Origin of the sequence: Paraburkholderia sp. RCC_158, from assembly GCF_041355255.1 — a bacterium.
Lineage (GTDB): Bacteria > Pseudomonadota > Gammaproteobacteria > Burkholderiales > Burkholderiaceae > Paraburkholderia > Paraburkholderia graminis.
This window is the reverse complement of the sequence record NZ_JBFUPM010000008.1, coordinates 1-115,343: the sequence shown is the minus strand read 5'-3', so window position 1 is coordinate 115,343 and position 115,343 is coordinate 1. Positions and strand designations below refer to the sequence as shown.

The following is a 115,343-nucleotide window of genomic DNA, read 5'->3' as shown; positions in this document are numbered from 1 at the left end:
GTATCAGGGCGTGTTTCCCGCGCATCAGTTCGGCCAGCTCGGCCTGCCGGACGATTTCTTCAACATGCGCGGCGTCGAATTCTATGGACAACTGTCGTTTCTGAAGGCCGGGCTCTATTACAGCGACCGCATCACGACCGTGAGCCCGACGTACGCGCGCGAAATTCAAACGCTCGCGCAAGGCGGCGGACTCGACGGCCTGCTGCGCAGCCGCGCGCATGACCTGTGCGGCATCCTGAACGGCGTCGACTATACGGTCTGGAACCCCGCGAACGACGCGCTCCTCGAGCACCGCTACACCGCGACGCGGCTCGCCGGCAAACTCGCGTGCAAGGAGGCGTTGCAAAAACGCTTCGGCCTCGCGCAGAAAAGCGATGCGCTGCTGTTCGGCGTGGTGAGCCGCCTGACCGAACAGAAGGGTCTCGACCTGCTGCTCGAAACCGTGCCGGAGATCGTCAAGCGCGGCGGTCAGCTCGTCGTGTTCGGCACCGGCGACCCGGCGCTCGAAAACGGCCTGAAGCGCGTCGCGCAGACGCATCCGGAATCGGTCGCGGTGGAACTCGGCTTCGACGAAAAACTCGCACACACGATCATCGCCGGCAGCGACGTGATCGCGGTGCCGTCGCGCTTCGAGCCGTGCGGTCTCACGCAGCTTTACGCGCTGGCTTACGGGTCGCTGCCGCTGGTGCATCGCGTGGGCGGTCTCGCGGACACCGTCGCGGACGCATCGCTTGAAAATCTCGCCGAGGATCTCGCGACCGGCTTCGTGTTCGACGACTTCACGCCGCGCAGCCTGACCGCCGCGATCCGCCGCGCATTCGCGCTGCACGGCCGGCGCACCGAATGGAAGGCGGCGCAGCGCCGCGCGATGCGCCAGGATTTCGGCTGGGGCGCGTCGGCGGACCGCTATCTCGCGCTCTATCGCGAGCTGGCCTGATCCTGCCCGAGCCGTCGCCGGTGATGGTTCGGCGCAACAGCACGGGGACGGATCAACTGGCTTGCGGCAAACTCCTGTATTGTTTCCCTACGATGCAGACCGTGCATTGTTCTTGCAATACATGAAGCAGTCCTGCGCGCGGCGTAGCGGGTTCATACCCGAGCATCGCCGCCGCGCATCCCTCCCGTTTTCACCGATCGCGCACGTCCGCCTGCGCGAGCCATACCATGACGAAGAACGTTCTGAGCATTCAGTCACATGTCGTTTTCGGGCACGCGGGCAATAGCGCGGCGGTGTTTCCGATGCGTCGGCTTGGCGTGAACGTGTGGCCGCTGAACACCGTACAGTTCTCGAATCACACGCAATACGGCCACTGGACCGGCACCGCCATCAACGCCGCGCAGATGGAAGAACTCGCCGAAGGCATCGGCGCAATCGGCATGCTGCCGCGCTGCGACGCGGTGCTGTCGGGCTATCTCGGCACGCCGGAGCAGGCGCAGTCGGTGCTGGAAATCGTCAAGGCCGTGAAGGCCGCCAATCCGCGCGCCTGGTACTTCTGCGATCCGGTGATGGGCGCAGCGAGCGGCTGCAAAGTCGAGCCCGGCATCCAGCAGTTTCTCGTCGACACCATGCCGGAAGTGGCCGACGCGATGGCGCCGAATCACACGGAATTGCAGCGGCTCGTCGGCCGCGAGATCGAGACGCTCGAGGAAGCCGTCGCCGCGTGCCGCGAGATCATCGCGCGCGGACCGAAGCTCGTGCTGGTCAAACACCTGCTCGATCGCAACAGTCCCGCGGATCGTTTCAACATGCTCGTCGTCACCGAACGCGAGGCGTGGATGGGCCAGCGCCCGCTGTATCCGTTCGCGCGGCAGCCGGTCGGCGTCGGCGATCTGACGAGCGCGGTGTTCGTCGCGCGCACGCTGCTCGGCGATACGATCCGCGGCGCGTTTGAGCACACGCTCGCCGCGGTCAACGCGGTCGTCAAGGCGACGTGGCAAGCCGGGCGCTACGAACTGGAACTGGTGCCCGCGCAAAACGAAATCGCGCAGCCGCGCGAATGGTTCGACGCGTGGGTGGCCGAGACGGCGTAGCTTGCGCATCGTGCGGTGCGGGCCGCAGCGTTGCCGGCGTTGCGCCGCCAGGAACCTTGTCAGCCGGCCGGTCGTCCTATAATGCGTGCCGCACGCGCGAGCCGATAATGGCTTTGCGGCTTTGCGGCTTCGCGCGGCGACTTTCTCAGGCATCCGGCATTCAGCAGACGAGGCATCGATGGACGGTTATATCCGCAGCGAGCGGGAAGAGTATTTTGAGCAGTTGTGCATCAGCGTCGACGCCGACGAGGTGCATGAACAGGAAGCCATCGAGTTCTTCGAGAACCAGTTCGATCAGCCCGACTTCGACCCCGCGCAGTGGCTCGACATCGCGCTTTACTACTCGCCGGCCGTCGCGCGCGGCATCATCGACATGGTGACGCCCGACGACAAGGCGCGCAGCAACATCGCCGAAGTGATCGCGGACAACCTCGACATTTCGTACGGCGAAGACGACTGCCAGCAGTTCGCCGAGACGATCGAATTCGCGCTGAACAACGGCGTGCCGGTGGACCTCGACCTCGTGCTCGACGGCTGCCAGCGCGCGATCGACGATCTCGACACCTGGGCCGACGACGAAACCAAAGCGCCGCTGCTGCGTCTGCGTGAAGAAGTGCTGCGTCAGCAAGGCGAGCGGTAACGCTGGTGACTTAGGCGAGCGCGCGGGCATGGGCTCGCGCGTCCTGTTGCTCGCTTCTCTCGCATTCCTCTTGCACCCCGCGGCCATCGTGTTCGCGCGCATCTTCGTGCCGTGTGTTGAACACATAGCTTCGACACCTACAACCAGTTAAGCCCACCACTTCGCCACATGTCTCCATGCATGTGTGCGCCAATCCGCACTCCCGCTTCGGCACCCATCAACGCTCGCGGCCCCCCTCGCGAGCTTATGCCGAAATCCTCATTCAAAGCGCCGCGAACTGCCAAGACGGCCGCATATTGGCTTCCTATATTCGCGCCACATGACCGGCGTGCGAATACAACCACACGTACTCCGCACGGTGTATCGCGAGCCTTCGTGCCCGCGGGAACCCGCTCGCTTTGTCAGCGCCGAGCCGCGTCATCGCTTTGCCGCTTTCATCACTCGAACTGTCGAAGTAAGGAGAGACCATGAGTCACCACACCACGCTCAAACCGCTTGCCCTGTTCGTCGGCGCCCTCTTTGCGGTCGCGCCGCTCGCCAGTTTCGCCGACGACATGCCCGTGAAAATCGGCTTCGCCGCGCCGATGACGGGCGCGAACGCAGGCTACGGCAAGGACCTCGAAAACGGCGTGCGGCTCGCCATCGAGGAAGCCAACGCGCAGAAGATCAGGATCGGCGACAAGGTCGCGCAGTTCCAGATCGTCTCGCAGGACGACCAGGCGGACCCGCGCATCGGCGTGCAGGTCGCGCAGAAACTGGTGGACTCGGGCGTCTCGGTGGTGGTCGGCCACTTCAATTCGGGCACGACGATTCCCGCCTCGCAGATCTACGAGCAGGCCGGCATTCCCGTGATCGATCCGGCTGCGACCAACCCGATCATCACCGGACGCGGCTTCGCGAACACGTTCATGGTGATTTCGACAGACGCGCAAAACGCCGGCAACGCAGGCGTCTATGCGGTCGAAGTGAGCAAGGCGAAGCGCATCGCGATCATCGACGACCGCACCGCTTTTGGTCAGGGCGAAGCCGACGAGTTCGAGAAGGCGGTGAAGGCGCACGGCGGCACGATCGTCGCGCGCGAGTACACCGATAATCACGCGGTCGACTTCAGCACGCAGATCACCAAGATCAAGGCGGCGAACGCGGACCTGGTCTTCTTCGGCGGGCTCGATACGCAGGCCGCCGGTTTCGCGCGGCGCATGAAGCAGCTCGGCGTGACGGCGCAACTGGTGGGCGGCGGCGGCGTGGAAGACCCCGAGTTCATCAAGCTCGCCGGCGATGCGGCCGAAGGCGTGATGGCCTGGGAATACGGCCGCCCGCTCGCGCAACTGCCCGGCGGCAAGGACTTCTCCGCGAAGTTCAAGAAGCGCTTCGGCGGCGAGATTCTGTCGTATGCGCCGTTCGGTTACGACGGCGCGTGGGCCGCGATCAAGGCGATGCAGCAGGCCAAATCGACGTCGCCCAACGACTACCGTCCGATGCTCAAGACGATCGACTTCGAAGGCGTGACCGGCAAGATTTCGTTCGACAACACCGGCGCGCTGAAAAGCGGCGCGTCGACGTTGTATCAGGTGAAGAACGGCGCGTGGGTTCCGGTCGTGACGAAGAGCGGTAGCTGAGCGTCTTTCGTTTCCCTTAGCGGTTCAACTCAGGCCGCGCGGCCTTGACGACGATCTGTGCGTCGAGGTCGCGCTCGATCCGCACGAGGTCGTCCTTCATCGCGGCAAACTCTTCTGCCGAACACATCTGGTGTCCGAAGGCGGCGCGAAGCTGCCGCCTGATCTGCAACACGCGCGCCGCCGGGTCGAATACATAGCGCGACGAAAACGCGACGAACTTGTCGTGGACATCGGTATCGACGGGCATGTCGGTTATCTTCGCGAAGCGCGGCAGCGTGATTTCGAGCGTCTCGTCGAACGCGCCGCCGATGCAGGTCCACGGCTGCGTGCGAGCCGGCTCCGCGAGCCATGCCTGCACCTGCGAACCCATGCCGCCGGAGAAGCTCGTCAGCGACGGCACAGCGGTCGTGCCGTCGCTCCAGATGAAGTGCTCGAGCTTGCCCTCTATCGACGTCGCGAACGGCCCGTCGGTCGCGGCCACGTCGCCCGTGCGCAATTGCGCGCTGCCATGCAGGCCGGTTTGCAACAGACGATTGCCGGCGATCTGCTGCGTGCGCTGCCGCGACGCGCGTCGAAAGATATTGCGCTCGATCTCAGCGGTGAAGCCCGCATCTTCCACGCGATAGGCGTAATTCGCGGTGCCGTTTTCATCGACGTCGATCTGCACGCGCGCCGTGCGCTCGCGCGTTTGAGTGGCGGGCGTGCGCGACAGCGTGCCCTCGCCGACCAGCAACACGGGCCGGTCCATCACGGCGGCGGGCAGATAACCGAAGCCCACGCCGCCCGCGGTCGTGTCCGCGTACAGCGATAGTTCAGGAATCCAGATAATCGCGTGATTGATCGCGCTCGCGCCATAACCGGGCACGTCCGGCAGACTATAGTACGGCCCGAGATTGAGCAGCACCGCCTCGCTGCGAATGCCGACCGCGGCCAGCAGCGCACTATACAGCGCGACGTGGTCCTTGCAGTCGCCATAGCGATTGCGCAGGATGTCGGCCGCCTTGTGCGGAATCGCCGCTGTCTCGCCGAGAAAGAGCGCGACGTAGCGGATATTCATGCGCACCCAGTCGTAGAGTATCCGCGCCTTCTCGCGCGGGTCCGCGGCGCGCGCGGTGAGCGACTGCGCAAGCCGCACGATGGCGGGATCGTCGAAGGTGGCGTCGGTCGCGGGACCGCGATAACGCGCGGCGAAGCTCGCGAAGTCCGGCACGGTCGACACCATCAGACGATCGCCCCAATTCGCATAGCCGACCGCGCCCGCTTCGAGCCGCGCATACGGTCCATGCTGGTAGCGAAATTCGTAACGCGTGCGGCCATTCGCACTGACGGGCGGCAATGCCGTGTAGCCGCGCGCGTCGGCATACAGCGGCACATCGGCGGGAAGATCGAAGATCAGGCGTTGATCCTCGACCGGTTCGCGCGTCGGCTCCACGAGATACGCGAACGTGCCCGCCTGCAACGGCTTCGCGCGCGTCTTGCGAAACGCCAGATGGACGCGCGAGCCGGGCTCGACGCCCGGAAAAATCACCGTGCGCAACACACCGTCCTGGAAGCTCGGCGCGCCCGCCGAGCGCGGCTCCTGAATGTCGCGGATCGCTTCGGGACCGACCGTGTGCGTCGCGCCGTCCGGGTCGATCGTTTCGGCGGCGAGCAACTGCACCTGTTCGATGTCCTTGTTGAACCAGACGTAGCGTTGCGCGATGTCGTCGACGCCGCTCGCCGTGTTCGCGCGCAACACGCTGTCGTCGTGTTCCTCGATGGAACCGTCTTTCTGGATCACGAAGAGATGAACGTCGCGCTCTGTTGTGTAGGGCGCGCGGTCGTCGCTGAGGGGATCGGGGGTTGCGCCGTCGGCGAAAGCGGCGGACGCTGCCGCGCCTAGTGCGAGCGCGGTGGCGATCCTCAGGCAGCGCAGCAGCTTCATGCAACTCAGGACGCTCACGCACCGCGTCATGACCGCTCTTTCCCGCGTAATGCCCCCTTGAGCAGGCCACCGGCCGCGCCGCTCATCCGTCGCCCTCGCCGAGTTGCGTGAGCAAGGCCTGGAGGCTCTCCACATGCCGCAACAGCAAATGCCGATGCTTCTCGATCTGTTCGAGCCGCCCGGCAAGATCGGCCTGTATCGGACCGTCGGGATCGGCGGCGGCAATCACCTCTTCGACCTTGGCGCGCAACGACGGCAGTTCGACAGGCGCATGCGCGAGATGCCGCTCGAAACGCCGGACCTCCTGAAGCGCAAGCTCGCGGACCTTGCGAAAGTACGCCTGACGCCGATGCGCTTCCGCGTCCAGCGCTTCGTCCTCGATACGTTTGGCAGGCGCGCTCTGGCCAAAAATCGGCTCGGGTGGCCGCAGCACGGTCTTTTTTCGCGCGGGATGCGCGGTGCCGCGAAAGCGCGCCTGCGGCTCTTCGTTGTCGATCGCGGCGCGCGCGTTGGGCGGAATCTCTTCCTCGGTATGCGGCGCGTTCATCCAGCCATTCGGCAAGCCGGTCACCGCTTCGATGCCGCGCACGAACTCCTCGCTGAATTCGCGCTGGCCCGACAACATCAACTTCAGATAGCTCGCGGAAAACGTCATCATGCGCGCGAGGCGACTCGCCGCGCCGACCTCGCGCGTGAGCAGCACGAGATTCGCGCGCCAGACGGGAAGCAGCAATTCGTCGGAATCTTCCATTGCGGGGTCTTCCATCTTTTTGCCCGATGTCAAGACGACGCCGTGACGAGCGTCATCATTCTGGAAGGGTAGCCGTTGCCCGGCCTCGCTTGCAAGCGGCACGCCGCACATCACGCGAACTTTGTGCGGAGACCGGCTCGCCTTGCTCCACGTCAACGCGGACGGCCTTTTGCGCCATCCGCCGTGAGGATTGACACTGACGGAGCGGCGGCGTTCCTCCGCAGCAGCCGTCGATGTGGCATGCTTGCGTGCCGTGCGGCATACGTCCTGCTGCACCGCCAACTCCACAACACTGATTAAGGGTTTTGTAATGAAGAAGATCGTCCTGGCTCTTGCCGCAGCCGCTGCTGCTTTCAGCGCAATCGCTCCCGCACAGGCCGCTGGGCACCATCACGAAGTTTGCAAGAAGGTGCGCGTGCATCACCACTGGGAACGCCACTGCCGTTAAGCTTGCCTCGCATAGAGGGTAACGGCGGCGGACGCTCACGCCAAGCGTCGCGCGAATGAAAATGGCCTCGCATTTTTTGCGAGGCCATTCTTTTTGGTTGCCTGTTTTTTGGTTGCCTGTTTTTTGGTTGCCTGTTTTTTGGTTGCCTGTTTTTTGGTTGCCTGTTTTTTGGTTGCCTGCTTTTTGGTTGCCTATCGCGCGCGAGAGGTTCGCGCCCGCGATTACGCCGTCTTCACGCGCCCCACCGCGGTCGCGACGAGTTGCTCGAGCAAAGGCTCGATCTTCGCTGCAAGCGTTTCGTCGTACGCGTACGGCAACTGTTCCTGCATATACGTGATTTGCGACAGCTCGAGTTGCACCGCATGCACGCCTTGCGAAGGCTGACCATACTCGCGCGTGATGTAGCCGCCCTTGAAGCGCCCATTCGCGACAGCCGAATAAACGCCATGCCGTTCGACGATCGCAGCCAATTCCTCGGCGAGACCCGCCATCGCACTCGCGCCGTTCGACGTGCCGAAGTTGAAGTCCGGCAAGCGCCCTTCGAAGAAACGCGGGACGCGCGAGCGGATCGAATGCGCTTCCCATAGCAGCACTTTGCCGTGCTGCGCCTTGAGCGCGGCGAGTTCGCCTGCGAGCGCGCTGTGATACGGCATCCAGTAAACGTCGCGACGGCGGGCCACCTCAGTATCGTCCGGCAGATGACCTTCGCGATACAACGGCTCCTTGTCGAACGTATCGACGGGCAGAAGCCCCGTGGTGTCCTGCCCCGGATACAGGTTCGCGCCGTCGGGCGGACGGTTCAGGTCGATCACGTAGCGCGCGTAAGTCGGCGCGATGATCGACGCGCCCATGCGCTTCGCAAACGCGTAGAGCCGGTCGAGATGCCAGTCGCAATCGTCGGTGCGAAGCGCCGTGGGCGCCATCGTCGCGGCGATGTCCGCGGGGATCTGCGTGCCCAGATGCGGGATGGAGATCAGCATCGGCAGGTTGCCGCGATGCAGCGTGAAAACCGGTGGAGTGTTCGAAGCAGTCATGTCAGTCCTGAATCGGAAGAACGTTGCGGTGACGCGGGCGCGGCGCGCATGCGGTTGCGTGCATCGCGTCAACTCATTTGAGCAGTTCCGCGAGCGCGATGCGATAGCGCGCGTAAGCGCCCTCTTCGTCGCGATGCCGGCGATTCTCGACCAGCTTGTCGCCGCCTGCGTACACGTCGCGGATCGGCGTCTCGCCATGCTCGCAGAAAACGACGCCCGAGAGCCAGTTATTCGGCGCGTGTCCGGCAATGCTCGCGTGATCCGGGTCCAGCACGAGCCAATCCGCGCGATGGCCGGCTTGCAATGCGCCCGTCGCGCGACCCGTGGCGCGCGCGCCGCCTTCGAGCGCCGCGTCGAACAGACGATCGGCCACATAAGGCGTGTGTGCCGAGGCCAGCACGTTGCGTTGCCGGCGCGTCAGACGCTGCCCGTATTCGAGCAGGCGCAATTCCGCGCGCCAGTCGACGCCGATGTGGCTATCCGAGCCGACGCCGATGCGCCCTTGCGCGTCGAGATACTCGTGCGCCGGAAAAATACCGTCGCCGAGATTCGCTTCCGTGGTCAGACACAGGCCCGCAACGGCACCGCTCTTCGCGAGCGCGAGCGTCTCCTTTGCATCGACATGCGTGGCGTGCACGAGGCACCATCTTCCGTCGACGTCGAAGCGATCCAGCAGCCACTGCACCGGACGCGCGCCTTCCGTTTCGATGCACGCGTCGACTTCGGCGGTCTGTTCGGCGATATGAATATGAACCGGCGCGCTGCGGTCCAGGCCGTCGAGCAAGGCACGCAGCGATTGCTCCGACACCGCGCGCAACGAATGCGGCGCCACGCCATAGCGCAACGCCGCGTTTTCAGGGCGAGCGGCGCGCAACGCGGCGAGCAGTTCGTGCAGGCTTTCCGGCGTGTTGATGAAGCGCCGCTGATCGTCGCGCGGCGCACTCGCGCCGAAACCACTGTACTGATAGAGCACCGGCAGCATCGTCATGCCGATGCCGGCCGCCGACGCCGCATCCACGACACGTTGTGCAAGTTCCGCCTGGTTCGTGTAGCGCTTGCCTTCCGGCGTGTGATGCACGTAATGAAACTCGCACACCGACGTATAGCCCGCCTTCAGCATTTCGATATAGAGCCATTGCGCGACGCTCGCCAATCCTTCGGGCGTGATGCGCGCGGCAAAGCGATACATCAGATCGCGCCAGCTCCAGAAGTTGTCGGTGGCGCCGTTGCCGGAAGCGGCGCGATATTCGGTGAGGCCCGCCATCGCGCGCTGAAATGCATGCGAGTGAAGGTTCGGCATGCCAGGTAATATCGGACCCGCGGCTTTCTGCACGTCTGCGGGAATTTCCGCAGTGTCCGGCGTGACTGCCGTCAACGTGCCGTCAGCGTCCCATTCGAGCAGCACGTTGCGGCGCCAGCCGTCCGGCAGATACGCGTGTTCGGCGAATAGCGACTGTTTTTCTGGTGTCATCTCTCAGGTCCTGACTCAGTTCGCGTCGCGTGTAGAAGAACTCGAAGCACTAGAAGCACGCGAAGGCGCGGCATAAACCGTCTCGCCTGCACGCACGACCCGCGAGCACAGCGGACGCCCGATCCAGTACGCAAGCTCCGCGAGCGAGTCGGCCGACCACACCGCGAAGTCGGCAGCGCGCCCTGCTTCGAGCGAACCATGACGGTCCGCCTTGCCGAGCGCGCGCGCCGCGTTCGATGTCACGCCCTTCAGCACTTCGGGCACGGTCATGCGGAACAGCGTCGTCGCCATGTTCATCATCAGCAGCAACGACGTGGCGGGTGACGTGCCCGGATTGCTGTCGGTCGAAATTGCAATCGGTACTTCATAGCGCCGCAGCAGATCGAGCGGCGGCAGTTGCGTCTCGCGAATGAAGTAGTACGCGCCGGGCAGCAACACGGCGACGGTGCCGGCCTCTTTCATCGCGGCGACGCCGGCTTCATCGAGAAACTCGAGGTGATCCGCGGACAACGCGCGATGGCGCGCGGCAAGCGCGGTGCCGCCGCCATTCGACAACTGCTCCGCGTGCATTTTTACGGGCAGCTTGTAGCGCGCTGCCGCGTTGAACACGCGCTCGCTTTGTTCGAGCGAAAAGCCGATGCGCTCGCAGAACACATCGACGGCGTCGACGAGACCTTCGTCCGCGAGCGCGGGCAGCATCGTGTTGCAGACTTCGTCGATATACGCATCGGCGCGGCCCGCGAATTCGGGCGGCAATGCGTGCGCGCCGAGGAACGTCGTGTAGACGCTCACCGGATAGCGTTCGCCCAACTCGCGCGCGACGCGCAGCATCTTGCGCTCGCTGTCGAGGTCGAGCCCGTAACCGGATTTGATTTCAATTGCAGTGACGCCTTCGGCAAGCAAGGGCTCGAGCCGCGCGGCCGACTGGTCGAACAGCGCCTGTTCGGTCGCATCGCGCGTGGCGCGCACCGTCGAAACGATGCCGCCGCCCTGACGTGCGATCTCTTCATAGCTGACGCCCGCGAGGCGCTGCGCGAATTCATCGGCGCGCTGCCCGCCGTACACCAGATGCGTATGGCAATCGACGAGGCCCGGCGTCACCCACGCGCCGTGCAACTCTTCGCGCGGCCACGCGGCGTATTGCGCAGGCAGATCGGCGGACGCGCCGAGCCACGCGATCGTGCCGTTTTCAACGGCGATCGCCGCGTCGGGCAGCGTATGGTCGGGGTCGCCCTGAGGGCACAGTTTCAGTTGATGCCAGACAGTTTGCTTCATCGGATGCTCGCTGCTGCTGGTTGCGTGGCTGGTTGCGTGTAGCGAATGCGGATTGCCAGCAACGCGCCTTCGCCTTCTATCCTGCATGAGAGATTGTTCGGGGCGTCGATGCGCAAGGTGTCGCCTGGTTCGAGCCGTTGCGCTTCTGCGTCGCCCAACGCGACTGCAATGGCGCCGCTCGCGCAGTACAGCAGCGCGACATCCGCGGATAACGTGTGTTCGGTTTGCGCCTGCTGCTGCGTCGTGTGCCACACGTCCAGCTCGCCTTGCGCGCGGTCACGGCGCACCATCAGATTGAAGTCGCGCGTCGGACCGTCGACGAGACGTGCGTCGATGTGCGCCTCGCCGGCAAAGCGCGCGGTATCGAACGGTTGCGTCAACGCATGCGTGGTCACAGCTTCGCCGCTTTGCGCTTCATCGAGCAGCATGCCCGCGCCGGACAACAGCACCAGCGTGCGATCGATTCCGGCGAAGCGCGAAAACGGCCCGGCTTGCGCAACGTCCGCCACGCTCACGCGCCATACGAACGTGTCGAGCCCGGCATCCGCGGGAAACGCTGCGACCTCGCGCGTCACGCCGCCGCCGTTCTTCCACGGCGACGCCACGAGCTCGGCGCCGCGGATCAACGTGAGCGTCGCCATGCTGCCCGCGAGCGTCATGCTCAACGGCCCAGCATCGGCAGATTGAGACCCGCCTCGCGCGCGGTTTGCTGCGCGAGTTCATAGCCCGCATCCGCGTGACGCATCACGCCCGTTGCCGGATCGTTGAACAGCACGCGGCCGAGGCGTTCCTTCGCGGCGTCCGTGCCGTCCGCGACGATCACGACGCCCGAGTGCTGGCTAAAGCCCATGCCGACACCGCCGCCGTGATGCAGCGACACCCACGACGCGCCGCCAGCCGTATTCAGCAGAGCGTTGAGCAACGGCCAGTCGCTGACCGCGTCCGAGCCGTCTTTCATCGATTCGGTTTCGCGATTCGGGCTCGCGACGGAACCGGTATCGAGGTGATCGCGGCCGATCACGATCGGCGCCTTCAGCTCGCCGTTCTTCACCATTTCGTTGAACGCCTGGCCGAGACGATAGCGATCCTTCACGCCGACCCAGCAGATACGCGCCGGCAAGCCCTGGAACGCGATGCGTTCGCGCGCCATGTCGAGCCAGTTGTGCAGATGCGGATCGTCGGGGATCAGTTCCTTGACCTTCGCGTCCGTCTTGTAGATGTCCTCGGGATCGCCCGACAGCGCGACCCAGCGGAACGGCCCCTTGCCTTCGCAGAACAACGGGCGGATATACGCCGGCACGAAGCCCGGAAAATCGAACGCGTTTTCAACGCCCATTTCCAGCGCCATCTGACGAATGTTGTTGCCGTAGTCGAGCGTGGCCGCGCCGCGCTGCTGCAACGTCAACATCGCCTGCACCTGTTTCGCCATCGACTGCTTCGCCGGCACGACGATCGAATCGGGCGCGGTCTTCATGCGCTCGCGCCAGTCTTCCACGCTCCAGCCTTGCGGCAGGTAGCCGTGAATCGGATCGTGCGCGCTCGTCTGATCGGTCACGCAGTCCGGCGTGATGCCGCGCGTCACGCATTCGGCGAACACGTCGGCAGCATTGCCGAGCAGACCGATCGACACCGGCTTGCCCGCCTGCTTCGCTTCGTCGAGCATGGCAAGCGCTTCGTCGAGCGTCTTCGCTTTTTTGTCGACGTAGCGCGTCTTCAGGCGGAAGTCGATGCGCGTCTCGTCGCACTCCACCGCGATCATCGAGAAGCCGGCCATCGTGGCCGCGAGCGGCTGCGCGCCGCCCATGCCGCCGAGACCGCCGGTGAGAATCCAGCGGCCCTTCGGATCGCCGTTGAAATGCTGGTTCGCCACCGAGAAGAACGTTTCGTACGTGCCCTGCACGATGCCCTGGCTGCCGATGTAGATCCAGCTACCCGCCGTCATCTGCCCGTACATCATCAGGCCCTTGCGGTCGAGTTCGTGGAAATGTTCCCACGTCGCCCAATGCGGCACCAGGTTCGAGTTCGCGAGCAGCACGCGCGGCGCGTCGGCATGCGTGCGGAACACGCCGACCGGCTTGCCCGATTGAATCAGCAGCGTCTCGTCTTCGTTCAGGTCCTTCAGCGATGCCAGGATCTGATCGAAGCAATCCCAGTTGCGCGCCGCGCGGCCGATGCCGCCATACACGACGAGCGCATGCGGATGCTCGGCTACTTCGGGGTCCAGATTATTCTGGATCATCCGATACGCGGCTTCCGCGATCCAGGTCTTGCAGGTCTTTTCGGCGCCGCGCGGCGCGCGGATCGTGCGAGTGGGATCGAGACGCGGGTCGATGTGTTTCGGGTTGTTCATGGTGGCCCTCGGAATGCGTAAAGATAATCAGAATGTGTCGGGGAAAATCGCTCGGAAAAAGCGGATCAAAAATGTCCGGTGAAACGGTAGCGGCTGCCTGGATGCGATAAATTCGCGATCGACGCGACCTGGCTTTGCGACCACGTTCGCCGATGCAGCACGAGACAGGGTTCGAGTTCGTCCATCGTCAAAAGCTCGCGCGTGTCGCCGTCCGCCGCCAATGCCTCGATCCGGTATTCGACGCGCTGCAGCGGCGCGACGCGAACGAGGTACTGATTCGGCGTGGTGTTCGTGAAGTCCTGCAATGCATACTCGGGCGCGACGGCCGGATTGACCCAGCGCTCTTCGAGTTGCACGGGTTCGTCGTTTTCGAAATGCAGCACGCGCGAGAAAAACACCGGACTGCCCGCGCTAACCTGCATTTCCTCGGCGAGCGCGGCGTCCGCAATGCTCGCGCCGATGTGCAGCACCTTCGCCTGATAGCGATGCCCGCGCGCAACGATTTCGTCGGAAATACTGCGGATCGCCACCAGCGTCGACTCGTACTTGGGGCGCGCGACGAACGTGCCCGAGCCCTGCACGCGCGTGAGAACCTGCTCCGAGGTCAACTCGCGCAACGCGCGGTTGACCGTCATGCGCGCGACGTTGAATTCGCGTGCGAGCTCGTTTTCGGACGGCACCTGGTCGCCTTCACCCCATTCGCCCGCATGAATGCGCGCGAGGATAAAGTCCTTGATGCCCTGGTAGGCCGGTGCGTTCATTGGCTGCCGCTCGCTGTCCGCTTACTGCTCTGAGACGAAGGAAAACGGGCTCAACTTCGCGATCGTGCCGTTCTGCACGAGACGCGTCACCGCTGCGATGTCCGGCGCGAAGTAATGATCGAGCTCGTAATGCGCGACGTCGTTGCGCACCGCGTCCATCACTTTTTGCAGGCTCGGGCTGGTCTTGTGCGGCGCGCGCAGATCGACACCTTGAGCGGCGGCGAGCAATTCGATAGAGAGAATATTCGCCGTGTTTTCCGCGATGTCGCCGAGCTTGCGCGCGGCGAACGTCGCCATCGAAACGTGATCTTCCTGGTTGGCCGACGTGGGCAGCGAATCGACGGAAGCCGGATGCGCGAGCGTCTTGTTTTCCGACGCTAGCGCGGCGGCCGTCACGTGAGCGATCATGAAGCCGGAGTTCACGCCGCCGTCGCGCACGAGGAACGGCGGCAGGCCCGACAGCGTGGCGTCGATCAGCAACGCGATGCGGCGCTCAGCCAACGCGCCGATTTCCGCGGCAGCGAGCGCGAGATTATCCGCGGCGAAAGCAACCGGCTCCGCGTGGAAGTTGCCGCCCGACAGCACTTCGCCGGTGTCGGGGAAAATCAGCGGATTGTCGGAGACGGCGTTCGCTTCGAGCAGCAGCACGTCGGCGGCATGACGCATCTGATCGAGACAGGCGCCCATCACTTGCGGCTGGCAGCGCAGGCTGTACGGGTCCTGCACCTTGTCGCAATCGGCGTGCGATACGTTGATGCCCGAGCCTTGCAGCAGCGAGCGATAAGCCGCGGCGGCGTCGATCTGTCCTTGATGGCCGCGCAGGTCGTGAATGCGCGCGTCGAACGGCTTCACGGAGCCAGCCGCTGCATCCACCGACAACGCGCCTGCCACGAGTGCAGTGCGGTACAGGTCTTCGATCGCGAACATGTTGTAGAGCGCGAGCGCCGTGGATGCCTGCGTGCCGTTCAGCAGCGCGAGACCTTCCTTCGCCTGCAACGTGAGCGGCTTGAGGCCGACGAGCGCGAGGCCTTCGGTGGCCGGCAGGCGCTCGCCCTTCGCGAACACTTCGCCGACGCCGAGCAGCACCGCCGACATATGCGCGAGCGGCGCGAGGTCGCCCGATGCGCCGACCGAACCCTTGACCGGAATCACCGGCAGCACGTCGGCGTTGTACAGCGTGATCAGCGCTTCCATGACTTCGCGGCGAATGCCCGAATGACCGCGGCCGAGGCTCGACAGCTTCAACGCAATCAACAGACGCACGACGGGACGCGACATCGGCTCACCCACGCCGACCGCGTGCGACAACACGAGATTGCGTTGCAGCAGTTCGAGCTGATCGTGCGGAATGTGCGTGCTGGCGAGACGCCCGAACCCCGTGTTGATGCCGTAGGCCGGCTCGCCTTTCGCGGCGATGTCCGCGACGGCTTTTGCGCAGGCGTCGATGGCGGCGTGGCTGGCGGAATCGAGCTTCAGCGGCACGTGGGCACGCGCGATCTGGCGCAGTTGCGGGAGGGTCAGGTGGCCGGGCTTCAGAGTCATCATGGTTGTTGTCCTGTCTATACAATTTCAGAAAGTCTAGCGGCCACGGCTTGTATATACAACTTGTTTTTAAGATTCGAGGCCCAGGGCTTTCCACTAAGGCAATGCTGGCAGTTGATGTCGGCGTCAGGCCCGCCGTACCACGGGCGAAGCGACTAAGAGCGCAGCGCGCTCAATCACGTAGAACTTGTATATACACCCTCATAATTCGCGCCGCCACACGGACAAAACACCCACACGCAAAAAGCCCGCGCGCTAGTCAGAGCCGCAGGCTTTGTTTATGGTGGGGGCGTCGGACGCGCCGCTACAGGCGCACGCGCGCCGCGATGAAATCCAGAAAACACTGCACGCGCCCGGCAAGCGACGCGCTCTGGTAATAGACGGCGCTGACCGGCTGACGCTCATCGAGCAGCACATGGCCGAGGATCGGCACGAGCCGTCCATCGCGGATGTCGGCGGCGGTCATGAAATCGGCGAGACAGGCGATGCCCCAGCCGGAGAGCGCGAGTTGGCGCAGCGTCTCGCCGCTCGACGCAGTTATCGACGGCTCGATTTTCAGCGGCTCGGGCTTGCCGCCGACTCGATCAGTACGACTCGTGCTTTTGCTCGTGCCTTTGCCCGCCCGCTTACCGCGCTCGCGCAACGGCCAGCGGTTCAGATGCTCGGGCGCGGTAAATCCGATCAGCCGATGTTCGCGCAACGCGTCGACCGATTTCGGCTCGCCATGCTCGGCGAGATACGCGGGACTCGCGACCACGCGCAGCTTGCTGCTGCCGAGCGCACGCGCATGCAGCGTCGAATCCTGCAACGCGCCGATGCGGATCGCAATGTCCACTTTCTGCTCGAGCAAATCGACGATGCGCTCGCTACTGGTCAACTCCAGCCGGATCTCGGGATACAGCGCGGAAAACGCCGTCATATGCGGCGCGATGCAGTGGAGCATGAAGGGCGACGCCGCATCGACACGCAGACGCCCCGACGGCCGCCGACGCTTGCGCGCGACCGATTCCTCGGCTTCTTCCATCGCGTCGAGAATCGCGCGGGCGCGCTGCAGAAAGCCTTCGCCCTCCTCTGTCAATTGCAGACGGCGCGTGGTGCGCCGCACGAGCGCGGTGTCGAGCTTCTTTTCGAGGCGCGTGAGCGCGCGGCTCACGCCGGAAACCGTCTGCCCGAGTTTCTCGGCGGCCGCCGTGATCGAGCCGCTGTCGATCACGCTGACGAACACCAGCAACTCGTCCGTGGAAGTTTTCATTATTGATTTCAAGTCAAGATTGATTTGAGACTAACACGCTTTTTGCGAGAATCAAGACGGCGGATACTGCATGCCTGTCATCGTGTTTCCACTCAGGCACTCAGGAGAACGTCTTGAAGATTTTCATTACAGGCGCAAGCGGTTTTATCGGCGGTTCGATTGCGGCGCATCTGGTGCGCGCCGGTCATCAGGTGCGCGGTCTGATCCGCAAGCCCGAACATCGCGACGAGTTGAAGCGGCTCGGCATCGAACCGGTTATCGGCACGCTCGACGACCGCGCGTTGCTGATCGCCGAAGCGCAAGCCGCCGACGCCGTCATCAACGCGGCAAGCAGCGATCACGAAGGCGCGGTGAGCGCGCTGATCGAAGGACTCGCCGGCTCGGGCAAACCGTTTCTGCATACGAGCGGCTCGAGCATCGTCGGCGATGCGTCCGGCGGCGAAGCGGCGCAGGCGCGCATCTATCACGAAGACGCGCTGCCCGAGCCGACCGCGGACAAAGCGGCGCGCGTCGCGATCGACCGTCAGGTGCTCGAAGCGGCACAGCGCAATATCCGCTCGGCGGTGCTTTGCAATACGCTGATCTACGGACACGGCGCGGTGGCGGGCAGCGCGAGCGTGCAGTTGCCGCGCCTCGTGCGGCAGGCGCAAAAGAGCGGCGTGGTGCGCCATGTCGGCAGCGGCGGCAACACGTGGTCGAACGTGCATATCGACGACGTCGCGGAACTCTATCGGCTCGCGTTGGAGAAAAGCCCTGCCGGCATGTTCTATTTCGTCGAAAGCGGTGAAGCGTCGTTCCGCGAGATGAGCGCCGCGATTGCTCGCGCGATCAAGCTCGGCGAGCCGCAAGACTGGCCGCTCGACGAAGCGCAAAAAGAATGGGGTTACGAAATGGCGTCGTACGGACTCGGTTCGAACAGCCGCGTGCGCGGCGAGCGCGCGCGCAAACTGCTGGGTTGGCAGCCGAAGCGCACGTCGGTGATCGAATGGATCGAGCGCGACATGATGGCCGGGCTCGCGGCTTAAGCGGCTTAAGCGGTGTATTAAGCGGTGTAAGTTGTGTAAGCGCCGGCGTTGCTAATCCGTAAGCTCAACTCGATAGAATCGCGCTCAGCTAAACCACGCAGTTTTGCGCGTGAAGCTGAGCCCCGCGGTTCGACATTCGAGCCGCCCATGAGCCCGGATTGGATCGATGACTTTGGCGCTGAATTTCGACTGGCTGACGAATCTGCTGGCGATTCTGTTCGTCGTCGCGTGCCTTTACGATGCACGCTACGACGAGTACGGCACGTTGACCTTGTCGGCGGCCCTGATGAGTCTCGCCGTGATGGCGATCGAACTGTTTCTCAAGCCTGCATTCGACATGGCGTTGTGAGCGCGGCGCGCGGCATTCGTTAGCAACGGGCCGCGCGCGCGCTGCCTGACCAACTAGATCAGATCGCCCAGCCGCCCAGATAAAACCCCACCAGCACGAGCGCAATCGCCACTGTTCCCACGTTCAGCTTGCGATATTCGCCGCTCACCACGCGACCGATCACGAGCGTCGCGAAGCCGAGCATGATGCCGGTCACGATGTTCGCCGTGAGCACGATAAAGACCGCGCACATGAGACCCGACATCGCGTCGACCATATCGTCCATATGCAGCTTGCTCACGTTCGAGAGCATCAGGAGTCCGACATACATGAGCGCGGGCGCCGTCGCGTACGAAGGCACGAGGCCCGCGAGCGGCGAGAAGAACATCACGCCGAGAAACAGCAGGCCGACCACCGCCGCCGCCATGCCGGTCTTCGCGCCGGCCGCCACGCCGACCGTCGATTCGATGTAGGCCGCAGCCGGCGCGCCGCCGAGCAGGCCCGAGAAAATCGAGCTGACCGAATCCGCCGTCAGCGCGCGGCCGCCGTTGATGATGCGGCCGTTTTCATCGAGTTGACCCGCTTGTCCGGCGACCGCGCGAATCGTGCCGGTCGCGTCGAACACCGCGGTCATCACGAGCGCGAGGACACTCGGCAGCACCGCCATCGAGAGCGCGCCCTTGATGTCCATTGCGCCGATCAGCGACTCGTGTCCCGGCGCGCTCAGCGACGGCACCGCGAACACGCCATGAAACGACACGGCCGGATCGACCAGCAGCGCGATCGCCGAAATGGCGACTATGACAATCAGGATCGAGCCCGGCACGCGACGGCGCACCAGCCCGAAAATCGCCGCGAGTCCCGCGACCGACATCAGCGCCGGCAACGCAGTGATGTTGCCGAGCGCGACCGGCAAACCGGCGCCCGGATTCTTGACGACGAGACCGACTTCGTTGGCGGCGATCAGCAGCAGAAAAAGACCGATGCCGATGCCCGTGCCGTGCGCGATGCCCGTCGGCAGATTGCGCAGGATCCACGAACGCACGCCGGTTACGGAGATGCCCGTGAACACGACGCCCATCAGAAACACCGCGCCGAGCGCGACCGTCGGATGCAAGCCTTTGCCGAGCACGAGGCCGAACGCCGTGAACGCGGTCAGCGAAATGGCGCAGCCGATCGCGATCGGAAGACGCGCCCACACGCCCATCAGCAGCGAGCCGAACGCGGTCGTGAGGCACACGGCGACGAACACCGCGCTCGTGTCGAAGCCCGCCTTGCCGAACATGCCCGGCACCACGAACACGGAATAGACCATCGCGAGAAAGGTCGTAATGCCCGCGACGATTTCCTGGCGCTGCGAACTGCCGCGCGCGGAAATCTGGAAGTAGCGGTCGAGAAAGCCCTTGGTGTCGAATGACTCGGCGCCGGCTTCGGAAAGCGGCTGGGCGTGGGGTTCCATCATGATGAGTGCCTCCTTTATCAGCATGCTGAAACGGCCGTCGAAGTGGCCGTCATCAGGTTCGTCTCGTTGCGTTGGTTTAATTGATGTGTGCGTGCGATGAAGCGCGTTGTCCGCGTCGGCCCGCTTTGTGTTTTTTTGTGTCTCGTTTTGTGTCTCGAAATGTAGGCCAATGCAGATATATCTCCCATCGCATGGATGGCATGCCCGGCATGTCGCGATGCTTATATCGTTTAAGCGACGGCGAAGGTCGTCGTGGATCCGCGTGTTTACACCTACCGCCTGGCTGTCTGTCTTCGCGGCAGCGATAGGACAAGTGAAAGCTTTTTGAGAGCTTTGGACTCTGCAATGTCCGCAAAGCAGGAACGCGCGGGCGAACATTCAGCCTTGCACTCAGTCGCGCATTCAGCCGCGTACCTTTGCAGCGCGCTGCGGCACGAAGCGTGCTTGCCGCATCGCGCTCGCCACGCCCCGAAAACGGGCCCTGCCGACGTCGCGGGTTAAACTCTTGGCCGTACTGTCCAACCGCGGCCCCTCGAAAGCCGCACCGGTCCATGGAGTTTTCCCCGATGAGTGGCGGCTTTTCGCTTCCCGCATGGCGTCAAACCCTTCTCGCCGCGTTCGCGCTGCTGGCGCTGCTCGCGCTGTCCGGTTGCAGCAGCCTGCTGTGGGGCACGCAGCAGGCGCCGATCGTCGAAGCCACGGTGATGCCGGTCGAAGCCGCGAGCGCGCCGGTGGCCGCATCGGCGCCTGAGCCCGTCGAAACCGAAGCCGCCGAGCCCGAGCAGCCGAAGAAGCCGAAGAAGCCCGCCGTCAAGCCGCACAAGGTCGAGCCGCCGCCGCCCGTCGTCGCGCCGCCTCCCCCGCCGCCGCCTCCTCCGCCGCTGATCCTCGTGCGCACGATCGAGCGCAACGACGCGCATACGCTGCTCGACAGCCAGGTGCAGAAGCCGGACGGCAAGGTCGTCGGACGGGCGGTCGACATGATCGCGGACGCGAGCGGCAAGCCGCGTGAAGTCGTCGTCAATCTGCAAGGCTTTTTGGGTGTCGGCGACCGCAAGGTCAATTTCGCGTGGAACGCGTTCCGCTTCACGCCGGCCGCGAAGACCGCGCCGATCACGCTGAATCCGTCGGCGGTGCCGGTGAATCCGGCGAAGTCGAATGCGGCGATGCAGTTGCCGCTGATCGACGCGACCGTCGAGCGTTCGAACGGCGCCAAGGTGGGCCGCGTGATCGACGTGCTGATCGACGCCAGCGCGCAGCCGCAGGCGGTCGTGCTCGACGTCAACGGCATGGTCAGCACCGAGCGGCGCACGATTGCCGCGAACTGGTCGGCGCTGCGCTTCGTCACGAAAGACAAGGAGCTGCATCCGCTAATCGATTTGAGCGATGCGCAGATCAACGCGGCGCCGCCCTACGCGAGCGATAAGCCGATCCGCGCGGTGTCGCCCGCGCCGCCCGCCGCTGCTGCTGCGCCTGCGTCCACAGCGACCGCGCCTGCGGCTGCTGCGGCGCCCACTTCCGCTCCTGCTTCCGCGGCAACCTCCGCGGCCGGTTCAAACGCACGGGCGGTCCGATGACAGGCCGCACTATGGTTACCGCGCGAAGTCTGCGCGCACTCGACTGGCTGAACTTCTTCGTTGCAAACGTGCAGACGGGCTTCGGTCCGTTCATCGCGTCGTATCTCGCGTCGCACAAGTGGACCCAGGGCGAGATCGGCATGGCGCTTTCCGTGGGCACGATCAGCGCGATGGTGAGCCAGGTGCCGGGCGGCGCCGCCGTCGACGCGTTGCGCAACAAGAAAGGCGCGGCCGCCTGGGCGATCTTCGCGATCATCGTGAGCGCGGTGCTGCTCGCCACGAGTCCGACGGTGCTGCCGGTGATCGCCGCCGAAGTCTTCCACGGATTCGCGAGCTGCATGCTGACGCCGGCGCTTGCCGCGATTTCGTTCGCGCTCGTCGGGCGCGCGAATCTCGGCGACCGGCTCGGGCGCAACGCGCGCTGGGCGTCGATCGGCAGCGCGGTCGCGGCCGGCCTGATGGGCGTGTTCGGCGAGTACTACTCGCCGCGCGCGGTGTTCTGGCTGACCGCGGGGCTCGCCGTGCCCGCGCTGGTCGCGCTCTCGATGATCCAGCGCACCGACACCATCCAGTTGCCGAAAGCCGCGCCGACGCCGGAGCAGATCGAGCGGCGCGAAAGTCTGCGCGAGCTGCTGCGCGACAGGCGCATGCTGCTGTTCGCCGCGTGCATCGTGCTGTTTCACTTGTCCAACGCGGCGATGCTCAATCTCGCCGCCGGCGAAGTCACTGCGGGCATGGGCGACAACGTGCAGCTCGTGATCGCGGCGTGCATCATCGTGCCGCAAGCGATCGTCGCGATGATGTCGCCGTGGGTCGGCCGTTCGGCGGAACGTTGGGGACGCCGGCCAATCCTGCTGCTGGGCTTTTCCGCGCTGCCGATCCGCGCGCTGCTGTTCGCCGGAATCAGCAGCCCGTATCTGCTCGTACCGGTGCAACTGCTCGACGGTCTGAGCGCTGCCGTGTTCGGCGTGATGCTGCCTCTGATTGCCGCCGACGTCGCCGGCGGCAAGGGGCGCTACAACCTGTGCATTGGCCTCTTCGGGCTGGCGGCGGGCATCGGCGCGACGTTGAGCACGACGGCGGCCGGTTTCATCGCCGATCATTTCGGCAATGCGGTCGCGTTCTTCGGACTCGCGGCCGCGGGCGCGCTGGCCGTGCTGCTGGTGTGGGCGGCGATGCCCGAGACGCGCGATGCCGCCGCGGAGGAAGATGGCGAAGCGGTAGCGGGCGGCGGCGGCTCGGCGGTCAGATAAAGCGAAGCCGCGAACGAACGCGGCTGAAGAAAACCACCCGGCCCGCAGCGCGCGATGCGCCGCGGGCCGTCACGCTGTACATCAATCTATCGCCCGCCCCGCCGTTTCCCGCATGAACGGCAGCGGCACCAACGACACCAGTCCGCAGCCAATCAGATACCACGCGGGCGCAAGGTTGCTGCCGGAAAGCTGAATCAGCCACGTCGCGAAAAACTGCGCGAATCCGCCGAAAATCGACACGCCGAGACAATAGACAATCGACATCCCCGTCGCGCGGATTTCGCGTGGAAACAGCTCCGGCAGCATCACGATATTGGGCACCGCCGTGAACGCGACCAGCACGGCCAACGCGGCGACCACGGCGAGCAGCACCGGCACCGTCGGCGACGCGTTGATCGCGATGAACGCCGGATAGACGGCTGCAATCAGCAACACGCGCGAGACCAACAGAACGGGTTTGCGTCCGACGCGGTCCGACAACGCGCCCGCGAACGGCGAGCACACCACCGTCACCGCCGCGGCGGTCCATGCGGCCCACAGCGCCGACGACATCGGCAAATGCAGAATGCGGATCGCGTAGGTGGACAGATAGAACAGCACGATGTAATTCGCCGCGGTCCCGCCGATCGTCGTGACGACACCCGCGGTGATCGAGCGCGAATGGTCGCGAAACAGCTTGCGCACCGGCTGCGTGGCCGCGTCAGCGTTCACCGGCGCGTTGCCGTCTTCGACGCCGGGCAGCGTCTCGTTCAGATGACGCCGGATATAGATGCCGATCGGCCCCATCGCCATGCCGATCACGAACGGCACGCGCCAGCCCCAGCTTTCGAGCGCCGCGGTCGACAGCGCGGCGGCGAGCGCAACGCCCAGCAGCGAACCGCAGACCGTGTTCATGCCCTGGCTCACGAACTGCCAGCTTCCATAGAAGCCGCGCGTTTTATCGCTGCCGTACTCCATCAGCAGCGACGTCGAGGCGCCGACCTCACCGCCCAACGCAAAGCCCTGAACCAGACGCGCGACGATCACCAGCACGGGCGCGGCCACGCCGATCGCCGCATAGGTCGGCGCGAACGCGATGATCGCCGAGCCGAGCGTCATCAGCCACAGCGTGAGGCTCATCGCCGCCTTGCGGCCGGCGCGGTCCGCGTAAGCGCCCAGCACGACGCCGCCCACCGGACGCATGATGAAGCCCACGCCGAATGTGCCCACCGCGAGCATCAACTGCGCGAGCTGTCCTTCGACCGGAAAATACAGCTTGCCGATGATCGTGGCGAAGAAGCTGTAAATCGTGAAGTCGAAAAACTCGAGCCCGTTGCCGAGCGTGATCGCGGCAATCGCCTTCGCGCGGCTCGCGCGCTGCGTGCCGTGGGCGGGTTCGTCGCTGGACGCGTCGTGCGCGGCGGGGTGCTGTGCGGCTGAATAGTCCATCCGTGTCTCCATGATTTCTTTACGTCGATGCCGATGCGCGGCAAGCTGGCCTCAGCGCCTCAGCGCCTCAGCGCCTCAGCGCGTCAGCGCGTCAGGCGAGGAACGTCTGCGCGAGCCGAACCCAATAAGCCGCGCCCGTCGCAAGGCACGCGTCGTTGAAGTCATAGCCGGGGTTATGGACCATGCAACCGCCCTCGCCGTCGCCATTGCCGATGATCAGATAGCTGCCCGCACAGCGCTCGAGCAGGAACGCGAAGTCCTCGCTGCCGGTGAGCGGCTGCATGCCGTCGATCAACCCTTCTTCGCCCAGCCAGTCGAGCGCGACCTGGCGCGCGAGATGCGTCATTTCCGTATCGTTGACGAGCACCGGATAGCGGCGCTGATAGTCGACCCGCGCCCGCGCGCCGTAGACGGCCGCCTGTCCGCAGGCCACCGCCGTGATCCGCTCCTGCAGATGGTCGCGGACCTCGGGCCTGAGCGCGCGCACCGACAGGCGCATCTCCGCGGTTTCGGGAATCACGTTGGGCGCGTCGCCGGCGTGAATCGCGCCGACGGTGATGATCGCCATATCGAGCGGCGCGATGTTGCGCGACACGATGGACTGCAACGCCAGCACGATCTGCGCGCAGACGACGACCGGATCGACCGCCTTGTGCGGCATCGCGCCGTGCCCGCCGCGCCCGGTCACGGTAATGATCACCGTATCCGATGAAGCCATGAACGACCCCGGCAGGAATCCGAACTTTCCGGTCGGAAAACCCGGCATGTTGTGCATCGCGAAGACGCCGTCGCAGGGAAATTTCTCAAAGAGGCCGTCTTCGAGCATTTTGCGCGCACCGGCGAGGCCCTCTTCGGCCGGCTGAAAAATCAGATTCAACGTGCCGTCGAAGCGCTTCTCGCGCGCCAGATGCTTCGCGGCGGCGAGCAGCATGGCCGTGTGGCCGTCGTGACCGCATGCGTGCATCTTGCCCGGCACCTTGCTCGCGTACGGCAGACCCGTCGTTTCGTGGATAGGCAGCGCGTCCGTGTCGGCGCGCAGACCGAGCCGGCGCGTCCCGTTGCCGACTTTCAACTGGCCGACAACGCCGGTCTGTCCCAGTCCGCGATGCACGGTGTAGCCCCACTCCTGCAAGCGTTCGGCGACGAGATCGCCGGTCGCGAATTCCTCGTACGCAAGCTCCGGCTGCGCGTGGATGCGATGCCGCAGCGCGATCATCTCGTCTTCGAGTTCGGCAATGCCCGCTGGAATGGCCATGGTGTTCACGGTGCGTCTCCTTTATCAATGCGTGAACCCAGCATAGCGACGCGCTTTTTTGACAGGCAGGCGTAGAATCGTTGCGGCGGCAACTTCCGGTTGCTGCCTCACTCGACTTCTCTTAGATGAAACTCCATCAGCTCAGCACCTTGGCGGCAATCGCGGATACCGGAAGTATCCGGGCCGCCGCGCGTTCACTCGGACTGTCGCCGGCCGCGGTGACCAAGGCGATGCGCGAACTGGAAGCGGATCTGCACGCGCCGCTCGTCGTGCGCAGCGCGAGCGGCGTCGCCTTCACCGAGTTCGGCCGCGCGCTCGTCGTACACGCGCGCGTCGTGCTCGGGCAATTGCAGCGGGCGCAGGCGGAAATCGAAGCGATGCGCGGCGCGGCGGCCGGCAAGCTGTCGATCGGCGTGACGCCGTGGGTCGCGTTGACGTTCCTGCCGCCCGCCGTGCAGCGCTTCCGCCAACGCATGCCTGAAGTGCAACTCGAGTTCTTCGAAGGCTTGCTCGCGGTCGTGCAACCACGGCTGCGCGACGGCAGCCTCGATTTCTCGATCGGCCGTCCGCCGCCCGCGTCGCCGGTATCGGAATTTCATAACACGCCCCTGTTCTCGACGCATTCGGCGGTGGTCGCGCGGCGCGATCATCCGAAAGCCGGTTGCCGCAGCCTGCTCGAACTCGAGGACGCCGAATGGGTGCTGAACTGGGACCCGGCGAGCCGCGAGTCGATCTCCGATAATCTGTTCCGCAAGCGCGGCATGCGCGTGCCGCACACGATCCATCTCGCGCATTGGCTCGCGGTCGTGCTGGGGCTGCTCGCGCATACCGACATGCTGAGCATCTTTCCGTGGCCGCTCGTCGAAGTGACGCTCGCGAAAGAGAATCTGTGGGCGCTGCCGCTGCGCGAAACGGTCGATGAAACGATGGTCAGCATCACCGCGCGCCGCGGTGCGCCGGAAAGTCCGGCGGCCACCTGTTTCCTGGGCTGCCTGCGTGAAGTCATCGACGAGGGCGCGCGCTCGCAAGATCCCGAGCAGCGCCGGCTTTTTCACTCGATCGAGTTGCTGCTGTAACGCGGCCTGCGCAACTAATCGAGAAACTCGGCGGCGCGCTTGCGCAACACTGCGCTGAAATCGTCGAGCCAGCCAATCGACAGACGCCAGCTCTGCCAATAAAGATCGACGTCGATATGCTTGCCGGGCGCCATCTCCACAAGTTCGCCGCTCGCGAGATGCGCGGCGATCATGCGCTCGGGACACATGCCCCAGCCGAGCCCGGTCACGCAGGCACGCAAAAATCCCGCGACGTGCGGAATCCAGTGCAACGGCGGGTCCACTTCGGCCCGCGTGATACGGCGCATGAAGCGCTTTTGCAATTGATCCTTCGGATTGAAATCGACGCACGGCGCGCGGCGCAGACTGTCGCGCGTGACGCCGTCCGCGAAATGACGCGCGAAAAGCGCGGGCGAGCAGACCGCGAGATAACGCATGCGCCCAAGACGCGTGGAACGGCAGCCTTGCACCGGCTCCGCCTGCGTGGTCACCGCGCCCTGCACGCTGCCGTCGCGGATGCGCTGCGCGGTGTGATCCTGATCGTCGATCACCAGATCGAGCAGCATCTGACGCTCAGCGCAAAACGGCGCGACCGCATCGATGAACCAGGTGCCGACGCTGTCGTCGTTGACCGCGACGCGCAGCGTCGGCCATGCTTCGACGAGACCGCCCGGCAACGCGGGCACGCGGCCGGTCAGTTCGGCTTCGAGCAATTGCACGCGCTCGGTATGACGGCACAGCAACGCGCCGGAGGTCGTCGCGACACACGGCTGGCCGCGCTTCACCAGCACGCTGCCCACGCGCTCCTCGAGCAGCTTGACGCGCTGCGAGACCGCCGAGGGCGTGACGTTCAGCTCGCTCGCCGCGCGGTCGAACGAACCGTGCCGCACCACGGCGGCGAGCGCATCGAGCAGCGCATAGTCGAGCATTAGCGTTCCTTAATCGACGTTAGCTAAATTAGCTTCTCTTATCCAGTCGGAATCCGCAGACTAGCCACATTCGCTTCTCCCGTCTACTGGATCGACTATGAACTGGCTGTCTTTTTCTCATGGCGCGGCGTTATGCGCGTCGCTGATCGTGACCATCGGCGCACAGAACGCCTTCGTGCTGCGGCAAGGCATCATGCGCTCGCATGTCGGCAAGATCGTCGCGCTGTGCGCGCTGTCGGACTGCATTCTGATTAGCGCGGGCGTCGGCGGCGCGTCGGTGCTCGTCGAGCGCTATCCGGTCTTCGTGCATGTGATGCTGTATGTCGGGCTCGCCTATCTCGTGTGGTTCGGCATTAACGCGCTGCGTAGGGCGGTGCGGCCCGGGCATGCGGTCATGGACGCCGGCACCGGCGACGGCGCGCCGCCCGCGCAACGCGCGCTGCCGATCGTGCTGATGACGCTCGCCTTTACGTGGCTCAATCCGCACGTGTATCTCGACACGTTCCTGCTGATCGGCACCGCGGGCGCGCGCGAACCGGACGGCGCACGCGTGGCGTTCGCGGTCGGCGCGATGGCGGTGAGCTGCGTGTGGTTCATCGGACTGGGCTGGGGCGCGCGTGCGCTCGCGCCGCTGTTTCGCCGCGCGACTGCGTGGCGCGTGCTGGACGGCGCGATCGGCAGCATGATTTTGCTGCTGGCGGTGACGCAGTTGCGTTGAATCAGGTGCGTTGAATCAGTTGCGTGAAGCCATCGCGTCGAAGCGGTCACAGCCTGGCGCAACGCGCACCAGCGCCGTTAACTCCGCGGACGCTCGACAGCCAGCAACTCTTGCACAAGCTGAGCGGACACATAATGCGGACCGTCGAACAGATAGACCCCATGGCCGCGATACGCAAACAGTTGCGGCGCGAGTTCCGCCGCGCTCGCCGGCCGAAACGCGCCGCCCGTGCCGGGACGAAACGCCTCGGCGATGATCCTCACGCGGCGCTCGCCGAGCCGCGCGGCCAGCGCGTCCGCATAAGCGCGCGCGGCGGCCGGGCCGCGCGTACAGACGCCGCAACCGTCCTGGAAAAATACGCCGACGTCGTGCGGCAGCCAGCCGTCGAGCCACGCGGCAAGCGCTTCGCCGCCGCGGTTCGAATTGTCGTAGACGCTGATCCACAAAGGCCGGGGCAACCGGTCGAGCAAAGGCCCGAGCGCCCTCGCGCCTTCCCACGTCGGATCGACTTCCACCGGAAAGTAATAGCCCGCGACGCGAACCGGCGGCCGCGCCGCGAGCAGCCTGCGCGATTGCTCGATCAGTTGCGCCGCTTGCGCGCGCGCGGACGTTTCGTCGAAGCGGCCCGCAAGACCGACGATCACATTGCGCGCCCACGGCTCGTCGGCAATGCGTGTCCAGTCGGGCAAACGCCGGGCGGCTTTCAGGCCGTCCGACGCGTCCACGCCTGACAGATAAGCGGTGCCGTCCACCGCCGTCCACTGCACGAGCAGTTCGCTTACGCCAAGACGCTGCCAGTCTCCACGCGGATCGAGATGATCCGAGTCCGGCTGCCACACCACACCTTGCGCGAGGCTGTCCGCACCGCCGGGACGGTTCGTTGCACAGCCGCCGAACACCGCCGTCAACGCACCCGCGGCGAGCAGCGTGCGACGGCGCGGCGAGCGCGGACCCGCGGCCCGCGCACTGCCCTCGCGTGAATCGGATGCGTGTTTGTCGTCAGCCTTCGACATGCAACTCCATGACACTGGAACGGAACTGTGCTGGCTCAATACGCGAACACAGCGCCAAAGAACACGCCGCGAGCGCGATCGTCGCCGGAAATTTTCAGCCGGTACTGCACCGATAGATCGACATACGAGCGCGGCGCGTCGTACTGACTGTCGCGGAACCAGTAGCGCGTCGAGATGCCGACCCCGGCGCCGAGCGGAATGCTGTGATCGACGCTCGAATCGTAGTCGGCCCCCACCACCAGATATGGGAACACGGTCCACTTCGGACTATAGCTGTCCATCCGGAACGTGCGGCCCACTTGCACGTTGGTGGTTGCATACACGGAGCCGGCGTTCAGATACGCGCCCGTTTCCGCGTAAATGCGCGTGGTCCACCACGCAGGCACGTCCACGCGACGCTCGGTGCCGAAGCCGCCCGAATATGCGAGCCGCGCGAGCCAGTCCGGATTCACGCGCGAGCCGATCGGAATGATGCGCTCGAACGCGACGATCGCGTCGATCTGCGTGAACGGTTTGGCGCGCGCGCCGACCGTCGCCTGCAACGTATCGACGCCGCTCGCGCCGCCGTTCTTCACGCCGAAGCTTTCATAGCCGCGCGCATAGACTTCGAACATCCGCTCGCCGAGACTGCCGAACGGCCGCCAGTACGCTTCGACACCGCCTTGCCAGTTATTCGACGTACCCGGCGTCGGCGACGATGCATAACCGGGCTGCATGCCCGCGCCGCGATAATTGAGCGACGCGTTAAAGCCCCAGTTGCGCGTGACGTCCGCGTGTGCGCTGCGTATGTCGTTCAGTTGGGCGGGCGTCGAAGTGGACGTCAGCGTGGGCGTCGGCGTCGCGACGCTTTCGGCGTCCGAGGACGGCGCCGCGCTCGCGTCGACGGCCCGCTCGAAGTACCGCGCGGCCTCGCGGTTGCGATGCGCGTGCATCGCGGCATAGCCGGCGTCCGCGGTCGCGCCTGGCGGCAATGCGCCGGCCTTGTCGGCCATCGTAAAGCGCTCGTACGCAACGCGCCCATTGCCCGCGCGTTGCGCGACGTAGGCAGCCGTCATGTCGGGCAGCGCGTCGAGCATGCCCGCGTTCACCATGTAACGGGCTTGGTCGTTTGCCTCGCGCGCATCGCCCTTGTCGCCCGTGGCGGCCAGCGCGTTGATCAATCGCACGCGATGCTGCGAATCGTCCGGCGCGGCTTGCACTGCGTCGCGGGCATCGCGCAACGCGCCGGCTTTATCGTTCGCCGCCGAGGCCTTCTGCGCTGCACGCGCCGCGGCAAAGCCCGGATCGGCAGCATAAACATAGCAACTCGAGCCGTATTCATCGAGCAGACATTCGATGATCGGCCGGCGCAGCGGATCGAGCGAACTCGCGACCGGATGGCTCAACGAAGCTCGCGCCCGCGCGCGACGCAGCGCGATCGCGGCATCCGTATCGTCGCTTTTCGTCGGCAACGGCGCGAGCAGATCGAGCGCGCGTTGCGGCTCGGCGGCGGCGATCCATACATCGGCGATGATCGTGCGCGCCACACGCTGGTCCCGCTCGCTTGCGTGGTTGGCCTTCAACGCAAGGGCGAAGTCTGTGTCGGCATCCGACGCGCGGCCTTGCGCGGCGAGTGCGTAGCCGCGCAACGTGAGCGGCATGAGCGACGCGGCATCGGCCGGAAAATCGGTGATTGCAGCGCTTGCGGCGGCTTCGACCGCCGGCAGATCGTTCGCGGCAAAGAGCGCGTCGATCAACTGCATCCGGTAGCCGACGCGATCCGGCGCATACGACACCGCGTCGCGTGCGAGCAACGCGGCGCGTGCGTCATCGTGCTGCCGGCGCGCTTCATAGGAGGCGGCCGCGGACTTCGGCGCGAGCCTGCTGCCGATAAAGCCACGACGCAAGCGCAACTCGTCGTTATCGCCGAAACGCTTCATCGCATCGAGGTCGGCGGCCCACGCATTCGCATCGTCGCCGGCCGCGCTGGACGCGTCGATCAGCAGCAAGTGCAGACGCAGCAGATCGGGACGCAGCGCGAGCGCGTCGTTGGCATACCTGACCGTGGCCGCGAAGTCCTTCGACGCATACGCCTTGTACGCATGCTGAGCGGCGTTCAGCGCCGCGCCGCTCAACGCATTCGGATCGCCCGCCTGCTGACGGCTGCCGTGTGCGACCGCGCGGGTCGACACACTCAAAGCGTCGATCTGCTTGCGCCGCGAGGTCAATGCGGGGTCGGCGCCGAGTTGCGCGATCGCGTCGCCGAGCGAGCGGCTCGCTTCGCCATAACGACGCTGCGCGGCGAGCGAATTGGCCAACAGCACGCGCAGCGAAACGAGATCGGGCCGCTGGCGAATGGCCTCGCGAGTTCGCGCGACGGCGCCCGCATAATCGCCGCGAGCGTAAGCGGCATAGGCTTCCTGCGCGACACGATAGGCGGCGCCGCTTAGCGGCAGCGCGTTCGGTGCGTTCTGTGCGCTTTGCGCGTTCGGTGCCGAAGCGGCTCCGCTTTGCGCATGCGCATTCGACGCCGCGCCTGATGCACCGACAAGCACCACCGCAGCAATCGCGTGCAACACGAATGGCGTCGCGCATGCGCTGAGCCGACGCTCGCGCACATCGCGCGTTGCCGCAAAAAATCCCCGAAAACGCAGCGAAACAGCAGCCGCGTCCACGCACAGCGCGTCTGCGCGCCGCATAAAAATCGAGTCGATCATTGTGTTGCCGCCAACGCGGCCTGCAGGCGGCGCTGTTCCTGGATGACGTTATCGAGTGCGGCAAGCGAGATCACCTCGCGCGCCACCATATAGTCGCCGATACGGCCGTGGCGGTCCGGACGATAGTGCTGCATCGCGGCTTCGAAAGCCTCGCGGCGCACGTGTCCATGTTCGATCAGCAGATCGCCGATCAGCGGCACGCTGCGCACGGGCGTCGCGCCCGCGTCCACGTCTGCCAAAGCGGCCACATCGACGCCGCGCAGCAGGCGCAAACCCGCCGCAATCTCGCCCTCGCGAACGATTTCCTGAACAATCGGCCCATCGATCAGCGCGCCCAACTCGGCGAGCACATCGTCGGCGAGCGGACTCGCGCTCAGCAGCTTCGTGCGTCCCTGTGCCGCGTCGATCTGCGGCAGCACGCGATGCCGCACGATCGTCTCGAGCGGCAGACACGCGGCATCGTCGTGAAGCTGGACGGGGTTCAGTCGACCGCGCGGCAGATCCGTCTGAAACGCGATCGCCTCGGCAAGCGTCTCCTCGTCGAGCCAGCCCTTCGCCATCAGCACGCGGCCAAGCGGCGCCTCGCGCGCATGACTCTCGCCGAGCGCCTGCTCGAGCCGGTCGGGATCGATCGCCTGCCACGACAGCAGCAGCTCGCCAAGACGTTGACGGCGATTGTTGAAACCATCCGCCGACGGAAAATCGTGCATGGTCTTGTCCCATGCGAGCCGCTTGCCCGTCACGAGATGCACGATAAACATCTTCCACGCCCGCGCAACGGCCATGAAATTGATGAAGTTGCCGACCACCATGCGCGGCACCGCCAGCACGCCGTGCTCCCAGCCATACAGGCGCGTGACGAAGTAGATGCGCTGCACGACGCGCAACACGAGCGCCACCGCGTTGGCCCACAGCAACGCGCGCAGCCACGGCGAATCGGCGAACGGCGACGCGATCAGACCAGGCATCAGGCCGAGCAGATCGGCGCCCGCGAACAGCAGGAACTGGATCACGAGCCCATACGCGATCATGCCGACGAACGCTGTGACGATTCCCTTGCGGTCGCGAAACAGCAGATAGCGATTCGCGAGCGACCCGCTCCAGCCCGTCTGCTTCCACCCTTGCAAGCCGATGCCGAGCGTCCAGCGCGCGCGTTGCCGATAAGCCGTGCGAAACGTATCGGGGAAAAACTCGCGCACGCATAAAGGCATCGTCACCGTGATGTCGCGTTCGCGGCCGAAGCCGAACCACGCCTTGCGGCGTGTCGCGAACTGCACGGGAAAGCGCGCGAAGATGGATTGCATGCCCATCTTCGCGAGACGCGCGCCGACGTCGTAGTCTTCGGTGAGACTCTCGGTGTTGAACGGCTGATTGTCGGTCTCGGCGATCAGCGAAAGCAGCGCGCGCCGCGAAAAGCAGGTGCCCACGCCGGCCGACGGCACCGAGCCCACCAGGCTCTCGCGCACCACGAGGTCTTTGGCGTGCCACTCGGCGAACTCATCCATATAAGTGCCGGCCACGAGCTCGAACCAGTTGCGTTCGAGCGATGCGACCGGCAACTGGATCATGTCCTTGCGCGGCAACAGGTAATTGAAAAAGCGCAGCTCGACCGGATGCAGCACGTCTTCGCTATCGTGCAGCACGACGCCCGCGAATTCGATGTCCGCTTCCTGCTCGTAAGCGAAGATCGCCTGGATCACCCAGTTCAGGCAATCGGCCTTGCACGTCGGCCCGTCATGCGGCACTTCCACGCGGCGCAACTGCTTGTAGCGGCGGCGCATGCGCTCGACTTCGGCGATGGTCTGCGGATCGTTCTGATACGTGCCCACGAACACCACATAGTTGCGGTAGTCCATCACGCGCACGAGATCTTCGATCATCGCCGCGACCACGTCGTACTCGTGCCACGCGGGCACCATGATCGCAAGCGGCTGCTCCTCGCGCTGGTAGAGCTGCGCGGCGGTCAGCGGCTTATAGGTGCGCTCCACCGTCACGCGGCGGTAGATCATGCGGCTCCAGTACCAGAGATCGATGAAGAGATCGTCGATGCTCGAGAGCACGATCAGGAACGCCACCAGCGCCGCGAAGTATTCCAGGCCGTGGTAGTAGTGAGCGACCGCGTAGCCCGCATACCATTTGATTAGCGCGATGCTCACGGCTTGTTCCGCGAGTTGTCGCGGCTTCTGCGGCGCGCGCCGTTGGCGATCAGCACGAGCAAGATCAGCAAGCCGATCAGCGCGGCGGGCAAGCCCCAGCGCACCCAGCCTCGCATGAACCACGGACCTTCGATGTCGCTCGCGTCGACCACCTGCCCCGGATGACGCGCATCGAACTGGCGCAGCGTGCCGCTGCCGTCGACAATCGCCACGTCGCCGCGCGACAGTTGCAGCGAAGCCGGCAGCACGGCCGGCGCGTCGCCGACGCTCCGGTAGGACACGCCCTGCACGCTGCCCGAACTCACCACCTCGATCACGCCGACGCGGTTCAGACCCGACAGATCCGCGAGCATCTTGCCCGACGAATCGGTGAACGACAGGCGGTCTTTGGCCAGGCGCGCAAGACTCTTTTCATCGGCGAGCGCGACGTCCGCGGCGAGAAACGCGCCTTGCGGCTTGACCGCCTCGCCGTCGCGGGCCACGCTGAAGGTCGCACGCGTCGGCGCAATGCCGTTCGCGTTCGCAAGACGCGCGACGCGCGGCAGTGCGCCGGTGGCGTCGCCGAGATAAGCGGCCGGCACGATCACTTCGGCCTGCGATGCAAAGCGCGCCACCATGCCGGTGAAGTCGTCGCTGAGCGTGGCGTCGGCGAGGCGCAAGTGGCTGCTCGCCAGGACCGCGATCGGATGGCCCGGATCGCGTGCACGGCAACCGCCCTCAGGCGGGCGCTGAAATTCGACCCGCAACTGGTTGCGCGGCGCGAGCGCGAAACGCGGCACGTGCGCGGTGATGCGCTGCGGCTTGCCGTTGGCGTTGAGCAGTTGCGAGCCGATCAGCACGTCGTTGAAATAGACGGAAGCGGTCTGCGCGGAATTGTCGACGGTCGGCGCCGCGCTCACGTCGAGCACGACGGCGTCCGGCAGCTTGCCGTCACGCGAGGCCGCGCCGAGATCGAAGCTCGCGTCCCAGCTTGCGCGCCCCTGCACGTCGAGCGTGCGGGGCTCGCCGCCGAGCAGCGACAGCGCGATCTGCTCGCCGCGCGCATCCGGCGCGTTGTCGATCTGATGAACCACGAGGCGGCTCGCGACGTCGATGGAACGCCACGTATGCGCGAGCACCGCGACGCCGTCGTTGTCGCCCACCACGATCGCCGCCTGGCCGCCCACGTGCGCGACGCGCACTTCGCCGGCGGCAAGCGGCTTCGCGACCGGATCGATGGCGCGTGCGCGCCACGCGTCGAATGCATCGGCCGCGGCCGGCGATGCGCCCGCCACCTGTTCGCGCAATGCGTCGAGTGAAGTCTTCAAGCTCGCACGCAGCGTGTCGTCGGCGACGATCACATCGGGCGCGAACGCAGCGCCAGGCGCGACCGCGATCAACGCGCCGGCTTCGGCAGCATTCGCGAGCTTATGCGAGCCGCCCGCGGCGAGCGCGGCGAAAGCGGGAATCGCGCGCAACGGCGCAGGCACGTCGATGCCAGTCAGATCCACCGTATCGCCGGCAGCGGGCCACGCGCGCGTGAGGGGCGCGCGGCCTTCGCGCTGCAGCAGCGCCTCGACTCGCCAGCCCGCGTCGAACGCGGGCGCGGCGACGCTGCGCGCGCCGAGCATCACGACCGGCTTGTGCGGCAACGCGCTCCATGCGCCGCGCAGATCGACGATCGCGTCGGGATCGTAGCGATAGGTCAGGCGCGAGGTCGGCGCGACGCGCCATACGTTGCCGATCGCGGTTTGATCCGTGCAGACGTTGTCGTTGATCACCGACGACCAGTCGAGACCGACGCGCACGAAGCCGCTCGGCCGCGCGGCGCCGTCCACGCCGAGCGTCGCCGAGCCGTCGCCCTGTTCTTGCGTGGGACTGCGCGACAGCACGGGCGAGCCGTCGAGCGAAACCAGCATCGTGACGCGGCCGCCGTTGCCGTGCAGATAGCCGCCGTCGATCTGCAGGCTCGCGTCCGTGAGCGGCACGCCGGCCGGCACCGGCAGATACAGTTCCTGGCGGGCGTCCGGCGCGCGCAGCACGAGCGGATCGCGCATGCCGAGTTCGGCCAGCGATATGCTGCGGCTCGCGAGACGGCCGTGGCCGAGTTGCGCGAAGCTGCCGGCGATCTCGGCGGGCTGCTGTGCATGAGCACTGCACGCGAACAGCAGCAGCCCGGCGAACGCGGCGAGCCGTGGGCTCGGGACGCGGGTTTGGCGGCCATCGCGGGCCTGGATTCGCAGCTTGGTAGTGAGCATCATGTTGTCTTGACTCGGATCGGCCAGCGGCCGGCAAAGCCGGGATTGCCCGGCGTGGTTGAATCAGCAAGGAGTGACGAGTGAGGCCGCGATCTGCCGAGGGCTGCGCGATTTGCCGGAGTTCGACGGCGCCGCGGAGCATGCCCCGTTGCGCCAGTCGTGCTATCTGCAAGATCGGCATCGCGGCGTGTTTGCGGACCGCGCCCTGAAGCCGCGCCGTGCGTAGGCGTGCGCTGCTCCGGTGAAAAACCGCTGCCTGCTCGCGCGCGGTTTTGGCTTTATTTCGCGAACTCGGTCTCGGCGATGCGAGGCGCCGCATTTGCCGGTGAGTTAACCAACGAACTCGCCGGTGAAATGGCCAACGCTTCGGGCGCGAATTCGTCGAACGGACGTCCGGTGAGCGCGGCCACGATGCGCCGCGACGCCTGTCCGTCGCCATACGGATTCATGCGATGTGCGAAACGTTCGCGCTCGGATGGATCGTCGACCAGCGCGCTGACGGCCCGCACGATCGCCGCGCGCTCGGTGCCGACGAGGCGCACGGTGCCGGCCGCGACCGCTTCCGGACGCTCGGTTACGTCGCGCATCACCAGCACCGGCTTGCCGAGCGCCGGCGCTTCTTCCTGCACGCCGCCCGAATCGGTGAGGATCAGCGACGCCCGCTGCATCAGGCGCACGAAGCCGAGGTAGTCGAGCGGATCGATCAGATGAACGTTGCGCCGCGCGCCGAGCGATTCCTGCACGGGGCCGCGCACATTCGGATTCAGGTGAACGGGATAAACGATCTGCACGCTGCCGCCGTCGGCCAGATCGCCGAGCGCCGCGCAGATGTTCGCGAAGCCCGCGCCGAAACTCTCGCGCCGGTGGCCCGTCACGAGCAGCATGGGCCGCGCGCCGTCGATCGACGGCAGGCGCGCGTCGAGCGAAGCGCGCAACGCCGGATCGCTGTCGATTCGCGCCGCGGTCAGATTCAGCGCGTCGATGACAGTGTTGCCGGTGACGACGACGCGCCCCTGCAGCGTTTCCTCCGCGAGCCGTTCCTTCGAACTCGGGGTCGGCGCGAACATCAGATCGCTCATCACGTCGACGATGCGGCGGTTCATTTCCTCCGGCCACGGCTGCGTCAGATCGCGCGTGCGCAGACCCGCTTCGACGTGACCGATGGGAATGCGGCGGTGAAACGCGGCGAGCGCGGCAGCGGATGCGGTGGTCGTATCGCCGTGCACGAGCACGCGATCGGGCTGGACGGTGGCGAGGATCTCGTCGAGCGACGCGATCAGACGCGACGCGAGGCCGTTCAAGGTCTGGTTGGCCGTCATGACCGCGAGATTGTGATCCGGCTCGATTGCAAAGAGCTCGAGCACCTGGTCGAGCATCTGCTGATGCTGGCCGGTCACGCACACCACGGAGTCGATTCCGGCATCGGCCTCCATCTGTTTGACAAGCGGCGCCATTTTTATGGCTTCCGGCCGCGTGCCGAAAATCGACAAAACTCTAATTGACATAGCCACCCCGGCCTTTATTTGATTTTATGCGTCACCCCGCGCCCGCCGCGAAATCGGGAAAATGCAACCCGCCGCAGCGTGCGTTTCTTTTTTTTGATTCGTTTATCCCGGAACCGATTTTCCGCGCAGGCTCCTGCGGATTTTGCCGGCCTCCGTTTTCGCCTCAAACTTTTTTAATGATGGCGGCGAAGCACTAGCGGAATCTGTCTAGCGACGCATTCTGGCTTGGCACCCAAGCCCTTGGCAAGGAGGTTCGCGGGATTTTTTGCAGTTGTTTGCAAACGAACGGCTCATTAAAGCCGCAAAAGCATTACATGTTTAGACTTTTAGCCGTCAAATGTTAAAGCTTAATTAACGTTTTCAGATTTGCGCAGCGCCCTTTTATCCGGCAAAGCATATTTATCGCGATGAAATTGTTTAATCCAGCGACGTTATTCATGCGCGCAAACGTTGCCGTCAAAGCAAAAGCGCATAGGTGAGTTTTTTCGGTCGGCGACGCATTACAAATTAGTCAGCGTCGGTTCACCTTGCAATTGGATTTCATGCGGCCTGGGCAGCCGGAGCGCGCGTTGTTGCACGGAAGCGACAACTCGAGGCCGCTTGCGCGTGCTTTACCCGTGGGCACACGTATTGCTCGACTTCGCTCGCCGGCAGATCGCTCGCGGCAGGTGCGCCACACCGTCTGCGAGCCGCCGTTTTACGTCAATCCAGCATTTCTATCGGTGGGAGGCCTCATGCTTCGATACGCTGCAATCTTCTTCGTCATCGCAATCATCGCCGCGGTATTCGGCTTTGGCGGCATCGCCGCCGGCGCGACGGAGATCGCCAAGGTGCTGTTCTTCATCTTCGTGGTGATTTTCCTCGTCACCTTGCTGATGGGCGTGATGCGGCGCTGATCGCCGCATCGCTATGTAAGCGGAGGAATACCCGGCCCGGCGCGCGTACCGGCAACCTGTTGCAATAGCTGCCACGGTCTATTGCAATAGTTGCCGCCCGGCCGGGTCTCCCGCATCGCAGCACATCTGTTTTTTGCTCGTCGCGGTGCTGTCCGTCAAAGACAACGTCAAACGCTCGTCATTCCGCCGATTGCACATGCACTTCGCTTTCGCGCGTGAATGCCCGCGAGCCAAGATGCAGTTCCTCGCATAGAAAGCGCTGCAATGTCTGCACCGCCGCCGCATGCGCGCCCCCGACGTCGCGCATGAACAGGCCGAAATCCGCAACGGGCGCATCGGGCAAGCCATCGGCGTGTCCGATTATCCTCATGGACTCCGAACGAATATTGCCTTCGAGCAATACCGATACACCCAACCCCGCTTCGACCGCCGACTGCACCGCCGGCAAGCTCGTGCTCGTGCAGACGACCCGGCAGCCGATGCCCGCCCGGCGCAGCGCCGTCAAAACGTTCTGTTGCCACAGACAGGTTTCGCCGAACGCGACCAGCGGCAACGGGGCGCTGGCCTCGCGCAGATAGCCGCGCGCGCCGACCCAGAACAGCGGCTGCGTCCATGTGAAGAGCGGCGTGCCGGTCACGAGCGCGGGATCGGCGACGACGACGTCGAGGCCGCCATCCGCGAGACGCTTTGACAACGCGGCGCTGCTGTCCACGACGATTTCCAGCGCAACGCGCGGATACGCAATCGAGAAGCGCCGCAACGCGCGCGGCAAACGCCCCACGGCGATGTCCTCGAGCATGCCGAGCCGCACCGTGCCCGAGACTTGCCCGGCGCTCAACGCGCGCCGCGCATCGGCGCTCGCGCCGAGAATTGCGTGCGCATAAGGCAGCAGCAGATGACCGGCCTCGGTAAGCTGCACGCCGCGCGGCGAGCGGTCGAGCAGGCGCTGGCCGAGATCCTCTTCGAGACGGCGCAACTGCATGCTGACGGCAGCCTGCGTGCGCGCAAGGCGGCTCGCCGCCGCGCCCACCGCGCCGGTCTCGGCCACGGTCACGAAGGTGCGAAGCAGACTGCTGTCGAGGTCACGGGTCATCACGATTCTTGAAGCCTGCATAAGAAATATCAACTTATCTTAGTAGCGTGGGAGCCGATAAGATAGGTGGACCTTTCCCATCGACGCGAAGAGGACCCATGCAGGACACGACGATCAAGTGCGCAGCCGACCCGACGCCCAACATGACGAAGCCCACGCGCGCGGCAGCCGGCGCCGCGTTGCTGTGCGTGCTGTCCATGTCGAGCGTGCAATTCGGCGCCGCACTGTCCGAACCGACGATGGCCGTCTACGGTTCGCTCAGCACGACATGGCTGCGTCTCGCCTGGGCCGCGCTCGTGCTCGCGGTGCTGGTGCGCCCGCGCTTTCGCAGCTACTCGCGCGCGCACTGGTTCGCCGCGGGCGCGCTCGGCGCCGCGATGGCCGGCATGACGTTGTGCTTTTTCGCGGCGCTTCAGCGCATTCCGCTTGGACTTGCGGTAGCGATAGATTTCCTCGGCCCGCTGGCGGTCGCGACGTTCGCGGTGCGCCGCGCTCGCGCACTGCTGTGGCCGGCGCTCGCGATCGCGGGCGTCGTGCTGCTCTCGCGCGATGGCGCCGGCTGGGTCGGCGAACCGCTCGGCGTCCTGCTTGCATGCGCCGCGGCCTGCGGCTGGGGCAGCTACATCGTGTTGATGAAAAAGACCGGCAAGCTGTTTGCCGGACTCGAGGGCTTGTCGGTTTCGCTGATCGCGGCGGCGCTCGTCGCCACGCCGTTTGGTCTCGCCGAAAGCGGCATGCACGTCGCAGTTGGCCAACTCGTGGCGACGGCGGGCCTCGCGATACTCGTTCCGCTCTTGCCGTATGCGCTCGAAATGGTGGCGCTGCGTCATATGCCGGCGGGATCGTTCGGCATCCTGATGAGTGTCGAGCCGGCGATCGGCGCGGTGGCCGGCTTCATCGTATTGCATCAGCCGATGGGCGTTTTGCAGATTACCGGGATGGTGCTCGTGGTCGCCGCGAGCGTCGGGGCGGTGACGGCTGGGCGTTAGATGTAGATGGACTTAGGGCTGCGGTTGCGGGGTGGCAACCCCCGCTGCCCCTACACCATGTTCTCCGCTTCATACAAACGCCGCCCGCCGGCATCCTTCGCGCCGACGATCGGCTCGAAGCCGATCGGCCATTCAATGCCGATATCCGGATCGCTCCACAAGATGCAGCGCTCGAGTTCCGGAAACCAGTATTCGGTCGCCTTCCACAGACACTCGGCGACCTCGGAAAGCACGACGAAGCCGTGTGCAAAACCAGGCGGCACCCACACCTGCCGATGATTTTCCGCGCTCAGATAAGCGCCGCACCATTTGCCGAAGTTGGGCGACTTGAGCCGCACGTCGACGACCACGTCGAAGATCTCGCCGACCACGACCTGCATCAGCCGGCCTTGCGGACGCTGCACCTGATAGTGCAATCCGCGCAGCACGCCGTGCACCGCACGCAGATGCCGGTCCTGCACGAACTCGAAGCCGCGCGCGACGTCGTCCATGAACTCGTCCGCGCTGAAACTCTCGTAACAGAAACCGGATTCGTCGCCAAACACCTCGGGTTCGATAAGTTTCACTTCCGGTAGTGCCGTTGCCAACACCTGGTTGCCCATTGCCACTGTGCCCGTAAGAAGCTGCTCGACAAACACCCGGATGCCGCCGCGCTCGCGCGTGTCGGTTGTAAAACGCGCGTGCCTCAAAGGCGCGCTGATTGATTGTCAGAGCTCGGACGCGGCGAGCCGGCTGCGGGCGCGATATTCGGTGGGCGACAACGCCATGCGCTTGCGGAAGATCTTGGCGAGACGGTCGCCGTTGCCGGTGCCGCTGCGACGCGCGATCTTGTCGACCGGCAGTTCGGTTTCGGTCAGGAAGTTGCACGCAATGCGCAGCCGCACCTGTAGCAGATAGTCGGACGGTGTGACGTGCATTTCATGCTTGAAGCGGCGCAGGAAATTGCGCTCGCTCATGGCGGCGACCTGCGCGGCGTCCGCGACCGAGACCGGGCGGTCGCAGTTCGCTTCCATCCAGCGCGCCGCCGCGCGAATCTTCTCGGCGACGCTCAGCGTTCCGCCCTCGGACGGCAACGGCACCCACGTCGCGGCCATGCCGGGCATCACGCGCTCGGCGACGCTGCGCGCGAGTTCGGCGCCCAGATCGCGCTTGATGAACATCAGCGCGCTGCGCGCGCAGTCGTTTCGATCGTTCGCCGCGCTCAGGATGGCGTCCGCGGCGCCGTGGCCATAGCGGTTGATCTGCAGCGCTTCCGGGTCGCCGGGGTTCGCCGCCTCGAGCACGAGCCGCCCTTCCCCGATGGTTTCGATCGCCCGCGTGCGCGCCTGCACCGTGCGCAGCCAGCCGAGCAGCCGCTGGTCGCGGGCCGCCTGATGCGCGCCGTGTCCGCCGGCGATGAAGAGAACGTCGAAGCCGGTTCCAAAACGCGTGTCGATACGGTCGGTCCAGATGCGCGCCGCCGACGAGCTTGGCACGCTGCCGCCGTCGAGCGACAGGAACTGCACTTCATACGGCGGCTCTTCGCCGGGCCGCGTGCCGGCCAGTTCGTTGGCGGTCTGGAACATTTCGACGACCGTGCCGGGGCCCAGCAGCCAGAACCCGTCGAACAGCAGCACGCCGATGCGGCGCGCGGCAGTGCGAACGTTGACGGTCGGCGTGTGTAACCAGGTAACCCTCGCGGAATCGACGTGAATGTGGGACATGGTCTTCCTCAAAATGTCTACATGGTTGGACGAGACGCGCGTTGCTCCGACGATATCAGTGAATTGATAATCGCAATTCGACATCGGCAAACGCCGCTTCAGAGATTATCAGCGATGTTAGCCGAATGAACCGCATTAGTAAATTTGAAAACTATCGAAATGATCATCGAATAAAAGTACGACGAAAAATATTCTCATTTGATGCAAGTAATAAGTGACAATGCATTCACATGCAGCGGAAAAACATACCGTCCGCGCGAGCGGCGGGCCCGCGTAGCCGCACACGCCGTGCGTCTCCGCGCCGCGCTGTGGTAACGTGTCGATTCACCGCGCATCAGCCGCTTCAGGCCGCATTCGGGCGATGACGAAAAATGTTTCAAAGCTGAACACACGGGCCGCCGACGTTGGCCCTTTTAATTGCATCGGTAATTCTCGAGTCTCGAATCAGCGCCATTTCTATTGGCAATTAGGCGCGCGGCATTCCACTCATGGAATTAACGCGTTAATACGCGGCGCTTCGACGCATCAAAAAATGTTTCACTTTTGAAACATCAATTTTGATTCGTCGGATTAATAACGCGCAAAGTCCTTCATTTCGCTTTCTGGATTCGTCGGAGTTAATGCCCGGTCGGCGGAGCGGTTCGGGACGCAATTAGGGACACAGACAGGCGACAACAGTCCCGCGTCTCTGCATCGAGACGCGAGACTCTTGTGCAGCAGGAAACGGCGCGCTAGCCGTTCGTGCCTTCGCCCGGTTCGCGCACAGCGCCGACGCCTGCGCCGCTGCCAGCGCCTGCGTTGGCCACGCGCTCGAGCACCGGCCTTAGCGCGGCCCCGGTGTGACTTTCGCGGACCTGCACGATGCCCTCGGGGTCGGTGGCCGCGACGATCGCGCCGCCGCCCACGCCGCCTTCCGGACCCAGGTCGATGATCCAGTCCGCCTCGGCGATCACATCCAGATCGTGTTCGATGACGACGACGCTATGCCCGCCGTCCGCGAGACGATGCAGCACGCGAATCAGCTTGGCGACGTCGGCCATATGCAGGCCGACAGTCGGCTCGTCCAGCACGTACAACGTATGCGGCGGCTTCTGACCGCGCCGCGTCACGTCGTCGCGCACCTTGCTCAACTCGGTGACGAGCTTGATCCGCTGCGCCTCGCCGCCCGATAACGTCGGCGACGGCTGACCGAGCGTGAGGTAACCGAGCCCCACGTCTTTCATCAACTGCAACGGGTGCGCGATGTTCGAGATCGGCGCGAAGAACTCGACGGCTTCGTCGATTTCCATGGTCAGGACGTCGCCGATATTCTTGCCGCGCCACGTCACCGCCAGCGTTTCCGGATTGAAGCGCTGCCCGTGGCACACGTCGCACGGCACCTTGACGTCCGGCAGGAAACTCATGCCGATGGTGCGCACGCCCTGCCCTTCGCAAGCGGGGCAACGGCCTTCGCCCGTATTGAACGAGAAGCGCGACGCGGTGTAGCCGCGCGCCCGCGCTTCAAGCGTGCCGGCGAACAGCTTGCGAATTGCGTCCCACACGCCGATATACGTAGCCGGACACGAGCGCGGCGTCTTGCCGATCGGCGTCTGATCGACCTCCAGCACACGGTCGATGCTTTCCCAACCCGTGATCGAATCGCAGCCCTGCCAAGCATGCGTGACGTTCAGCGGCGCACGCGGCGCGCTGCGCGCGAGTACGCTCGAACGGCGCGCGGCCTGCTGATTCGCGGTCTGCTTGTCCTGCGCCGCGGCGCGCGCCCGCCGCGTAGCCGGCGACGACAACACCGAACGCCCGACCGCGTCGAGCAGGTTGGCCATCAGCACGTCGCGCGCGAGCGTGGACTTGCCCGAACCGCTGACGCCCGTCACCGCGACGAGCCGCGACAGCGGGATATGCACCGTCACGTTGCGCAGATTGTGCAGCTTGCCGCCGTGCACGGTCAGCCAGTTCTCCGGCACCGCCGCCGCGCGCTTGCCCGGCGCGACGACTTTGCGGCGCGGCTGCAACGGATGCACGATGGGCGAGGCCAGGAACTGGCCGGTCAGCGATTCGGGCTGCGCCGACAGATCGGCCACACTGCCCTGCGCGATCAGCGTGCCGCCGCGCTTGCCGGCGCCGGGACCAATATCGATGATGTGATCGGCCCGCCGGATCGTATCTTCGTCGTGCTCGACGACCACGAGCGTATTGCCCTTGTCGCCGAGCTTGCGCAGCGCGTTCAGCAGTATCTGGTTGTCGCGCGGATGCAGGCCGATGGTCGGTTCGTCCAGCACATAGCAGACGCCTTGCAGATTGCTGCCCAACTGCGCGGCAAGCCGGATGCGCTGCGCCTCGCCGCCCGACAGGCTCGGCGCCGCGCGGTCGAGGCTCAGATAACCGAGCCCGACTTCTTCGAGAAACTGCAAGCGGCTGCCGATTTCGCTGACCACGTCGCGCGCAATCTCCGCATCGCGCCCGGTCATGCGCAGACCGTCGATCCACGCACGCGTGTCCGACACCGTCCACTGCGCGACGTCGGTGATCGCATGCGCGTCGAACGTGACCGCGCGCGCGGTGAGATTAAGCCGCGTGCCCGCGCAATCCGGACACGGTTCGTCGACGAGCCCCTCCGGTTCCTGCTCTTCCGACGGCAAGCTCTGTTCACGGCCGCGATTGTCGTCGACGACGATCGTGTCGTCATACGCGGCGCGTTGCTCGCGCGTGAGCGCGAGGCCGGTGCCGACGCAGGTCGTGCACCAGCCGTGCTTGCTGTTATACGAGAACATGCGCGGGTCGAGCTCCGGATAGCTCGTGCCGCACACCGGACACGCGCGCTTGGTGGACAGCACTTTCACGGCGCCGAGTTTCGCGGTGGGCAGCCCGCCGTTCATCGCGTGGTCCAAGCCGTCGAGCGGCGCAAGCAGATGCATCACGCCCTTGCCGATTTCGAGCGTCTGGTCGAGCGCGTGACGCAGTTGCGCTTCGTCGTCCGCCGATACCACCAGGTCGGCGACCGGCAACTCAATGGTGTGTTCGCGGAAGCGGTCGAGCTTCGGCCACGGGTCGACCGGCACGAATTCGCCGTCCACCCGCAGATGCGTATTGCCGCGCGCCTTGGCCCACTTCGCGAGATCGGTGTACACGCCCTTGCGGTTCACCACCAGCGGCGCGAGGAAGCCGACGTGTTGCCCCTTATGGTCGCGCAGCAACTGCGCCGCGATCGACTCGACGCTCTGCGACGTAACCGGTGTGCCGTCGTGAATGCAATGCTGCAAGCCAAGCTTCACATAGAGCAGACGCAGGAAGTGCCAAACTTCGGACGTGGTCGCGACGGTACTCTTGCGACCGCCGCGCGACAGGCGCTGCTCGATCGCGACGGTCGGCGGAATGCCGTAGACGGCGTCGACCTCGGGGCGCCCCGCCGGCTGAACGATGGAGCGTGCATACGCATTCAGCGATTCGAGATAACGGCGCTGGCCTTCGTGAAAAAGAATGTCGAACGCGAGCGTCGACTTGCCCGAACCGGACACGCCGGTGATCACATTGAACTTGCCGTGCGGAATGTCGACGTCCAGCGCCTTCAGGTTGTGCTCGCGCGCGTTGACGATGCGCACGACGTCCTCGCCTTCGATCGCGCGCCGCGCGCGCGCCGCGCTCAGCGCCTTCTGCAACGGGATGCCCTGCGAGGCCGCGTCTGCTGCATCTGCCGGTTCCGTCGCCGCGTTCATCGCGCGGTCGTACTGCAGCAGCGCCACACCGGTATGCGATTCGGCACAGTGCTTGACGTCCTCGGGCGTGCCCGCGCACAGCACGCGGCCGCCGCCGTCGCCGCCTTCGGGACCGAGGTCGATGATCCAGTCGGCCGCGCGGATCACGTCGAGGTTATGCTCGATCACGATCAGCGAATGGCCGCTTGCGAGCAGCTTGCCGAACGCCTGCATCAGCTTGGCGATGTCGTCGAAATGCAGGCCCGTGGTCGGCTCGTCGAACATGAAGAGCCGCTTGGCGACGGCCTGCTTCGCGCTGCGAGCACTACGCGCCTGGGCCGATTCGGCGAGAAAGCCGGCGAGCTTGAGCCGCTGCGCTTCGCCGCCCGACAACGTGGGCACCGGCTGGCCGAGCTTCACATATTCGAGGCCGACGTCGACAATGGGCTGCAGCACGCGCAACACTTCGGCGTCGTTCGCGAAGTACGCGGCGGCTTCGCTGACGGTCAACTCCAGCACGTCGGCAATGCTCAATGCGCGCGCCGGTTCGCCGCGCTCGATCTTCACCTCGAGCAGCTCCGCGCGGTAACGGCGCCCGTCACAGTCCGGACAGCGCAGGTACACGTCGCTCAAAAACTGCATTTCGATGTGCTCGAAACCCGAACCGCCGCAAGTCGGGCAACGTCCGTCGCCGGAATTGAAGCTGAACATGCCCGGCCCGTAGGCGCGTTGTTGCGCGAGCGGCGCCTTCGCAAACAGCTTGCGGATTTCGTCGAACGCGCCGACGTAGCTGGCCGGATTCGAGCGCGCGGTCTTGCCGATCGGCGACTGGTCGACGAACACCACGTCGGTAACCTGATCCGCGCCGGTCAGGTTGCGGAATGCGCCCGGCGATTCGGTGGCGAGGCCGAAATGCCGCGCCATGGCCGGGTACAGCACGTCTTGCAACAGCGTCGACTTGCCCGAGCCCGACACGCCCGTCACGCAGACGAGCCGCTGCAACGGAATTTCCACCGTAACGTCGCGCAGATTGTGCTCGGTCGCGCCTTCCAGCACGATGCTCGGCGTGCTCGCGTCCACAGGGCGCTGCGACCAGTGCGCCGCGTCCGCGACGTGCCGGCGCCCGCCGAGATACTCGCCGGTCAGCGTGCCCGACGAACGGATCAACTCGGGCGCGCCGTCGAAAATGATCGAGCCGCCACGCTCGCCCGGCCCCGGCCCCATGTCGATCAGCCGGTCCGCCGCAAGCATCACCGACGGGTCGTGTTCCACCACCACGAGCGTATTGCCCGCGTCCCGCAGACGATGCATGGCCTCCACGATCCGGTTCAGATCGCGCGGATGCAGGCCGATGCTCGGTTCGTCCAGCACGAACAGCGTTTTCGTGAGCGACGTGCCGAGCGCCGTGGTCAGATTGATCCGCTGCACTTCGCCGCCCGACAACGTGCGGCTTTGCCGGTCGAGCGTCAGATAACCGAGCCCGACGTCGCACAGATATTTGAGGCGCGTGCGCACTTCGGCGAGCAGCAGCTTGAGCGCGTCGTCGAGCAGCGCGCTCGGCAAGCTGATTTCGTCGAAGAAGCGGCGGATGCGCTCGATCGGCATCAGCATCAGGTCGTGCACGGTGAGGCCCGGCAGCGCCTCGAGCTGCGCGCGGTTCCATTCGACGCCGCGCGGCATGAAGCGCTGCGCGGGCGCCAGCACCTGGTCCGCATTAGCCTTGCTACCGAGACGCCACAGCAGCGACTCCGTTTTCAGACGCGCGCCGCCGCAGGTTTCGCACGGCGTGTAGCTGCGGTACTTCGACAGCAGCACGCGAATGTGCATCTTGTACGCTTTCGATTCGAGATATTCGAAGAAGCGTTTGACGCCGTACCACTGGCTTTGCCACTTGCCGTTCCAGTCCGGCGAACCGTTGATGACCCAGTCGCGCTCCGCGTCTGTCAGTTCGCCCCACGGCGTGCCGCGGCGGATGTCGGCCTTCGCCGCGTAGCGCATCAGATCGTCCTGACACTCCTTCCAGGCGGGCGTTTGCATCGGCTTGATCGCGCCGTCGCGCAGCGTCTTGCGCGCGTCCGGAATCACGAGGCCGAGGTCGACGCCGATCACGCGGCCAAAGCCGCGGCAGACGTCGCACGCGCCGTAGGCCGAGTTGAACGAGAACAGCGCCGGCTGCGGATCGGCATAACGCAGGTCGCTTTCCGGGCTATGCAGCCCCGTTGAGAAGCGCCAGATTTCCGGCTCGGCCGGCTGCGCCTCGGGCGCGAGCGGCGCGTCTGAAGCCGGCGGCAACACGTAGATATTGACGCGCCCGCCGCCGCGCTTGAGCGACGCCTCGATCGCCTCCACCACCCGTTGCTTGTCGGCCTGCGCCACGCGGAAGCGGTCGGCGACCACGTCGAGCAGCTTGCGCTTGCCGGTGGGCGAATCGACCTCGCGCTGTGCCTGCACGCGCGTATAGCCGCTTGCCGACAGCCATTGCTCGACTTCCTGCTCGGAAGCCGACTCCGGCAACTCGACCGGAAACGTGACGACGAGCCGCGGATCGCTGCCGGCCGTGCGTTCGAGCAGTTCCGCGTAAATGGTCTCGGGCGTGTCGTGACGCACCTGGCGCGCCGTCTTGCGGTCGAACAGCTCGGCCGCGCGCGCGTACAACAGCTTCAGGTGGTCGTTCAGCTCCGTCATGGTGCCGACGGTGGAGCGCGAGCTGCGCACGGGATTGGTCTGGTCGATCGCGATGGCGGGCGGCACGCCGTCCACCCGGTCGACCTGCGGCCGGTCCATGCGGTCGAGGAACTGCCGCGCATAGGCGCTAAACGTTTCGACGTAGCGCCGCTGCCCCTCCGCGTAAAGCGTGTCGAACACGAGGCTCGACTTGCCGGAACCGGACGGCCCGGTGACGACCGTCATTTCGCCGGTTTTGACGTCGAGATCGACGTTCTTCAGGTTGTGCTGGCGCGCGCCGCGAATCTTGATAATGCCGTTGGATGACAATTTTTCGACCGTCTGAATGAGTGGACCACCTCTCACGGACGCCTCGCGACCGCGCAAGTTCGGTGCAAACGGAGCGGCGGCGTTCGCGCCGCGGCTCGCGTGCAGTTGGACACTATACTGTATATCTATACAGTTTTCCACGAGCCGCGCATGCGCGTTTGCGTAGGCGCACGGGCCGCGAACTACGCCGCTTACGCGGTGGCCGCCGTCTCGAAGATGTCGCGCAGCCACTGCGCGAACACGCGCACCCGCGACGACAGTTGCCGGTTCTGCGGATACAGCACCGACACCGGCAGCGGCGGCGGCGGGAAGCCGGCGAGGATGATCTTCAGGCGCCCCGCCGCGAGTTCGTCGCGCACGCGGTAGCGCGGCACCTGCACGATGCCGAGCCCGGCGAGCGCCGAGCCCGTGTAGAGTTCGACGCCCGTCACCGACACCGCGCCCGGCAGCAGCATCGGCGTATTGCGTCCTTCGATGCTGAATTCCAGCGGCACCGGCTTGCCGGTCGCGCTCGACACATAGTTGACGGCGCGGTGCGCGGCGAGCGCCGACGGGTCCGCAGGCTCGCCATATTTTTCCAGATAGGCCGGGCTCGCTACCGTGACTTGCGGCAGTTGCGCGACGCGCCGTCCGACCATCGACGAATCCTGCAGGTTGCCCACGCGCAGCACGCAGTCGACGCCCTCGCGCACCAGATCGACCAGCCGGTCGTCTTCGCCGATCGTCAGTTCGATGTCCGGGTAGCGCGTCAGAAACGCCGGCAAGGACGGCACGACGAAGTGGCGCGCGAGCGTGCCTTGCAGGTTCACGCGCAGCAGGCCCTTCGGCGCGAGGTTCGAGAACGAGCCTTCGGCGTCCTCCAGATCGGCGATCAGCCGCACGCAGCGGCCGTAGTACGCCTGGCCGTCCGGCGTCAGACGAACCGTGCGCGTGGTGCGCTCGAGCAGCCGCGCGCCGAGCCGCTCCTCCATCCGCTTGACGAGATTGGTGACGGTGGCACGCGGTATCTGCAGGTCGTCGGACGCGCGCGTGAAGCTCTGTCGCTCGGCCACCCGCACGAAAACGCGCATTTCCTCGAAACGGTCCATGTTTGGCGTGCCCTTTGATTCGTTTTGTTAAAGCAAGTGGAATGATGATGGTGAGGCCGGCCCGATTATCTCAGAACAGAAAGCGTTCATCATTCACTCACCGATCCACTACCGACAAGGAAACGCATCATGAACACCACAACAAACGCCCAGATCGCCATCGTGACCGGCGCCTCGCGCGGCATCGGCGCGGCCATCGCACGCCGTCTGTCGAACGACGGTTTCGCCGTCGTCGTCAATTACGCGGCAAGCTCGAACGAAGCCGAGGCGCTCGTCGTCGAACTGAAGGCGGCGGGCGGCCGGGCGATCGCGGTCAAGGCGGACGTGTCGAAAGCCGGCGACGTGCGCCGCATGTTCGAGACAGCCGAGCAGCAACTGGGAAAGGTTGACGTGCTGGTCAACAACGCGGGCGTGATCCAGCCGACGCCGCTTGCCGACACCAGTGACGAACTGTACGACCGCACGTTCGACATCAACGTGCGCGGCACTTTCAACACGCTGCGCGAAGCGGCGGGCCGCATGAACGGCGGCGGGCGCATCGTCAACTTTTCGAGCACGACCGTCGCGCTGAACATGCCGGGTTACGCGATCTACAGCGCGACGAAGGCAGCGGTCGAAACGTTCGCGCACGTCTTCGCGAAGGAACTGCGCGGGCGCAACATCACCGTGAACGCGGTCGCGCCGGGGCCGGTCGCGACGTCGCTCTTTTTCGACGGCAAGACCCAGGAGCAGATCCAGCACTTCGCGAAGATGCCGCCGCTCGAGCGCCTCGGGCAACCGGAGGATATTGCTTCGGTGGTGGCGTTCCTCGCGAGTCCGGAGGCCGGCTGGGTCAACGGCCAGGTATTGCGCGCGAACGGCGGGCTGGCTTGAGGGTTGGGCAGTGGGGGTTGAGCATTGAGGGTTGAGGCCCGCGTTGGTTTCGGGCGCTGCGGAAGCGGCACCGGCAACCAACGCACCTAAAAATGCGCCCCGACTCGCCCGCTTAAACCGCTTTCGGATTGCGCTCGGCGAATCCTTCCTGATGCCAGTACGGATAAGCGGGCCGCACCGCGCTCGCCGCATCGAGCCGCGCGACCTGCTCGGGCGTCAGATTCCAGCCAACCGCGCCCAGGTTCTGCCGCAACTGCTCTTCATTGCGAGCGCCGATCAGCACCGTCGACACCGTCGGGCGCTGCAACAGCCAGTTCAATGCAATCTGCGGGACGGTCTTGCCGGTTTCGACGGCGATCTCGTCGATTGCGTCGAGCACGCGGAACAGGTACTCCTCCGGGACCGGCGGGCCCATGTCGGCGGTCTTGTGCAAGCGGCTTTGCTGCGGCAACGGCTGGCCGCGCTTGATCTTGCCCGTCAGACGCCCCCAGCCGAGCGGGCTCCACACCACCGCGCCCACGCCCTGATCGATGCCGAGCGGCATCAGCTCCCACTCGTAATCGCGGCCGACGAGCGAGTAATACGTCTGGTTCGCGACGTAGCGCGGATAGCCGTAGCGGTCGGCGGTATCGAGCGACTTCATCAGATGCCAGCCGGAAAAGTTCGACACGCCCGTGTAGCGGATCTTGCCCGCGCGCACCAGGTCGTCGAGCGTGGACAGCACTTCGGCGACCGGCGTACGGGCGTCGAAACCGTGCAGCTGAAAGAGGTCGATGTAGTCGGTTTGCAGGCGCTTGAGCGCCGCGTCGACCGCCTGAATCAGGTGAAAGCGCGACGAGCCCACGTTGTTCGGGCCGTCGTCGAAACGGAAGGTCGCCTTGGTCGAGAGGATCGCCTTGTCGCGCTTGCCCTTGAGCGCTTCGCCGAGCACCGACTCCGATGCGCCGCGCGAATAGATGTCCGCGGTGTCGAACATCGTGACGCCCGCATCGAAACAGATGTCGATCAGACGGCGCGCTTCGGCGACGTCGGTCGCGCCCCACGCCTCAAAAAATTCGCCCTTGCCGCCGAACGTCCCCGTGCCGAAACTCAGCACCGGCACCTTGAAACCGGAAGCACCCAGATGTCTGTATTCCATTGATGAATCTCCGTGGCATAGCCGTCGTTTGAACGGAGGTTCAGTTTACGCCGGTCGGCGCGGACGCGTCGCCGGCGTCGCCCGCCTCCGCAAACTCAGTGCGCTGCTGCCGGCAGGTGCTTGCGTTGCGCCAGTTCCTGCGCCATCGCGTAATGCTCCTGCAGAACAGGCAACGCCTTCTTCGCCGCATCCTTCAACTGCGGATCGCGGCCCGAGGCGATTTCCGCCTGGAACGCCGACTGCGCCTTCTGCTCGCCGGCCAGCGCGACCTGCTCGATATAGGTCTTGTCGAACTCGGCGCCGCGCAGGTTGTTGATGCTCGCGAGAACGGCCGTGTCCGGGTCGTTCTTCGGCACGTCGACGCCGCGCGGGCTGGCCGCGCGCAGCGCGTCGGTGATTTTGGCGTTATCGGCCGAGACGCGCTCGGCGAACGCCTTCACGTCGCGGTCGGTCGAGCGCGATGTCGCGATGCGCGCCGCATCGCGTTGCGTGGCGACGGCCTGCGTGCCCTCGGCGATGAACGTCTGGTCGGCGGCATGCAGACGGCCCGCGTCTGGCGCGGCGGCGGGCGCGGTCTGGGCGCTGGCCGTCGTGGCGGAAGCGGCGAGCATCAGCAGACTGGCCATGCAGGCGCTCGTGATGGTGGCGAGAGGCAAGCGGGTCATACGTTCTCCTTGGATTGGAAGCGAAACGGCAACGATGCGGCGCGCGAGGACATGTGAGCGCGAGATGCCGCGGCCGGCTCGTCTGCTGCCGTGAAGCGCCGCAAAGCGCCGCATTCGATCGTCGGAAAAAATTCTAGAAGCCGCGCCCGATGCCATGTGATACGACGCTGTCGCTTGTGTAACGTTAGGTAACCTTCACACGAATGCCGTCCGCTTGTGAGCGAAAACCGCGTGCACCCAGGGATTGCCAGCAAAAGCCGGCGAGCCGCTGAATTTTTCGGCAGCCGCGCCGATAACAGAAAGTAAGAAGCGCGTCGGCATCAACCAACGCAAGCGCGCGCCCACGCACCGCAATCCCGGAGAGATTCGATGGCAGTAGATAACCGCGCGCACGACGAACGCACCAACCTGACCAGTTCCAACAAATTCGAGTTGCTGCTGTACCGTCTCGGCTCGGTGCCCGGCAGCGACGCGCACGAGCTTTACGGCATCAACGTGTTCAAGGTGCGCGAAATTTCGACGATGCCGCCGGTCACGCCGATCGCCGGTTCGTCGCCGTTCGTGATGGGCGCGGTCGATATTCGCGGGCAGATCATCCCCGTGATCGACTTGCCGCGGCTGATGGGCTGCGAGCCCACGCGCGGCCTGAACATCCTGCTCGTCACCGAATTCGCGCGCTCGACGCAGGCGTTCGCGGTCGAGGAAGTCGACGACATCGTGCGCCTCGAATGGAATCAGGTGCTGTCCGCGGAAGGCGCGGCCGGCGGCAATCTCGTCACGAGCATTGCGCGGATCGACGGCAATACGGGCGACTCGCGGCTCGCGCAGGTGATCGACGTCGAGCAGGTGCTGCGCGACGTGTTCCCGTCGCAGCATCCGAGCGTGGACCCGACGTCGGTCGGCGACGCGCTGGGCATTCGCCCAGGCGCGAAGATTCTTGCCGCCGACGACTCCGGCTTCGCCCGCAAGCTGATCGAGCAGGCGTTGACCGCGATCGGCGCCGAGTTCGTGATGACCAAGACCGGCGAAGAGGCGTGGCAGACCCTGCAGCAGGTCGCGGAAGAAGCCGAGGCCAATGGCGTGCGCGTGAAGGACAGCATCGCGCTGGTGCTGACCGACCTCGAAATGCCCGAGATGGACGGCTTCATGCTGACGCGCCAGATCAAGGCGGATGAGCGGATGCGCGACGTTCCGGTGATCATCCATTCGTCGCTGACGGGCGCGGCCAACGAGGCGCATGTGAAGAACGCTGGCGCAAACGGCTATGTCGCCAAGTTCCAGGCGGGCGAGCTCGCGCATGCGATACGTACTGCGCTGATGTCCGCGGCCGAGGCTGCAGCCTGACGATGTGAAGCGGCCGCGCGGCCGCGCCGCGCCGAGCCAGCGCTAACGACGCACACCCGCTTTACCGAGCCGCGGCGAGCGCAACCGAAAACACGACGCGGCTCGTCGCGACGCCCATCGTGTTGAGCGTTCTGGGCGCATGAAAAGCGTCGAGCTTCGCGCGCTGTCCGGCCGTGCCGATCTCGAGCAGCGCGAGCACTTCGGCGACCACCGCGTATAGCACGCTGACGTTGCCATCCTCGACTTTCACCGCGATGCCGAGCGCGCCCTGCGCGCCCTCCTTGCCTGTGTGCGCCGCCGTCTGCTTCGACGCGCGCACGCCGATCGCATAACTGCCGTCCGCACCGAGCTTGCCGACCAGCGCGCCTTCGAACGCGTCCATCAGCAGCGTGCAAAAGCGGCCCTCTCCTGCCACCAGCTCCGGATAAGCCGTCATCGCACGATAGATGCGCGCGAGCGCCGCCGTGCGCGAAGTAGGCTCAGCGTTGGACGCACCGGAGGACACTTCATCCTCGGCAGCGGCCAGCTTGACGAAGAGTCGCGCAAGACGGTCCAGCGCAAAGGCCGGCGTGGGCAGATTGCATCCGTCGATCGCCCATTGCACGCCCTCGTCCGGCAGATCGCAGACGTTGGCGACCGTGTGCTTCACGCGCACTTGCAACGGATGATCCGGCTCTTCGTAACCGCTCAGCGCGGCGCCGATCGAACGCGCGCCGGCGAGCATGCCCGCGTGCTTGCCCGAACAGTTGCTGCACACCGCGCCCGGCTTGAAATCGCGCTTGATCCAGTCCGCGTAGACCGCATCGGAGAGCGGCGGATGACCGCCGCAGCGAAGATCCGCTTCGCTTGCCTGCGCCTTCGCGAGCATGCCGCGCGCACGCTCGATGTGACGCGGCTCGCTGCTGTGCGACGCGCACATCAGCGCGAGGTCCGCTTCGTCGAAACCGAAGCGCTCCAGCGCGCCGGTTTCCAGCACCGCGAGCGCTTGCGCCGGCTTGGCGGCGGAACGCGCCAAGGTGACGCGCGACGGATCGCCGAACGAATACAGCAGGCGGCCGGCGGCATCGACAACCGCGACATGCGCGCGGTGCGTGTTTTCAACAGAATTGCCGCGATAAACGGTCGCCGCGATCGGCTCCGTGGTGTGCAGACTCATGCGCATTCTCCTCGTGATCGCGCGAATCGTTGCGCTTGCAAGCAAGCGTCATATGTCACGCGCTAAGCGCCACGATTCTACGGAACGAGTGCGCGCGCATCAATCGCCGCGAAGCGCTGCCTCGCGTTTAAGCTCGGCCACTTGCGCCTCGAGTTGCTGGATGCGCTCGTCGCGTTCCTGCAACGCGGCGGCCACATCCGCTGCTTCGAAACGCTGCGGAATATGCTTCGGACAATTGACGTCCCACGCGCGCACCGTCATCACGATCACGCGTTCGCCGCGCGCCTTGTAACCCTCGGGCATGAGCTTCGCGAGCAACGCGGGATCGTCGTCGACCACGCGCGCCTCGCCCCAGATCTTGATGCGCCGGCGATGCGCATAGTCCATCAGAAACAGATGCGCCTTCGGATTTTCCGCGAGATTGCCGGCCGTGATGTACTGCCGGTTGCCGGCGAAATCCGCGAACGCAATGGTGTGATCGTCGAGCACGCGCAGAAAACCAGCGGGACCGCCGCGATGCTGGATATACGGCTGCCCTTCCGAGCTGACGGTCGCAAGAAACACGCTCGTCTGCTGCTCGATGAAACCCGCGACGTCGGGCGTGAGACGCGTCTGCCAGCCGTGTTCTTCTTCCATCCGCGCATACGCATCGCGCGAACCGTTGCGGCTTTGCAATGCCTTGACCGTGGGCGTGAACGCGATGTCGCTCGGATAAGCGTGCTGATGCGAGTCAGGGTGTGTCATGAAGCGGCTCCTTGGCGGGCATTCCCGCAAGTGACGCGCTCAACCTTACGCGCATGAGCCGTGGCGCGGTAGCCGGCCTGAACGAGAAGCCGGTTCTCATCGAACGAGAATAGCGCGCCGTGCCAGGCCGCGCGCCGTGCAAAGCCGCGCGCCGTGCGAAGCCGCGTGCCGCTCAGGCGCTCGGCGCCAGTTCCTCTTCGCGTTCGAGCGAACGCGTGTTCCTCAATTCGGGGAAGAGCTTCATCCACAGCAAGGCGACCGTGATCGTCGCGATGCCGCCGACCAGCACCGCCGTTCGCGCGCCCCACCAGCCGGCCGTGACACCCGATTCGAATTCACCCAATTGATTCGATGTGCCAATGAAAAGCGAATTGACGGCGCTCACGCGTCCGAGCATTTCATCCGGCGTGCGAAGCTGCACGAGCGACAGACGCACGACGACGCTGATGGTGTCCGACGCGCCGAGCGCCATCAGCGCGAGCAGCGACACGATGAACTGATGCGACATGCCGAACACGAGCGTCGCCACGCCGAACGCGATCACGCCGCCGAACATCGCCGCGCCCGGCCGGTTGCGCAGCGGAAAATGCGCGAGCCAGATGGTGCCCGCGAGCGCGCCGATCGCGGTGCCCGAGCGCAACAGGCCGAGCCCGAGCGGCCCGGTATGCAGCACATCGCGCGCGAACACCGGCAACAGCGCGGTCGCGCCGCCGAACAGCACCGCGAACAGATCGAGCGACAACGCGCCGAGTATCACCGGTTGCTTGCGAATGAAGGCGATGCCCGAGAACACCGATTCGAGCGTGACGGGCGCGCGGCTCGCCGGCTTCGCGCGCAGCGGAATGCCCCACACGGCCGTGGCCGCGGCGGCGAACGACAGCGTGCACGCGAGATAAGCGGCGCCCGGACCGATGCCGTAAAGCAGACCGCCGAGCGCGGGACCGGCGATCTGCGCGGTCTGGTTCGCCGAGGTCGCCCACGCCGTCGCCTTCGGCAATTGCCCGCGCGGCACGACGCCGGGCAACAGCGACGCGACCGCCGGCGATTCGAAGGCGCGCGCCGCGCCCACGCAGGCAGCGAGCACGTAAATCACGGGTGCGCTGATCCATCCGCCGAAGGTGCCGCACGCGAACAGCAATGCCGCGACGCTTTCGAGGCTTTGACAGATGGCCGCGATGCGCCGGCGATCGTAGCGGTCCGCGAAATGGCCGACGACGAGCGTCAGCAGGAACATCGGCAGGAACTGCGCGAGTCCGACGAGGCCGAGCGCGAACGCGCTGTGCGTGAGCGCGTAGATGTGCCATCCCATCGCGACCGCGAGCATCTGAAACGACAGCGACGAGAGAATGCGCGTGCACCAGAAGCGTTGAAACGCCGGTTGCTTCGGCAGGCTGACGGAGGAGGAATCGGCGGTGTCGCTGGAGTCGGCGGGAACGGGAGGCATCGAGGTCGTGAGTGTTGGCGTGGCTGGCGTGAGCGGCGGCTAGTTTAGAGCAACGCAGCCAGTCTTGCTGGCGCGGTGGGCATCCGCGAGTCCGCGCCATTATGTTTTCATTTGATAATCATTCTCATTTACATTATCGTCTCGCATCCTTAATAAGAACCGACGCCGCTGAGCTTCCCGGCCGCTCTGGTGCGGGATACGCGTCGTCCAGGAATCTGTCGTTCAAACCATCCATGCGCTTCGTCAAAACCTCCGCGCCGCCAGGCCGCCCTCGCCGCCGCGGCCTCCGCATTCCCCTTTCGATGTTGATGTACATGGCGACCGCGCCCGCCGCACTCGCCGCCGCCGCTTCGCCGGATGCCGCGAGCGCCCCGCCCGCCGCCTCGACCGCCGCCCCCACCGAACTGCCGGCGGTCGCCGTGCAGGCCGCCGCGCTCGCCGACCCGACCGCCGGTTATCGTCCGCGCACGAGTGAAACCGCGAGCGGCATCGCGACGAAAATCAGCGACATTCCGCAGTCCGTTGCGGTCGTCAGCTCGAGCGTGATGCAGGACCAGCAGGCGCGCACGCTCGACGACGTGCTCGGCAACGTGAGCGGCATCACGCAAACGAACACGCTCGGCGGAACGCGCGATGCGTTCATCAAGCGCGGCTTCGGCTCGAACGACGACGGCTCGATTCTCGTCGACGGCATGCGCTCGCCGACGCTTCACAACTATCTCGCGACGATCGACCGCGTCGAAGTGCTCAAGGGCCCCGCTTCGCTGCTCTACGGCATCCAGGAGCCAGGCGGCGTGATCAATCTGATCACCCGGAAACCGGAAGACACTTTTCACGGCTCGGTCTCTGCGAACTACACGAGCCATCGCGGCAGCGGCACCAGCTTCGACCTCACCGGCCCGATCGGCGAAGCGGGACAGGTCGCGGGCGGCACGCTCGCGTTTCGCCTGACCGGCGAGTACAACACCGCGCGCTACTGGCGCAGCTTCGGACGCCAGCGCGACGCGCTGATCGCGCCGTCGCTGTCGTGGCACGACGCGAATACGTCGATCGACGTGAGCTACCAGTACGTCGACTACACGACGCCGTTCGACCGCGGCACGGTGCTCGTCAACGGTCATCCCGACGATGCCTTGCGTTACACGCGCTATGAAGAAGCGTGGGCGCAAAACTCAGGCGAGCAGGAAACGCTGCGCGCGAAAATCGAACACCGCTTTTCCGACGAATGGCGCGTGCGCGCAACCTACGGATGGAGCCGCGACCGCTACGACCAGTACATCACGCGCGCGACGGCGTTCAACAGCAGGACCGGCATCATGAGCCGCTCGTCGGATGCGAACCTGCAGCGCAACGATTCCGACGAGATCGCGACCGTCGGCGTGCTCGGCAATCTGAAGCTCGGCGGCATGCGTCACGAGTTGTACGTCGGCGGCGAGTACGAGCGTCAACGCAGCTTCCGCGGCGACACCATACGCGGCAAGGCGGTGTCGGGCTTCGATCTGTTCGACCCCGTCTATGGACAACTGTCGCCGGGCGGCACGCCGAGCGCGACGCAGAGCGACAGCTTGTCGAAGGTGCATACCTATTCCGTCGTGACGCAGGACACGGTTCATCTGACCGACAGGCTGATCGCGGTCGGCGGCCTGCGTTGGGAGAACTGGCAGCAACTGTCGGGCGTGGGCCGTCCGTTCGTGATCGCCGATCACTCGCATGGGCAGGTATGGCTGCCGCAATTCGGCCTCGTTTACCGGCTCACGCCGGCGCTGTCCGCGTACGCGAACTTCAGCAAATCGTTCGTGCCGAACGTCGCCACGCAAGTCAGCGAGCCGCTCGCGCCGGAGCGTGGACGCGTCTACGGGCCTCAAGCTCGACGCGCACGGCATCACGGGCACGCTCGCCGTCTATCAGATCGACAAGAACAATGTGGCGGTCACGGTCGGCGATACGACGGAGACGGTGGGCAGCGCGAGGTCGCGCGGCATCGAGCTCGATGTTGCGGGCCGGCTCACACAGCACGTAAGCGTGATCGGCAGCTATGCATACACGAACGCAACCGACCGCGACAACGGCACGCGCCTCGTGAACGCGGCGCGCCATACCGGCAGTGTCTTCGCCGTCTACGACACGATGCTGCCGTATCTGCCGGGGCAATGGCGTTTTGGCGGCGGCGCGCGGCTAGTGAGCAAGCGTCCGGGCGACACGGCCAACAGCTTCACGTTGCCAGGTTATGTCGTGGCAGACCTGTTCGCCGCTTATGACACGAAGATCGGCAAGATCCCGACGCATGTGCAACTGAATGTGAAGAACGTGTTCGACAAAACGTACTATCCGTCGAGCAACAGCAATCTGATTATCGCGGTCGGCGAAGCGCGGCTCGTGATGTTGAATACGACGTTTTCGTTCTGACGCAGCGGGGTTCGTCGAGAGTCATGAGGCGCGCGATGCGCGCCTCGGCTCAACTTGTTCGACGCATCAACGACGCAGCAACCACATTAGATAAGGCCCGCCCAGAAGCGTCGCGATCACGCCCGCCGGCAGTTGCTGCGGAAAGATCATGTTGCGGCCGAGCCAGTCCGACAGCACCATCAGCAAGCCGCCGATCAGCGCCGCGACGAGCATCTGCGAACGCGCGCGCGGAAAGCCGAGCAGCCGCGCGAGATGCGGCGCCATCAGGCCGACGAACGACATCGGGCCAATCACGACCGTCGCGCCCGCCGTGAGGATCGCGGCCAGCACGAGCAGCATGAGCCGCGCGCGTTGCGCGCCGACGCCGAGCGCATTCGCCACATTCGCGCCGAGCGGCAGGATCTCGAGCCAACGCGCGCCCAGATACGCGACGACCACCGCGACGACCGTGCACGCGCCGACGGCGATTGCCGTCGCGGGCGCGATCAGATAGGTCGAGCCGTATTGCAGCGGACGCAGCAGGTTCGCGTACGCGCCGCCGCTCGCCGTCGCGAGCATGACGACCGCCTGTGAAAACGCGCTGAGGGCGATGCCCGCGAGCAGCACATGCTCCGGCGCGAAACCGCTGCGGCGGCCAAGGGCGACGATCGTCACGAGGCAGATCAGCGCGCCCGCCGACGAGCCCGCGAGCAGCACGGGCGTCGACGGCGCGCTCGCGACGACCGCCGCGGCCAGCATGCCGAGCATCGCGCCGCCGCTCACGCCAAGCAGATCGGGGCTTGCCATCGGATTGCCGGTGACGCGTTGCAGGATCGTCCCCGCGAGCGCCACCATCACCCCCGCGCCCAGCGATGCGGCGAGGCGCGGCACGCGCCAGAACCACACGTCGCTCCATTGCTGCGCGCCGGTCCATTGCCAGCCGTGCAGCGTCGTCGAAAAGAGCAGCGACACGACGACCGCGGCGACGAGCAGGACGCCGAGCAGCAGCGTCGGCATCGTTAACGCGCGACGCGGCGGCGGGCGCTCCGCAGACGCGGGACGCGGCGCTTCGATGTGCACGCGGCGCAGCATCCACAGCAGCAGCGGCCCGCCGCAGAGCGCGACCGCCGCGCCCGTCGGCAGCAGTTCGCCGAGTACGCTCGGCAAACTCTGCACGGCCTGATCGGCGATCGCGAGCAACAGCGCGCCGACGAGCGGCGCCCATAGCAACTGATCGCGCACGCGCCGTGCGCCCATCAGACGCGCGAGCACCGGCCCGCCGAGTCCGATGAAGCCGATTACGCCGACTGCGCTCGCCATGAACGCGCTCAACGTGACGGCGACGCCGAGCGCGAGCGGACGCGTCCATTTCAGCGACATGCCGAGCTGGCTCGCGCTGCCGTCGTCGAGTGAAAAGAGCGTTAAGGGGCGCACCAGCAGCGCCATGGCGACACCGCACGCGAGCACGCGCGGCAGCAGCCACACGACGCTCGCCCAGCCGTTTTGCACGAGCGAGCCGCCGCCCCAGATGAACACCGACGTCAACGAACGCTCGAACACAATCGTCAGGATCACTGACAATGCGCCGCAGTACAGATTCACGATCATGCCCGCGAGCACGATGGAGACCGCCGCGAAGCCCTTGCGCCACGTCATCGCCATGGTGGCGAACATCGCGAGCGCGGCGCCTGCCAGCGCGACCGCGAAGCGCATATCGACGGCGAGCGCGGGCGCGGCCACCGCGGCGATCGTCAACGCGAGATACGCGCCCGCCGACACGCCGAGCGTGAGCGGCTCGGCAAGCGGATTGCGCAGCACCTGCTGAAAGACCACGCCCGCCAGCGACAACGCCGCGCCGGCGATCAGCGCGATCGCGAAGCGCGGCAGCCAGCCATAGCGCACGACAAGCTGCGGCAACGTGGCATCGGCACGAGGCAACAGCGCGCCGGGCCATTGCGCGACAGGCAGCCGCGCGGACAGTGTGTGATAAACGAGCCACGCGGCCAGCATCAGCAGCAGCGCGGGCAGCCGCCACGCGCGCGGCGCGGCGGCGGTGACAGTCGCCATCGAGCGGTTCATTGGGTGACTCCTTGCAGCGCGCCGGCGAGGCTGTCGGCGAAACGCATCGACGCGACGAGGCCGCCGAGCGCCGGCAACGGGCCGATGTGCTGGACGCGGTTTTGCCGCACGAACGGCAGCGCGCCCCATAACGGACTGCGCGCGAGTTGCGCCGCGACGCCGGACGGCACGCCGATCGTGACGACTTGCGCATCGGCATGTCGTGCGAGCGCGCCGAGGTCCGCTTCGGTCATGCCTTGCGGATCGGCGAAGTCTTGCCACGCGTTATCGATTCCGAGCGCGTGGAGCACGCCGCCGAACAGGCTGTTTCTGCCGAATACGGCGATGTGACGGTCGTCGATCGGACGCAGTAGATAGACGGGACGCCGCATCGCGCGAAAGCCCGCGAGACGCGCGGACGCATCGGCGACGCGGGCATCGGCTTGCGCGAACAGCGCATCGGCCGCGGCGTTGCGGCCGAGCGCGTCGGCGAGCTTGCGGGTCGCGGCGTGAACGGCCGGATAGACGTCGATGCCGGGGCCGAACAGTTGCACCGTCAGCGTCGGCGCGATGCGTTCGAGCAACCCGCGCAGCGGCACATGCCACGGCGTGATGACGATAAGCTCGGGCTTTAGCGCGGCGAGCACTTCGAAGTTCGGCTGATACAGCAAGCCGGTATCGACGACCGATGGCGGCAACGCCGGAACGCCGTCGAGCTTCGCATACCACGCGGGACGCGACACGCCGACGGGCACAACGCCGAGCGACAACACGACTTCCGTCAGCGGCCAATCGAGCACGACGACGCGAGCGGCGGGCGCCGCTGCTGAGCCTGCGGCCGAGCCTGAAATCGAAGCGGCCGCAGAAACGGCGCCCGCCGCATCCGCCGCGCGCGCCGACCGTGCGCCCGCCGCCATAAGCGCGGCCGCGCCCAACCCCGCAAGCGCGAGGCGCCGCTTGCCGTTAAAGCGCACGCCTGCCGTCATGGCGACGTGTGCCGCATGCGATCCGCCGGGCCCTTCGTCATGCCGATCACCATTGGTAACGAGCCGTGCCCAGCACCGTGCGCGTCGCGCCCCAGTAGCACACCGACGCGGTCGTGCAGTACGAGATGTACTCGCGATCGAACACGTTGTTCAGATTGAGCGACAGGCGCCAGTTCTGAATGTCGTAGTGCGCGCCGAGGTCGACGAGCACACGCCCCGGCACCGTGAAGGTGTTCGCTGCATCGCCCGCCGAACTGCTCATATAACGCACGCCGGAGCCGACGCCGAAGTTGCGCAGCGGTCCGCGGTGGAACGTGTAATCGGCCCACAGCGAAGCGGTATTGCGCGGCGCGATGGTCGGACGCTTGCCGAAACTGGTGGGCGTCGTGGTGCTCGTCACCTGCTGGTTCAAATAGGTGTACGACGCAATCACTTTCAGATCGGCGGTGACGTTCGCGTGGGCTTCGAACTCGACGCCGCGTGAGCGGACCTGGCCGGTCTGTATCGTGTAGCCCAGATTATTCGGATCGACCACCGACACATTGTCCTGCGTGAGCGTAAACGCCGCGAGCGAGAAGAAGCCGTCAAACCATTTCGGCTGATAACGCACGCCCGCTTCGACCTGCCGGCCCTTCGTCGGCGAGAACGGAGCGCCCGAAAACGTCGCGCCCAGCACCGGTTGGAACGACCGCGAATAGCTGACATACGGCGCGATGCCGCTTTCGAATTGATACGCGAGGCCCGCGCGCCACGTGAACGCATGATCGTTCGTGTGGTAAATGCTGCCCTTTCCCGTCGTGAGCAAGGTGGTTTGCTGATTGCCGCCCGTCCAGTCCTGGCGCACGCCGAACGTGAGCACCCAGTTACGCCAGCGCGCTTCGTCCTGCGCATACACGCCGACCGTGCTCAACGAATAATCGAGGCGCGTGTTGGCCTGCTGCGTCGGCAGCGACGAGAAGTTCGGGTTGTACAGATCCACCGTACCGAGGACGGAGTTGCCTTCCGTGTCGCCGAGCATCGAGCGCTGATAGTCGAGACCGAACAGCAACGTGTGCTGAACGGCGCCCGTCGCCACCTTCGCCTGCGCGTGCGTGTCGACCTGGAATTGCGTGTAGTGCTCGTTGTCGACGTTGCCCCACATCGACACCGTGCGCTGATTCGCGCCGAGCGCACTCGTCACCGAGGTCTGGTAATAATGCTGGTCGATATGCAGATAGCGCAGATTCTGCGACACGCTGATCTTGTCGTTGATCGCGTGATCGAACTGATAACCGAACCAGTACTGCGTGCGATGCATGCCGTCGCGGTCGGGATCGCCGAAATATTTGTCCGGCCCGAGTTGACCGTTCGGGTTACTAAACAACGTCGCGCCGGCGGGCACCGGGTTGAACAGACCGCCGTTCGGGTCGCGCTGGAAGCTGCCCTGCAGCGTGAACGTCGTGTCGCGGTTCGGCCGGATCGTGACCGACGGCGCGATTGCAAGGCGCTGGTCCTTGATGTCGCTGACCTGCGTCTCCGCAGTGCGCGCGACACCCGTGAGCCGATACAGCACGGTGCCGTTCTTGTCGACGGGACCGCTCAGGTCGAAGCCCAACTGATAGTTGTTGTGGTTGCCGATCTGCATCATCACTTCGTGATAGGGCTGCTCCATCGGCAGCTTGCTCACGTAGTTGACGAGGCCACCCGGACTGCCCTGCCCGTACAACACCGACGCCGGGCCATGCAGCACTTCCAGGCGCTCCATGAAGTACGGGTCGATGCGCGGCGTGGCGAAGCGCGGCGACTGGTACAGATGCAGGCCGTCCAGATACGAGTCGAGCGGAAAACCGCGGCCGTAGAGCTGATCGAAACGGATGTCGGTGCCGTCCTGCGAATAGACGCCCGGCGTGTAGCGCAGCGCCTGGTCGACGGTCTGCGCGCCCTGGTCGTCCATCTGCTGGCGCGTGACGACGGACACGCTCTGCGGATTCGTGAGCAGCGACGAATCCGTCTTGGTGCCGGTCATCGAACGTTTGGCGACATAGCCGACGCCCGGCCCTAGCGGATCTTCAGCAGAACTGCGCACCTGAACGGCAGGCAATTCCTTCGCGGCGTCCGTGCCCGATGCAGCGGCCGGCGACTCCTGCGCGTGCGCGCCGAGGCTGGCCAGACCCAGCATCAACGCGACGTAAATCGGACGCGGGTGCGGCAAGCCGCGCTCCCGCAAAGCAACGCATTTCCCGGCTTTCTCAACCTTCATTCTTCTTGATCCCCTTTCTTCTATCCCCGAATCAAGCCAGACGCGCGGACGCCGGCCTGGTGCCCGGTGATTCTCTCAAGACGGGATAGTAATGTAAACAATAATCGTTCGCATTCAATGCGAATAAAACTGTGGGGAACGGGAGACACAGCCGTTGGCGCGATGCGGGCGAAAACGCGTGCCCGCCGCGCCAGCGGCTGGGGGTGCTAGCGGTGAAGATCGGCGACGGGATCGGGCTGAGTGCGTGCCGTCGCCTCGCTTTGCGGCGCCGATGGTGCGAACCACTGCTCAAGCTGCGCGGCAAGAATCGGATGGTGGACGATGCTCGAATGACTCGCGTCGACGTCGAACTCGTGCAGCCGGCCACGCGTGCGGTCCGCCCACGCCATCCTGCGCCGCGGATCGGCGATGCGCAGCGCGCGCCACACATGCAGATCGCAGGCGATGCGCGGCAGCACATGCCGCGACATCAGATCGGCGTGCAACGCGTCGGCGGCGAGCGCGTCGCCGAGCAGCGACGGGCCCGCGTTGTCGAGCAGCGTAAGCGCGGCGGCCGGCGCACTGTCTTCGCCTTCGTCTTCTTTGACGGTGGTGGCAAAGCCGGCGCCCTCCTCCCGATGCGTCGCCGTATCGACGATGCCGACGAACGACACGCGCATGCCGCGCCGCTCGAAATGTTCCGCGATGGCGATCGCGAGCCGGCCGCCGAACGACCAGCCGAGCAGCGCGTAGTCGCCGTGCGGCTGGAGCGCTTCGATGCTGTCGGCGTAGTGCGCGGCGAGCGCTTCGAACGTGTCGCCTTGCCACGGCTCGCCGCGCACAGCCGGGGCCTGAATGGCGATCAGGCTCACGCGGCCGTTCAGCGCCTGCGCGAGCGTGCGGTATTCGCCGACCATGCCGTAGCCGGGGTGCAGACAGAACAGCGTTGCCGGCGCGCCGAGTGCGTTGAGCGGCACGGCGGGCGATCGTGCGGCCTGGGCGCGAGAGTTTGCGTCTTGAGGCCGGCGTCGCGCGAACCAGGCGGCGAGCGCATCGGCGGGAGGCGCGGGCAGGCTGGCTTCGTATACGGCGCGCGCGGTCCAGCTTGCGGCGATGGTGTCGCGCTGCGCCAGCGTTTCGACGGAATCGGGAACGGGTGGGCGCGGTTTGGGGGCTTGTGGTTGTTGTGGCTGTTGCGGTTGCGATGTGGCGGTGCGCAGATGTTCGACCAGCGCGACGAGCGACGACTCGAACGACGCCAGCAATTTTTCGGCGAGCGCGTCCGACACGAACTGCGGCGCGTAGCCCCAGTTGAGCGCGAGCGAATCGCCGGCAATCCAGCCGTTGATGTCGAGCGCACGGTCGGGCAGCCGCGCGCGGGGTGCGATGGCGTCGCCCGGCGTTTCGGCCGCGAAGCCGAAGCGGCTTGCATCGTCGAAAGTCTGATCGAAGCGGCCCAGATAGTTGAAGCCGATCTCCGGCGTGGGCAGCGCGCGCAGCGCCGACCGACTCGCGGCGTCCGCGCAGCACGAGAGCAGGCCCCAGCCCAGTCCGCGCAACGGGACGGCCGCGAGACGCTCGCGCACCTGCAGCAGCGCATCGGCCGCGTCGGTGCCGCGCGGCAACGCGAGCGGATACTGGCTCGTGAACCAGCCGACGGTGCGGCTCAGCTCGGCACCGTCGATGACGTCCTCGCGGCCGTGGCCTTCCAGCTCGACGAGCACTTCATCACGCGACACCGCATCGCCGATGGCGCGCGCGAGCGCCGCAAGCAGCACTTCGTCGACGCGCATCCGGTACACGCGCGGTGCTTCACGCAGGAGCGCCGCGGTGAGTTCGGGCGAGAGCTTTTTCAGCAGCGTCTTTTGCGGCTGCGGATGCGGCTCGATGGCCGGAAACAGCGGGCCGGCGCGCAATGCAGGCGCGTCGAGCGCGGTTTGCCACCATGCGAGTTCAGCGACACGCTCCGATGATTCGGCATACTGATGAAGTTCACGGACCCATACGCGCCAGGGCATCGACGGGACTGGTAGGTGGATGGGCTCCTTGCGTTCGGCTTGTTCATAGGCGGTTTGCAGTTCTTCGAGAAGCACGCGCCAGGAGACGCCGTCCACTGACAGGTGATGGATCGCGATTAGCAGACGGGTTTCGTCTTGAGTTTCGAAGTGGCCGACGCGCCAGAGCGGCCCGCGCTCGATGTCGAGGCTCGACTGGATGTTGGTGCAGGCCGTTGCGAGGTCGGCGAGCGACGAGAGTTTTTCGTGGCGGACTGTGGGGGTGGCGGGCTGCGATACGTGTGTTGTCCGCGGTTCCTCTGACGACAGCGATACTTGTGAGCCTTGCGACGCTTGTGACGGTTGCGAATCGTGCGTCGCTCCTGTCAGTGTGTCCGCAGACTCTCCGCTCGCTACGGTCTGCTTCCACTCGCCCGCCTCTTTTACGAACCGCAGACGCAGCGCGTCGTGGCGTGCCTCCAGGGCCGCGACCGCGCGCTCGAGCGCCTCAGGCACGAGCCGGCCATTCACCTTCAGCAGCACCGCCTGGTTCCAGTGCGATTCGCCATGCGGATAGCGCTCGAAGAACAGCCGCTGGATCGGCGTGAGGGCGAGCGCGGCGCCGTCGTCGATTTCATGCGCGCTCGGCGAATCGAGCCGTTGCGCGCGCTGCGCGAGACCGCTCACCGTCGGATGCTCGAAGATCTGCCGCGGTGTCAGCCGCCAGCCCGCCTCGCGCGCCCGCGCAATGATCTGCAGGCTCTGGATCGAGTCGCCGCCGGCTTCGAAGAAGTTGTCGGTGACGCCCAGATCGTCGCGCCCGAGTACCGCGCTCCAGATCGACAGCAGCACCGATTCGATCTCGTTCGATGGCGCCACGCACTCGCGTGCGCCCGTCTGCGGCGCGGGCAGTGCGGCGCGGTCGAGCTTGCCGTTCGGCATCCACGGCAGCCGCGCGAGTATCGTCACCGATGACGGGACCATGTAGGCCGGAAGCTTGTGCTCGAGTTCGCGTAGAAGGCGTGCGGTGTCGAGGGTCGGTGATGTGGTTGTGGTGGTCTTTGCTATCTCTGCACCCGCTACGCCGACCTGCGCTGCATCGGTACTCGCGACGCCCGTCGCCGCCACGTCAGGCGCCACTGCGCCACCCTCCCCCGCCACATACGCCGCCAACCGCTGCGTCTGCCCTTCGCCGACGACAATCACCGCCGCCTCGCGCACGCCCTCGCACTGGCGCAGCACCGCCTCGATCTCGCCCGGTTCGATGCGCTGCCCGCGCAGCTTCACCTGCTGATCGAGCCGTCCGAGAAACTCCACGGTGCCGTCCGCGCGCATGCGGCACAGGTCGCCGCTGCGGTACATGCGTGCGCCCGGCGCGCCGTGCGGGTCCGGCACAAACCGCTCGGCGGTGAGACCCGCGCGGCCCAGATAACCGCGCGCCACCGTCGGCCCGCCGATGCATAACTCCCCGAGCCCGCCGACCGGCGCTTCATCGCCGAATGCGTCGAACACGCGCGCCGTGCGGCCCGGATACGGATGGCCAATCGGCACCGTCACGTCGTGGACGTCCGCGGCCACAGTGCGGCGGCATAACGCGGCGACTGTCGTCTCGGTTGGTCCGTACAGGTTATCGAGCCGGATGTCCGCGAGCGGTCCGTCGCGCCAGCGCGCGAGCGCGTCGCCAGGCAGCGCCTCGCCGCCGACCGTCACCTGGCGCAGCGCAAGCTGCGCGCGCGGCGGCGCATGGCGATGCCACTGTTGCCACAGCGCCGTCGGAATCCGCGCGAATGTCACTTGCCGTTTCACCAGCCGCTCGCTCAGGCTTTGCAGATCCCACGGCTGCACGCCGCGCATTTCGACCGTCGCGCCGTGCAGGAGTGCGGGCAGCGTTTCGTGCAACGCGACGTCGAAATTGATCGTCGATGAGTGGAGGACCGTGTCGTCGCTAGAGATGCCGTACGTTGTGAGGAAGTCCTGCAGGTGGGTCCATAACGCGCCGTGGCTCACGCCGACACCCTTGGGTCTGCCGGTCGAGCCCGAGGTGTACAGCACGTAAGCGAGCTGGTCGGGGTGCAGCGCAACGTCAATGTGCGGCTTCGACTCTTGCTCAGTGGCTGTGCTTATCATCGTTTCTGCGTCAAAGTGTTGCGGTGTCTCAGTGCCCATCAGTGACTCGCGCGCTGCGCCCGTCCGTGGCGCCGCAGAAGCAACGTTCGACTGCGACTGTGACTGCGCCTTCGCCTTCGCGTGCGCTTCCGCAGCAGCCGCAGCTACCGCCATTGCCCCTACCTCCACTACTTCACACCCCGCAAGCACCTCACCAACCCGCGCCGCACTCGCCGCATCCGCCACCACCTGCACGATCCCGGCATCGCCGATCATCTGCGCGAGGCGCGCGGCCGGGTAATCCGGGTCGAGCGGCACGAACGCACCACCGGAGCGAATAATCCCAAGCAACGCCGCGATCAGCGCCGGTCCTCGCGCGACACACAATCCCACGCGCCGCTCAGCACCGACACCTCGAGCGATGAGCCGCGAAGCAATTGCCGCCGACCACGCATCAAGTTCAGCATACGTGAGCGACTCATCTTCACAGCGCAGCGCAATCGCCTGCGGCGTACGCTTTGCCTGCGCCGCAAGCGCCATCCCAAGCGACTCGAACGCATAGGACTTCAGCGGCTTCCCTTCATGCTGCAAAGGCAACGTCAACGATCCAACCCTTCGCCGCACATCATCAACCATCTGCTCAAGCACCGCTTCGTATTGCGATGCAATCCGCTCCACTGTGCCAACGTCGAACACATCGGCCGCATAGTTGAACATCAGGCGCAAGTTGCGCCCATCGTCGACGACGTTCAGCACCAGATCGAAACGCGCCGTATCCGTGCCGCCCGCCTCCGGCTCAACGACGAGACCGGGCATCGCAACCGATGCGTCGCTCGTCGCCTGCTCGAGATTGAACATGACCTGGAACAGCGGCGAGCGTCCGAGCTCGCGATCGATCCGCAACGCGTCGAGAATGCGGCCGAACGGTATCGAGTGATGCGCATGCGCCTCGAGCACGCGCTCATGCAGTCGCGACAGCAACGTCGCACACGGCATGGTGCCGTCGACGTCCACATCGATCACAAGCGTGTTGACGAAAAAACCGATTAGCCCTTCGCTCTCGCTGCGCTGCCGTCCCGCCGACGGCACGCCGATCCGCAAGCCCGGCTGACCGCCGTAGCGGTACAGCAGCGCGGCATAAGCGCCGAGCAACACGGTGAAAAGCGTCGTGCGCTGTGCGCGCGCGAGTTCGCGCAGACGCTCGGCAAGAGCCGGGCCGACATCGCGCCGCACGCGTCCGCCTTCGACGCCGCGCACCGCTGCCCGCGGCCGGTCCAACGGCAATTCGAGCGCGGGACGCTCGGCTCCAAGGCGCTGTTTCCAGTACGCAAGATCGTCGGCAAACGCGCCGTCTTCCCATTCGTTCTGCCACGCCGCGACATCGCCGAAATGAATGTCGAGCGGCGGCAGTGCGCAAGTCAACGCGTCATGCTGACCATCGAGCGCCGCGCGATACAGCGCCGCCAGTTCGCGAACGAAGAGCGCCTGCGACCAGCCGTCGGACACGATGTGATGCACGACGATCGACAGCGCGTGACATTGCGCATCGATCCCGATGAGGTCGACGCGCAGCAGCGGCCCTTGCTCGAGATCGAACGGTTCGCGCGCGGCGGCACGCAGCATGTCGCGCAATTGCGCGGGATCGTCGAGCGTATGTTCGCGCCACAGGTAGCACGCGTCCGCAGCGATGCGCTGGGCCGCGACGCCGCGCGTCTCGACGAAGCGTGCACGCAACGCGCCGTGGCGAGCGACGAGCGCATCGAACGCACGGCGCAATGCACGCACATCGAGATGCCCCGTCAAACGCAGCGCGCGCGACAGGTTATACGCGGGGTTCAGCGGATCGAGCTTCCAGAGGAACCACAGACGTTCCTGCGCGGGAGCGAGCGGATAAGTTGCCGCGCGCGAAAACGAAGAAGACGCATCGGCGCTCGACGCTTCTGCGTCTGCTGATTTAGTTGCGTCATCAACTTCGCGCGACAACGGCACAATCGGCAGACGCGCGGGATCGATACCCTGCTCGCGCGCCTTCTCGCGAAACCGCCGCCGACGTTCCGGCGATAGCGCCGCGTACTTGCGCGCAATCGCCAGCGCCTGGCTCGGCGCTTCGCTCACGGTAGCGCTAGCGGCAGCGGAAGAACCAGTAGAAGCAACCGTCGCAGCCGGTTCGTTGCGAATCGTAGTCAGCATAGTGGCAATCTGAATAGGTCAACGCGGCTTCGCGGCCGCGTGTGATGTTTGTCTTTGAGCAATGAGCGGCTTGAGTCGTTGAGTTCGAGCAGCGCAGTCTCGTCGTGCATGCGCTTGCTTGCGCGAGGTGATGATGTAACGCGGATATATCGACGGCACCGCTTCGCCCACGCGCGATTCGCGTTGAACGCTAAGCAAGCGATGCATTCGACGCGGACCATGCAACCGTGCGCGCGCCGACCTGGCGAACAGCGCCATTGCGCAACCGCCATTCCCTCGCGGATTTCAATCGAGTCCATCGAACAACCCATCGAGCGCCTGCAGTTCATCGTTCGACGAAGCCCTGCCAGAAGCCTCTGCATCGACGCAATCGTCAAGCAACGCGGCGAGCAGCGCCGGCGTCGGTTGCTCGAACAGCGCGGCGAGCGCAACCTTGCGACCAAGCTGCTCTGACAGCCGCGCAACGACGCGCACGGCCGCGAGCGAGTGCCCGCCGAGCGCGAAGAAATCATCGTCCGCACCGACCCGCTCGAGCCCAAGCACGTCGCCAAAAAGCCGCGCGATAAGCATTTCCATTTCGCCCGACGGCTCGACCCACGACGACTCGGTCGCAGGCGTCGTCTCGAAGCGCGCGAGCGCGTTGCGATCCAGCTTGCCGTTCGCAGTGCGCGGCAACGCGTCGATCGCATAGAGCGCCGCCGGAATCATGTAGCCGGGCAGCCGCGCGGCAAGCATCTGCCGCCAGCCGGCCGGCACCGCGCGCGCTTCACGATCAGGCTCATTAACAACTGCACCGACGACATACGCGACGAGCCGCGCCTCGGCATCGCCCGCACCCGGCACGAGCGCGACGGCCGCGTCGAGCACGCCGTCGCACTCGCGCAGCGCCGCCTCGATCTCGCCGAGTTCGATGCGATAGCCGCGCAGCTTCACCTGCTGATCGATCCGGCCGAGACATTCAAATTCGCCGTCGGTCCGCTCGCGGCACAGGTCGCCAGTGCGGTACATGCGCGCGCCCGGCGCGCCGTATGGATCGGGCACGAAGCGCTCGGCGGTGAGACCCGCGCGGCCCAGATAACCGCGCGCAAGATTTTCGCCGCCGATGCACAGCTCGCCGACGCCGCCTTGCGGCGTCAACTGCCCGCTCGCGTCGACGATGCGCAGCGCGTTCGCATGCAACGCGCGACCGATCGTGATAGGTCCACTCCCAGACACGCGAGCGCAACTCGACCAGATCGTCGTCTCCGTGGGACCGTACAGGTTCCACAACTCGACGCCGCGTTGCGCAAGCTGCGCCGCGAGATCGGCCGGCAACGGCTCGCCGCCCGCGATGCCGGTAAGCCGCCCGCGCGACGCCCCATGCCAACCGGATTCGATGAGCAGACGCCAGCCGCTCGGCGTCGCCTGCATGAACGTCGCGCCGCTTTCGTCGATAAGCCGCGCAAGCGCCATGCCGTCCGCCACCGTTTGCGCGTCGGCCATTTCGACACACGCGCCTCGCGTCAACGGCAAGCAGAATTCGAGCAGCGAAATATCGAACGACGGCGTCGTGACCGACAATAGTACGTCATCCTGATTAAGTCCCGGCGCGATGCCGACGCTTGCAAGCAGCCGTGCCAGCGCGCCGTGCGAAACTGCAACGCCTTTCGGCCGGCCCGTCGAGCCCGACGTATAAATCACGTAGGCAAGCTGCGAATCCGTGGACGGCGATATGGGCGGCAGTGCGCTTGCTGCGTCGTGGACGAAGGCATCTTCACCGCTTCCCACGTCGAGCACAATGCGGTTATCGAGCGCGCCACCGAGTCGCGCGCGGCCCTCCTCATCCGCGATGACGCGCGCAACGCCCGCATCTTCCAGCATGCCCGCGAGGCGTTCGGCCGGGAACGACGGATCGAGCGGCACATAAGCCGCGCCGCTTCGCCACACGCCGAGCATGCTCGCGATCAGCGCGGGCGAGCGGCGCATGCAGACGGCCACGCGCTCCTCTCGCGCGACGCCGCTCACGCGCAAGCGTGCATCGATTGCGACGGACCAGCGGGCGAGCGTCGCGTAGTCGAAGGCCTTGCCGTTCTGGCGCACCGCGATGCGCTGCGGCACGCGCGCGGCTTCGACCGCAAAGCGCTCGTGGCAGGCGCGCAGCGCGGGCGGTGGCAATAGCAACGGCTCGGCTTGCGGCGCACCGCGCCGCGCCGCGAGTTCGCCGACGAAGCGCGGCGCGCGCTCACCTTCATCGGCGAGTTGATCGATGAGCGCGAGGTATTGCCGCTGCAACTGCTCAACCTGCGTGCGCGCAACGCGCCGGCTGTCCCACTGCCATTGCAGTTCGATGCGCGTGGCCGGCAGAATCGTCAGCGTCAGCGGATAGTGCGTGCGCTCGAACGAATCGACGGAGTCGACGCGCAGCGCGCCCGCTTGCGCCGACGCTGCGCGCGTCGCAACCGGATAGTTCTCGAACACGATCAGACTATCGAACAGCGCGTCACCGCTGCGCCCGGCCCACTGCTGCAACGACGCGAGCGGCGTATGCTCGACCTCGCGCATTTGCAGGTTGTACGACTGCAACGCGTCGAGCCACGCGGCTATCGTGGCGTCGCCGCGCACCGTCGAGAACACCGGCAGACTATTGATAAACAGTCCGAACATATCCTCGGCGTGAGGCAACGATGCGGGGCGCCCCGCCACCGTCACGCCGAACGCGACCGACTGCTTGCCGCTCAGCCGCGCGAGCAGCACGGCCCACGCGCCCTGCATCAGCGTATTGAGCGTCACGCGATGCCGCTGTGCGGCGCGGCGCACGCGCGCATCGAGCGGCGCGTCGAGTTTCAGCGCGATCTTGCGCGCAGCGCTCGCGGGTTCGCTCGAAGCCGTGTCGAGCGGCGCGGCGAGGCTCGCGGTCAAGGTGCCGGCATCGTCGGCGGCTTTCAGGCGCTCGCTCCACCAGTCGCGCGGATCGGGCTGCGCCGCGAGCCATTCGACGTAACGACGATACGACGGCGGTGTATGCGCGGGGGCGTGCGCAGCGGTGTGCGTGACACCCAACGCGCGCTCGTAGTCGTCGAAGACTTCGGCGAGAAGCCGTGCGCCGCTCCAGCCGTCCGTCAGGACATGATGGTGCGTGCGCACGAGATCGAAGCGGCCATCGGGACGGCGGAACACATTGACGCGCATCAGCGGCGCACGCGACGGGTCGATACCGGCGGCGACGTCGGCCGAGCGCCACTCGGCAAGACGCGCATCGTAGTCCTGCACATCGCGCCAGTCGTGCACTGCGAACGGCAGTACGGCTTCGCGCTGCACGATCTGCAATGCGGCTTCACCATGCCGCCACTCGAAGCGCGTACGCAACATGTCGTGCCGCGCGATAGCGGCCTGCCAGGCCGCGCGTAGTGCGGCGGCGTCGAGGCGGCCGTCGAGCGTCAATTGCAACTGATTCACGTAGACGCCTTCGCCACGCCGCAACTCGCTGTGATAAAGCAGACCCTGCTGCAAGGGCGTCGCGGGATAGATGTCGGCGATGCCGCCAAGCGCCAGGTTCAGCGCGCGTAGCTGCGTCTGATCGAGGCCCGACAGAGGGAAGTCCGATGCCGTCGCGCCTTGGGGCGCGGCGACGCAATGCGCGATCATTGCATCGACATGCTGACCGAAAGTATCGACGATGCGCTCGACGCTCTCGCGATCGATCCGCGCCGGGTCGAAACGCCAACGCAGCAACAGCGTGTCGCCAGTGACGATGCCGTTCAGGTCGAGCGCGTAATCGAGGCGTGCGCCGGCGCCGTGGCTGCTGCCGGCATCCTCGGAACTAAAGGCGAAACGCGACGCCGGATCGAACGACTGATCGAAGCGCCCCAGATAGTTGAAGCTGATCGCGGGGCGCGGCCGCGTGCGGCTTGCGTCGAGTAGTCCCCAATGCAAGCCCTTGTTCGGTACCGCGCGCACGCGTTCCTTCACGGCGATGAGCGCGTCTCCCGGCGCTGCGGCCGACGCGGGCAGCGCGACCGGGAAACGCGTCGTGAACCAGCCGACGGTGCGGCTCAGATCCGCGCCGTCGATCACGTCCTCGCGGCCGTGGCCTTCCAGCTCGACGGCGATCTCAGCCGCGCCGCTCCAGGCGCCGAGCGCCTGCGCGAGCGCGGCGAGCAGCAGTTCGTCGACCCGCGTCCGATACGCGCGCGATGCGTTGTGCAGCAGTTCGCGTGTGCGGCGCGCATCGAGTGTCCAGTCGATCGTTTCGCTTTCGGCGACGCGTGTGCCTGCGGGTGCGCGAAGTGGAAGATCGGGAGCAGCGTCGACGACGCTTAGCGCTTCGCGCCACCAGTTTGCTTCGGATTGAACGTGATTTGATTCGGCATACTGATGAAGTTCACGGACCCATGCGCGCCAGGGCATCGACGGGGCCGGCAGGTGAATGGGCTCGTTGCGTTCTGCTTGTTCGTAGGCGGTTTGCAGTTCTTCGAGAAGCACGCGCCAGGAGACGCCGTCCACTGACAGGTGATGGATCGCGATCAGCAGACGGGTTTCGTTTGGAGTCTCGAAGTGACCGATGCGCCACAGCGGGCCGCGCTCGATGTCGAGGCTCGACTGGATGTTGTTGCAGGCGGCTGCGACGTCTGCGAGCGACGAGAGTTTTTCGCGGCGGACGATGGCGGTTTGCGAATCCTTCGTCGCTTCCGTCACCGCGATCTGCTTCCACTCCCCGGCCTCTTTTACGAAGCGCAGACGCAGCGCGTCGTGGCGCGCCTCCAGGGCAGCGACCGCGCGCTCGAGCGCCTCAGGCACGAGCCGCCCCTTCACCTTCAGCAGCACCGCCTGGTTCCAGTGCGATTCCCCTTGCGGATAGCGCTCGAAGAACAGCCGCTGGATCGGCGTGAGGGCGAGCGCGGCGCCGTCGTCGATTTCATGCGCGCTCGGCGAATCGAGCCGTTGCGCGCGCTGCGCGAGACCGCTCACCGTCGGATGCTCGAAGATCTGCCGCGGTGTCAGCCGCCAGCCCGCCTCGCGCGCCCGCGCAATGATCTGCAGGCTCTGGATCGAGTCGCCGCCGGCTTCGAAGAAGTTGTCGGTGACGCCCAGATCGTCGCGTCCGAGCACGGCGCTCCAGATCGACAGCAGCACCGATTCGATCTCGTTCGATGGCGCCACGCACTCGCGTGCGCCCGTCTGCGGCGCGGGCAGTGCGGCGCGGTCGAGCTTGCCGTTCGGCATCCACGGCAGCCGCGCGAGTATCGTCACCGATGACGGGACCATGTAGCCGGGAAGCTTGTGCTCCAGTTCGCGGAGAAGGCGTGCGGCGTCGAGGGTGGGTGATGTGGTTGTAGTGGTGCTTGGTGCGCCTGTCTTTGCAGCGGTACTTGCTGCATCCGTCGTCGCCACGTCAGCCTCTACCGCGCCACCCTCGCCCGCCACATACGCCGCCAACCGCTGCGTCTGCCCTTCGCCGACGACAATCACCGCCGCCTCGCGCACACCCTCGCACTGACGCAACACCGCCTCGATCTCGGCAGGTTCGATGCGCTGCCCGCGCAGCTTCACCTGCTGATCGAGCCGTCCGAGAAACTCCACGGTGCCGTCCGCACGCATTCTGCACAGATCGCCGCTGCGATACATGCGCGCACCCGGCGCGCCGTGCGGGTCCGGCACAAACCGCTCAGCGGTGAGACCCGCGCGGCCCAGATAACCGCGCGCCACCGTCGGCCCGCCGATGCACAACTCCCCGAGCCCGCCCACCGGCGCTTCATCGCCGAATGCATCCAGCACATGCGCCGTACGGCCCGGATACGGATGGCCAATCGGCACCGTCACCTCGTGAACATCGTCGGCCACAGTGTGGCGATACAACGCGGCGACTGTCGTCTCAGTCGGTCCGTACAGGTTATCGAGCCGGATATCCGCGAGCGGTCCGTCGCGCCAGCGCGTCAGCGCGTCGCCAGGCAGCGCCTCGCCGCCGACCGTCACCTGGCGCAGCGCAAGCTGCGCGCGCGGCGGCGCATGGCGATGCCACTGCTGCCACAGCGCCGTCGGAATCCGCGCGAACGTCACTTGCCGTTTCACCAGCCGCTCGCTCAGGCTTTGCAGATCCCACGGCTGCATCCCGCGCATTTCGACCGTCGCGCCCCGCAGGAATGCGGGCAGCGTTTCGTGCAACGCGACGTCGAAATTGATCGTCGATGAGTGGAGGACCGTGTCGTCGCTAGAGATGCCGTAGGTTGTGAGGAAGTCCCGCAGGTGCGTCCATAACGCGCCGTGGCTCACTCCCACACCCTTTGGCCGGCCGGTCGAGCCCGAGGTGTAGAGCACGTAGGCGAGCTGGTCGGGGTGCAACGCGATGTCGGTGTGGTTCGCTGACTCCGGCTCCATCAGTGACTGCGAACCCACGTCCAGTACTTCACATTCAGCAAGCACCTCCGCCACCCGCGCCGCACTCGCCGCATCCGCCACCACCTGCACGATCCCGGCATCGCCGATCATCTGCGCGAGGCGCGCGGCCGGGTAATCCGGGTCCAGCGGCACGAACGCACCACCGGAGCGTACGATCCCAAGCAACGCCGCAATCAGCGCCGGTCCTCGCGCAACACACAATCCCACGCGCCGCTCCGCACCGACACCTCGCGCGACAAGCCGTGCAGCAATTGCAGCCGACCACCCATCGAGCTCCGCATACGTAAGCGACTCAGCTTCACAGCGCAGCGCAATCGCCTGCGGCGTACGCTTTGCCTGCGCCGCAAGCGCCATCCCAAGCGACTCGAACGCATAGGACTTCAGCGGCTTCGCTTCATGCTGCAAAGGCAACGCCAACGACCCAACCCGTCGCTCCACATCATCGACCATCTGCACAATCACCGCTTGATACTGCGCTTCGATCCGCCCCACGGTCTCGCGGTCGATGCGCTCGCCGTCCCACGCCCATTCGAGCGAAAGCGTCTGCCCGCGCGGAATGATCGCGAGCGCGAGCGGGTAATGCGTCGGGTCAATTGAATCGACGGACGCGACCTTCAGGCCCGCGTCGCCGTTGCGAGCGGCATCGACGGGATAGTTTTCGAACACGACGATGCTGTCGAACAGCGCATCGCCGCTGCGCCCGCTCCACTGCTGCACGCGCGCGAGCGGCGTGTGTTCGTACTGGCGCAGCTCGGTCAGTTCGCCTTGCAGTTTGCGCAACCATGCGCCGAGTTCAGCGCTCGCGTCCACATCGACGCACACCGGCAGCGTATTGATGAACAGCCCGAGCATCCGTTCGACGCCCGGCAGATGCGCCGGCCGTCCCGCGAACGTCGTGCCGTAAGCGACACCGCGCCGATGTCCATAGCGCGCGAGCAGCACGGCCCACGCGCCCTGCATCAGCGTATTGAGCGTGATCTCGTGACGACGCGCCGTCGCCTGCAAGCGCGCGACGAGCGTTTCGTCGAGCGCGCGGCGCCGCGCATGCGCGCCGGGCTCGGCCGCGCGCGGCTCCCCGAGACTCGCAGTGAGCGTCGCGGGATCGTCGGCGCGCGCGGCCCACGCGCGCCACCATGTCTCGGTCGCGGGATCGTCGGCGGCCTCGCGAATCCATTCCACGTACTGACGATATGGCGGCGCCGTTTCGAACGCCGCAGCCGCGCCGCTTGCGCGCATCCGATAATCGCGCAGAATTTCGGCGAACAGCAGCGACACGCTCCAGCCGTCGAGCAACAGATGATGATGCGTCCACACGAGGTCAGCAGTGTGCGCGTCGCGAACGAAGAGCGCGATGCGCATCAGCGGCGCGGCGTCGGGCGCGATGCCGTCCGCGAGATCGCGCGCGCGCCACTCGGCGAGACGCGCGTCGTAGTCCGCGGCGGCTGACCAGTCGTGTGTCTCGAACGGCAATGCGATCTTGCGATGGACGATCTGCATGACGGCGCCGCCATGCTGCCACGCGAAAGCCGTGCGCAAAATCGCGTGGCGTTCGAGCGCGGCCTGCCACGCGGCCTGCATCGCGGCGACGTCGAGCGCGCCGGACAGCGTCGCGCGCATCTGATTCAAGTACGCGCCCTGCCCGGCGTCGGCGAGCGTGTGATAGAGCAAGCCGGCTTGCAGCGGCGTCGCCGGATAAACGTCCTCGATATGCTCGGGCGTGAGGCCGAGCGCGCGCCACAAATCGGACGATGACGAGCCGTTCGCGCCAGGCACTGCGTCCGCAGTGGTGGTCAACGTGGACGTTGATGTGGACCCTGACTCAGCGGCCAACGGTCGCGCCGCGCGCGCGAGCTGCTGCACAGTCGGCGCTTCGAACACCATGCGCGGCGTGACCTGCAAACCGGCATCACGCGCCTTCGACACGATCTGCAGACTCAGAATCGAATCGCCGCCGATCACGAAGAAATTGTCGGTCACGCCGATGTCGTCGCGCCCCAGCACCGCGCGCCAGACGGTCAGCAAAGCAGCCTCGGCGGGCGTCGATGCGGCGACGGCCTGCGCCGCGTTGGCGACGTCCTCGGGCGCAGGCAACGCACGTCGATCGAGCTTGCCGTTGGGCGTCAGCGGAAAGCGCTCCATCTCCACATACGATGACGGCACCATGTGCGCAGGCAAACGTGTGGCAAGCCATGCCTGCCAGCGCACGATGTCGCGCGTATGCCGTTCTTCGCGCGGCACGATGTAAGCGACGAGGCGCTGGTCACTGGCGTTTGCGTTCGCACCGCCGCCCGACACCAGCACCGCAGCCTCGCGCACTTCCGGATGCGCAAGCAGTGCCGACTGAATCTCTCCGAGTTCGATCCGGAAGCCGCGGATTTTCACCTGATCGTCGTTGCGGCCCAGGTATTCGAGGTCGCCATCGGGCAGCCGTCGCGCGAGGTCGCCGGAGCGGTACAGACGCGCGCCCGGTGCGCCGTATGGATCGGGCACGAAGCGTTGCGCCGTCAACTCAGCGCGGCCCGGATAGCCACGCGCGAGACCCGCGCCGCCTACATACAACTCACCGACCGCGCCGACCGGCACGCGGTTCATATCCGCATCGAGCACATGCAGCGTGAGATCGTCGAGCGGCGCGCCGATCACGCTGCGCGCATCGCGCAGCCCTGCGTCATCGAGTGCGCGATGCGTGACGTGAACCGTCGTCTCGGTGATGCCGTACATGTTCACGAGCGTCGGCAGTACGCCCTTGCGACGCGCGCCGTCCGCCCATCGCGCCAATGACGCCGGCTCGAGACGCTCGCCGCCGAAGATCACCACGCGCAGTGAATCGAGCGTGTTGTCATCGTCGGCATGCGTCAGTTGCATGAACGCCGAGGGCGTCTGGTTCAGCACCGTCACGCGCTGTTCGCGCAGCAACGTATGAAACGCCGCGGGTTCGCGTGCGCTCCAGTGCGGCACGATCACGAGACGCGCGCCATGCACGAGGGCGCCGAAGATTTCCCATACCGAGAAGTCGAATGCGTACGAATGGAACAGGGTCCAGACATCGGCTGCATCGAATGCGAAGCGGGATTGCGTTGCGTCGAACAGGCGTGCGATGTTTTCGTGTGTGATGCCTACGCCTTTTGGTGTGCCCGTCGAGCCCGAGGTGTAGATCACGTAGGCAAGCTGTTGCGAATGCGGATACATCGCGACGTCGAGCGGCTCATCATTCTGCAACGCATCGCGCAACGCTAGAGCATCAAGCGTCGGCCGCGTGCCGAACAACGCCGCATGCTGCGCGAGACTCGGCGCATCGGTGACGATCAGACGCAACTGCGAGTCATCGACGATATGCGCAAGGCGCTCCGCCGGATACGGCGGATCGAGCGGCACATACGCCGCGCCCGCGCGGAGCACGCCGAGCAACGACGCAACCAGCGCCGTCGAGCGCTGCATCGCGACACCTACGCGCACTTCCGCTCTTGCGCCGAGGCGAATCAACTCCTGCGCAATCGCGCCCGACCACGCATCGAGTTGCGCATAGGTCACCTCTTCATCGCCATCGACGAGTGCAACAGTATCAGGCCGCGCGTGTGCCTGCGCAACAATTCGCGTGGTCACCGGCTCGTATGCAAACGCGGCGGGCATACAACGCGCCGCGTCGTCACGCAACTCAGGCAATTCGAACGACGCAAGCCTTCCCTGCGGCGCCGCGCTCCACTGCTCGAGCAATCCCGTGAAATTGCGCGCGAGCCGTTCGATAGTCGACGCGTCGAACACATCGGTTGCGTAGGTGAACGTCAGGTCGATCGCGTCGCGGGCACTCTCAGCGATGTTGAGCATCAGATCGAACTGCGCCTCGCCGTTGTCGACTTCCTGCAGCGACACGCGCAAGCCGTCGCCAAACGATGTCGTCAGATCGTGGCGCTGCTGCTGATTCACGAGCACCTGGAAAAGCGGCGTGTGCGTGAGATCGCGCTCGGACTGCACCGCCTTGACGACGCTCGCAAACGGCACGTCCTGGTTCGCGTATGCGTCGAAGAACCGCTCGCGCACATCGTCGATGAGTTGCGCCGCGCGCATCTCGCCGCGCGGCGCGGTGCGAATCACGACGGTGTTGACGAAAAAGCCCACGACGTTCGCCGTATCCGGCAAATCGCGGCCCGCGAGCGGCACGCCGAGGCGAATGTCGGATTGGCCCGAGTATCGATAGAGCAACGCGTCGAACGCAGCGAGAAGCGTCATGAAGAGCGTCGCGCGATGCGTGCTCGCGAGCGCGCGCAGCGCATTCGCGGTGGCGGCCGGCACGCGTGCGCGATGGCGCGCGCCAGGCGCGCGGCGCGTGCCGGTGCGAACGCGGTCGTAGGGTAGCGCGAGGGTTGCGGGGGAATCGTCGTCGGTGGCGAGCGTGGTGCGCCACCATGCGAGTTGTTGGGACTCGCGCTCGGGTGTGAGTTGCGCGGCGCGTGCGGCGACGATGTCGCGATAGGCAGCCGCTGATTCGGCTGCGTCGTTCGCATCGCTAGTGGCAAGTTCGACGGAACCCGTGAGCGCTGCCGCGCAATGCTCGCGATACAGACGCGAGAAGTCGGCGAACAACAGGCCGATCGACCAGTCGTCGCTAACGATGTGATGCAGCACCAGATGCAGCGCGTGATGATTTTCGTCGATGCGCACGAGCGTCGCGCGGACCGGCGGCTCGGCGGTCAGGTCGAAAGGCATGCGGGCGAGCGCTGAAAGACAATCGGTCAGTGCTTTGTCGCCGGCGTTGTCTGTGTCATCGGACGCGGACTTCCCCGCTGTCGGCGGCAGTTCGAGCAGGCGGATCTCGCTGTGACTCGCGGCATCGATATGTTGAAACGGAACACCCTCTACTTCGGCGAAACGCATTCGCAGTGCGGGGTGTCGCTGGGTCAGCGCGCGGAACGCGGCACGTAGTGCATCGACATCGAGGCGGCCGTCAAAACGCAGCGCACCGTTCACGTGGTATGCCGCGCTTTGCGGGTCGAGCTTCCATAAAAACCACAGGCTTTGCTGCGATGGCGATAGAGGGATCGGTGCGGTTAGGGTGGATTGAGTGGGTGTGTTGGTGAATGGTTGTTCTGTGGTGGCTGGCACTGCGCGCGCATCAGACGAACTGGTGTCCACAGTAGCAATAAAAGCGCCGACTACTTCCGACGCGTGCGCCAGCGCATCACCGCTGGAAATTTGCGCGGCGCGCAGCAGCGTCGCAAAGTCGTCGAGCCGCGGATGCTCGAACAACGCGCGCAATCCTGGCGCATCGCCGAAGGCCGTCCGCACCGCCGACACGACGCGCACCGCCAGCAGCGAATGCCCGCCGAGCAGGAAGAAATCGTCGAGTGCGCCGACACGCTCAACCCCGAGCACCTGTTGCCAGATCGCTGCAAGCCGCGCCTCGGTTTCGTCGCGCGGGGCGACGTAAGATGCACGGCCCTTTGCGTTGGCGACGTCCTCGGGTCCGGGCAACGCGCGTCGATCAAGCTTGCCGTTGGGCGTCAGCGGAAACCGCTCCATCTCCACATACGATGACGGCACCATGTGCGCCGGCAAGCGCGCGGCAAGCCATGTCTGCCAGCGCGCGATGTCGCGCGTATGCGGTTCTTCGCGCGGCACGACATAGGCGACGAGGCGCTGGTCGTTATCGCCTCCGTTCGCACCGCCGCCCGACACCAGCACCGCAGCCTCGCGCACTTCCGGATGCGCAAGCAGTGCAGACTGGATCTCTCCCAGTTCGATCCGGAAGCCGCGGATTTTCACCTGATCGTCATTGCGGCCCAGGTATTCGAGGTCGCCATCGGGCAGCCGTCGCGCGAGGTCGCCGGAGCGGTACAGACGGGCACCCGGTGCGCCGTATGGATCGGGCACGAAGCGTTGCGCGGTGAGCTCTGCACGGCCAGGATACCCACGCGCGAGACCCGCGCCGCCTACATACAACTCGCCCACCGCGCCCACCGGCACGCGGTTCATGTCCGCGTCGAGCACATGCAGCGTGAGATCGTCGAGCGGCGCGCCGATCACGCTGCGTGCATCGCGCAACGCTGGCTCATCAAGCGCGCGATGCGTGACGTGAACCGTTGTCTCGGTGATGCCATACATGTTCACGAGCGCAGGCAGCACACCCTTGCGACGTGCGCCGTCCGCCCATCGCGCCAATGACGCAGGCTCGAGACGCTCGCCGCCGAAGATCACCACGCGCAGCGACTGGAGCGTGTTGTCATCGTCGGCGTGCGTCAGTTGCATGAAGGCCGAGGGCGTCTGGTTCAGCACCGTCACGCGCTCTTTGCGCAGCAGCGCATGAAACGCCGCGGGTTCGCGTGCGCTCCAGTGCGGCACGATTACGAGCCGTGCGCCATGCACGAGTGCGCCGAAGATTTCCCATACTGAGAAGTCGAATGCGTACGAATGGAACAGTGTCCAGACGTCGGATGAATCGAATGCGAAGCTCGATTGCGTTGCGTCGAAGAGGCGTGCGATGTTTTCGTGTGTGATGCCCACGCCCTTTGGCACACCCGTCGAGCCCGAGGTGTAGATCACGTAGGCAAGCTGTTGCGGACGCGGATACATCGCGACGTCGAGCGGCTCATCATTCGGCAACGTCTCGCGCAACGCCACAGCATCAAGCGTCGGCCGCGTGCCGAACAACGCCGCATGCTGCGCGAGACTCGGCGCATCGGTGACGATCAGACGCAACTGCGAGTCATCGACGATATGCGCAAGGCGCTCCGCCGGATACGACGGATCGAGCGGCACATAAGCGGCACCCGCGCGCAACACGCCGAGCAGCGATGCAACCAGCGCCGCGGAGCGCTGCATCGCGACACCTACGCGCACTTCCGCTCCCGCGCCAAGACGAATCAACTCCTGCGCAATCGCGCCCGACCAGGCATCGAGTTGCGCATACGTCACCTCTTCGTCGCCATCGACGAGTGCAACAGCATCGGGCCTCGCATGTGCCTGCGCGGCAATGCGCGCGGTCACCGGCTCGTATGCGAACGCCGTTTTAGCAACCGCGACAGAATCAGCAGCAAGATCACTCGTCAGATCACGCAGCCGCACATCGGTGCGATTGCTGTCGACAAGCGCCTTCGCGAGCCCATCCAGCATCTGCTCGAAATACCCGGCGACGCGTGCGACGTCTTCCGCCCGCACACGTGCCGCATGCCGATGCCACTCGAGCCTCAGTGCATCGCCGCCGCCGACGTGACGCGGCGCGACGACGAGCATCAGCGGAAAATGACTGCGGTTGTGCGCCTCGACGGCGCGCACGCGCGGCACGCCGCCGATCGCATCGAGCGCGTCGTCGAGCGGGTAATTCTCGAACACGATCAGGCTGTCGAACAACGCATCGACGCTCGAGTCCGCCCACTGCTGCAAGCTCGCGAGCGGCGTGTGCTCGACTTCGAGCAGCTCCGCGTTACGCCGCTGCAACGCGGTGAGCCAGGCGCGCAACGGCGCATCGGATTTCACATCGACCCACAGCGGCAAGCTGTTGATGAAGAGACCGACGATCGACTGCGCATTCGGCAGATCCACCGGCCGGCCGGACACGGTCATGCCGAATGCCACTTGCGTGCGCCCCGAAAAACGCGCGAGCACGAGCGCCCACGCTGCCTGCACGAGCGTGTTCAGCGTGACCTGTGCACGCTGCGCGGCGCGCTTCAGGCGCGCGTGTGAGTCGCCGTCGAGTTCGCGGATCAGTGCTTGCGCCACCGAACCGTCGACACCGTTCGACGACGATGATCGGAACGCACTGCCGAGCGCGTCGGCAAGACGCGCTGGGTCATCGCGCGTCGCGAGCCGTGCGCGCCAGAACGCCTCGGTGTCGGGTTGGTTGCGCAGCCAGTCGACGTAATCCGCATACGGCGCACCAGGCGACGCGTCGGCCGCGCCGCCTGCGTCGAGCGCGGCGTACGCGCGCGCCACTTCGGTGACGACCTGCGCGGTGCTCCAGCCGTCGGTCAGCGCATGATGGTGAGTCCACAACAGATCGTGCGCGCCGTCGGGACGCTCGAATACATCGACGCGCATCAGCGGCGCAACGCTTGGCTCGAAACCGCGCGCGACGAGCGCCGTCCGCGCGGTTTCATATGCGTCGTCGTACTGAGCATCTATCGACGTGGTATCCGACGAACCAGGCGCAACACGAACGATGCACGCATGGACTTCGAACGGCATCCGCACGTGCCGCTCGACGACTTGCAACGGCTCGCCGCCAGCAGGCCACACGAAACGCGTGCGCAAAACCGGATGACGCGCGATCACCGCGTGCCACGCCGCGCGCATCGTGTCGAGGTTCAGCGCGTCGATCGTCAGACGCAATTGCGATACGTACATGCCGGGCTCGCCGTCGAGCATCCCGTGAAATAGCAGACCCTGCTGCATTGGCGTGGCCGGATAGACGGCCTCTACTGACTCGCGTGAGGCGCCGGCTTGTGCGAACAAGAGGTCGTCGCCGGCCGCGAGTTGCGCGGTGGGCGATGGATGTATGGTGGCGTTCGTGGCTTCCGCTGCCGCGATTGGAGTGGCGTTGGTTGCGTTGGTTGCGTTGGTTGCGTTGGTTGCGTTGGTTGCGTTGGTTGCGTTGGTTGCGTTGGTTGCGTTGGTTGCGTTGGTGCCGGCGTTGGTGCCGACGCGAGTACCCACGAAGTCATACGCAGACGCACCGCCCGATGCGCCAACGCTTCCCCCACCGCTCGCCTGCATGCCCGCCCCAGCATTCGCACTCGCATTCCCCACCACCGCCACCGCGACCCGCGCCGCGGCCTCGATCGTCGGATAGTCGAACATCTGCTTCGGCGTCAGCTTGAGCCCTGCGCTGCGCGCCTTCGCGATGATCTGCAAGCTGAGAATCGAATCGCCGCCGATCTCGAAGTAGTTGTCCGTTACGCCGATGTCCTCGCGTTTCAGCACACGTTTCCAGATCCCGGCAAGCGTGCGCTCGGTGTCGTTGCGCGGCTCGACGCGCGCGGCATTCGCGGCCTCGTGTTCGCGCGGCGCGGGCAACGCGGCGCGATCGATCTTGCCGTTCGCGGTGAGCGGCAACGCGCCGAGCACTTGCAGCGACGACGGCACCATATACTCGGGCAGTTCCGCGGCGAGACGCGCGCGGATCGCGTCAACGTCGAGCGCCTCGGCGGAACTCAGATAGGCGACGAGGCGCGGCGCGCTGCTGGCCGCGCCCTCGCTATCCGTGTGCGCGATCACGATGGCGTCGCGCACGCCATCCTCGGCACGCAGACGCGCGGCGATCTCTTCAGGCTCGACGCGAAAGCCGCGGATCTTCACCTGGTCATCGAGACGGCCGAGAAACGCGAATTCGCCGTCTGGCAGACGGCGGCTGCGGTCGCCCGTTCGATAAAGCCGCGTGCCCCGACCGTCGGGGTCGGGCACGAAGCGCTCAGCCGTCAGCGACGGCCTGTTCAGATAACCATACGCGACACTCGCGCCGCCGATGCACAGCTCGCCCGCCGCGCCCTTCGGCACCGCGTTGCCGTCAGCATCGACGATGCGTGCGTCGACGTGCGCGAGCGGTTGCCCAAGCGGCAACGTCGCCGCGCGGCTTTGCGCGCCGCTGCGCGTGAGCACGCCGACAGCGGTCTCGGTCGGCCCGTAGTGATTGATCAACCGGCATTCGGGACGCAGCGCCTCGATGCGCTCGGCAAGACGCGTCGGCGCCGGCTCGCCGCCCATCACGAGGCAACGGCGCGGCAGCACGCGCTCGGGCAACTGCGCCTGCAACAGCGCGTCGAGATGGCTCGGCACTATCTTTAGGAGGTCGACGGAATGCGCGTGCATGTAGGCGGCGAAGGCATCGGGATCGGCGGCGATGTCGGCGTCGATCAGATGCAGCGTCCAGCCGTGCCAGAGCGCGCCGAACAACGACGTGTGGCCAAGATCGGCGGCAGGCGTCGACAGATATGCGGCGCTCGCGATGTCCCCGGGCAGCCGCTCGGAGACGCCGCGCAGATATGCAGCGAGCGCGGCATGGCTTTGCACGACGCCCTTCGGGCGGCCAGTGGAGCCCGATGTGTAGATCACGTAGGCGGGCCAGAGGAGGATGCCGTCGGTGGGTTGCGGATTGGCGGCGGCATCGCCGAGATGAGCGGCGAGTGCGGCGCTGTTAGTAGCGTCGCGTAGCGTGTGTGGGTTCAGCGTCGCGATGCCGTCGGGTAGCCATGAGGGCGCGGCTGATTTTAGTGCCGCGTTAGCGCCTGAGTTCGTGGCGGCAGTTGTGAAGAGATTCGTTGAAGCGTTCGCTGCGGGCTTCGTTGCAATGTCGGCCACGGCGCTCGTTGCCGTCTTCGATGCAATGTCGGCCACGGCGTTCGCTGCGCGATGGAGCGTGACATTGGCCACATCATCGAAGCCCGCATCGCTCGCTGCGTTAACCACTGCGTCCAAAGCCCCGCCCATCACAACCACCCGCGCGCCGCAATCCTCAGCCTGCCAGCGCAGCCGCGCTTGCGGCGACGCCGGATCGAGCGGCACGTAACACGCGCGCAATCGCCACACCGCCAGTATCGCCGCGACGAGCGCCGAGCAGCGCGGTAACGCGAGCACCACGTGGTCTCCCGGCCGCACGCCCTGATCGGAGAGCGCCGCAGCAAGCCGCCCCGACCACGCCCACAAATCGCGCCACGACAGCGGCCCCTCGCTATCGACAAGCGCAACGGCGTCGGCCCGTTCGATGGCAAACCGCGCGACGCGGGCGGGCAGGAAATCGGTATCGAAATGGATGGCTTGCATGGTATCCGTGAAGAATGCAGATGTATTCAGATGTCTGACGCCCGCGCGCGTAAGCGCGGGCCGAGATGAGTCGATGCGCGTCGACACGCGATAAGCAGCGCGCTCAGAACGCGTACGCGCCCGCAACCGGCGACGCGCTGTTGGCCGCTTCTTCGTCATCAAGAGGCAATTCGCCGATCGCGCAACGCGGCGTGTCGGCGATCTGTTTGAGCAGCGAGACGTAGTGCCACGCGAACTGCGCGACGAACGCATCGTCGTAAAGCTCGGCCGCGTACGCGAACACGCAGCGCAGTCCGTGGTCGCCCTCGCGCAGCACGTCGAGCGCGAGTTCGAAGCGCGCGTCGCTTGCGTCCGCATCGATCAACGCGCAATGCACGCCGTCGAGGTCGAGCGCGGTGTCGAACTCGTCGTGCAGCACGAACTTGATCTGCGCGAGCGGACTGCCACCCGCACGGCGCCCGGAGTGCAACGCGGCCACGACGCGCTCGAACGGCACGTCGGCATTCGCCTGCGCGTCGATGCTGTCGTCGCGCACTTCGCGCAGCAATGTGGCGAACGGCTTCGCGCCCTTCACCGACGCGCGTATCGCGAGCGTGTTGACGAAGAAGCCGATCAGCGGCTCCGTTTCCAGCCGGTCGCGGCCGGCGACGGGCACCGCGATCGCCACGTCCTGTGCGCCGCTGTAGCGCGAGAGCAGCGCAGCAAACGCGGCGAGCAGCACCATGAACAACGTGGCGTTTTCCGCGCGCGCAAGCGACTCGAGACGGCTCGCGAGCGCAGCCGGAATGTGTGCGCCGACGCGCGCGGCGCGAGGCTCATAAGGACGCCCGCGTTCGTGCACGGTCGGCAGATCGAGTAAAGCGTCATAGCCCGCGAGACGACCGCGCCAGTAGTCGAGCTGCGCGCCAAGTTGCGCGCTGCCGTCGATGGCGAAACGCTCGCGCTGCCACGCGGCGTAGTCGGCGTATTGGATCGCTAACGGGGGTAGCGCGAGTGGCGCGTTTAGGGCGTGCTCCGCGCCCTGCCGCGCCGCGCGATAACAAGCGGCGAAGTCGCGCAGCAGCACATTGATCGACCAACCGTCCGCGACGATGTGATGCATGACGAAATGCAGTACATGTCGCTCATCGTCGCGGATGAACAGCGTCGCGCGAAACAACGGACCGCGCGTCAGATCGAACGGCTCGCGGGCAAGGCGGCGCAATTGCGCGTTGAAGGCGTCGTCGGTTAGGTTACGTGCGTCGACGGTTTCCCAATGCCACGCGTTGCGAACAGCCGCCAGGTCTTCTACGGGCGCAATCAGTTGACGCGGCGCGTCGCCGCTATCGTCAAAACGCGTGCGCAACATCTCATGACGATGCACCAGCGCATCGAGCGCGCTTTGGACGGCGTCGCCGTCGAGCGGACCGCTCATCGCGAGCGCCGCCGAGATGTTGTACGCGGGACTATCCGGGTCGAGTTGCCACAATACCCATAGACGTTCCTGCGGCAACGAGAGCGGCGCCTCGCCGCGCTCGCCTTCAGCGCGGCGCGTGAGAGCGACAACGGTTGACGCGTCGTGCGACGGGACCACCCAGCGCTTATCTAGCGCATCCGCCAGAACACAAAGCTTCGGACGGCTAAACAAGAGGCCAACCGGCACTTCGCGCCCGAACTGCGCGCGCAACCGCGACGCAACCTTCGCGGCCAGCAGCGACCGCCCGCCGAGCGCGAAGAAATCATCCGATGCGCAAGGTGTCGGCACGTCGAGCACCTCGCTCCACACGCGAGCGATGACTTGCGCGGTCGGCGTTAATGCACCGTCCTTCGTGTTTGAAGTGAGTGCACCCATCGCGGCACCTTGCGTCGGAGCAAATCTCGCATCACGTACCGCAAACGGCACCAACGCACCGCTTTGCCATGCTGCAATGCACGCGCTGCGCTGCAGTTTCCCGCTCGAAGTACGCGGCAAATCGCCGGGTTCGAGCAGCAGAATCAACGCGGCTTCGTACTGAAATGCGTCACCGAGCGCGGCCGCGATCGCATCGAAAATCGTCTCCGGCGACACCTGCCGCGCTCTCCCACGCGGCACTTCCGCCGCGACGCCGATCGCTTCGGCGCCATCCGCTGCTTCAACCGGAAACGCGGTGATGCGCCCACGGCGCAGCCACTCAACGCGATCCGCGAGCATCGTTTCGAGATCCTGCGGATACACGTTTTCGCCGCGCAGCACGATCATGTCCTTGCGCCGTCCGCAAAAAAACAACTGACCGCCGTCGACGAAACCCAGGTCGCCGGTGCGCAGCCAGCGTCCGCGGAAACCGGGCGCGTCGTCGAGAAACACAGCGGCTGTGGCCTCCGGGTTTTGCCAGTAACCGTGCGTGATGCTCGGGCCGCCGCACCATATCTCGCCGACATGCCGCTCCGGCAAGCGCTCGCCTGTGCGCGCGTCGACGATTGCAAGCTCGTGGCCGAACGCCGTCACGCCGCAACCGACGACGGCCTTGCTGTCGTCATTGCTCTCGTTGTTCGAAGCGACGGCCCGCGCAATCGGCGACGGCTGCGCGAGCGCCGATGCCGAAAAGCGCGTCTCAGGCGAACCTGTGCCGACCTCAACGCCGGTCAGAAACAGCGTTGCCTCAGCGAGCCCATAACAGGCGTACATCGCGCGGGGATCGAGACCGTGGGCGCTAAAGCGCGTGGCGAAACCGTCGAGCGTCGTCTGGCGAATCGGCTCCGAGCCGCAGAACGCCACACGCAGCGACGACAGGTCGAGTCCTGCAAGCTGCGCATCTCGCACGCGGTCCGTGCAGAGTCGATACGCGAAGTCGGGACCGCCCGTGACGGTCGCGCGTTCTCGTGCGATGCCGGCGAGCCAGCGCGCCGGCCGCTCCAGAAAATGCAGCGGCGAAATCAGCGTGACCTGGAAGCCGCACAGCACCGGCATCAACACGCTGCCGATCAGTCCCATGTCGTGATAAAGCGGCAGCCACGAGAACATGCGGTCGCCGGCGCGGCAACCCATGCCGCGCGACATTGCACTCACGTTCGCACATAAGTTGGCATGACTAACGATGACGCCTTTCGGCGACGCGGTCGAACCGGACGTGTATTGCAGGAACGCGATCGCATCGGGTTCGGCGCGCTCGATGCAGAAGCCGTCGTCGCTGCTTTCGTCCGGCGACACGAGCGTCGCGCCGTTCAAGCCCGGCTCGTGATTCAACGCAGCAAGCGACGCCTGCGATGCGCGCTCGACCACCGCGAGACGCGCCATGCAGTCGCCCGACATGCGCCGCAGCCGTTCGATATGTCCGCTTTGCAGCGCTTCGGCCGGATACGCGGGAACCGCGATCATTCCCGCATACTGGCAGGCGAAGAACGACACGACGTAATCGAGCCCGCTCGGCAGCATCAGCAGCACGCGGTCGTTCGGCGCACCGTGTTGGCGAAGGACCGCGGCAAGACGCCGGGCGCGCGCGTCGAGCGCTGCGTAGGTGAGCTCGTGCGCGTCGGTGTCGCCGTCGACGAGAAAGCGCACTGCCAGTTGATCGGGGCGCTCGGCAACGTGCAGCTTCATCACCGAGACAAGGTCGTTCGCGGGCGCCGCCGCGGTCTGGAACGGCGCGTCATCGAATGCCGCCGTATTGCTTACCGCGTGTTCGTGAGCAGCGCAATTCGCCGCGTGCTTGTCCGCGCCATCGTGGCGCGGCGTATTGATAACAGACATCCTCGCCTCCCGAGATTTGCCGCGCGCCGCGCGGCCGTCGTCGCGCTGGACCGCATCGCGCGGCGCACAGCGATCGCCGCCGTCGCATGCGTTGCGACGGCGGGCGTCAATTTCGTAGTCATTGCGGGGAGCAAGGCGTCTCTTGGGAACGCCGTTATGTGATGCGGGTCATGCGGTGCCGGTTACGGTGCATCACAGCGATGCAAACGCGGCCCGGCACATGACGATCAATACGCGAAACTGATTGGCGTGCCGCCGCGCGGATGCGCAACCGTGCCCATCGGCACGCCGTAAATTGCGCCAAGCATCTCTTCTTCGATCAGCTCGTGCGCGCTGCCGCTCGCAAGCAGGCGGCCGCCCTTCAGCGCGATCAGGTCGTCGCAGAAACGCGCTGCCATGTTGACGTCGTGCAACACGACGACCACGCCGAGACCGCGCTGCTGACTCAGCGTACGCACGAGGTCGAGCACTTCCAGTTGATGCGCGATGTCGAGCGCCGAGATCGGCTCGTCGAGCAGCAGGCACTGGCTGTCCTGCGCGACCAGCATCGCGATCCACGCGCGTTGCCGCTCACCACCCGACAGACTGTCCACTGCACGGTCCGCGAAACGCGTGATGTCCGTCAGCTCCATCGCCTCATGAACCTTCTCTCCGTCGACGCCGGTAAAGCGGCCAAGCGCGCCGTGCCACGGATAGCGGCCGAGCGCGACGAGTTCGCGCACCGTCATGCCGCTCGCCGCGGGCTGCTGCTGCGGCAAATACGCCACCTGACGCGCGAACTCGCGGTTCTCCCACTCGCGCAACGGACGGCCCGCGAAACGCAGCGTGCCCGCACTCGGCGACTGTTGACGCGCGAGCAGTTTGAGCAGCGTCGATTTGCCCGAGCCGTTGTGGCCGATCAGACCACACACGCGTCCCTTCGGCAGCGTGAGCGCGAGCGGATGCAACAGCACGCGTTCGCCGATGCGAAACGACACGCCGTCGAGTTCGTACATCGGCTCGCCGTGCGCAAGCTGCGCGGACGCGGAAATAACGGACGGATTGGCATTCATGAGCGGTGAATCCTGATCAGTGATAAGCGGACGCGAGACTCGCGGCATGCGCGGCGCCCGAGCCGTCTTCGACGATCTGGCCGAAATCGAGCTTGATAAAGCGCTCGGCGAGATGGAAGTAACGGTCGTCGTGCGTGATGACGAGCACGGTCTTGCCCTTGGCCTTCAGCTCCGGCAGCAGACGCTTGTAGAAGACGTCCTTGAAAAGCGGGTCCTGGTCCGCGGCCCATTCGTCGAACACATAGAACGGCCGGTCTTCCAGATACGCGACGACGAGCGCGAGCCGCTTGCGCTGCCCTTGCGACAGATCGAGCGTCGAGAACTTGCCGTCCTTCACGCTGACCTTGTGATCCAGTTGCAGATCGGCGAGCAGTTGTTGCGCGAGCGCATCGAGCCCGTCGGTATGCATGCCGAGCAGCGTATCGAACAGAAAGAAGTCGCTGAACACGACCGAGAAATGTTGACGGTAGGCGTCGCGCCGCGCTTCGTCGACGGGCTCGCCGTTCAGCAGCACGCGGCCGCTCTCCGGCACATAAAGTCCGACCAGCATTTTCGCGAGCGTCGTCTTGCCGCTGCCGTTGCCGCCGATCAGATACACGAGTTCGCCCGGACGGAACGTGAGGTCGATCGGTCCCAGCGTGAACACCTCGTTTTCTTTTTCGCGGAAGTAGCGATGCGTGGCGCCGTCGAGCGCAATGCTTTCGAACGATGCCGCGACAGACGGCTCGAGCATCACCTCGCTCGGTAGTTCGGCATTGACCTGTTCGATGCGCTCGAGCGCGACGCGCGCCGAACTCAGGCTCGGCATCGCGGCGAGGACGGCTTCGATCGGCATGATCATGTAGACGAACACGATCGCGTAGCCCGACATCACATGCGGATCGACGCGGATGTAGCGCGCGAACACGAAGAGCGTCAGGCCGATGAACGCGAACAGAATGAAGTTGCCCCAGCTCGACGCCGCCGCGTACAACATGTAGCCGCGCGTGCGCTGCACGCGCACCGCTTCGACGTTGCTCGCAAGCGTGTCTTCGACGAACGCGTGCTTGCGGGCGCGATGCAGCTTCAGTTCCTTCGCGCCGTCAAAGAGCGCGCGGAAGTGCTTGACCAGATCGTCCTCGCGCTTGCGCGACGCGCGCAGATGAAACATCGCGCGGCTATGCGCGTAGCGAAAACCCGTCATGCCGAGCACGATCGTCACGATCGCGACGATGAGAATCGGCCACGACATATAGCCGAGATACGCAAGGCAGCCGACGATCACCGCGCTTTGCATCGCGAGCGAAGGCAGGCTCACGAAAAACACGACGATGGTATCGAGGTCCTGCGTGAGCACCGCGAGCGATTTCGCCGCGCCCTGCTTTTCCAGATGCGCAAACGCGGCGTCGCCGATGCGACGAATCGTGCGCATGCGCAGCGTTGCCTTCGCCTGCTGACCGAGCCACATGAAGAGCGACTGCGCGAGCGCGCGCATCGCGAGCACGCCAAGGCCCACCGCGAGAAACTGCAAGCCGAGCCGCGCGAGGCCATCGGGCGTCGCGACCAGCGCCTGGTTGATGAGGGCGAGCAGCGCGGCATTGCCGAGGCCGCCCAGCACACTCGCTATCAGCGCGACGGCGATCATCCAGCGCGATTTGCTGACCAGTTGCAAAAGTACGGACATGAAGCTCCTTTCGTCGCGGCGTCAATGCAAGGGGCCGCGTCAGTTATCGGCGCCCCGCGCATCGTCCCAATGCGCGAAGGCTTTTTCGTGTTCGTTACGCGTGCCGTGTGCGGGCACATGACGGCGCGCCTGCGCCGAATGTGCCGCGGCCTGCGCGCGGCGCTTCAAAAACGGACAGCGTTCCTCGATGGGCGCGTTTGCGTCGTCCAGAAAGTACTGCTTCCATTCGAGGTTGCCCGGATCGCCGTAAAAGCCGAGATCGGGATGCGCGGGAATGTCGTCCCATGTTTCCAGACGCTTGCGCACCTGATTGCGTGCCTCACGGCCAATCACCTTGTTCGTGATGGTATCGACAAATACCGAACGCGGCTGGAACAGCAGCACCATTCCAGGGCCTAAGTTACGGCTATGGCGCGCGCGAAACGACGGACACGCGCACACCACGAACATCTGCACACCCGCATATGAAAACTCCCACGCTTCATCCATCGGGTCCGGCTGCTGGTCTGCCGCCGGGTCTGGGTCGATGTCGTGCAACCGCTGCAGAATGCCCCAGAAAAGCGTTCGACATGCATCGTGCGAAAGCGGCTCCGGGTCCGGCTCGAAGAATACCGCGATGTTATTTCTCCTGTACTCCGGCCGCACCGCGAGCTCCGCGAAAGTTTGCATCGTCGCGGGCAGATCGCGCAGATCGCGGCCGTTCACGAACGAATAGAACATCTCGCCGCGCCGCTCCGCCATCGTGCCGAAAAAGCACGGATACGCCGGATCGAGGACCTGCTCGCGCAGCGTCGCATATGAAGCGTCCAGCCACGCGGGCGCGGACACCGCGGCGCCCGTCGCTCTGCCGGCAATGATCCGGCTCTTCCAGTCGCTGACCTCGAATCGATCGGCCTCTCCGACAGCACTGTTGCCTGCTTGCATCGTTCGCTCTCTCTTCCTGACCCACTGTTGTGCGCGCCGAGCGCGCGAGGCATCCCGGACCGCGTGGCCGGGACGTCGATACTGTCGTGGGGAAGAGGCACCTCTGTTGTCGATCTTCGCCGTGGGCGCCTGCATGGTGCTGCGGTTTTCTTCTTCTTTGTATTCGCTTACGTCGTGGCCGTCGCCGGTTCGTCGAGTTCGGCGACGAGGGCCTCGATCCACGCATCGGGAATGATCGGCTGGTGATACGTGCATTCGTTCGACACCACCGTCGAGCCATGCAGACGTCCATCGGGGATCAGCACCATGTCGCCTTTGTGCATTGCGTGCTGCATGCCGACGTTGCCCCAGAAGAGCATGTCGCCCTCCTCGATGGTGACGAGGCGATGATCGTTGTGCACGTGCGTCGTCGAACACATTTCGTGCGGTTCGACGAACGTCTCGCGGTCGATGCCCGGACACTCGGCGTCGATGCGCGCGCTGATGCGATGCGCGAACGCAACGTAGTCGCGAATCGACGCAAGCCAGCGCAACTGCTCGCCGAGATCCCAGCGACCACGCCCGGCGAGCCGCTCGCCCGCGACGATGCCTTGCACATACTGCGCACGCGCCGCCGCGCCGAAATTATCGGCCACGCGCCGCATTGCTCGCGCGCAACGCTGTTCGAGCGCGCTTTTCAATGCTTCGGCATCCGTATGATTTCGGCCAGCCGGCTGCAAGTGCGCGCAGGCGCGTTCGAGCGCGAGACCGAAGGCGAGCCATTCGGCTTCGGCCGCGAATGCCGCGCCGATCAGTCCGAACGCGCGATCCGGCCGACGCGCGAGCGCGTACAACAGGTTGCATTTCGCGGTGCTGGTCGGCAGATAGAACTGCCAGTACGCGTGCTGCCGACGCGTTACGCCGCTCGCCGACGCGACGCGTTCGAACAGCGCGTCGTCAGGCGTTTCGCGATGAAGGCTGGGCCGCTCATCAGGCGGGAGCATGTCGAAGAAGCCGCTTGCGCCGGCGCGCGCGAGCGCGCGGCGCTTCGAGACCGCGAGCGCCCAGCGCTGAACCATGATGAAGCGCAGCCCTTCTTCGAGGTAGTCGTTGCGCATGAGCCGCGCGAAGGTGTCGTTCCAGAACGCAAGCTCGTCGTCGACAATGCGCGTGATGCGCGCGCTCGCAGCGCCGATATCTTCGCTCGTGTCGACGTCTTTCGTCAGGTATTCGAATGCGTACGCTTCGAGAAACGGCGCGATCTGCGCGCCCAGTTCGCGTTTGTTTTCGCTATAGAAATCGGTGAAGCGTTGCCAGTCGGCAGGCTCCGCGCTCAGCGGCGGACGCGCGAGATCGAACTCATAGATCGACATCAGCGTGCGCCCGGATGCGAGCGCCGGAAGACGGCTCACGTTGTGCTCTCGCACCGGCTTCATGAACTTGAGGAACTCGAAGTCCTCGGGACGCAACGGGCGGCGATGGAAATCGTCGTCGAGCAGCAACTCGTCGACCGTCGCGCTGCGAAACGGCTGCGCCGCCGCGAACTGCTTGATGAGCGCGACGTAGCGCTCGCTGTGGCCAACGAACGGCGAGAAATCGAAGATCGGCAGCGAAGCCTGGCTCATGGTCATTCGGTCCTTATCCGGGTTGCCTCAAACTGCGAGTGTTGGTTGCTGGGCGTTTCGCGCGAGTGAGTCACGCGAGGGCCCGGTGCAACGGTTGCGTCGTGGTGTTGGCGGGCTGCGGCGTTTGTGCGGTTTGCGGTTGATGTGTTCGTTGCGCTTCTTGCATTCGTTGCGCGAGCGACTCGGCGACCGCTGCAAGTACGGCATCGCGCGCCGTGTCGATGAAAAAATGCCCGCCGTCGAACCAGTGCACCTCGCATGGGCCGCGCGTCTGTTGTGCCCACGCATCGACGTCTGCGCTGTTGGCCGTGGCGGGATCGTCGCGGCCGACGAATACGTCGATCGGACAGTCCAGCGGCCCAGCGCCAGCCGACGTGCCGGCGCGCGCCGCCATATACGCCGGATGCGTGCCGCACAAATGAAAATCGGCGCGCAGCAGCGGCAACATAAAGTCGATGAAATCCGCGTCGTCGAGCAGTTCGGCCGGCGTGCCGCCGCGCTCGCGCAGGCATGCAATCATTTCGTCATGCGAACAATCGAGCCAATGCGTTTCGTGTTTGCGGCGCGCCGGCGAGATCGTTGCCGATGCACCGAACCAGACGGGCGCCGGCTTGCCCCGCTCGCGCAGCGCATGCATGAGTTCCAGTCCGACGAGCGAACCCATGCTGTGGCCGAACAACGCAAATGGAGCGCCGCCATCGACGAGCGCGAGCAGTTCGTCCGCGAGTTGCGCGACGAGCGCCGGCCAGTCGGTATGCGGCGCTACCGAGCGGCGCATGCCGTGACCCGGCAGCTCGAGTGTGCGCAGCTGCACGAACGATGGCAGCCGATGCTGCCAGTCCCGATACAGCGCCACGCTGCCGCCGGCATGCGCGAGACAGAGGAGCGTCAGCGTGGTGGGCGCGTCGTGCATCTCAGGCACATTCGGCATGCGATTCGGCGAGCTCATCGGTTCAACGCTCGCGCATCACGAGTTGGTCACGCGGTCGGCCGCTGCGCTCTCGGCCATCGCCTTGCGCAAGCTCAGCGGACGCATATCCGTCCAGACCTCGTCGATCCATTGCAGGCATTCGTCCTTTTTGCCGGACTTGCCCGCTTCGCGCCAGCCGGCGGGAATGGCCTTGTAGTCAGGCCAGATCGAATACTGTTCTTCATCATTTACAACGACAACGAAATTGCTGTTTTCGTCACCCCAGCTCATCGCGGCTCCTTGCTGAACGAAGTTGTGTACGTCTGGTTGATCGGGTGAAGGCGTCGGCTGCCCTTCTGTGCCTTCAACATCAAAGCACTGCTGCTTCACTTCGATCGACGGCTTATCCGTTTCGCATTTAAATGCGAATCATTTGCATTTAAATTTACTCGTCGGCCGCTGTGCATGTCAAGGCCAGCGACGTCCTGCTTTTGGTCGCCGTTCTCGCAGCCTCACGCAAACGTGTGCGGCTGCGGAAAAGGAGCTTAAGCCAAAACGTTTCATCAGACAAGCAAATAAGAATCATTTGCATTGTCATGCGTTTGTCGCCATCATCGGCGAGATTGGAAACTCGAGGCACTCGTCATGGACAACTCGCAAAGCGGCAACGTGGAAGACACCGCGTCACGGCCGCAGCACGCTTTTTTCGACACCCTGCTCTCGCGTCAGTCGCACTGGCCACTCGCCGAGCCAGGGCCCAGCGAGACGGAGCTGGGTCTCATCTTCGATGCCGCGATGCGGGCGCCGGATCATGGCTCGCTGCGTCCGTGGCGCTTTGCACTGATACGCGACGACGCGCGGGCCGAGTTTGGCGATGTGCTCGTCGATGTCGCGGCGCGTCGCGAGCCTGCGAAGCCTCGCGCGGAGTTGGAGCATCGGCGGCAGCTTGCGTACACGGCGCCGCTCATCATCGTGATCGCCGCGGCGCCTTGCGCGGACTCGCATGTGCCGGAAACGGAGCAACTGCTGTCGGTCGGCGCGGCCGCGATGAATATGCTCAACGCGATTCACGCGCTCGGCTACGGCGGCTTCTGGGCGACGGGCGCCGACGCCTACGATCCGAATCTGTGGGCCGCGCTCGACTTTGAGCCGTCGGAGCGCGTGCTGGGATTTCTTTTCGTTGGGACACCGAAATCTCGTGAGCCCTCGGCGGTGCGGGCGTCGCATTCTGCTTATGTGCGCGAGTGGTTGGGGCGTGCGTCGATTTGAGGTGGCGAGGGGAAGCGGTGAGGAGCGCTCGGCCCTGCCGCCGATACGGCGGTGCGTGTACTTAAGGCGAACTTTGCTGCGCCGACCGCCGTTCGCACGTGCCAGGCGCGTCGGCAACCTGACGCCCCGTTCGTCGGCCTGTGCGCCGGTCAAATGCGATTCTCGCAAAGGGTCTGGCGGACGGCCCGAAGTTTGCTATAATTCGGCTCCCCGCGGAGAGATGGATGAGCGGTTTAAGTCGCACGCCTGGAAAGCGTGTATAGGTTAATAGCCTATCGGGGGTTCGAATCCCCCTCTCTCCGCCAGAAGTTCGCGCAAAACCCCGCAAATCGATGATTTACGGGGTTTTTGTTTTTTCGGCTTGCGATCCGGGTATCAAACAAACGATAGTTGGCATGTCCTAGGTCGTGCGACGCCGCCTTTACTCGGGCGCAGTGTGCTATCGCGAGCAAAAGCTGGGCGATTTCCGCGGATCTGTGCGACTCATCGTTACATTCGATCAACGACTGACCTTCGGCTGATCGGGTCGCACGGCTACCAGCGAAGAATTACGTAGGTTCAAATGCTCATAAAGTCCACCTTCGCCACAGCGCTTTTCCTTCTGCCTCTCGTCGCGAGCGCCGAAGTAACGAGCGAGACATTCTGCTTCACGTCTACTAGCGGAAAACCGATCAACCTCGAGATGCGCACCTACTACGACGCATCGAGCAAATTCTCGTCTGCGTTCGTTAAATACCAAAACTCAAAACAGCCGATTCCGCTGGTCCTCGCCAACTCAGAAGGCGAACCGCTCAGTAAGGATGCGCCCGATCAGGAAACTACAACCTGGATTGAGATATACAACGGACAGGCGACCGGGCAATACGAAATGATTACTCACGGAACCAACGTTTCCTCCATGGTCTACACCAATAAAAAGAAAAATCAGACGACGGGATTTTTACTCAACACAAATGCAATCGCTCAAGGCGTCTGCAAGTGGTGATGCTGCAACATGATCCGAGCAGTGGATTGATTGCGACGGGAAACGCAAGCTTGGAAAAGCGCTCCGCGGCGAGCGATCGTCCTGACTACTACACCGTCTCCGCATATTAAACACCAACGCCCCGTTACTATCTTCACTCCACGATATTCGGGGTTTTGGCCAGCCAGACCCGGCATGATTCTCGCCCCAGTCGCTTCTATGATCCAGGGGGGTGCCCCCATGTGATTCGTCGCTGGCGTTCCTGCTTGGGCAGACCGACCCCCTCACTGAGCGTCAGATTCAGGCGCTTGAGCTGCGCGGGATACGATCTTAGGCGTCGTAGACCCTCGAGCCAGAATCGGAGAGCGGCAGTAAGGTGCATCGCGCACTGGCGAGACGGTTTTCGTTTGGGCGCGCGGGGATTCATGCGGCCGCCTGTTCGCTCGACTGCGTCGACGTGGTAGGCGCCTGACCGCCTGAGTTATATGGTGCGTCGAATGGAAAACCTGACCTCATTAGGCGAGCGACTTCGTTTCGTTCGAGCGCTCCGGCGCACGACGCAAGCCGAACTGGCAGAAGCCGTTGGGCTGTCACAGCCGATGATTAAAAAAATCGAATCCGGCTCCGAGACGTCTCGAGTAGTTGATCTCGCCGCCGCGCTGCGCGTTCGGCCGCAATGGCTTGCGAAAGGCGATGAGCCGATGGAGGAAGTAGAGAAAGAGAGCACTCCGGCAGCCACCAAGCAGGAACCCGGCGCGCTTGAAAAGGCGGTCTGGAGGTTGATGCGCGCAACTGTTGGTCTGCCTGCGGAACAGACTAAGCAACTGGCGGCAGCGGTGGAATTGCTTCGGTCTGCTTCGGCCGTCTCTACAGCCGCAGTCGCACCATTGCGCCCGACGGGTCCGTGATTGATGAATTAGGCGAGACGCCACATAAAAAAAGGCAGGATAGGCGACCGATCGAGTCGCTGGCCGATATATCCCGCCGGAGAATCAACGACATTGCGCATCGCTAGTTTCAGCTGCGCGGTCTTTCGCGGCACCCTGCCCGCTTTATCTGCGGCTTTATCGTATGGCCTTTGCTTTGTGAAGCGTCAGGACGCGGGCGCCATTATCTTGTCAACTATCGCGTCCCGCGCATTGCATGCTTTCAAGGTTGCTGGATCATCGCCGGCGCCCCCGCGACACCTCTCGTTCAGTTGGTCCAACATGCGGGAAAGCGGTTCAGCCTCGACGGCGCTCGCAACGTCAGGCTCAGCCGCGGCGGGCGCTGAGGCGCCCGCCGCCGCCTCCCGCGCCACCGCCCTTGAGATAGCCTTCGGCACCGCAAACGTGAATTCCCCCGGCGCCACGCTGATCATCACCGTTTTGCCGTCGGCGAGAATCTGCATAGACACGGTATGCTCTGTGCCGTCCATGAGAACCGTGGCTATGCCCTTGTACTTGTTGCCCTCTTCATTAACGACGTCCATCTTCAAGACGGAAAGGTCGAGGTCCTTGAGGCCATCTTCGCTCTGTATCTGCCGCTGCAGCAATACTTTCGCATCTTCGCCAATCCCTTCTTCGCTTGGCTTGCAGCCGGCCACAGTCATCGCGATAACGGCCACCACGATTAATTTCTTCATTGAGTCGGTGCCTCCCTTGAATAGCGACAAAAATGTCCAAGAGGAGAATATCCAGGGTCCCGACGGATGACGTTGAAAATTGTCAAGACTCGAACGCCGGCCACACGCACGGAAAGCCATCTCGGGTTTCGGCGGACCGGCTCTCGCTTGACAATCACTGCCCTTTGGTAAATCTTTCGATATTACGAATTCGACTAGGCGATCTTTTACTGGATCACCTATTGCGCCCATTTTGCGTACCTCTGCCGGACCTGTTCGCACCTGCCAACGGAGGACCGTCGAAATGAGAATGGAAGGTGTGTATAGGCAGGACACCCCAGGAGCCATGGCCGACGCGATCCGACTTGCCCTATTCGCTCGCGACATATTTGCCAGACGACAGGCGCAGGGGAAATAACCACAGTTATTTACACGATAATAACTGTGGTTATGCCATCATCCATCGACCCCTGATGAATGATGGACACCTCCACTCGCGCAGCACAAGCCGCCACCCGCGCCGGACAGGAGTGCGGCGTCCCCCGCACGACAGTTCTCGTGTGAAACCAGTTCGACAAAAACTTTGACCTCTACGCGCTACCGGGCGATGCGCGAGTGCTCAACGGCGTCGTCCATGCGCCGCCGCCCCCCGACTCTGCACATCGCGAGCTTTTCCGGAAGTTGGGCGCTGAATTGGTTGACGATCGCTTTCGAGTACGCGTCGAGGACGATTATCTGCCTGTTGTGGGCGGGCATCGCCCTGAAAGCCCCCGGCTACGGCGCAGATCAGTTCTTGTGGCCGTTTGTCGCCCCGGAAATGCTCGATCGACCGATGCAAGGTGTCGCGCGCCTCCGGATGCGCGTCCAGCAAGTGACGGGTCGCTCCTCTTGAAACATAAAGGTCATCGGGTGATTCCTCTATAACACCGGTTATTGAAAGCCGTTTCCTACTGCGGCCTTTTTGAGGGAGCCCCCTACGGATGCCGAATATAATCCACCAACGCCCTCGTATAAGCATCCGGCTTCCGATCAAAAAGACTCACACCCACCGCCACCAGAAAACCCGCCGGTACGCCGAACACGCCCGAGCTGATCGGCTCGATGCCGAACCAGCGCGGTCCCGCGAAGCCCGTCATCTGCGCGAAGAACGGATACGTCGACACGATGTAGTAGATGCACACGAGCAGCCCCGCCAGCATGCCGGCCACGGCGCCGAGGCGCGTCGTGCGCTTCCAGAACACGCCGAGCACGAGCACCGGAAACAGGCTCGATGCCGCGAGCGAAAACGCCGCGCCGACCAGAAAGAGAATGTTGCCGGTATTCAACGACGCCACATACGACGCAAACAGCGCCACGCCCAACAGCAGGATCTTCGAAATCGTCACACGCCGCTGACTCGACGCGCCCGGGTCGACCATGTGGTAATACACGTCGTGCGATAAAGCATTGGCGATCGTGAGCAGCAAACCGTCGGCTGTCGAGAGCGCCGCGGCCAGCGCGCCCGCAGCAATCAGCCCGGACATCACATACGGCAAGCCCGCGATCTCCGGCGCGGCCAGCACCACCATGTCGGGCTGCATCTGAATTTCGCTCCATCGCACGATGCCGTCGCCGTTGGTGTCGGCGAGACTGATCAGCGTCGGCTCGACCTTGCGCCATTGCGTGAGCCATTGCGGCAAATCGGCGAAGTGATGACCGACGAGATTCGTCAACATCTCATACTTGATCAGCACCGCGAGCACCGGCACGGTCACGTAGAAAAGCGCCACAAAAAACAGCGTCCAGCCGACCGAGCGACGCGCCGACGCCACCGACGTCGTCGTGTTATAGCGCGTCAGAATATGCGGCAGACTTGCCGTGCCGAGCGACAGGCACAGTAGCAGTGAAAGAAAATTGCGCTCGTGCATGCGCCGGTCTTCGTCGCTTGCTGTGGGAAACGGCTCGTGCATCGGCAGCGGCGCGGCCGCGCGCATCAGCATGTCATCACGCTGCTGAGTCCACACGACCTGCGCGGCGGCGGCATCGCGTGGAAACTGCTCGAGCGCTTTTTCGCGCTCCTTGATTTCGCGCAGCGGACCATTGCGCCGCCGCAAATCGGCCACCTGCTGCGTGAGCCGCAGTTTCTCCTCGACGAACGAATGCGGCAGCATGTCGAGCCGCTGCTGCATCAATGCGGCACGGCGTCGATAGTCGTCGCGCACGGTCTGCTCGAGCGGCTCGTCGCGCACCTGCTTCTCGAGACTCTCCATGCGCTCCATCAACCGGCCGTAACTCAATTGAGGCACCCAGCCGAGTCCGTCCTTGTGCGCGATCATCGAAACAGGAATCAGGATCGCGGCGATCAGAATGATGTACTGCGCAACCTGCGTCCACGTCACCGCGCGCATGCCGCCGAGAAACGAGCACACGAGAATGCCCGCGAGTCCGCAGAAAATCCCGACAGCGAAGTCGACACCGATGAAGCGCGTCGCAATCAGGCCGACGCCCTGGATCTGCGCGACGAGATAGACGAACGAACACAGAATCGCGGACAACGCCGCGAGCCCGCGCACCGCATTGCTCGAAAAACGCGTGCCGAGGAAATCGGGAATCGTATAGCGCGCGAGCTTGCGCACGTACGGCGCGAGCAGAAACGCGACGAGGCAATAGCCGCCGGTCCAGCCCATCAGGTAAGCGAGGCCGTCGTAGCCCGTCGCGTAGATCGAGCCGGCGAGCCCGATGAACGACGCCGCCGACAGCCAGTCCGCCGCGGTCGCCATGCCGTTGAACGCCGACGGCACGCGCCGCCCGGCGACGTAGTATTCGACGAGATCGGACGTGCGCGACAGCAAGCCGATCACTGCATACACGGCAATCGGCACGAACAGAAACACGTAGCCGATCCACATGCCCGGACCGGTTGTGCGCTCGATGCGCCACATCACATAGATGAACAGCAGGAAGCCGAGCGTGTAGAACGCGTATGCGCGGATCAGCCGGTTCGTGAGCTTCATCGGCTTAGAGTCCGCGCGTGCCGGAATCGGCGGCGATGTGGTTCGCGGCGGCGTCCGTTGTGCGATTTACAGCCTGATTTACAACGCTATTCTCGACTTCGTTCGTATCGGTAACAGCATCCGCCGCAGCAGCAGCGTCGGCAAGGAACGCGCGCTGCAACCGGCGATCCGCGCGCTGCATCGACAGGATATAGACGACGATCAACGCCAGGTAGATCAGGATCGCGCCTTGTGCGCCGAAGTAAAACGGCAAGCTGAAGCCGGCGATCCGCACATGCGCGAGCATCGGCGCGGCGAGCGGCAACAGGAACGACACCGCGAAGCCAACGCTCATCAACGCGGCGATCAACGTGACGTTAAAGCGCCAATACTTTTGATGCGCGCGCGCCAACGCCTCCGACACCGCAGGCGGTTCGGGCGGGGGATTGTGCGTGGCATGAGAGGTGGAGTGCGGCGCGGCCATGCGCCTATGTATCAAAAAGGCACCGCGCAGGCAATCGGGATTGTCCGCGCGATGCCGGATCGCCGATCGCGGATCGCCGATCGCGGGATCGGGCGAGAGGCGCATCGATCGACACGCCTCCGCCCTTCATAGGCGCCGGAATGATCCCAGCGTGATCCCAGCGCGAGCAGAGCAGCCTTACAGCGACTCGCCGAGCTGATCGAGAATCGCCGGGTTCTCCAACGTGGACACGTCCTGCGTGATCGCCTCGCCCTTGGCAAGCGAGCGCAACAGACGGCGCATGATCTTGCCCGAACGCGTCTTCGGCAGATTCTCGCCGAAGCGGATGTCCTTCGGCTTCGCGATCGGACCGATTTCCTTGCCGACCCAGTTGCGCAGTTCATTGGCGAGCTTCACCGCCTCTTCGCCTTCCGGGCGCGCGCGCTTCAGCACGACGAACGCGCACACCGCCTCGCCGGTCGTTGCATCGGGACGTCCCACGACCGCCGCTTCAGCGACGATCGGATTCGACACCAGCGCCGATTCGATCTCCATCGTGCCGAGACGGTGACCGGACACGTTGAGCACGTCGTCGATGCGGCCCATGATCGTGAAGTAGCCGGTCTCCTTGTCGCGCACCGCGCCGTCGCCGGCGAGATACAGCGTGCCGCCGAGTTCCTCGGGGAAATAGCTCTTCTTGTAGCGGTCCGGATCGCCCCACACATTGCGCAGCATCGAAGGCCACGGCCGCTTCACGACGAGAATGCCGCCCTGCCCGTTCGGCACGTCCTGACCCGTTTCGTCGACGACCGCCGCCATGATGCCCGGCAACGGCAGCGTGCATGAACCCGGTACGAGCGGCGTGGCGCCTGGCAGCGGCGTGATCATGTGGCCGCCGGTTTCCGTCTGCCACCACGTATCGACAATCGGGCAACGGCCGCCGCCGACGTTCTCGTGATACCACACCCACGCCTCCGGATTGATCGGCTCGCCGACCGTGCCGATGATGCGCAGCGTCGACAGGTCGTAGCTTTTCGGATGCACTTTCTGGTCCGCTTCGGCGGCCTTGATCAGCGAGCGGATCGCGGTCGGCGCCGTATAGAAGAGCGTCACCTTGTGCTTCGCGATCATGTCCCAGAAGCGGCCGGCATTCGGATAAGTCGGCACGCCTTCGAACACGACCTGCGTGCCGCCGAGCGTCAGCGGACCATACGTGATGTAGCTATGGCCCGTGATCCAGCCGATGTCCGCGGTACACCAGAACACGTCGTTGGCCTTCCAGTCGAAGGTCCACTTCATGGTTTGCGCGGCCCACAGCAGATAGCCGCCGGTGCTGTGCTGCACGCCCTTCGGCTTGCCCGTCGAACCGGACGTGTAGAGGATGAAAAGCGGATGTTCCGCGCCGACCCACTCGGGCGCGCATTGATCGGACTCGGCTTGCATGAGTTCATGCATCCACAGATCGCGGGCTTCGTCCCATGCGATCTTGCCGCCCGTGCGCTTGTAGACGATCACGCTCTTCACCGCGTCGCAACCGCCCATTGCAAGCGCTTCGTCGGCGATATTTTTCAGCGGCAGCGCCTTGCCGCCGCGCATCTGTTCGTCCGATGTCACGAGCGCGACCGCGCCCACGTCGACGAGCCGTTCGTTGAGCGACTTCGACGAGAAGCCGCCGAACACCACCGAGTGCGTCGCGCCGATACGCGCACAAGCCTGCATCGCGACAATGCCTTCGATCGACATCGGCATATAGATGACCACGCGGTCGCCCTTCTTCACGCCGCGCTTTTTCAGCGCGTTCGCAAAGCGCGATACACGTTGCAGCAGATCCTGATAGGTGACGTTGGTGACGGTGCCGTCGTCGGCTTCGAACACGATCGCGACGCGCTCGCCGTTGCCCGCTTCCACATGACGGTCGATGCTGTTGTACGACGCGTTGAGCTGACCGTCTTCGAACCACGTATAGAACGGCGCGTTCGATTCGTCGAGCACCTTCGTAAAGGGCTTGTTCCAGCTTAGCGTCTCGCGAGCAAGACGCCCCCAGAAGCCCTCGTAATCCCGCTCCGCCTCGGCGGTCAGCGCATGGTAAGCGTCCATGCCGGAGATCGTGGCGCCGGCCGCTGCTTGCGCGGATGGCGGGAAAACACGGCGTTCCTGAAGAACCGATTCAATCGCAGACATCGACAACCCCTTGGTGAAGATGAAAACCTGTGCCGGCGCACGTTCGTGCGCCATGTCATGTAGACGCCGCAATCGAAGCACGATTGCGGCGCGCTGTCTCCCGCCCTCGCGCGAGCGACCCGCGATGGATCGCCGCGCCGCGGCCGGCCCCCCTCTCCTTCACTCGTACGGCAATGCAGCACGAATGGAGGCGAGGCCGCGTCCGCTCTCATGTTGAACCATAAGCGGTGCAACTTACCAGCCACTTACGCGAGCCGCATCGGCGTGCCCGCAAAAACCCTTATGCGATTCGTACGACGCTTTGCACGAAACGCGCATGCTGTTGACGCTCGTTCGCGCAACGAGGCGCTTACGGGGTGCTCACGGCGGTGCTCACTTAACCTCGCGGTCAAGCGGCTAACCCAATGCTAACTGAACTAGCCGCCCGCATTCCAGTTCGAATCGCGCGTCTCAGGATGACGCGCCGCCGCCCTGCCCGCCGCACCGCAGCAAGTCCGGCCGACGCTGTACAATAGCGCGCGCTGATACGAGCGCCGCGGCTCACATTCTTGTTGTGCGCCCGCGCCGCGCCGTCCGCGCCTCGCTTTGCGTGCCGACCCGCGCGCGTGACCCGCACGCTGGCCCGGCACATTTGGCTCACGTTCCGTCACCTGCGTTAGATCCGACTCTTGCCTATGTCCGCTTCGCGACCCGACTCCGCGCGTTCACGCCGCCCCATGCGCCCGCTGCCCGCCGTCATCTTCATGAGCCGCTGGCTGCAGGTGCCGCTCTATCTCGGCTTGATCGTCGCCCAGGGCGTGTATGTGGTGCTGTTTCTGAAGGAAGTCTGGCATCTGGTCACAGCGTCGATGACGCTCGACGAAACCAACATCATGCTCGTGGTGCTGGGCCTCATCGACGTGGTCATGATCTCGAACCTGCTGATCATGGTGATCATCGGCGGATATGAGACCTTTGTGTCGCGGCTCGGTGTCGAAGGTCATCCTGACGAACCGGAATGGCTCGATCACGTGAACGCGGGCGTGCTGAAGGTGAAGCTCTCGATGGCGCTCATCAGCATCTCGTCGATCCATCTGCTTAAGACGTTCATCAGCCCGGACCAGAACACGACGCACGCGATCATGTGGCAGGTGATCATCCACGTCGCGTTCCTGATTTCCGCGCTCGTGATGGCCTTCGTCGACCGCCTCACCACGCATACGCATCCCACTCATTTTCAGGAACCCGCGGATTTGCAGCCGCTGGGTTCCGCCGGTTCCTCTCCCCTGAAAGCGCACGACTGACCGCATAGCCTGCGAACAGAAAGAAGCGCACTGTCCCCACCGAGCTTAGCCATGACCGTCATCAAACAGGAAGATCTGATCCAGAGCATTGCTGATTCGCTTCAGTACATCAGCTACTACCATCCGCTCGACTACATCCAGGCGCTCGGCCGCGCATACGAACTCGAACAGAGCCCGGCCGCGAAAGATGCCATCGCGCAGATCCTCACCAACAGCCGCATGTGCGCCGAAGGCAAGCGCCCGATCTGCCAGGACACCGGCATCGTCACGGTGTTCGTGAAGGTGGGCATGGACGTGCGTTGGGACGGCGCGACGATGAGCGTCACGGACATGATCAACGAAGGCGTGCGCCGCGGTTATCTGAATCCCGACAACGTGCTGCGCGCGTCGATCGTGAGCCCGCCCGAAGGCGCGCGCAAGAACACGAAAGACAACACGCCGGCGGTGATTCACTACGAGATCGTGCCGGGCGACAAGGTCGACGTGCAGGTCGCGGCCAAGGGCGGCGGCTCGGAGAACAAATCGAAGTTCGCGATGCTCAATCCGTCGGATTCGATCGTCGACTGGATTCTGAAGACCGTGCCGACCATGGGCGCAGGCTGGTGTCCGCCGGGCATGCTTGGCATCGGCATCGGCGGCACGGCTGAGAAAGCCATGCTGATGGCAAAAGAATCGCTGATGGACCCGATCGACATTCAGGACGTGATCGCACGCGGCCCGCAAGACTGGATCGAGGAACTGCGCGTCGAACTGCATGAGAAGGTCAACGCGCTCGGCATCGGCGCACAAGGTCTCGGCGGTCTCGCCACCGTGCTCGACGTGAAGATCATGGCCGCGCCGACGCACGCCGCGTCCAAGCCGATCGCGATCATTCCGAACTGCGCGGCCACGCGTCACGCTCACTTCACGCTGGACGGCTCGGGCGTCGCGAAGCTCGAAGCGCCGTCGCTCGACGCATGGCCGAAGGTGCAGTGGGAACCGAATACGGAAACCAGCAAGCGCGTCGATCTGAACACGCTGACGCCCGAAGAAGTCGCCGCATGGAAGCCGGGCCAGACGCTGCTGCTGTCGGGCAAGATGCTGACGGGCCGCGACGCCGCGCATAAGCGCATCGCCGATATGCTGGCGAAGGGCGAAAAGCTGCCGGTCGACTTCACGAATCGCGTGATCTACTACGTCGGCCCGGTCGATCCGGTGCGCGACGAAGCAGTTGGTCCGGCAGGCCCGACCACGGCCACGCGCATGGACAAGTTCACCGAGACGATGCTCGCGCAAACCGGCCTCATTTCGATGATCGGCAAGGCCGAGCGCGGACCGGTCGCAATCGAGGCAATCAAGAAACACAAGGCCGCGTATCTGATGGCCGTGGGCGGCGCCGCTTATCTCGTGTCGAAGGCGATTCGCAGCGCGAAGGTGCTGGCATTCGAAGACCTCGGCATGGAAGCGATCTACGAGTTCGACGTGCAGGACATGCCGGTCACGGTCGCGGTCGATTCGAACGGCACTTCGGTGCACCAGACCGGCCCGAAGGAATGGCAGGCAAAGATCGGCAAGATTCCGGTCGCAACAGTCTGATTGGCCGCCTGACGCGTCAAGCGTACTGAGAAGCCGGGGCCGCGGTCCCGGCTTTTTTCATGGGCGGCATGCGTCACATGCAAAGCCGGGAACCGCGTCAAGATGTTCTGTTCTCTTGGCTTTTTCAGGCATGGCGTTTATTGTTGTTGAAAAATTGAAGTCCCCACCAAGGAAAGATCATGCAAGGCGACAAGAAAGTTATCGAGTATCTCAACGCCCAGTTGAAGAATGAATTGACCGCGATCAACCAGTACTTCCTGCACGCGCGGATGTACAAGCATTGGGGTCTCGAGAAACTCGGCAAGCATGAATACGACGAGTCGATCGGCGAAATGAAACACGCCGACTGGCTGATCGAACGGATTTTCATGCTTGACGGTCTGCCGAATCTGCAAGACCTGCACAAACTTCTCATCGGCGAGGAAACCAAAGAGATTCTCGAATGCGACCTGAAGCTCGAGCAGATTTCGCAGAGCACCTGCAAGGAAGCTATTGCGTATTGCGAATCAGTTCGCGATTTCATCTCGCGTGAAATCTTCGTGAAGATTCTCGACGACACGGAAGAGCACATCGACTGGCTCGAAACGCAACTCGACCTGATCGACAAGGTCGGCATTCAGAATTACCAGCAAACCGCGATGGGCTCGGTGGAGTCCTAAGCGGATCGCATCGCAAGGCCACGCACCGGCGCATGAGCTTCTGACTATTCATTCGGGATAGCATGCGCCGCGCTGGCGATATACTTGGTCGCTTCCCTTTCCCCGGATTTGCCTGACCGCAGCGCCGCGCGTCCCGATCGCCCATGCCAGCAGAATCGCCGTCTTCGAATGCATCAATCGCTCGGTCGAGCGTCGCTTCGCGCGCGCCCGTCGGCATTTTCGACTCGGGTCTCGGCGGCTTGTCGGTGTTGCGGGCGGTTCGGGCTCAATTGCCCGACGAGGCGCTGCTGTACGTCGCCGATTCGTTGTACGCGCCCTACGGCGAGCGCGACGACGACTTCATCGCGGACCGGACACTCGCCATCGGCGAGTGGCTCGCGAGGCAAGGCGCGAAGGCGCTGATCGTGGCCTGCAACACGGCGACCGCGCAATCCATCGCGCTGGTTCGCGAAAAGCTGAGCATCCCGCTTGTCGGCGTCGAACCGGGCATCAAGCCGGCCGCGCTGCAATCGAAAACGCGCGTGGCGGGCGTGCTCGCCACCCAGGTCACGTTGCGCAGCGCACGCTTCCAGGCGCTGCTCGAGCGCTACGCGGCCGATTGCCGCTTCATCTGTCAGCCCGGTCACGGGCTCGTGCAGGCCGTTGAGCGCTGCGACGTCGGTTCGACGGAGTTGCGCGCGCTGCTCTCAAGCTATCTTCAGCCGATGCTCGCCGCCGGCGCCGATACCCTCGTGCTCGGCTGCACGCACTATCCGTTTCTCGATGCAGCGATCCGCGACATCGTCGGCGACCGGATGGCGTTGATCGACACGAGCGTGGCGATTGCCCGCCAACTCGAGCGCGTGCTCGAACAGCACGGCGTGCGCGCAACGCCCGAAACGGCAGGCGCCCCGCCGCCGCGCTTTTATTCCACCGACAACGGCACGCATCTGCGGCAGCTTGTCGCGACGCTGCTGAACATGGACGCGCAGGTCGAGCGCGTGCTGATTCCGTCGCGCCGTATCGCTGCGCTCTCGTCGCAGCCGGCCTAGCGCCCTTTCGGCGTGGTTTCCGACGCCGTTTCCGACGCCACTTCCGACGCCACCGCGCGCGTTTTTATGCGGTTTAAGCACCGTCCGCTGCGCCGCGCGCCGCCAGCCCGCGCCGTCGCGTCATAGTCGAAACCCTTCTAAGAGTCTGGTTTTGTTACAAAAAACCACCTGAGGCGCTTGCCAAACCGGCCAAACAAAATGATAATAATTCGCATTAACGTTAGCTATGACGCCCGCCATGATTGTCTGTGTCTGCAAGTCTGTTTCTGACCGAAAGATCCGTGCCTCGATCGCGGAAGGCGTCGACTCGTTCGACGAGTTGCAATTCGAGCTCGGCGTCGCCACCTGCTGCGGTAAGTGCGCGGACTCGGTGCGCGACGTGATGATGCAAAGCGGCGTGTGCTCGAGCCGGTGCGGCTTCGAGCATCAGCAGGCCATGCCGGTGACGTTTTACGAACGCAAGGCGGCTTAAGGCAAGTTCACGACACGCGGCGCGAGGCGCACAAAAGCACCTGCGCCGTCTTGTTGCCGCACTGCCCCCGCCGCTTCGCGTTGAGATGCGTTTTTGATGCTCATCATTCGGCGCTTTCGAGCGCTTTTTATTTAGTCCACTGCCGTCAGCAAGCCAGTATTCCTGCCAGCCAGCGACCCGCTCACCCGTCAAAGGAGCCCGAGATGGAATTGCTGATTGGTTTCGTGACCACATTGTGTATTTCGCTGCTGATCTTCCGAACATGACGAAGTATTGTCAGGCGTGCTGCATCGACAGCGCGCCGCCACGCTAACATGCAGGCTTCGCATACCGTTTCAGCCGGCGCCGCACCGGCTTCGTCCAACCGAATGAATCCCCGCGTCCTGACCGCGACCGCCTTGGTCGCGGCGGTTCACGTCGCGTTGCTCGCCGTGATCCTGACACTGCGTCACGACCCGGTGCAGCCCGCCCTCGAGTCGCGCGTGATGACCGCACAATTGCTGCCGCCCGCGCCGGTTGCCGCGCCGGCCGCGGTGCAGTCGGTCGCGCCGCCGCCGCCCACGCCCACGCCGCCGGTCCACAGCAAGCCGAAGGTGCAGCCCAAGCCGACGCCGAAGCCCACCCCCGCGCCGCTGCGCGAGGCGCCCGCGCCGTCGCCCGTGACGGTCGCGCCACCGGAGCCGGCCGCGCCTGCCGCTCCCGCCGCGCCGCCGACGCCTGCCGCACCGGCCGCGCCCGCGATCGGCCGTCAGACGATGGAAATCTCCGCGCCGAAGAACGTCTCGCACCTCGACTGCAACATCGCGAAGCCCGACTACCCGGCGCTGTCGCGGCGCCGCGGCGAAACCGGCACCGCCTATGTGAAGTTCGTGGTCGGCCTGACCGGCAAGCTTGAGAACATCGAATTGAAGAAGAGCAGCGGCTTCAGCCGTCTTGACGACGCCGCGCTCGCCGCCGCGCATGCGAGCGCGTGCAAGCCGTATCTCGAGGACGGCCAGCCCATTCGCGCCGCCTACACCCAGCCTTACAACTTCAATCTCGAAGATTGAAGCGGATTTCAAAATAAAGGAATTGCAATGCAAAACTACGGATTGGCGCACGTCTGGGCGCAAGGGGATTTCGTCACGCGCGGCATCGCGCTCGCGCTGCTGGTGATGTCGGTGATGTCGTGGAGCGTGATCGTCATCAAGGGATGGAACGTGATGCGGCTGAACCGCCTCACGAAGAACGCGGAGCAGGCGTTCTGGCATTCGGACGATCTCGCCGACGGCGTGAAGAAGCTCGGCGCCGGCGCGTCGACGCCGCAAGACAATCCGTTCCTCGCGCTCGCGCTGTCGGGCCAGGAAGCCGCCGATCATCACCATCAGACACAGCCGCATCTGCATGACCGGATGGACGTGTCGGACTGGGTCACGCGTTGCCTGAAGGACACCATGGACGAAAGCGTCGCGCGCATGCAAAGCGGTCTCGCGATTCTCGCGTCGATCGGCAGCACCGCGCCGTTCGTCGGCCTGTTCGGCACGGTGTGGGGCATCTATCACGCGCTGCTCGCCATCGGCGCGAGCGGCCAGTCGTCGATTGACCAGGTGGCCGGTCCGGTCGGCGAAGCGCTCATCATGACCGCGTTCGGTCTCTTCGTTGCGATTCCGGCCGTGCTCGGCTATAACGCTCTCACGCGTGCCAACAGGGCGATCGTGGCGAAGCTGAGCCGCTTCGCGCATGGCCTGCACGCATTCTTCGTGACGGGCGCGCGCCTGTCGTCGACCAAGCGCGACGGCCTGCGTCTCGCCGCTCGCGCCAATTAAAGCGCACTGAACGACGAGGCACACCGATGGCAATGAGCCCCTTCGCCGGCGACGATGACGACGGCCTGATGAACGAAATCAACATGACGCCGCTCGTCGACGTCATGTTGGTTCTCCTGATCGTTTTCATGGTGACGATTCCCGTGATCCGCCACGCGGTGAAAATCGATCTGCCGCATGCAAGCAGTCAGAAAGAAGACACGAAGCCCGCGCAAGTCACCGTCGCGGTCGACGCTGACGGCAACGTGCTGTGGAACGACAAGAAGGTCGACGAAGCGCAGTTGAGCGCGAAAATTGCAGAGGCCGCGCAGGCAAATCCGCAGCCGGAACTGCATCTCGACGCGGATCGTAAAGTGCCTTACGAAAAGGTCGCGCAGGTGATGTCGGCCGCGCAGGCAGGCGGCCTGACGAAGATCGGTTTCGTTACGCAGCCCAAGGGCAAATGAGCGCTTGGAGACGCTGGCCGATCATGCCCGGCATCGTCGGAAAATGAAGAAAAGCCCTTGAAACAGGGGCTAAATCGGCATAGGGGACGGCCATGAGGCCGTACCCCTGCCACACCACCCGGCATGCGGGTCCGCACCGGGCGGTTCGG

Annotated in this window: 72 protein-coding genes, 1 tRNA gene and 1 pseudogene (1 of these 74 running past the window's edge); 29 read left to right on the top strand and 45 right to left on the bottom strand. The window is 65.1% G+C overall.

What is annotated here, in order from left to right:
* The 4 genes from glgA to AB6809_RS17595 all read left to right on the top strand — a co-directional run.
* Positions 1 to 937, top strand: partial view of a glycogen synthase GlgA gene (glgA, locus tag AB6809_RS17610; RefSeq protein WP_006051119.1) — the 3' portion only. It extends 524 nt beyond the left edge of the window; only the last 937 of its 1,461 coding nucleotides appear in the window; its start codon lies beyond the left edge, outside the window; it ends in the stop codon at positions 935 to 937.
* A 227-nt stretch (positions 938 to 1,164) separates the two neighbouring features.
* Positions 1,165 to 2,031, top strand: coding sequence for a pyridoxal kinase PdxY (gene pdxY / locus AB6809_RS17605; RefSeq protein ID WP_006051120.1), 867 nt, complete (start codon positions 1,165 to 1,167; stop codon positions 2,029 to 2,031).
* Positions 2,032 to 2,209: 178 nt separating this feature from the next.
* Positions 2,210 to 2,671, top strand: coding sequence for a hypothetical protein (locus AB6809_RS17600; RefSeq protein ID WP_006051121.1), 462 nt, complete (start codon positions 2,210 to 2,212; stop codon positions 2,669 to 2,671).
* Positions 2,672 to 3,138: 467 nt separating this feature from the next.
* Entirely contained in the window at positions 3,139 to 4,290 is a 1,152-nt protein-coding gene (locus tag AB6809_RS17595; RefSeq protein ID WP_006051122.1) for a branched-chain amino acid ABC transporter substrate-binding protein, read from the top strand.
* Between the two features lie 16 nt (positions 4,291 to 4,306).
* Here AB6809_RS17595 and AB6809_RS17590 read toward each other — a convergent pair whose 3' ends face one another.
* Positions 4,307 to 6,214 carry a DUF3857 domain-containing transglutaminase family protein gene (locus AB6809_RS17590; RefSeq protein ID WP_371026897.1) on the bottom strand — a complete coding sequence of 636 codons (1,908 nt, stop codon included), beginning with the start codon at positions 6,212 to 6,214 and terminating at the stop codon, positions 4,307 to 4,309.
* 82 nt (positions 6,215 to 6,296) lie between these two features.
* The gene (locus AB6809_RS17585) at positions 6,297 to 6,965 is read right to left on the bottom strand and encodes a hypothetical protein (RefSeq protein ID WP_044021704.1); all 669 of its coding nucleotides are present in this window, start codon (positions 6,963 to 6,965) and stop codon (positions 6,297 to 6,299) included.
* A 310-nt stretch (positions 6,966 to 7,275) separates the two neighbouring features.
* Here AB6809_RS17585 and AB6809_RS17580 point away from each other — a divergent pair, with 310 nt between their 5' ends.
* Positions 7,276 to 7,413, top strand: coding sequence for a hypothetical protein (locus AB6809_RS17580; protein WP_181325336.1), 138 nt, complete (start codon positions 7,276 to 7,278; stop codon positions 7,411 to 7,413).
* A gap of 221 nt (positions 7,414 to 7,634) precedes the next feature.
* Here the strand turns inward: AB6809_RS17580 and hutG are convergent, their stop codons facing one another.
* From hutG to AB6809_RS17540, 8 genes are all read right to left on the bottom strand, one after another.
* Positions 7,635 to 8,447 carry an N-formylglutamate deformylase gene (hutG, locus tag AB6809_RS17575; RefSeq protein ID WP_029969131.1) on the bottom strand — a complete coding sequence of 271 codons (813 nt, stop codon included), beginning with the start codon at positions 8,445 to 8,447 and terminating at the stop codon, positions 7,635 to 7,637.
* Between the two features lie 73 nt (positions 8,448 to 8,520).
* On the bottom strand, positions 8,521 to 9,918 hold the full coding sequence (locus AB6809_RS17570) for a formimidoylglutamate deiminase (RefSeq protein ID WP_371026896.1): 1,398 nt from the start codon (positions 9,916 to 9,918) through the stop codon (positions 8,521 to 8,523).
* 15 nt (positions 9,919 to 9,933) lie between these two features.
* Complete coding sequence (gene hutI, locus AB6809_RS17565) at positions 9,934 to 11,193, bottom strand: imidazolonepropionase (RefSeq protein WP_029969127.1); 1,260 nt, start codon at positions 11,191 to 11,193, stop codon at positions 9,934 to 9,936.
* Positions 11,190 to 11,852 carry a HutD family protein gene (locus AB6809_RS17560; protein ID WP_035570096.1) on the bottom strand — a complete coding sequence of 221 codons (663 nt, stop codon included), beginning with the start codon at positions 11,850 to 11,852 and terminating at the stop codon, positions 11,190 to 11,192. Before AB6809_RS17560 ends, hutI begins: the two co-directional genes overlap by 4 nt.
* Before the next feature lie 2 nt (positions 11,853 to 11,854).
* A complete protein-coding gene (gene hutU, locus AB6809_RS17555) occupies positions 11,855 to 13,543 on the bottom strand; it encodes a urocanate hydratase (RefSeq protein ID WP_006051130.1) in 1,689 nt (562 codons plus the stop codon).
* Between the two features lie 65 nt (positions 13,544 to 13,608).
* Complete coding sequence (gene hutC, locus AB6809_RS17550; RefSeq protein ID WP_029969123.1) at positions 13,609 to 14,304, bottom strand: histidine utilization repressor; 696 nt, start codon at positions 14,302 to 14,304, stop codon at positions 13,609 to 13,611.
* A 21-nt stretch (positions 14,305 to 14,325) separates the two neighbouring features.
* The gene (hutH, locus tag AB6809_RS17545) at positions 14,326 to 15,849 is read right to left on the bottom strand and encodes a histidine ammonia-lyase (RefSeq protein ID WP_029969121.1); all 1,524 of its coding nucleotides are present in this window, start codon (positions 15,847 to 15,849) and stop codon (positions 14,326 to 14,328) included.
* A gap of 301 nt (positions 15,850 to 16,150) precedes the next feature.
* The gene (locus AB6809_RS17540; protein WP_029969119.1) at positions 16,151 to 17,098 is read right to left on the bottom strand and encodes a LysR family transcriptional regulator; all 948 of its coding nucleotides are present in this window, start codon (positions 17,096 to 17,098) and stop codon (positions 16,151 to 16,153) included.
* 113 nt (positions 17,099 to 17,211) lie between these two features.
* On the opposite strand from AB6809_RS17540, the gene AB6809_RS17535 reads away from it, so the two are divergent.
* Both AB6809_RS17535 and AB6809_RS17530 read left to right on the top strand, forming a co-directional pair.
* A complete protein-coding gene (locus tag AB6809_RS17535; protein ID WP_029969117.1) occupies positions 17,212 to 18,123 on the top strand; it encodes an NAD-dependent epimerase/dehydratase family protein in 912 nt (303 codons plus the stop codon).
* 166 nt (positions 18,124 to 18,289) lie between these two features.
* The gene (locus AB6809_RS17530) at positions 18,290 to 18,472 is read left to right on the top strand and encodes a hypothetical protein (protein WP_006051135.1); all 183 of its coding nucleotides are present in this window, start codon (positions 18,290 to 18,292) and stop codon (positions 18,470 to 18,472) included.
* Between the two features lie 58 nt (positions 18,473 to 18,530).
* On the opposite strand, the gene AB6809_RS17525 is transcribed toward AB6809_RS17530, so the two are convergent.
* Positions 18,531 to 19,913, bottom strand: a complete 1,383-nt coding sequence (locus AB6809_RS17525; RefSeq protein WP_006051136.1) for an NCS2 family permease — start codon at positions 19,911 to 19,913, stop codon at positions 18,531 to 18,533.
* Positions 19,914 to 20,479: 566 nt separating this feature from the next.
* Here AB6809_RS17525 and AB6809_RS17520 point away from each other — a divergent pair.
* Both AB6809_RS17520 and AB6809_RS17515 read left to right on the top strand, forming a co-directional pair.
* Positions 20,480 to 21,490: a PRC-barrel domain-containing protein gene (locus AB6809_RS17520; RefSeq protein ID WP_029969114.1), complete on the top strand. Its 1,011-nt coding sequence runs from the start codon at positions 20,480 to 20,482 to the stop codon at positions 21,488 to 21,490.
* The gene (locus AB6809_RS17515; protein WP_029969112.1) at positions 21,487 to 22,743 is read left to right on the top strand and encodes an MFS transporter; all 1,257 of its coding nucleotides are present in this window, start codon (positions 21,487 to 21,489) and stop codon (positions 22,741 to 22,743) included. Before AB6809_RS17520 ends, AB6809_RS17515 begins: the two co-directional genes overlap by 4 nt.
* 81 nt (positions 22,744 to 22,824) lie before the next feature.
* Here AB6809_RS17515 and AB6809_RS17510 read toward each other — a convergent pair whose 3' ends face one another.
* Complete coding sequence (locus tag AB6809_RS17510) at positions 22,825 to 24,171, bottom strand: MFS transporter (RefSeq protein ID WP_029969110.1); 1,347 nt, start codon at positions 24,169 to 24,171, stop codon at positions 22,825 to 22,827.
* 91 nt (positions 24,172 to 24,262) lie between these two features.
* Complete coding sequence (locus tag AB6809_RS17505) at positions 24,263 to 25,435, bottom strand: M20 aminoacylase family protein (RefSeq protein WP_371026895.1); 1,173 nt, start codon at positions 25,433 to 25,435, stop codon at positions 24,263 to 24,265.
* Positions 25,436 to 25,551: 116 nt separating this feature from the next.
* Between AB6809_RS17505 and AB6809_RS17500 the strand changes: the two genes are divergently transcribed.
* Positions 25,552 to 26,502: a LysR substrate-binding domain-containing protein gene (locus AB6809_RS17500; RefSeq protein ID WP_029969108.1), complete on the top strand. Its 951-nt coding sequence runs from the start codon at positions 25,552 to 25,554 to the stop codon at positions 26,500 to 26,502.
* 14 nt (positions 26,503 to 26,516) lie between these two features.
* Here AB6809_RS17500 and AB6809_RS17495 read toward each other — a convergent pair whose 3' ends face one another.
* The gene (locus AB6809_RS17495; protein WP_053857864.1) at positions 26,517 to 27,410 is read right to left on the bottom strand and encodes a LysR family transcriptional regulator ArgP; all 894 of its coding nucleotides are present in this window, start codon (positions 27,408 to 27,410) and stop codon (positions 26,517 to 26,519) included.
* A gap of 97 nt (positions 27,411 to 27,507) precedes the next feature.
* On the opposite strand from AB6809_RS17495, the gene AB6809_RS17490 reads away from it, so the two are divergent.
* Positions 27,508 to 28,128 (top strand): LysE/ArgO family amino acid transporter, encoded by a 621-nt coding sequence (locus AB6809_RS17490; RefSeq protein ID WP_029969106.1) that lies wholly within the window; start codon positions 27,508 to 27,510, stop codon positions 28,126 to 28,128.
* Between the two features lie 77 nt (positions 28,129 to 28,205).
* On the opposite strand, the gene AB6809_RS17485 is transcribed toward AB6809_RS17490, so the two are convergent.
* The 5 genes from AB6809_RS17485 to wecB form a co-directional block, all read right to left on the bottom strand.
* Positions 28,206 to 29,141, bottom strand: a complete 936-nt coding sequence (locus AB6809_RS17485; protein ID WP_371026894.1) for a hypothetical protein — start codon at positions 29,139 to 29,141, stop codon at positions 28,206 to 28,208.
* Positions 29,142 to 29,176: 35 nt separating this feature from the next.
* A complete protein-coding gene (locus tag AB6809_RS17480; protein WP_029969104.1) occupies positions 29,177 to 31,837 on the bottom strand; it encodes a bacteriophage N4 adsorption protein A in 2,661 nt (886 codons plus the stop codon).
* Entirely contained in the window at positions 31,834 to 33,993 is a 2,160-nt protein-coding gene (locus tag AB6809_RS17475; RefSeq protein WP_029969103.1) for a glycosyl transferase family protein, read from the bottom strand. Before AB6809_RS17475 ends, AB6809_RS17480 begins: the two co-directional genes overlap by 4 nt.
* Positions 33,990 to 36,233 carry a cellulose biosynthesis cyclic di-GMP-binding regulatory protein BcsB gene (locus AB6809_RS17470; RefSeq protein ID WP_029969102.1) on the bottom strand — a complete coding sequence of 748 codons (2,244 nt, stop codon included), beginning with the start codon at positions 36,231 to 36,233 and terminating at the stop codon, positions 33,990 to 33,992. Before AB6809_RS17470 ends, AB6809_RS17475 begins: the two co-directional genes overlap by 4 nt.
* A gap of 275 nt (positions 36,234 to 36,508) precedes the next feature.
* Positions 36,509 to 37,735: a non-hydrolyzing UDP-N-acetylglucosamine 2-epimerase gene (gene wecB, locus AB6809_RS17465; protein WP_029969101.1), complete on the bottom strand. Its 1,227-nt coding sequence runs from the start codon at positions 37,733 to 37,735 to the stop codon at positions 36,509 to 36,511.
* A 734-nt stretch (positions 37,736 to 38,469) separates the two neighbouring features.
* Between wecB and AB6809_RS17460 the strand changes: the two genes are divergently transcribed.
* Positions 38,470 to 38,631, top strand: coding sequence for a DUF1328 domain-containing protein (locus AB6809_RS17460; RefSeq protein ID WP_006051149.1), 162 nt, complete (start codon positions 38,470 to 38,472; stop codon positions 38,629 to 38,631).
* Between the two features lie 178 nt (positions 38,632 to 38,809).
* Here AB6809_RS17460 and AB6809_RS17455 read toward each other — a convergent pair whose 3' ends face one another.
* Positions 38,810 to 39,724 carry a LysR substrate-binding domain-containing protein gene (locus AB6809_RS17455; RefSeq protein ID WP_029969100.1) on the bottom strand — a complete coding sequence of 305 codons (915 nt, stop codon included), beginning with the start codon at positions 39,722 to 39,724 and terminating at the stop codon, positions 38,810 to 38,812.
* Positions 39,725 to 39,822: 98 nt separating this feature from the next.
* On the opposite strand from AB6809_RS17455, the gene AB6809_RS17450 reads away from it, so the two are divergent.
* Complete coding sequence (locus AB6809_RS17450; protein WP_053857858.1) at positions 39,823 to 40,713, top strand: DMT family transporter; 891 nt, start codon at positions 39,823 to 39,825, stop codon at positions 40,711 to 40,713.
* A gap of 50 nt (positions 40,714 to 40,763) precedes the next feature.
* Here the strand turns inward: AB6809_RS17450 and rfbC are convergent, their stop codons facing one another.
* The 4 genes from rfbC to AB6809_RS17430 all read right to left on the bottom strand — a co-directional run bounded on the left by rfbC (position 40,764) and on the right by AB6809_RS17430 (position 50,187).
* Positions 40,764 to 41,315 carry a dTDP-4-dehydrorhamnose 3,5-epimerase gene (gene rfbC / locus AB6809_RS17445; RefSeq protein ID WP_006051152.1) on the bottom strand — a complete coding sequence of 184 codons (552 nt, stop codon included), beginning with the start codon at positions 41,313 to 41,315 and terminating at the stop codon, positions 40,764 to 40,766.
* Positions 41,316 to 41,420: 105 nt separating this feature from the next.
* Positions 41,421 to 42,416, bottom strand: coding sequence for a GlxA family transcriptional regulator (locus tag AB6809_RS17440; protein WP_006051153.1), 996 nt, complete (start codon positions 42,414 to 42,416; stop codon positions 41,421 to 41,423).
* Positions 42,417 to 43,147: 731 nt separating this feature from the next.
* A complete protein-coding gene (gene uvrA, locus AB6809_RS17435) occupies positions 43,148 to 49,099 on the bottom strand; it encodes an excinuclease ABC subunit UvrA (protein ID WP_035570110.1) in 5,952 nt (1,983 codons plus the stop codon).
* 191 nt (positions 49,100 to 49,290) lie between these two features.
* A complete protein-coding gene (locus AB6809_RS17430; RefSeq protein WP_371026893.1) occupies positions 49,291 to 50,187 on the bottom strand; it encodes a LysR family transcriptional regulator in 897 nt (298 codons plus the stop codon).
* A 129-nt stretch (positions 50,188 to 50,316) separates the two neighbouring features.
* On the opposite strand from AB6809_RS17430, the gene AB6809_RS17425 reads away from it, so the two are divergent.
* Positions 50,317 to 51,060: an SDR family oxidoreductase gene (locus AB6809_RS17425; RefSeq protein ID WP_371026892.1), complete on the top strand. Its 744-nt coding sequence runs from the start codon at positions 50,317 to 50,319 to the stop codon at positions 51,058 to 51,060.
* A 112-nt stretch (positions 51,061 to 51,172) separates the two neighbouring features.
* Here the strand turns inward: AB6809_RS17425 and AB6809_RS17420 are convergent, their stop codons facing one another.
* Positions 51,173 to 52,198, bottom strand: coding sequence for an aldo/keto reductase (locus AB6809_RS17420; protein ID WP_029969091.1), 1,026 nt, complete (start codon positions 52,196 to 52,198; stop codon positions 51,173 to 51,175).
* 95 nt (positions 52,199 to 52,293) lie between these two features.
* On the bottom strand, positions 52,294 to 52,863 hold the full coding sequence (locus tag AB6809_RS17415; protein WP_029969089.1) for a DUF4142 domain-containing protein: 570 nt from the start codon (positions 52,861 to 52,863) through the stop codon (positions 52,294 to 52,296).
* A 369-nt stretch (positions 52,864 to 53,232) separates the two neighbouring features.
* Here AB6809_RS17415 and AB6809_RS17410 point away from each other — a divergent pair, with 369 nt between their 5' ends.
* Positions 53,233 to 54,207 (top strand): chemotaxis protein, encoded by a 975-nt coding sequence (locus AB6809_RS17410; RefSeq protein ID WP_006051159.1) that lies wholly within the window; start codon positions 53,233 to 53,235, stop codon positions 54,205 to 54,207.
* Positions 54,208 to 54,268: 61 nt separating this feature from the next.
* Here the strand turns inward: AB6809_RS17410 and AB6809_RS17405 are convergent, their stop codons facing one another.
* The 3 genes from AB6809_RS17405 to AB6809_RS17395 all read right to left on the bottom strand — a co-directional run bounded on the left by AB6809_RS17405 (position 54,269) and on the right by AB6809_RS17395 (position 57,551).
* Positions 54,269 to 55,363, bottom strand: a complete 1,095-nt coding sequence (locus tag AB6809_RS17405; RefSeq protein WP_029969088.1) for an asparaginase — start codon at positions 55,361 to 55,363, stop codon at positions 54,269 to 54,271.
* 99 nt (positions 55,364 to 55,462) lie between these two features.
* A complete protein-coding gene (locus tag AB6809_RS17400) occupies positions 55,463 to 56,107 on the bottom strand; it encodes a pyridoxamine 5'-phosphate oxidase family protein (RefSeq protein WP_029969087.1) in 645 nt (214 codons plus the stop codon).
* Between the two features lie 172 nt (positions 56,108 to 56,279).
* A complete protein-coding gene (locus tag AB6809_RS17395) occupies positions 56,280 to 57,551 on the bottom strand; it encodes an MFS transporter (protein ID WP_029969086.1) in 1,272 nt (423 codons plus the stop codon).
* Positions 57,552 to 57,859: 308 nt separating this feature from the next.
* On the opposite strand from AB6809_RS17395, the pseudogene AB6809_RS17390 reads away from it, so the two are divergent.
* Positions 57,860 to 59,957, top strand: a pseudogene (locus AB6809_RS17390) (TonB-dependent siderophore receptor).
* A gap of 66 nt (positions 59,958 to 60,023) precedes the next feature.
* On the opposite strand, the gene fhuB reads toward AB6809_RS17390, so the two are convergent.
* From fhuB to AB6809_RS17330, 12 genes are all read right to left on the bottom strand, one after another.
* On the bottom strand, positions 60,024 to 62,015 hold the full coding sequence (gene fhuB / locus AB6809_RS17385; RefSeq protein ID WP_371026891.1) for a Fe(3+)-hydroxamate ABC transporter permease FhuB: 1,992 nt from the start codon (positions 62,013 to 62,015) through the stop codon (positions 60,024 to 60,026).
* Positions 62,012 to 62,980, bottom strand: a complete 969-nt coding sequence (locus AB6809_RS17380; RefSeq protein WP_029969082.1) for an ABC transporter substrate-binding protein — start codon at positions 62,978 to 62,980, stop codon at positions 62,012 to 62,014. The genes fhuB and AB6809_RS17380 overlap by 4 nt, the downstream gene beginning before the upstream one ends.
* A 46-nt stretch (positions 62,981 to 63,026) precedes the next feature.
* Positions 63,027 to 65,219 (bottom strand): TonB-dependent siderophore receptor, encoded by a 2,193-nt coding sequence (locus tag AB6809_RS17375; protein WP_029969081.1) that lies wholly within the window; start codon positions 65,217 to 65,219, stop codon positions 63,027 to 63,029.
* Positions 65,220 to 65,425: 206 nt separating this feature from the next.
* A complete protein-coding gene (locus tag AB6809_RS17370; RefSeq protein ID WP_371026890.1) occupies positions 65,426 to 71,488 on the bottom strand; it encodes an amino acid adenylation domain-containing protein in 6,063 nt (2,020 codons plus the stop codon).
* A 285-nt stretch (positions 71,489 to 71,773) separates the two neighbouring features.
* Entirely contained in the window at positions 71,774 to 88,612 is a 16,839-nt protein-coding gene (locus tag AB6809_RS17365; protein ID WP_371026889.1) for an amino acid adenylation domain-containing protein, read from the bottom strand.
* 103 nt (positions 88,613 to 88,715) lie between these two features.
* Entirely contained in the window at positions 88,716 to 92,318 is a 3,603-nt protein-coding gene (locus tag AB6809_RS17360) for a condensation domain-containing protein (protein ID WP_371026888.1), read from the bottom strand.
* Between the two features lie 227 nt (positions 92,319 to 92,545).
* On the bottom strand, positions 92,546 to 93,370 hold the full coding sequence (locus tag AB6809_RS17355) for an ATP-binding cassette domain-containing protein (RefSeq protein ID WP_029972050.1): 825 nt from the start codon (positions 93,368 to 93,370) through the stop codon (positions 92,546 to 92,548).
* Positions 93,371 to 93,386: 16 nt separating this feature from the next.
* Positions 93,387 to 95,033, bottom strand: a complete 1,647-nt coding sequence (locus tag AB6809_RS17350) for a cyclic peptide export ABC transporter (protein WP_114156050.1) — start codon at positions 95,031 to 95,033, stop codon at positions 93,387 to 93,389.
* A gap of 39 nt (positions 95,034 to 95,072) precedes the next feature.
* Complete coding sequence (locus tag AB6809_RS17345) at positions 95,073 to 95,957, bottom strand: YqcI/YcgG family protein (protein ID WP_029972052.1); 885 nt, start codon at positions 95,955 to 95,957, stop codon at positions 95,073 to 95,075.
* A 167-nt stretch (positions 95,958 to 96,124) separates the two neighbouring features.
* Positions 96,125 to 97,561, bottom strand: coding sequence for a peptide synthetase (locus tag AB6809_RS17340; protein ID WP_035570877.1), 1,437 nt, complete (start codon positions 97,559 to 97,561; stop codon positions 96,125 to 96,127).
* A 70-nt stretch (positions 97,562 to 97,631) separates the two neighbouring features.
* Positions 97,632 to 98,510 (bottom strand): thioesterase II family protein, encoded by an 879-nt coding sequence (locus tag AB6809_RS17335; RefSeq protein ID WP_029972054.1) that lies wholly within the window; start codon positions 98,508 to 98,510, stop codon positions 97,632 to 97,634.
* An 18-nt stretch (positions 98,511 to 98,528) separates the two neighbouring features.
* Positions 98,529 to 98,762, bottom strand: coding sequence for an MbtH family NRPS accessory protein (locus AB6809_RS17330; RefSeq protein WP_029972056.1), 234 nt, complete (start codon positions 98,760 to 98,762; stop codon positions 98,529 to 98,531).
* 354 nt (positions 98,763 to 99,116) lie between these two features.
* Between AB6809_RS17330 and AB6809_RS17325 the strand changes: the two genes are divergently transcribed.
* The 4 genes from AB6809_RS17325 (at position 99,117) to AB6809_RS17310 (ending at position 101,612) form a co-directional block, all read left to right on the top strand.
* Positions 99,117 to 99,740: a nitroreductase gene (locus tag AB6809_RS17325; RefSeq protein WP_029972058.1), complete on the top strand. Its 624-nt coding sequence runs from the start codon at positions 99,117 to 99,119 to the stop codon at positions 99,738 to 99,740.
* Positions 99,741 to 99,954: 214 nt separating this feature from the next.
* A tRNA-Ser gene (locus AB6809_RS17320) sits at positions 99,955 to 100,045 on the top strand.
* 257 nt (positions 100,046 to 100,302) lie between these two features.
* Entirely contained in the window at positions 100,303 to 100,725 is a 423-nt protein-coding gene (locus AB6809_RS17315) for a hypothetical protein (RefSeq protein ID WP_029972059.1), read from the top strand.
* Between the two features lie 476 nt (positions 100,726 to 101,201).
* On the top strand, positions 101,202 to 101,612 hold the full coding sequence (locus AB6809_RS17310; protein ID WP_371026887.1) for a helix-turn-helix domain-containing protein: 411 nt from the start codon (positions 101,202 to 101,204) through the stop codon (positions 101,610 to 101,612).
* 185 nt (positions 101,613 to 101,797) lie between these two features.
* Here AB6809_RS17310 and AB6809_RS17305 read toward each other — a convergent pair whose 3' ends face one another.
* A complete protein-coding gene (locus AB6809_RS17305; RefSeq protein WP_029972062.1) occupies positions 101,798 to 102,328 on the bottom strand; it encodes a hypothetical protein in 531 nt (176 codons plus the stop codon).
* Between the two features lie 613 nt (positions 102,329 to 102,941).
* On the opposite strand from AB6809_RS17305, the gene AB6809_RS17300 reads away from it, so the two are divergent.
* Positions 102,942 to 103,199: a hypothetical protein gene (locus AB6809_RS17300; RefSeq protein ID WP_035570881.1), complete on the top strand. Its 258-nt coding sequence runs from the start codon at positions 102,942 to 102,944 to the stop codon at positions 103,197 to 103,199.
* An 82-nt stretch (positions 103,200 to 103,281) separates the two neighbouring features.
* On the opposite strand, the gene AB6809_RS17295 is transcribed toward AB6809_RS17300, so the two are convergent.
* The 3 genes from AB6809_RS17295 to acs form a co-directional block, all read right to left on the bottom strand.
* Complete coding sequence (locus tag AB6809_RS17295; RefSeq protein WP_006051181.1) at positions 103,282 to 105,300, bottom strand: sodium:solute symporter family protein; 2,019 nt, start codon at positions 105,298 to 105,300, stop codon at positions 103,282 to 103,284.
* Positions 105,301 to 105,304: 4 nt separating this feature from the next.
* The gene (locus AB6809_RS17290; RefSeq protein WP_029972063.1) at positions 105,305 to 105,763 is read right to left on the bottom strand and encodes a DUF4212 domain-containing protein; all 459 of its coding nucleotides are present in this window, start codon (positions 105,761 to 105,763) and stop codon (positions 105,305 to 105,307) included.
* Positions 105,764 to 105,940: 177 nt separating this feature from the next.
* Complete coding sequence (gene acs, locus AB6809_RS17285; RefSeq protein WP_029972064.1) at positions 105,941 to 107,923, bottom strand: acetate--CoA ligase; 1,983 nt, start codon at positions 107,921 to 107,923, stop codon at positions 105,941 to 105,943.
* A gap of 716 nt (positions 107,924 to 108,639) precedes the next feature.
* Here acs and AB6809_RS17280 point away from each other — a divergent pair.
* From AB6809_RS17280 to AB6809_RS17245, 8 genes are all read left to right on the top strand, one after another.
* Positions 108,640 to 109,206 (top strand): TIGR00645 family protein, encoded by a 567-nt coding sequence (locus AB6809_RS17280; RefSeq protein ID WP_006051184.1) that lies wholly within the window; start codon positions 108,640 to 108,642, stop codon positions 109,204 to 109,206.
* Between the two features lie 51 nt (positions 109,207 to 109,257).
* The gene (locus AB6809_RS17275; protein ID WP_006051185.1) at positions 109,258 to 110,781 is read left to right on the top strand and encodes a fumarate hydratase; all 1,524 of its coding nucleotides are present in this window, start codon (positions 109,258 to 109,260) and stop codon (positions 110,779 to 110,781) included.
* A 179-nt stretch (positions 110,782 to 110,960) separates the two neighbouring features.
* A complete protein-coding gene (gene bfr, locus AB6809_RS17270) occupies positions 110,961 to 111,440 on the top strand; it encodes a bacterioferritin (RefSeq protein WP_006051186.1) in 480 nt (159 codons plus the stop codon).
* A 143-nt stretch (positions 111,441 to 111,583) separates the two neighbouring features.
* Positions 111,584 to 112,471: a glutamate racemase gene (gene murI, locus AB6809_RS17265; RefSeq protein ID WP_029972065.1), complete on the top strand. Its 888-nt coding sequence runs from the start codon at positions 111,584 to 111,586 to the stop codon at positions 112,469 to 112,471.
* A gap of 238 nt (positions 112,472 to 112,709) precedes the next feature.
* On the top strand, positions 112,710 to 112,943 hold the full coding sequence (locus AB6809_RS17260) for a bacterioferritin-associated ferredoxin (protein WP_029972066.1): 234 nt from the start codon (positions 112,710 to 112,712) through the stop codon (positions 112,941 to 112,943).
* Between the two features lie 314 nt (positions 112,944 to 113,257).
* On the top strand, positions 113,258 to 113,992 hold the full coding sequence (locus tag AB6809_RS17255) for an energy transducer TonB (protein WP_310034443.1): 735 nt from the start codon (positions 113,258 to 113,260) through the stop codon (positions 113,990 to 113,992).
* Positions 113,993 to 114,019: 27 nt separating this feature from the next.
* Positions 114,020 to 114,748, top strand: a complete 729-nt coding sequence (locus AB6809_RS17250; protein WP_029972068.1) for a MotA/TolQ/ExbB proton channel family protein — start codon at positions 114,020 to 114,022, stop codon at positions 114,746 to 114,748.
* 26 nt (positions 114,749 to 114,774) lie between these two features.
* The gene (locus AB6809_RS17245; protein WP_006051191.1) at positions 114,775 to 115,194 is read left to right on the top strand and encodes a biopolymer transporter ExbD; all 420 of its coding nucleotides are present in this window, start codon (positions 114,775 to 114,777) and stop codon (positions 115,192 to 115,194) included.
* The last annotated feature ends 149 nt before the right edge of the window (positions 115,195 to 115,343 follow it).

What these genes read in the sequence shown, in the direction of transcription:
- pdxY (WP_006051120.1), top strand. Translation starts at nt 1,165, where the DNA reads ATGACGAAGAACGTTCTGAGCATTCAGTCACATGTCGTTTTCGGGCAC.
- AB6809_RS17600 (WP_006051121.1), top strand. Translation starts at nt 2,210, where the DNA reads ATGGACGGTTATATCCGCAGCGAGCGGGAAGAGTATTTTGAGCAGTTG.
- AB6809_RS17595 (WP_006051122.1), top strand. Translation starts at nt 3,139, where the DNA reads ATGAGTCACCACACCACGCTCAAACCGCTTGCCCTGTTCGTCGGCGCC.
- AB6809_RS17590 (WP_371026897.1), bottom strand. Translation starts at nt 6,214, where the DNA reads ATGAAGCTGCTGCGCTGCCTGAGGATCGCCACCGCGCTCGCACTAGGC.
- AB6809_RS17585 (WP_044021704.1), bottom strand. Translation starts at nt 6,965, where the DNA reads ATGGAAGATTCCGACGAATTGCTGCTTCCCGTCTGGCGCGCGAATCTC.
- AB6809_RS17580 (WP_181325336.1), top strand. Translation starts at nt 7,276, where the DNA reads ATGAAGAAGATCGTCCTGGCTCTTGCCGCAGCCGCTGCTGCTTTCAGC.
- hutG (WP_029969131.1), bottom strand. Translation starts at nt 8,447, where the DNA reads ATGACTGCTTCGAACACTCCACCGGTTTTCACGCTGCATCGCGGCAAC.
- AB6809_RS17570 (WP_371026896.1), bottom strand. Translation starts at nt 9,918, where the DNA reads ATGACACCAGAAAAACAGTCGCTATTCGCCGAACACGCGTATCTGCCG.
- hutI (WP_029969127.1), bottom strand. Translation starts at nt 11,193, where the DNA reads ATGAAGCAAACTGTCTGGCATCAACTGAAACTGTGCCCTCAGGGCGAC.
- AB6809_RS17560 (WP_035570096.1), bottom strand. Translation starts at nt 11,852, where the DNA reads ATGACGCTCGCGGGCAGCATGGCGACGCTCACGTTGATCCGCGGCGCC.
- hutU (WP_006051130.1), bottom strand. Translation starts at nt 13,543, where the DNA reads ATGAACAACCCGAAACACATCGACCCGCGTCTCGATCCCACTCGCACG.
- hutC (WP_029969123.1), bottom strand. Translation starts at nt 14,304, where the DNA reads ATGAACGCACCGGCCTACCAGGGCATCAAGGACTTTATCCTCGCGCGC.
- hutH (WP_029969121.1), bottom strand. Translation starts at nt 15,849, where the DNA reads ATGATGACTCTGAAGCCCGGCCACCTGACCCTCCCGCAACTGCGCCAG.
- AB6809_RS17540 (WP_029969119.1), bottom strand. Translation starts at nt 17,098, where the DNA reads ATGAAAACTTCCACGGACGAGTTGCTGGTGTTCGTCAGCGTGATCGAC.
- AB6809_RS17530 (WP_006051135.1), top strand. Translation starts at nt 18,290, where the DNA reads ATGACTTTGGCGCTGAATTTCGACTGGCTGACGAATCTGCTGGCGATT.
- AB6809_RS17525 (WP_006051136.1), bottom strand. Translation starts at nt 19,913, where the DNA reads ATGATGGAACCCCACGCCCAGCCGCTTTCCGAAGCCGGCGCCGAGTCA.
- AB6809_RS17520 (WP_029969114.1), top strand. Translation starts at nt 20,480, where the DNA reads ATGAGTGGCGGCTTTTCGCTTCCCGCATGGCGTCAAACCCTTCTCGCC.
- AB6809_RS17515 (WP_029969112.1), top strand. Translation starts at nt 21,487, where the DNA reads ATGACAGGCCGCACTATGGTTACCGCGCGAAGTCTGCGCGCACTCGAC.
- AB6809_RS17510 (WP_029969110.1), bottom strand. Translation starts at nt 24,171, where the DNA reads ATGGACTATTCAGCCGCACAGCACCCCGCCGCGCACGACGCGTCCAGC.
- AB6809_RS17500 (WP_029969108.1), top strand. Translation starts at nt 25,552, where the DNA reads ATGAAACTCCATCAGCTCAGCACCTTGGCGGCAATCGCGGATACCGGA.
- AB6809_RS17495 (WP_053857864.1), bottom strand. Translation starts at nt 27,410, where the DNA reads ATGCTCGACTATGCGCTGCTCGATGCGCTCGCCGCCGTGGTGCGGCAC.
- AB6809_RS17490 (WP_029969106.1), top strand. Translation starts at nt 27,508, where the DNA reads ATGAACTGGCTGTCTTTTTCTCATGGCGCGGCGTTATGCGCGTCGCTG.
- AB6809_RS17485 (WP_371026894.1), bottom strand. Translation starts at nt 29,141, where the DNA reads ATGTCGAAGGCTGACGACAAACACGCATCCGATTCACGCGAGGGCAGT.
- AB6809_RS17480 (WP_029969104.1), bottom strand. Translation starts at nt 31,837, where the DNA reads ATGATCGACTCGATTTTTATGCGGCGCGCAGACGCGCTGTGCGTGGAC.
- AB6809_RS17470 (WP_029969102.1), bottom strand. Translation starts at nt 36,233, where the DNA reads ATGATGCTCACTACCAAGCTGCGAATCCAGGCCCGCGATGGCCGCCAA.
- wecB (WP_029969101.1), bottom strand. Translation starts at nt 37,735, where the DNA reads ATGTCAATTAGAGTTTTGTCGATTTTCGGCACGCGGCCGGAAGCCATA.
- AB6809_RS17460 (WP_006051149.1), top strand. Translation starts at nt 38,470, where the DNA reads ATGCTTCGATACGCTGCAATCTTCTTCGTCATCGCAATCATCGCCGCG.
- AB6809_RS17455 (WP_029969100.1), bottom strand. Translation starts at nt 39,724, where the DNA reads ATGACCCGTGACCTCGACAGCAGTCTGCTTCGCACCTTCGTGACCGTG.
- AB6809_RS17450 (WP_053857858.1), top strand. Translation starts at nt 39,823, where the DNA reads ATGCAGGACACGACGATCAAGTGCGCAGCCGACCCGACGCCCAACATG.
- rfbC (WP_006051152.1), bottom strand. Translation starts at nt 41,315, where the DNA reads ATGGGCAACCAGGTGTTGGCAACGGCACTACCGGAAGTGAAACTTATC.
- AB6809_RS17440 (WP_006051153.1), bottom strand. Translation starts at nt 42,416, where the DNA reads ATGTCCCACATTCACGTCGATTCCGCGAGGGTTACCTGGTTACACACG.
- AB6809_RS17430 (WP_371026893.1), bottom strand. Translation starts at nt 50,187, where the DNA reads ATGGACCGTTTCGAGGAAATGCGCGTTTTCGTGCGGGTGGCCGAGCGA.
- AB6809_RS17425 (WP_371026892.1), top strand. Translation starts at nt 50,317, where the DNA reads ATGAACACCACAACAAACGCCCAGATCGCCATCGTGACCGGCGCCTCG.
- AB6809_RS17420 (WP_029969091.1), bottom strand. Translation starts at nt 52,198, where the DNA reads ATGGAATACAGACATCTGGGTGCTTCCGGTTTCAAGGTGCCGGTGCTG.
- AB6809_RS17415 (WP_029969089.1), bottom strand. Translation starts at nt 52,863, where the DNA reads ATGACCCGCTTGCCTCTCGCCACCATCACGAGCGCCTGCATGGCCAGT.
- AB6809_RS17410 (WP_006051159.1), top strand. Translation starts at nt 53,233, where the DNA reads ATGGCAGTAGATAACCGCGCGCACGACGAACGCACCAACCTGACCAGT.
- AB6809_RS17405 (WP_029969088.1), bottom strand. Translation starts at nt 55,363, where the DNA reads ATGAGTCTGCACACCACGGAGCCGATCGCGGCGACCGTTTATCGCGGC.
- AB6809_RS17400 (WP_029969087.1), bottom strand. Translation starts at nt 56,107, where the DNA reads ATGACACACCCTGACTCGCATCAGCACGCTTATCCGAGCGACATCGCG.
- AB6809_RS17395 (WP_029969086.1), bottom strand. Translation starts at nt 57,551, where the DNA reads ATGCCTCCCGTTCCCGCCGACTCCAGCGACACCGCCGATTCCTCCTCC.
- fhuB (WP_371026891.1), bottom strand. Translation starts at nt 62,015, where the DNA reads ATGAACCGCTCGATGGCGACTGTCACCGCCGCCGCGCCGCGCGCGTGG.
- AB6809_RS17380 (WP_029969082.1), bottom strand. Translation starts at nt 62,980, where the DNA reads ATGACGGCAGGCGTGCGCTTTAACGGCAAGCGGCGCCTCGCGCTTGCG.
- AB6809_RS17375 (WP_029969081.1), bottom strand. Translation starts at nt 65,219, where the DNA reads ATGAAGGTTGAGAAAGCCGGGAAATGCGTTGCTTTGCGGGAGCGCGGC.
- AB6809_RS17370 (WP_371026890.1), bottom strand. Translation starts at nt 71,488, where the DNA reads ATGCTGACTACGATTCGCAACGAACCGGCTGCGACGGTTGCTTCTACT.
- AB6809_RS17365 (WP_371026889.1), bottom strand. Translation starts at nt 88,612, where the DNA reads ATGCAAGCCATCCATTTCGATACCGATTTCCTGCCCGCCCGCGTCGCG.
- AB6809_RS17360 (WP_371026888.1), bottom strand. Translation starts at nt 92,318, where the DNA reads ATGTCTGTTATCAATACGCCGCGCCACGATGGCGCGGACAAGCACGCG.
- AB6809_RS17355 (WP_029972050.1), bottom strand. Translation starts at nt 93,370, where the DNA reads ATGAATGCCAATCCGTCCGTTATTTCCGCGTCCGCGCAGCTTGCGCAC.
- AB6809_RS17350 (WP_114156050.1), bottom strand. Translation starts at nt 95,033, where the DNA reads ATGTCCGTACTTTTGCAACTGGTCAGCAAATCGCGCTGGATGATCGCC.
- AB6809_RS17345 (WP_029972052.1), bottom strand. Translation starts at nt 95,957, where the DNA reads ATGCAAGCAGGCAACAGTGCTGTCGGAGAGGCCGATCGATTCGAGGTC.
- AB6809_RS17340 (WP_035570877.1), bottom strand. Translation starts at nt 97,561, where the DNA reads ATGAGCCAGGCTTCGCTGCCGATCTTCGATTTCTCGCCGTTCGTTGGC.
- AB6809_RS17335 (WP_029972054.1), bottom strand. Translation starts at nt 98,510, where the DNA reads ATGAGCTCGCCGAATCGCATGCCGAATGTGCCTGAGATGCACGACGCG.
- AB6809_RS17330 (WP_029972056.1), bottom strand. Translation starts at nt 98,762, where the DNA reads ATGAGCTGGGGTGACGAAAACAGCAATTTCGTTGTCGTTGTAAATGAT.
- AB6809_RS17325 (WP_029972058.1), top strand. Translation starts at nt 99,117, where the DNA reads ATGGACAACTCGCAAAGCGGCAACGTGGAAGACACCGCGTCACGGCCG.
- AB6809_RS17315 (WP_029972059.1), top strand. Translation starts at nt 100,303, where the DNA reads ATGCTCATAAAGTCCACCTTCGCCACAGCGCTTTTCCTTCTGCCTCTC.
- AB6809_RS17310 (WP_371026887.1), top strand. Translation starts at nt 101,202, where the DNA reads ATGGAAAACCTGACCTCATTAGGCGAGCGACTTCGTTTCGTTCGAGCG.
- AB6809_RS17305 (WP_029972062.1), bottom strand. Translation starts at nt 102,328, where the DNA reads ATGAAGAAATTAATCGTGGTGGCCGTTATCGCGATGACTGTGGCCGGC.
- AB6809_RS17300 (WP_035570881.1), top strand. Translation starts at nt 102,942, where the DNA reads ATGCGCCGCCGCCCCCCGACTCTGCACATCGCGAGCTTTTCCGGAAGT.
- AB6809_RS17295 (WP_006051181.1), bottom strand. Translation starts at nt 105,300, where the DNA reads ATGAAGCTCACGAACCGGCTGATCCGCGCATACGCGTTCTACACGCTC.
- AB6809_RS17290 (WP_029972063.1), bottom strand. Translation starts at nt 105,763, where the DNA reads ATGGCCGCGCCGCACTCCACCTCTCATGCCACGCACAATCCCCCGCCC.
- acs (WP_029972064.1), bottom strand. Translation starts at nt 107,923, where the DNA reads ATGTCTGCGATTGAATCGGTTCTTCAGGAACGCCGTGTTTTCCCGCCA.
- AB6809_RS17280 (WP_006051184.1), top strand. Translation starts at nt 108,640, where the DNA reads ATGCGCCCGCTGCCCGCCGTCATCTTCATGAGCCGCTGGCTGCAGGTG.
- AB6809_RS17275 (WP_006051185.1), top strand. Translation starts at nt 109,258, where the DNA reads ATGACCGTCATCAAACAGGAAGATCTGATCCAGAGCATTGCTGATTCG.
- bfr (WP_006051186.1), top strand. Translation starts at nt 110,961, where the DNA reads ATGCAAGGCGACAAGAAAGTTATCGAGTATCTCAACGCCCAGTTGAAG.
- murI (WP_029972065.1), top strand. Translation starts at nt 111,584, where the DNA reads ATGCCAGCAGAATCGCCGTCTTCGAATGCATCAATCGCTCGGTCGAGC.
- AB6809_RS17260 (WP_029972066.1), top strand. Translation starts at nt 112,710, where the DNA reads ATGATTGTCTGTGTCTGCAAGTCTGTTTCTGACCGAAAGATCCGTGCC.
- AB6809_RS17255 (WP_310034443.1), top strand. Translation starts at nt 113,258, where the DNA reads ATGCAGGCTTCGCATACCGTTTCAGCCGGCGCCGCACCGGCTTCGTCC.
- AB6809_RS17250 (WP_029972068.1), top strand. Translation starts at nt 114,020, where the DNA reads ATGCAAAACTACGGATTGGCGCACGTCTGGGCGCAAGGGGATTTCGTC.
- AB6809_RS17245 (WP_006051191.1), top strand. Translation starts at nt 114,775, where the DNA reads ATGGCAATGAGCCCCTTCGCCGGCGACGATGACGACGGCCTGATGAAC.